At 62.2% G+C, this 111966-nt stretch carries 104 protein-coding genes, 2 tRNA genes and 1 riboswitch (2 of these 107 running past the window's edge); of the genes, 47 read left to right on the top strand and 59 right to left on the bottom strand.

The window, feature by feature from the left end:
* The 5 genes in view from AC1Q80_RS02725 to AC1Q80_RS02705 are tightly spaced (at most 11 nt apart) and all read right to left on the bottom strand, a layout consistent with a single transcriptional unit that may run on beyond the window.
* Positions 1 to 605, bottom strand: partial view of a DUF7146 domain-containing protein gene (locus AC1Q80_RS02725; RefSeq protein WP_492359575.1) — the 5' portion only. It extends 625 nt beyond the left edge of the window; 605 of the gene's 1230 nt are visible here — the first part of the coding sequence; the start codon lies at positions 603 to 605; its stop codon lies beyond the left edge, outside the window.
* Positions 602 to 1738, bottom strand: coding sequence for a DNA cytosine methyltransferase (locus AC1Q80_RS02720; protein ID WP_492359851.1), 1137 nt, complete (start codon positions 1736 to 1738; stop codon positions 602 to 604). The genes AC1Q80_RS02725 and AC1Q80_RS02720 overlap by 4 nt, the downstream gene beginning before the upstream one ends.
* Before the next feature lie 2 nt (positions 1739 to 1740).
* Positions 1741 to 2073, bottom strand: a complete 333-nt coding sequence (locus AC1Q80_RS02715) for a hypothetical protein (protein WP_492359574.1) — start codon at positions 2071 to 2073, stop codon at positions 1741 to 1743.
* Positions 2070 to 2576 (bottom strand): hypothetical protein, encoded by a 507-nt coding sequence (locus AC1Q80_RS02710; RefSeq protein WP_492359573.1) that lies wholly within the window; start codon positions 2574 to 2576, stop codon positions 2070 to 2072. Before AC1Q80_RS02710 ends, AC1Q80_RS02715 begins: the two co-directional genes overlap by 4 nt.
* Positions 2577 to 2587: 11 nt before the next feature.
* Complete coding sequence (locus tag AC1Q80_RS02705) at positions 2588 to 2980, bottom strand: hypothetical protein (RefSeq protein WP_492359572.1); 393 nt, start codon at positions 2978 to 2980, stop codon at positions 2588 to 2590.
* A gap of 98 nt (positions 2981 to 3078) precedes the next feature.
* Here AC1Q80_RS02705 and AC1Q80_RS02700 point away from each other — a divergent pair, with 98 nt between their 5' ends.
* Positions 3079 to 4134: a hypothetical protein gene (locus AC1Q80_RS02700; RefSeq protein ID WP_492359571.1), complete on the top strand. Its 1056-nt coding sequence runs from the start codon at positions 3079 to 3081 to the stop codon at positions 4132 to 4134.
* A 14-nt stretch (positions 4135 to 4148) separates the two neighbouring features.
* On the opposite strand, the gene AC1Q80_RS02695 is transcribed toward AC1Q80_RS02700, so the two are convergent.
* From AC1Q80_RS02695 to AC1Q80_RS02675, 5 genes are all read right to left on the bottom strand, one after another.
* Positions 4149 to 4331 (bottom strand): hypothetical protein, encoded by a 183-nt coding sequence (locus tag AC1Q80_RS02695; RefSeq protein ID WP_492359570.1) that lies wholly within the window; start codon positions 4329 to 4331, stop codon positions 4149 to 4151.
* The gene (locus tag AC1Q80_RS02690) at positions 4325 to 4687 is read right to left on the bottom strand and encodes a winged helix-turn-helix domain-containing protein (RefSeq protein ID WP_492359569.1); all 363 of its coding nucleotides are present in this window, start codon (positions 4685 to 4687) and stop codon (positions 4325 to 4327) included. The genes AC1Q80_RS02695 and AC1Q80_RS02690 overlap by 7 nt, the downstream gene beginning before the upstream one ends.
* Positions 4684 to 4848 (bottom strand): hypothetical protein, encoded by a 165-nt coding sequence (locus AC1Q80_RS02685; protein WP_492359568.1) that lies wholly within the window; start codon positions 4846 to 4848, stop codon positions 4684 to 4686. Before AC1Q80_RS02685 ends, AC1Q80_RS02690 begins: the two co-directional genes overlap by 4 nt.
* A 133-nt stretch (positions 4849 to 4981) precedes the next feature.
* Entirely contained in the window at positions 4982 to 5479 is a 498-nt protein-coding gene (locus AC1Q80_RS02680) for a phage regulatory CII family protein (protein WP_492359567.1), read from the bottom strand.
* Positions 5480 to 5581: 102 nt separating this feature from the next.
* Positions 5582 to 5830 carry a transcriptional regulator gene (locus AC1Q80_RS02675; protein ID WP_492359566.1) on the bottom strand — a complete coding sequence of 83 codons (249 nt, stop codon included), beginning with the start codon at positions 5828 to 5830 and terminating at the stop codon, positions 5582 to 5584.
* Between the two features lie 82 nt (positions 5831 to 5912).
* Here AC1Q80_RS02675 and AC1Q80_RS02670 point away from each other — a divergent pair, with 82 nt between their 5' ends.
* The 5 genes from AC1Q80_RS02670 (at position 5913) to AC1Q80_RS02650 (ending at position 9964) form a co-directional block, all read left to right on the top strand.
* Positions 5913 to 6605: an XRE family transcriptional regulator gene (locus AC1Q80_RS02670; protein WP_492359565.1), complete on the top strand. Its 693-nt coding sequence runs from the start codon at positions 5913 to 5915 to the stop codon at positions 6603 to 6605.
* 407 nt (positions 6606 to 7012) lie between these two features.
* Positions 7013 to 7249 carry a hypothetical protein gene (locus AC1Q80_RS02665; protein WP_492359564.1) on the top strand — a complete coding sequence of 79 codons (237 nt, stop codon included), beginning with the start codon at positions 7013 to 7015 and terminating at the stop codon, positions 7247 to 7249.
* Between the two features lie 190 nt (positions 7250 to 7439).
* Positions 7440 to 8120 carry a hypothetical protein gene (locus AC1Q80_RS02660; RefSeq protein ID WP_492359563.1) on the top strand — a complete coding sequence of 227 codons (681 nt, stop codon included), beginning with the start codon at positions 7440 to 7442 and terminating at the stop codon, positions 8118 to 8120.
* A 1-nt stretch (position 8121) separates the two neighbouring features.
* The gene (locus AC1Q80_RS02655) at positions 8122 to 8613 is read left to right on the top strand and encodes a single-stranded DNA-binding protein (RefSeq protein ID WP_492359562.1); all 492 of its coding nucleotides are present in this window, start codon (positions 8122 to 8124) and stop codon (positions 8611 to 8613) included.
* Between the two features lie 193 nt (positions 8614 to 8806).
* Positions 8807 to 9964, top strand: a complete 1158-nt coding sequence (locus AC1Q80_RS02650) for a tyrosine-type recombinase/integrase (RefSeq protein ID WP_492359561.1) — start codon at positions 8807 to 8809, stop codon at positions 9962 to 9964.
* On the opposite strand, the gene AC1Q80_RS02645 is transcribed toward AC1Q80_RS02650, so the two are convergent.
* Genes AC1Q80_RS02645 through AC1Q80_RS02635 form a run of 3 tightly spaced genes read right to left on the bottom strand, consistent with a single transcriptional unit; the run spans position 9961 to position 11682 of the window.
* Positions 9961 to 10407, bottom strand: coding sequence for a hypothetical protein (locus tag AC1Q80_RS02645; RefSeq protein WP_492359560.1), 447 nt, complete (start codon positions 10405 to 10407; stop codon positions 9961 to 9963). The two genes, AC1Q80_RS02650 and AC1Q80_RS02645, sit on opposite strands and share 4 nt — an antisense overlap.
* Positions 10407 to 10952 (bottom strand): hypothetical protein, encoded by a 546-nt coding sequence (locus AC1Q80_RS02640; RefSeq protein WP_492359559.1) that lies wholly within the window; start codon positions 10950 to 10952, stop codon positions 10407 to 10409. The genes AC1Q80_RS02645 and AC1Q80_RS02640 overlap by 1 nt, the downstream gene beginning before the upstream one ends.
* The gene (locus AC1Q80_RS02635; protein ID WP_492359558.1) at positions 10945 to 11682 is read right to left on the bottom strand and encodes a TIGR04255 family protein; all 738 of its coding nucleotides are present in this window, start codon (positions 11680 to 11682) and stop codon (positions 10945 to 10947) included. Before AC1Q80_RS02635 ends, AC1Q80_RS02640 begins: the two co-directional genes overlap by 8 nt.
* A 508-nt stretch (positions 11683 to 12190) precedes the next feature.
* Between AC1Q80_RS02635 and AC1Q80_RS02630 the strand changes: the two genes are divergently transcribed.
* Positions 12191 to 12400, top strand: a complete 210-nt coding sequence (locus AC1Q80_RS02630) for a cold-shock protein (RefSeq protein WP_025425871.1) — start codon at positions 12191 to 12193, stop codon at positions 12398 to 12400.
* Between the two features lie 577 nt (positions 12401 to 12977).
* Here AC1Q80_RS02630 and pncB read toward each other — a convergent pair.
* The 3 genes from pncB to AC1Q80_RS02615 all read right to left on the bottom strand — a co-directional run bounded on the left by pncB (position 12978) and on the right by AC1Q80_RS02615 (position 16380).
* Positions 12978 to 14282 (bottom strand): nicotinate phosphoribosyltransferase, encoded by a 1305-nt coding sequence (gene pncB / locus AC1Q80_RS02625; RefSeq protein ID WP_209787588.1) that lies wholly within the window; start codon positions 14280 to 14282, stop codon positions 12978 to 12980.
* Positions 14283 to 14411: 129 nt separating this feature from the next.
* On the bottom strand, positions 14412 to 15011 hold the full coding sequence (gene pncA / locus AC1Q80_RS02620) for a bifunctional nicotinamidase/pyrazinamidase (RefSeq protein ID WP_173418961.1): 600 nt from the start codon (positions 15009 to 15011) through the stop codon (positions 14412 to 14414).
* Positions 15012 to 15192: 181 nt separating this feature from the next.
* Complete coding sequence (locus AC1Q80_RS02615) at positions 15193 to 16380, bottom strand: polysaccharide biosynthesis/export family protein (protein ID WP_492359557.1); 1188 nt, start codon at positions 16378 to 16380, stop codon at positions 15193 to 15195.
* Between the two features lie 405 nt (positions 16381 to 16785).
* Here AC1Q80_RS02615 and AC1Q80_RS02610 point away from each other — a divergent pair, with 405 nt between their 5' ends.
* From AC1Q80_RS02610 to AC1Q80_RS02590, 5 genes are read left to right on the top strand one after another with little or no spacing between them, the layout of a single operon-like run.
* On the top strand, positions 16786 to 24330 hold the full coding sequence (locus AC1Q80_RS02610) for a type I polyketide synthase (protein ID WP_492359556.1): 7545 nt from the start codon (positions 16786 to 16788) through the stop codon (positions 24328 to 24330).
* Positions 24327 to 25742, top strand: a complete 1416-nt coding sequence (locus tag AC1Q80_RS02605) for an aminotransferase class I/II-fold pyridoxal phosphate-dependent enzyme (protein ID WP_209787591.1) — start codon at positions 24327 to 24329, stop codon at positions 25740 to 25742. Before AC1Q80_RS02610 ends, AC1Q80_RS02605 begins: the two co-directional genes overlap by 4 nt.
* Positions 25743 to 25790: 48 nt before the next feature.
* Positions 25791 to 26609, top strand: coding sequence for an SDR family oxidoreductase (locus AC1Q80_RS02600; RefSeq protein ID WP_492359555.1), 819 nt, complete (start codon positions 25791 to 25793; stop codon positions 26607 to 26609).
* Between the two features lie 55 nt (positions 26610 to 26664).
* Complete coding sequence (locus AC1Q80_RS02595) at positions 26665 to 28299, top strand: LTA synthase family protein (RefSeq protein WP_173418957.1); 1635 nt, start codon at positions 26665 to 26667, stop codon at positions 28297 to 28299.
* Positions 28300 to 28312: 13 nt separating this feature from the next.
* A complete protein-coding gene (locus AC1Q80_RS02590; protein ID WP_492359554.1) occupies positions 28313 to 29641 on the top strand; it encodes a capsule polysaccharide biogenesis protein in 1329 nt (442 codons plus the stop codon).
* 33 nt (positions 29642 to 29674) lie between these two features.
* On the opposite strand, the gene AC1Q80_RS02585 is transcribed toward AC1Q80_RS02590, so the two are convergent.
* The 8 genes from AC1Q80_RS02585 to AC1Q80_RS02550 form a co-directional block, all read right to left on the bottom strand.
* Entirely contained in the window at positions 29675 to 30685 is a 1011-nt protein-coding gene (locus AC1Q80_RS02585) for a KpsF/GutQ family sugar-phosphate isomerase (protein ID WP_492359553.1), read from the bottom strand.
* A 145-nt stretch (positions 30686 to 30830) separates the two neighbouring features.
* Positions 30831 to 31286 (bottom strand): RrF2 family transcriptional regulator, encoded by a 456-nt coding sequence (locus tag AC1Q80_RS02580; protein WP_053248737.1) that lies wholly within the window; start codon positions 31284 to 31286, stop codon positions 30831 to 30833.
* Between the two features lie 173 nt (positions 31287 to 31459).
* Complete coding sequence (locus AC1Q80_RS02575; RefSeq protein WP_077502841.1) at positions 31460 to 31672, bottom strand: hypothetical protein; 213 nt, start codon at positions 31670 to 31672, stop codon at positions 31460 to 31462.
* A 510-nt stretch (positions 31673 to 32182) separates the two neighbouring features.
* A complete protein-coding gene (gene secD, locus AC1Q80_RS02570) occupies positions 32183 to 34723 on the bottom strand; it encodes a protein translocase subunit SecD (protein ID WP_173418954.1) in 2541 nt (846 codons plus the stop codon).
* A 111-nt stretch (positions 34724 to 34834) separates the two neighbouring features.
* Positions 34835 to 35248: a hypothetical protein gene (locus AC1Q80_RS02565; protein ID WP_209787604.1), complete on the bottom strand. Its 414-nt coding sequence runs from the start codon at positions 35246 to 35248 to the stop codon at positions 34835 to 34837.
* Between the two features lie 171 nt (positions 35249 to 35419).
* Positions 35420 to 37024 carry a 5-guanidino-2-oxopentanoate decarboxylase gene (locus AC1Q80_RS02560; RefSeq protein ID WP_209787606.1) on the bottom strand — a complete coding sequence of 535 codons (1605 nt, stop codon included), beginning with the start codon at positions 37022 to 37024 and terminating at the stop codon, positions 35420 to 35422.
* A complete protein-coding gene (locus tag AC1Q80_RS02555) occupies positions 37021 to 38211 on the bottom strand; it encodes a pyridoxal phosphate-dependent aminotransferase (protein WP_492359552.1) in 1191 nt (396 codons plus the stop codon). The genes AC1Q80_RS02560 and AC1Q80_RS02555 overlap by 4 nt, the downstream gene beginning before the upstream one ends.
* 17 nt (positions 38212 to 38228) lie before the next feature.
* The gene (locus AC1Q80_RS02550; RefSeq protein WP_173418951.1) at positions 38229 to 38852 is read right to left on the bottom strand and encodes a TetR family transcriptional regulator C-terminal domain-containing protein; all 624 of its coding nucleotides are present in this window, start codon (positions 38850 to 38852) and stop codon (positions 38229 to 38231) included.
* Between the two features lie 286 nt (positions 38853 to 39138).
* On the opposite strand from AC1Q80_RS02550, the gene AC1Q80_RS02545 reads away from it, so the two are divergent.
* The 8 genes from AC1Q80_RS02545 to AC1Q80_RS02510 all read left to right on the top strand — a co-directional run bounded on the left by AC1Q80_RS02545 (position 39139) and on the right by AC1Q80_RS02510 (position 46949).
* Positions 39139 to 39912: an ABC transporter ATP-binding protein gene (locus AC1Q80_RS02545; protein ID WP_492359551.1), complete on the top strand. Its 774-nt coding sequence runs from the start codon at positions 39139 to 39141 to the stop codon at positions 39910 to 39912.
* A 37-nt stretch (positions 39913 to 39949) separates the two neighbouring features.
* Positions 39950 to 40732 carry a transporter substrate-binding domain-containing protein gene (locus AC1Q80_RS02540; RefSeq protein ID WP_077502847.1) on the top strand — a complete coding sequence of 261 codons (783 nt, stop codon included), beginning with the start codon at positions 39950 to 39952 and terminating at the stop codon, positions 40730 to 40732.
* A 60-nt stretch (positions 40733 to 40792) separates the two neighbouring features.
* Entirely contained in the window at positions 40793 to 41518 is a 726-nt protein-coding gene (locus AC1Q80_RS02535) for an ABC transporter permease (protein ID WP_115418528.1), read from the top strand.
* Positions 41515 to 42339 carry an ABC transporter permease gene (locus AC1Q80_RS02530; protein WP_173418949.1) on the top strand — a complete coding sequence of 275 codons (825 nt, stop codon included), beginning with the start codon at positions 41515 to 41517 and terminating at the stop codon, positions 42337 to 42339. Before AC1Q80_RS02535 ends, AC1Q80_RS02530 begins: the two co-directional genes overlap by 4 nt.
* A gap of 1 nt (position 42340) precedes the next feature.
* Complete coding sequence (locus AC1Q80_RS02525) at positions 42341 to 43510, top strand: M20 aminoacylase family protein (protein WP_492359550.1); 1170 nt, start codon at positions 42341 to 42343, stop codon at positions 43508 to 43510.
* 328 nt (positions 43511 to 43838) lie between these two features.
* Positions 43839 to 45242 (top strand): cytochrome ubiquinol oxidase subunit I, encoded by a 1404-nt coding sequence (locus AC1Q80_RS02520; protein WP_492359549.1) that lies wholly within the window; start codon positions 43839 to 43841, stop codon positions 45240 to 45242.
* On the top strand, positions 45232 to 46236 hold the full coding sequence (gene cydB, locus AC1Q80_RS02515) for a cytochrome d ubiquinol oxidase subunit II (RefSeq protein WP_209787619.1): 1005 nt from the start codon (positions 45232 to 45234) through the stop codon (positions 46234 to 46236). The genes AC1Q80_RS02520 and cydB overlap by 11 nt, the downstream gene beginning before the upstream one ends.
* A 392-nt stretch (positions 46237 to 46628) precedes the next feature.
* Positions 46629 to 46949 carry a chorismate mutase family protein gene (locus AC1Q80_RS02510; protein WP_173418945.1) on the top strand — a complete coding sequence of 107 codons (321 nt, stop codon included), beginning with the start codon at positions 46629 to 46631 and terminating at the stop codon, positions 46947 to 46949.
* Positions 46950 to 46958: 9 nt separating this feature from the next.
* Here AC1Q80_RS02510 and galE read toward each other — a convergent pair whose 3' ends face one another.
* From galE to mscL, 3 genes are all read right to left on the bottom strand, one after another.
* Positions 46959 to 47981, bottom strand: a complete 1023-nt coding sequence (gene galE / locus AC1Q80_RS02505) for a UDP-glucose 4-epimerase GalE (RefSeq protein ID WP_492359548.1) — start codon at positions 47979 to 47981, stop codon at positions 46959 to 46961.
* Between the two features lie 180 nt (positions 47982 to 48161).
* Positions 48162 to 49328 carry a pyridoxal phosphate-dependent aminotransferase gene (locus AC1Q80_RS02500; RefSeq protein ID WP_492359547.1) on the bottom strand — a complete coding sequence of 389 codons (1167 nt, stop codon included), beginning with the start codon at positions 49326 to 49328 and terminating at the stop codon, positions 48162 to 48164.
* Positions 49329 to 49577: 249 nt separating this feature from the next.
* Entirely contained in the window at positions 49578 to 50006 is a 429-nt protein-coding gene (gene mscL / locus AC1Q80_RS02495) for a large conductance mechanosensitive channel protein MscL (protein ID WP_173418942.1), read from the bottom strand.
* A 274-nt stretch (positions 50007 to 50280) separates the two neighbouring features.
* Between mscL and AC1Q80_RS02490 the strand changes: the two genes are divergently transcribed.
* A complete protein-coding gene (locus AC1Q80_RS02490) occupies positions 50281 to 53784 on the top strand; it encodes a PAS domain-containing hybrid sensor histidine kinase/response regulator (RefSeq protein WP_492359546.1) in 3504 nt (1167 codons plus the stop codon).
* Positions 53785 to 53801: 17 nt separating this feature from the next.
* Here AC1Q80_RS02490 and AC1Q80_RS02485 read toward each other — a convergent pair whose 3' ends face one another.
* The gene (locus tag AC1Q80_RS02485; RefSeq protein WP_173418940.1) at positions 53802 to 54452 is read right to left on the bottom strand and encodes a response regulator; all 651 of its coding nucleotides are present in this window, start codon (positions 54450 to 54452) and stop codon (positions 53802 to 53804) included.
* 75 nt (positions 54453 to 54527) lie between these two features.
* Positions 54528 to 54947, bottom strand: a complete 420-nt coding sequence (locus AC1Q80_RS02480) for a hypothetical protein (protein ID WP_492359545.1) — start codon at positions 54945 to 54947, stop codon at positions 54528 to 54530.
* Between the two features lie 122 nt (positions 54948 to 55069).
* Here AC1Q80_RS02480 and AC1Q80_RS02475 point away from each other — a divergent pair, with 122 nt between their 5' ends.
* Positions 55070 to 55417: a DUF952 domain-containing protein gene (locus AC1Q80_RS02475; RefSeq protein ID WP_492359544.1), complete on the top strand. Its 348-nt coding sequence runs from the start codon at positions 55070 to 55072 to the stop codon at positions 55415 to 55417.
* A complete protein-coding gene (locus AC1Q80_RS02470; RefSeq protein WP_492359543.1) occupies positions 55414 to 56502 on the top strand; it encodes a quinone-dependent dihydroorotate dehydrogenase in 1089 nt (362 codons plus the stop codon). The genes AC1Q80_RS02475 and AC1Q80_RS02470 overlap by 4 nt, the downstream gene beginning before the upstream one ends.
* On the opposite strand, the gene AC1Q80_RS02465 is transcribed toward AC1Q80_RS02470, so the two are convergent.
* The 3 genes from AC1Q80_RS02465 to AC1Q80_RS02455 all read right to left on the bottom strand — a co-directional run bounded on the left by AC1Q80_RS02465 (position 56478) and on the right by AC1Q80_RS02455 (position 58956).
* A complete protein-coding gene (locus tag AC1Q80_RS02465; protein WP_492359542.1) occupies positions 56478 to 57836 on the bottom strand; it encodes an MATE family efflux transporter in 1359 nt (452 codons plus the stop codon). The genes AC1Q80_RS02470 and AC1Q80_RS02465 overlap by 25 nt on opposite strands.
* A 347-nt stretch (positions 57837 to 58183) precedes the next feature.
* Positions 58184 to 58687: a CAP domain-containing protein gene (locus tag AC1Q80_RS02460; protein ID WP_492359541.1), complete on the bottom strand. Its 504-nt coding sequence runs from the start codon at positions 58685 to 58687 to the stop codon at positions 58184 to 58186.
* Between the two features lie 2 nt (positions 58688 to 58689).
* Positions 58690 to 58956 carry a DUF6460 domain-containing protein gene (locus AC1Q80_RS02455; RefSeq protein WP_077502863.1) on the bottom strand — a complete coding sequence of 89 codons (267 nt, stop codon included), beginning with the start codon at positions 58954 to 58956 and terminating at the stop codon, positions 58690 to 58692.
* A gap of 423 nt (positions 58957 to 59379) precedes the next feature.
* Here AC1Q80_RS02455 and AC1Q80_RS02450 point away from each other — a divergent pair, with 423 nt between their 5' ends.
* Together AC1Q80_RS02450 and AC1Q80_RS02445 are read left to right on the top strand one after the other, a co-directional pair.
* A complete protein-coding gene (locus tag AC1Q80_RS02450) occupies positions 59380 to 60318 on the top strand; it encodes a class I SAM-dependent methyltransferase (RefSeq protein WP_492359540.1) in 939 nt (312 codons plus the stop codon).
* 107 nt (positions 60319 to 60425) lie between these two features.
* Positions 60426 to 61061, top strand: a complete 636-nt coding sequence (locus AC1Q80_RS02445; protein ID WP_173418933.1) for a YitT family protein — start codon at positions 60426 to 60428, stop codon at positions 61059 to 61061.
* A gap of 68 nt (positions 61062 to 61129) precedes the next feature.
* Here AC1Q80_RS02445 and AC1Q80_RS02440 read toward each other — a convergent pair whose 3' ends face one another.
* Complete coding sequence (locus AC1Q80_RS02440; protein WP_492359539.1) at positions 61130 to 61594, bottom strand: carboxymuconolactone decarboxylase family protein; 465 nt, start codon at positions 61592 to 61594, stop codon at positions 61130 to 61132.
* Between the two features lie 32 nt (positions 61595 to 61626).
* A complete protein-coding gene (locus AC1Q80_RS02435; RefSeq protein WP_492359538.1) occupies positions 61627 to 62130 on the bottom strand; it encodes an Rrf2 family transcriptional regulator in 504 nt (167 codons plus the stop codon).
* Between the two features lie 110 nt (positions 62131 to 62240).
* On the opposite strand from AC1Q80_RS02435, the gene AC1Q80_RS02430 reads away from it, so the two are divergent.
* Together AC1Q80_RS02430 and pdeM are read left to right on the top strand one after the other, a co-directional pair.
* A complete protein-coding gene (locus AC1Q80_RS02430) occupies positions 62241 to 64784 on the top strand; it encodes a ligase-associated DNA damage response DEXH box helicase (RefSeq protein WP_492359850.1) in 2544 nt (847 codons plus the stop codon).
* 150 nt (positions 64785 to 64934) lie between these two features.
* Positions 64935 to 65660 (top strand): ligase-associated DNA damage response endonuclease PdeM, encoded by a 726-nt coding sequence (gene pdeM / locus AC1Q80_RS02425; RefSeq protein ID WP_492359537.1) that lies wholly within the window; start codon positions 64935 to 64937, stop codon positions 65658 to 65660.
* Positions 65661 to 65667: 7 nt separating this feature from the next.
* On the opposite strand, the gene AC1Q80_RS02420 is transcribed toward pdeM, so the two are convergent.
* The 4 genes from AC1Q80_RS02420 to AC1Q80_RS02405 all read right to left on the bottom strand — a co-directional run bounded on the left by AC1Q80_RS02420 (position 65668) and on the right by AC1Q80_RS02405 (position 71851).
* Positions 65668 to 65904: an Lrp/AsnC ligand binding domain-containing protein gene (locus AC1Q80_RS02420; protein WP_053248765.1), complete on the bottom strand. Its 237-nt coding sequence runs from the start codon at positions 65902 to 65904 to the stop codon at positions 65668 to 65670.
* A gap of 184 nt (positions 65905 to 66088) precedes the next feature.
* The gene (locus tag AC1Q80_RS02415) at positions 66089 to 66892 is read right to left on the bottom strand and encodes a TIGR02186 family protein (RefSeq protein WP_173418928.1); all 804 of its coding nucleotides are present in this window, start codon (positions 66890 to 66892) and stop codon (positions 66089 to 66091) included.
* Complete coding sequence (locus AC1Q80_RS02410; protein WP_173418927.1) at positions 66892 to 67818, bottom strand: sulfite exporter TauE/SafE family protein; 927 nt, start codon at positions 67816 to 67818, stop codon at positions 66892 to 66894. Before AC1Q80_RS02410 ends, AC1Q80_RS02415 begins: the two co-directional genes overlap by 1 nt.
* Before the next feature lie 247 nt (positions 67819 to 68065).
* Entirely contained in the window at positions 68066 to 71851 is a 3786-nt protein-coding gene (locus tag AC1Q80_RS02405) for a peptidoglycan-binding protein (RefSeq protein ID WP_492359536.1), read from the bottom strand.
* 433 nt (positions 71852 to 72284) lie between these two features.
* On the opposite strand from AC1Q80_RS02405, the gene AC1Q80_RS02400 reads away from it, so the two are divergent.
* From AC1Q80_RS02400 to AC1Q80_RS02385, 4 genes are all read left to right on the top strand, one after another.
* On the top strand, positions 72285 to 74081 hold the full coding sequence (locus tag AC1Q80_RS02400) for an acyl-CoA dehydrogenase C-terminal domain-containing protein (RefSeq protein ID WP_209787660.1): 1797 nt from the start codon (positions 72285 to 72287) through the stop codon (positions 74079 to 74081).
* 64 nt (positions 74082 to 74145) lie between these two features.
* A complete protein-coding gene (locus AC1Q80_RS02395) occupies positions 74146 to 75354 on the top strand; it encodes an acetyl-CoA C-acetyltransferase (protein ID WP_077502872.1) in 1209 nt (402 codons plus the stop codon).
* Between the two features lie 2 nt (positions 75355 to 75356).
* Positions 75357 to 75770: a YbaY family lipoprotein gene (locus AC1Q80_RS02390; RefSeq protein WP_173418924.1), complete on the top strand. Its 414-nt coding sequence runs from the start codon at positions 75357 to 75359 to the stop codon at positions 75768 to 75770.
* 11 nt (positions 75771 to 75781) lie between these two features.
* Positions 75782 to 77998, top strand: coding sequence for an FAD-dependent oxidoreductase (locus AC1Q80_RS02385; protein WP_209787663.1), 2217 nt, complete (start codon positions 75782 to 75784; stop codon positions 77996 to 77998).
* A 78-nt stretch (positions 77999 to 78076) separates the two neighbouring features.
* On the opposite strand, the gene AC1Q80_RS02380 is transcribed toward AC1Q80_RS02385, so the two are convergent.
* On the bottom strand, positions 78077 to 78775 hold the full coding sequence (locus AC1Q80_RS02380) for a DAPG hydrolase family protein (RefSeq protein WP_492359535.1): 699 nt from the start codon (positions 78773 to 78775) through the stop codon (positions 78077 to 78079).
* A 99-nt stretch (positions 78776 to 78874) separates the two neighbouring features.
* Here AC1Q80_RS02380 and AC1Q80_RS02375 point away from each other — a divergent pair, with 99 nt between their 5' ends.
* Positions 78875 to 79507 carry a TetR/AcrR family transcriptional regulator gene (locus AC1Q80_RS02375; RefSeq protein WP_209787668.1) on the top strand — a complete coding sequence of 211 codons (633 nt, stop codon included), beginning with the start codon at positions 78875 to 78877 and terminating at the stop codon, positions 79505 to 79507.
* 203 nt (positions 79508 to 79710) lie between these two features.
* Positions 79711 to 80547 (top strand): methyltransferase domain-containing protein, encoded by an 837-nt coding sequence (locus AC1Q80_RS02370; protein ID WP_209787670.1) that lies wholly within the window; start codon positions 79711 to 79713, stop codon positions 80545 to 80547.
* Positions 80548 to 80606: 59 nt separating this feature from the next.
* Here the strand turns inward: AC1Q80_RS02370 and AC1Q80_RS02365 are convergent, their stop codons facing one another.
* Complete coding sequence (locus AC1Q80_RS02365; protein ID WP_173418919.1) at positions 80607 to 81509, bottom strand: DMT family transporter; 903 nt, start codon at positions 81507 to 81509, stop codon at positions 80607 to 80609.
* Between the two features lie 304 nt (positions 81510 to 81813).
* Here AC1Q80_RS02365 and AC1Q80_RS02360 point away from each other — a divergent pair, with 304 nt between their 5' ends.
* On the top strand, positions 81814 to 82395 hold the full coding sequence (locus AC1Q80_RS02360) for a LysE family translocator (protein WP_492359534.1): 582 nt from the start codon (positions 81814 to 81816) through the stop codon (positions 82393 to 82395).
* An 18-nt stretch (positions 82396 to 82413) separates the two neighbouring features.
* Here the strand turns inward: AC1Q80_RS02360 and AC1Q80_RS02355 are convergent, their stop codons facing one another.
* Positions 82414 to 82887, bottom strand: a complete 474-nt coding sequence (locus AC1Q80_RS02355; RefSeq protein WP_492359849.1) for an SRPBCC family protein — start codon at positions 82885 to 82887, stop codon at positions 82414 to 82416.
* Positions 82888 to 83037: 150 nt separating this feature from the next.
* Here AC1Q80_RS02355 and AC1Q80_RS02350 point away from each other — a divergent pair, with 150 nt between their 5' ends.
* Positions 83038 to 83547: a winged helix-turn-helix transcriptional regulator gene (locus AC1Q80_RS02350; protein ID WP_209787679.1), complete on the top strand. Its 510-nt coding sequence runs from the start codon at positions 83038 to 83040 to the stop codon at positions 83545 to 83547.
* A 3-nt stretch (positions 83548 to 83550) separates the two neighbouring features.
* On the opposite strand, the gene AC1Q80_RS02345 is transcribed toward AC1Q80_RS02350, so the two are convergent.
* Positions 83551 to 84639, bottom strand: coding sequence for a calcium:cation antiporter (locus AC1Q80_RS02345; RefSeq protein ID WP_492359533.1), 1089 nt, complete (start codon positions 84637 to 84639; stop codon positions 83551 to 83553).
* Positions 84640 to 84821: 182 nt separating this feature from the next.
* Here AC1Q80_RS02345 and AC1Q80_RS02340 point away from each other — a divergent pair, with 182 nt between their 5' ends.
* The 4 genes from AC1Q80_RS02340 to AC1Q80_RS02325 all read left to right on the top strand — a co-directional run bounded on the left by AC1Q80_RS02340 (position 84822) and on the right by AC1Q80_RS02325 (position 87684).
* Positions 84822 to 85466 carry a S24 family peptidase gene (locus AC1Q80_RS02340; RefSeq protein WP_492359532.1) on the top strand — a complete coding sequence of 215 codons (645 nt, stop codon included), beginning with the start codon at positions 84822 to 84824 and terminating at the stop codon, positions 85464 to 85466.
* Positions 85467 to 85479: 13 nt separating this feature from the next.
* A complete protein-coding gene (locus AC1Q80_RS02335; protein ID WP_492359531.1) occupies positions 85480 to 86313 on the top strand; it encodes a thermonuclease family protein in 834 nt (277 codons plus the stop codon).
* A gap of 50 nt (positions 86314 to 86363) precedes the next feature.
* A complete protein-coding gene (locus AC1Q80_RS02330; protein ID WP_173418912.1) occupies positions 86364 to 86774 on the top strand; it encodes a tellurite resistance TerB family protein in 411 nt (136 codons plus the stop codon).
* A gap of 97 nt (positions 86775 to 86871) precedes the next feature.
* Positions 86872 to 87684, top strand: coding sequence for a sterol desaturase family protein (locus AC1Q80_RS02325; RefSeq protein ID WP_492359530.1), 813 nt, complete (start codon positions 86872 to 86874; stop codon positions 87682 to 87684).
* 55 nt (positions 87685 to 87739) lie between these two features.
* Here AC1Q80_RS02325 and AC1Q80_RS02320 read toward each other — a convergent pair whose 3' ends face one another.
* The 3 genes from AC1Q80_RS02320 to AC1Q80_RS02310 form a co-directional block, all read right to left on the bottom strand.
* Complete coding sequence (locus AC1Q80_RS02320; protein WP_173418910.1) at positions 87740 to 88573, bottom strand: transporter substrate-binding domain-containing protein; 834 nt, start codon at positions 88571 to 88573, stop codon at positions 87740 to 87742.
* A gap of 185 nt (positions 88574 to 88758) precedes the next feature.
* Positions 88759 to 88833: transfer RNA gene (locus AC1Q80_RS02315), tRNA-Gly, on the bottom strand.
* An 80-nt stretch (positions 88834 to 88913) separates the two neighbouring features.
* Positions 88914 to 90011, bottom strand: a complete 1098-nt coding sequence (locus AC1Q80_RS02310; RefSeq protein WP_173418909.1) for a 2'-deoxycytidine 5'-triphosphate deaminase — start codon at positions 90009 to 90011, stop codon at positions 88914 to 88916.
* A gap of 74 nt (positions 90012 to 90085) precedes the next feature.
* A riboswitch (SAM riboswitch) is annotated at positions 90086 to 90164 on the top strand.
* A 44-nt stretch (positions 90165 to 90208) separates the two neighbouring features.
* Here AC1Q80_RS02310 and AC1Q80_RS02305 point away from each other — a divergent pair.
* Positions 90209 to 91393: an O-succinylhomoserine sulfhydrylase gene (locus AC1Q80_RS02305; protein WP_492359529.1), complete on the top strand. Its 1185-nt coding sequence runs from the start codon at positions 90209 to 90211 to the stop codon at positions 91391 to 91393.
* Between the two features lie 40 nt (positions 91394 to 91433).
* On the opposite strand, the gene AC1Q80_RS02300 is transcribed toward AC1Q80_RS02305, so the two are convergent.
* Positions 91434 to 92048 (bottom strand): CDP-alcohol phosphatidyltransferase family protein, encoded by a 615-nt coding sequence (locus tag AC1Q80_RS02300; protein WP_173418907.1) that lies wholly within the window; start codon positions 92046 to 92048, stop codon positions 91434 to 91436.
* 111 nt (positions 92049 to 92159) lie between these two features.
* Between AC1Q80_RS02300 and apaG the strand changes: the two genes are divergently transcribed.
* The gene (gene apaG, locus AC1Q80_RS02295; RefSeq protein ID WP_492359528.1) at positions 92160 to 92552 is read left to right on the top strand and encodes a Co2+/Mg2+ efflux protein ApaG; all 393 of its coding nucleotides are present in this window, start codon (positions 92160 to 92162) and stop codon (positions 92550 to 92552) included.
* Positions 92553 to 92656: 104 nt separating this feature from the next.
* Here the strand turns inward: apaG and AC1Q80_RS02290 are convergent, their stop codons facing one another.
* The 3 genes from AC1Q80_RS02290 to AC1Q80_RS02280 all read right to left on the bottom strand — a co-directional run bounded on the left by AC1Q80_RS02290 (position 92657) and on the right by AC1Q80_RS02280 (position 96133).
* Entirely contained in the window at positions 92657 to 93646 is a 990-nt protein-coding gene (locus tag AC1Q80_RS02290) for an Hsp33 family molecular chaperone (protein ID WP_173418905.1), read from the bottom strand.
* Positions 93647 to 93887: 241 nt separating this feature from the next.
* On the bottom strand, positions 93888 to 94805 hold the full coding sequence (gene argF / locus AC1Q80_RS02285; RefSeq protein WP_209787698.1) for an ornithine carbamoyltransferase: 918 nt from the start codon (positions 94803 to 94805) through the stop codon (positions 93888 to 93890).
* Positions 94806 to 94933: 128 nt separating this feature from the next.
* Complete coding sequence (locus AC1Q80_RS02280) at positions 94934 to 96133, bottom strand: aspartate aminotransferase family protein (RefSeq protein ID WP_173418903.1); 1200 nt, start codon at positions 96131 to 96133, stop codon at positions 94934 to 94936.
* Positions 96134 to 96553: 420 nt separating this feature from the next.
* On the opposite strand from AC1Q80_RS02280, the gene AC1Q80_RS02275 reads away from it, so the two are divergent.
* Positions 96554 to 97078, top strand: coding sequence for a GcrA family cell cycle regulator (locus AC1Q80_RS02275; RefSeq protein ID WP_173418902.1), 525 nt, complete (start codon positions 96554 to 96556; stop codon positions 97076 to 97078).
* Positions 97079 to 97139: 61 nt separating this feature from the next.
* Here AC1Q80_RS02275 and phoB read toward each other — a convergent pair whose 3' ends face one another.
* The 7 genes from phoB to phoR all read right to left on the bottom strand — a co-directional run bounded on the left by phoB (position 97140) and on the right by phoR (position 105003).
* On the bottom strand, positions 97140 to 97823 hold the full coding sequence (gene phoB, locus AC1Q80_RS02270) for a phosphate regulon transcriptional regulator PhoB (RefSeq protein ID WP_025425800.1): 684 nt from the start codon (positions 97821 to 97823) through the stop codon (positions 97140 to 97142).
* Between the two features lie 198 nt (positions 97824 to 98021).
* Entirely contained in the window at positions 98022 to 98735 is a 714-nt protein-coding gene (gene phoU, locus AC1Q80_RS02265; protein ID WP_112809004.1) for a phosphate signaling complex protein PhoU, read from the bottom strand.
* Between the two features lie 53 nt (positions 98736 to 98788).
* Positions 98789 to 99604 (bottom strand): phosphate ABC transporter ATP-binding protein PstB, encoded by an 816-nt coding sequence (gene pstB / locus AC1Q80_RS02260; protein ID WP_115418563.1) that lies wholly within the window; start codon positions 99602 to 99604, stop codon positions 98789 to 98791.
* A gap of 13 nt (positions 99605 to 99617) precedes the next feature.
* Positions 99618 to 100940, bottom strand: a complete 1323-nt coding sequence (pstA, locus tag AC1Q80_RS02255) for a phosphate ABC transporter permease PstA (protein WP_209787701.1) — start codon at positions 100938 to 100940, stop codon at positions 99618 to 99620.
* Positions 100937 to 102421 carry a phosphate ABC transporter permease subunit PstC gene (gene pstC / locus AC1Q80_RS02250; protein WP_492359527.1) on the bottom strand — a complete coding sequence of 495 codons (1485 nt, stop codon included), beginning with the start codon at positions 102419 to 102421 and terminating at the stop codon, positions 100937 to 100939. Before pstC ends, pstA begins: the two co-directional genes overlap by 4 nt.
* A 96-nt stretch (positions 102422 to 102517) precedes the next feature.
* Entirely contained in the window at positions 102518 to 103552 is a 1035-nt protein-coding gene (locus tag AC1Q80_RS02245; protein WP_173418899.1) for a substrate-binding domain-containing protein, read from the bottom strand.
* Between the two features lie 194 nt (positions 103553 to 103746).
* Complete coding sequence (gene phoR / locus AC1Q80_RS02240; protein WP_210264429.1) at positions 103747 to 105003, bottom strand: phosphate regulon sensor histidine kinase PhoR; 1257 nt, start codon at positions 105001 to 105003, stop codon at positions 103747 to 103749.
* 147 nt (positions 105004 to 105150) lie between these two features.
* Here phoR and ppk2 point away from each other — a divergent pair, with 147 nt between their 5' ends.
* Entirely contained in the window at positions 105151 to 106050 is a 900-nt protein-coding gene (gene ppk2, locus AC1Q80_RS02235) for a polyphosphate kinase 2 (RefSeq protein WP_492359526.1), read from the top strand.
* Between the two features lie 32 nt (positions 106051 to 106082).
* Here ppk2 and AC1Q80_RS02230 read toward each other — a convergent pair whose 3' ends face one another.
* A complete protein-coding gene (locus AC1Q80_RS02230; RefSeq protein ID WP_492359525.1) occupies positions 106083 to 107258 on the bottom strand; it encodes a biotin transporter BioY in 1176 nt (391 codons plus the stop codon).
* Positions 107259 to 107673: 415 nt separating this feature from the next.
* Between AC1Q80_RS02230 and AC1Q80_RS02225 the strand changes: the two genes are divergently transcribed.
* The 4 genes from AC1Q80_RS02225 (at position 107674) to AC1Q80_RS02210 (ending at position 110869) form a co-directional block, all read left to right on the top strand.
* Positions 107674 to 108684 (top strand): NAD(P)H-dependent flavin oxidoreductase, encoded by a 1011-nt coding sequence (locus AC1Q80_RS02225; RefSeq protein ID WP_492359524.1) that lies wholly within the window; start codon positions 107674 to 107676, stop codon positions 108682 to 108684.
* 78 nt (positions 108685 to 108762) lie between these two features.
* Positions 108763 to 108838, top strand: a tRNA-Thr gene (locus tag AC1Q80_RS02220).
* 117 nt (positions 108839 to 108955) lie between these two features.
* Positions 108956 to 109306, top strand: coding sequence for a hypothetical protein (locus tag AC1Q80_RS02215; protein WP_173418894.1), 351 nt, complete (start codon positions 108956 to 108958; stop codon positions 109304 to 109306).
* Positions 109307 to 109642: 336 nt separating this feature from the next.
* Positions 109643 to 110869 (top strand): alpha/beta hydrolase, encoded by a 1227-nt coding sequence (locus tag AC1Q80_RS02210; protein WP_492359523.1) that lies wholly within the window; start codon positions 109643 to 109645, stop codon positions 110867 to 110869.
* Positions 110870 to 110946: 77 nt separating this feature from the next.
* Here AC1Q80_RS02210 and AC1Q80_RS02205 read toward each other — a convergent pair whose 3' ends face one another.
* Entirely contained in the window at positions 110947 to 111639 is a 693-nt protein-coding gene (locus AC1Q80_RS02205) for a response regulator (protein ID WP_209787719.1), read from the bottom strand.
* Positions 111636 to 111966 carry the 3' portion of a DUF4118 domain-containing protein gene (locus AC1Q80_RS02200; protein WP_173418891.1) on the bottom strand. 2366 nt of this gene lie beyond the right edge of the window, so 331 of the gene's 2697 nt are visible here — the last part of the coding sequence; the start codon falls outside the window, past its right edge — the gene reads right to left on this strand; it ends in the stop codon at positions 111636 to 111638. Before AC1Q80_RS02200 ends, AC1Q80_RS02205 begins: the two co-directional genes overlap by 4 nt.

The following is a 111966-nucleotide window of genomic DNA, read 5'->3' as shown; positions in this document are numbered from 1 at the left end:
GAGACCTCGTGCCCGCGATCGTCCTTCCCATGCCAGTATGTGGCGCGCGCGGCGCTGCGCAGATAGGCGAAGACTTCGGGCGGCATATCAAAACCGGTGCGCGCCTTCAGGTATGCGGCGACTGCTGGATGCGGTTCGCCGGCAGCGCTGAAGAATATGCCGCGCGCCTTGTTCACTTCCCGCTCGCGGAAGCCGTCCTGTTCCTTGGCCCGCACGGCCGCTACCATCTCGTTCTTGCGCTTCTGCTCCTCGATACGCTGCAGGCGCGCTGCGATTTCCTCTTCGCTTTCCCGCTCGGCCTCGTCAGGCAAAGGTTTGCCAAGCACCTCGGCGCAGGCGGCCAGGAAGCCACCTCGCGTCTTCAGGTCGATATGCTTCGCGTGCGCAACGAGGCTGATCCCATCCTTGCCGCCCAGACCGCAACTCCGGCAGTGCCATGCCTGTTTGGCGCTGCTGATCGCAAAGCGATCCTTGCCCTGACAGACGGGGCACGGTCCCGCGTGGTTGCCCTTGAAGTCGGCACGCACCAGGCCGAGGCCTATGGCAGTGTCGACGACATCAACGCCGCGAGCCTCTTCAACGAACAGATCGATAACGAGCGTCATTGATGGACCTCCATCATCCGAACAAGGCGAGCTGCGCCGGCGGAGCCTCGCGCGGCAAGCCGAGTTGCAAGAGTGCGGATCGCATACGCTGCTTCCAGGCTAACAACGCCGTTGCCGAGCATTCGCAGCTCGTCCACCCGATGGGCCATCCCATCAGCCATTCTACGAACCGCGGGTTCAAGCTGCGGCGCTCTTTCGAGGACGGCTCGCCATTGTTCGATGTCGTTTGGTCCAGGTGGGAACAGAGGGCATCTGCTTGCCCATTCATCAGGAGTTCGGATTGACGATCGCCGCTCCGAGATTTCCGCCCGCCCTGCACGTCCGCTACCGACGGCGTCGACCACTGGACCGTTTGGGCCGGCAAGGGCATGCCCCCCGCTCCAAAGCTCTGGTTCGGTCCGCCCTTCTCGCCGTCTGTTGCTCTCGGCGTCGCCCATTGTGACGTCTGCTTGAGCAAAGAGTTCTGCAGGCTGGCCGGCGTCACCTTCTCCCCGGCGTCCGCTACCAACGGCGTCTGCCACGTCGTCGCCACTCCGACGAGATTGTTGCCGTGGCCACGTTCTTTCACTGCTGCTGAATTCGTGTTGTCCCCGCCGTTGCTGGTCGTTGCGGTCGGCCACTGCGAGGATGATAATGCGCTCGCGCTCATGGCTCGCGCGGATTTCTGCCGCCGTGAACAATCCTCCCTCAACGTCGAGGCCCAATCGGCGAAGGTCTCGCCAGACGCGTTCCGCTCCGCCCGACGAGAGCATGCCCCTGACGTTTTCGATGAGGACAAACCACGCGCCGGACTGGACGATAATTCGGCGGGCGACAGACCATAGGTCGCGCTCGTCGTCTTCTCCGAGCCGCTTTCCGGCGAGGCTATGAGGCTGACACGGGATGCCGCCAATGATGCCGTCCACTGCGCCACGCCATGCTCGGCCGTTGAAGGTTCTGGCATCGCTCCAAATAGGAGCTGGAGCCAGGAGACCTTGTTGCATCGCTGATACCAGGTGCGCGACGGCGAATGCTTCCCTCTCCACCATGCAGACGATGCGAGCGCGTTCAATTGCCAGCTCGACGCCGAGATCGAGGCCGCCCCCCCCAGTGCAGAGGGAGATGATGTTGATAGGTTCGGAACGTAGAGCCACATTCACGCGAGCCTCGCTTCTCTCACGCCCAGGGCATCGAACTCGCAATGCGCCGCGATGTCGTCAGGCTGCGCCAGTCGCACCCGGCCTTGCCGCTGCAGCGCGGCCAGCGCGACATCCAGATCGTGCCCGTCCTTGGTGGCGCTCCAGCTGTCGCGATTGATAGCGATGAAGGGCGTGCCGGCCGAGATGCCGCGCAAGGCGTGCGCCCGGGTTACGTTGCGGAAATTCTCGATCCGGCCCGGCACGAGGCCGTTCGCCTCGGCGGCCTTGGCGCATTCGAACAGTGTCGGCGCGATGATCAGCAACTGGCGATCGGTGCGGAACGGTCTCATGCCGCTTCCTTCCAGCGGCTCAAAGCCGCCTCGCCCTTAAGTGTCAGACGAAACACGCTCGGCACGGCGCCTGCGCCATCGCGCGAAACCGAGACATAGCCCTTCTCGCGAAACAGCTTCAGCGCGGCGATCAGCGAGGGGCGACGTGTCCGCGTCGCCTTCATCATGTTGTTGAGGCTGATGGTGATCGTGCCGTCCGGTGCCTCGGCGATGAAGGAAAGCAGTTTGATCTTCGTTTTCATCGAAGCCGTTTCCGGCCTGCGAACACCGCCGGTCTGAGCAACGTCCCGCTCGAAGGGATAGTGCGCGTGGCGCAGCTGCGTCGCGGTGATGATCTCATGCACCGGCACAGCCATCATCTCGGCAAGCGCGTGATGGCCGATGCCGGCCTCGGCCGCGAGTCGGCAGAACTCCGACCGTTGATAAGGCTGGAATTTCGCGAAGTCGGCGGCCTTCACCAGACCCGGCTCGAAAAAGCCCACCTTGGCGATTTGCTTCCCCATGTGCGTCTCCTTCAGGTGAATTGCTGGATAAGGTTCGCGCGGCCGGTCGGCTGCGCGACGACCTTGGCGGGTATTGCCAGCGGCTTGGCCGCTTCCGGCTCGGCTACGCGTGTCGCGCCGTCCTTCTGCTTGTCGATCCATGCGGACAGCCGCTGCCAGTCCTCGTCGGCGAGGAACACGATGCCGCCGCTCAACCGTCGCTCGCGCCATACGTATTCAGCGGCCGAGGTGCCGTTTCCGTACCAGGCGGCAATGCACTTCGAGCCGGAGACGATCTGCAGAATGTCGGCGGGATCGCTGACCACCCGGCACCACTTCGGCGCATTGGTGGTGGCGCAGCCCAGCGTGTCGCCAAGCGCGCGCATCGGATTGTTGGTAACGATGAAGAGGCGGATCTGACTCAAGCGGCAACCTCCAATTCTGTGGAGGGCAACCGACCGCCCGCTGTTAAACGCTCAGTTGAATGATAGCGTTCGGCAAATAGGAGTTGGGGAAAGTTATTGTGAGCAAATTCGAGGAAACCGAGCCACACAGCGATGGGCCAAAGATCAAGGCTGAGACGTGGTTTGCGCTCGCAATCGCTAGCTTCATGATCACAATAGCGATGGGCTCCTTCTTCGCTCTGTGGGTTTTTGGAACCGGATCGCCGCGCCTCATGGTTCAACGCGCTCAGGCGTTTACCCCATTCGGAGCCGCGTTGTTGGCCGTGGTAACTTTCTGCACCGTCGCTTGGCGCGGGGTCCTGAACACACAACAGTTGAAGCATCAGGCCGATCAACTCGACCAGCAAAGAATGCAGGTTCAACAGCAGATCCGACAGAACGACGCAAATGAAGAGTCGAATCTTGCAAAACTTCTCCAGGAGGGGGCCAAGCTCCTCGGCGACAAGGACAAAGAAGCGCAGATCATCGGCGGCATTGTCACACTTGAACTGGTCCTCGAATCGCCAAAGAAGCAATTCGCTCTCCAAGCGATGAACGTGCTCGCCGACTTTTATGTGCGCGCCTATCACAATCAAAATCTTGAGACCGCCAGGCTCGCTGCCCGCCGCGCATTGGCGCGAGGCGGCGCTCAAGGCCTGGAAGCTGACATCATTCTTCGACTTAAGGCACCCAATGACAATGTTGTTTGGGAAGGTTTGAGAGGCGTTGACGAGCAAAAATACTTTGGTGGAATTGCACACAACAAAACAATACAGAATATTGGTAGATACTACGCCACTTTCGAAGAAGTTCTGCTGGAATATTGCGATCTTCGAGAGAAGAAAAGATTCATGTGGAACTGCAAGCTTGAAAAATGCTTCATTGGACACATTGAGCTCTACGAACAAAGCAAAGAAACAAGCTTCATAGACTGCGACTTCACTGGTGCTGATCTTGGCAATTGTCCAACGAACATCCTCACCAAGTCGATCGAGTCTAATGGAAATTTCTACGTTCGCGGTAATCCACCGCGCCACGATACTTTTACAGAATGGCAGTCTATTATGAGCGAAGTGGAAGAGCCTGCCGCCTGGAGTAAAACTTTGTACTTCAAGCAACGCGCTGACCTGGTCTGAATTCGCCAACCACATCACTGCACCTTCCCGTCCATGAGATCGGAAATGCGCTGCATGCTGGCTTCCGTCGTCGCTCCGTCCTTCCAGCCCTTCACAGTCTTGCGGATGGCGCGCAGCAGTTCCTTGCGCTGCAGACCTTTCGCGGCACGGATGCGGTCACGCTCGGCGCGCGATTGTGTGAGGGGGCCGCTCACCATGCTGCCACCTCGCGAAGAAATGCCTGTCGGTTGTCGAGGCGGTATCCGCGGCCCCAGACGGCGGATATCGTAACGCCGTGCGCTTTCACCTTGGCGCGCAACTTGCTGACCCAGACGGTGACAATGGTAGGGCTCGGCTCGGCCTCGGATCGAGCGCTGTAAAGCGCAAGCATGATAGATTCTCGGCTCGCAAAATCGCGCGATGCCAGGTGGCGCAGCAGAGTTTCCTCAGTCTGGCTGAGGCCATAGTGCGCCGGAATGTCGAATTCACTTGGAGCGAGCGCGTCTTCGAGCTGGCGAACCCGCTCTTTCAGCGTCTCGTTCTCGATGCGGAGGGCGGCGATCATGGCGTTCATCGCGCTACCTCGTCGACGACGAGCCTCGGCGACCAGAGAGGCACCTTTCCGGCGATGGCATAAACAGCGCGAGCTTCCGACTGCAGGCGATCGGCAGTCTTCAGGCTGTAGTCGCCCGAGGTCAGCCCGGCGCGCGAATGAGCGTAGCGCTCATCCGCCATTCTCAGAGCCTTAGCCACCGGCACCTTGCCGACACCTTCGCAGCGTGGGCACCTGCCGGTGAGCCAACCAAGAATTCCCGAACCTTTGCAGCCCAGACATACGATCCGAGTGACGCGAGCCTTGCACATGGCTTCACTCCTCGCCAACGACGCGCAGGCTGGCCGAAGCGCCGCCCTTGGCCTTGATGGCGGCGAGCGCAGCACGCATGTCGTTCATCGCGTTCTGCATTGAAGCGGCAATGCGATCGATGGTGTGAGCCTCGGCGGGCGTCACCCGACTGTCGGAGATTGCGATCGCCATGCCGTTGGCAAGCTCGGCAGTGTGGCGCAGGAGCTCCGCGTGCGTGGTCATGACGCAAACGTCGGAAACCTTGTCTTCATCCGGGTCTGTGAGGCGACGGCCATTGACCTCGGCGAGGGCGCCGGTCACGTAGGGAATGCCGCAATCGCTTTCCAAGGCCACGATGGCGGTCAGCGGCATCAACGTCGGGTCGTTGCCGTCGTTCCAGCGGCCGACCGTGCTCTTGCCGTAATTGAACCGGGTTTCCACCCGTCGAATGCCGCCGCATGCCTCGATCAAATCGCGCTGCGCCGCCTTCACACGAAACATCCATGCATCGGAAACTGACATCGGAAACACTCCAATCTAGACAAGACAAAGCCGTCCCGCGCCGGGAATTTCCGGCGGGTTTTCCCGTGGCGGGACAGGTTCGAAAATGTGATGTTCAGGCCGTCAGCAGATCACGGAGGGCCGCATGCAAAACATCGCTTCATTCACAGCCTCCGTGGCCGGGCCGTATATGTCGGGGCGCAAAAGATGACGGGAAACACCGCTGATCCGTTCAACGGAAAGAACACGGCTAACCGGCACTTTCTCCCACTGCAGCACTGCAGCAGGGGTAATGCCGAGTTGTCGCGCGAGTTCGCTGGCGCTGCCAACGCGCTCAATTGCCAAAGCGAGTGAGGGGTCAATCGTCATCATGGTCGGATATAAGCATAACTTAGAAAATGACACAAGCTATAATTACATGGACCAAGAAGGAGGAATTAGGCCACTTATAAGCATGGCTAAAGGTGAACTCGCGATCAAAGTTGGGGCAGCAATTCGCACAGCGCGCAAGCGGCGCGGCCTGGTACAGCGCAATATTGCTGAAGCGCTCGGCATTGATGTTGCCGCAGTAGGCATGTGGGAAGGCGGCAGAAACCTCCCCAGCACCGAGAACTTGATGCGGACCGCTGAAATTCTCGGCCTTGAACCGGCCGCCCTATCTCGCGGTGACATCGTCTATACAGACACCAAGGATCTCGCAGACGCGGAGATCATATCTGACCCTGCACCGCCTCCGACAGGCCCAATGGACGTAAAGTTGTTGGGCGTCAGTTACGGTGGAGACGATGGAGACTTCACGTTTAATGGCGAAGTGGCCGGGTATGTGCGCCGACCACCAGGCATCGCGTCAATCTGGAATGTCTTCGCCCTCCATATCCTAAGCGACAGCATGATACCCCGGTACGATCCGGGCGATGTGATCTATTGCGGCGGCAGGGACGCGGTCCCAGGCGACCACGTTGTCGTCGAGATGTTTGGCGATGAAGAGGATCAGCCAGGCATGTCTTTCGTGAAGCGGCTGAAGCAGAGGACCACGAAGGAAATCATCGTCGAGCAATACAATCCCGCCAAGGAAATCACGTTCGATCGCTACCGGGTTAAAAACCTCTGGCGCGTGATCCCTTTGAAAGAACTGCTTGGTTTCTGAGGACTTCGGTCTCAGCCCTCAGTCGGTCAGCGTCACGATTGAAGTAGACTTGCACAGAGATATTCTTACCCGGCAGCCCGTCGTCGTGGCATGCCGAGCAAGTGAACTTCTTCGACACGACAGATAGGGCCGTATGCAGCGTGATGCCCCGACCGGTCATCTGGCCTGGAGTGATCCATCGACTGCGCCCACAGTCCCCGCATTCAATTCCCAATCGACTAGCTTGCCCTAGCAGAACCTCTGTTGACATCTTTGCCGCACCCTTTGTTCTCTTTCCGTTCGCATACTTGATTCTTTTGCCGGAAGAGTCCAGACCCAAACGACCTAAGCCGTACTTATAATTTCCGCTTGCCTTAGAATGTAATTATCACTTATATCTGTTCTCCTCTCAACAGAGGTGCACGGAGATGATCCGCATTCAACGCTATTCCGAAACCGCCGCGGCGAAGATCGTCGCGGCTCCGCGCTGCAAACGAACGCTCGAAGAGCGCCTGGCAGACGATATGCGGGAACTGGCCTTTTCCGGACAGAACATCAGCATCGAAGCGCTTATCGGCCTCGGATGGACCCGCAAGACGATCTTGCGGCTCTTCGAAAAGGCCCGGGCCATCGCCCGCCGCCAGTCGGTTCGTCAGGTCGCCTGACGATGCAGAACCACTTCACCCCCTTTGGCGGTCGCGTGGATCCTCCCAAGCAGATCACCTTGCGCGACCCGCCCCTCCGGACATTCCGCATCGTCGCGCTTGTCTTTGCGCTCTGCTGCGTGTCCGGAGGCTGGCTTCTCAACGACGCGGTTGACACCGTTGTTCGCCTCTCGCTGGATCGGAGGTGACGATGTCGGTCGACACCCGCCTTGCCCCCAATCCTGTCTGGTCTTTTGCCGCTGACGGCTCGGTGATCGATATCGCCGCGCCGGATGCGGCTGAAGTGTGCTTTCTGGAGATGGGCAACGCTCTGTCGAAGATCGCGCGTTTCGATGGCCGCAACCCCGGTCTCGCCTACCCGGTCGCACAGCACTCCGTCATGGGAGCCCAGGCGATCATGAATGAAGGCGGCAGCCAGAGGGATGCCGCTTTCTTTCTGCTGCATGATGGTCACGAATACATCGTCGGCGACCAGTCCCGCCCGTCGCAGATCCTCTATTCGTCCGTGAGCTTCTATCTCTACGGCGAGGAGCGGATGGCAGACGCCATCGCCGCCAGCAAGGCCGCCTGGGATGAGGTGATCTATTTCGCCGCCGGCCTCCCCGGCCCGGAAGCCTGGACGAACCGGCAGAAGAAGCTCGTCAAGGACATGGACAACCGCATGTGCCGGGCCGAGGCGATCGCGCTCTTCGGCCCACGCGCCGGCCAGAACATGCCCCAATCCCAATCCCCGAAGCTGACCGGCGCCATAAAGCCATGGGCGCCGATGAAGGCCGAGGAGCAATTCCGAAAGATGGCCTACCGCCTTCTCGGCGAGGACCTGGTGCTTGAACGCGCCTCGATCGTCGCCGCCAACCGAGCACTGAGGTGACATGTCCGGATATCTCAACAGGGTCCAATTGATCGGCAACCTCGGCGCCGATCCCGAAATCCGCCGCACGCAGGACGGTCGACCGATCGCCAGCCTGCGTATCGCAACATCAGAATCTTGGCGCGACCGCAACACCGGCGAGAAGCGCGAGAAGACGGAGTGGCACAGCGTCGTCGTGTTCAACGAACCGCTGTGCAAGGTGATCGAGCAGTATGTCCACAAGGGCGACAAGGTGATGGTCGAAGGCCAGCTCACCACGCGCAAGTGGCAGGACCAGTCCGGCCAGGACCGCTACTCGACCGAGATCGTCCTGCAGGGCTTCAACGCCAGCCTGATCATGCTCTCCGGTAAGCGCGAGGGCTCCGGCTACCGCGCCGGCGGCGATGGCCCCGGCGATTACGGCTATGACGGCGACCGCGCCGCCGGCCAATCTTCCCGACAGTCCACCAGCACGAGCAGCAGCCGCCAGCTCGATGACGACATTCCCTTTTGATGGAGGCGACAATGACAGCTGCCTCCGACGGCCCACTCGGCAAGATTTACACACTCGAGGAGGCTTGCGCATACTTACGGTTGACCATCCGTGCGGTCACCAAGGTTGCCAAGCGCGATGGCCTATGCACTATTTCAGGTCGCGATCTCCTCTTCAGCGAGAGCGACCTGCTGGCAATCTGGGATGCGATGCGATGCCACTCAAGCTCGTCGAGCGCAAAGGCTCGGACTTCTACTACATCCGGGGCACCGTCCGCGGACAAAGCGTATTTGAATCTACTGGCACTCGCGACCGAGAAATCGCGGAGGCGATCCGCATCCAAACGGAAAACCGCCTGCTGAACGAGAGTGTTCACGGCAAGAAAGCGCTCATCAAGTTCGAAGAGGCCGCGCAGTCCTATATCGCATCCGGAGGCTCCGAGAGGTTTCTCATCAAGGTCTCGGCCGCAACAGGTAAAGTCTCTGGCATCGTCACTCACTTTCGCGGCAGGCTGCTGAAAGACCTGACGCAATCAGACCTTGACGCAGCATCCCGCATCCTCTTCCCAACAGCCTCGGCGGAGACGCGCAACCGACAGTGCTACACGCCTTTCATCGCTGTCTGGAACCATGCCGCAGGCAACCAATGGGCCGAGGTTCGCCAATGGAGGCGGCCAAGAAAGGCCAAGGGCACGAACGTCGTGAAACTCAAGGTCCGTGCCGGCACCAAGCCGACGTCCTATGACCGAGCCGCGCAGTTTGTTGCCGCTATGTCGCCCGCCCCGGCTCAGCTGATGACCGCGCTGTTTTACACCGGCATGAGGCCGATCGAGATGCTCACCCTAGAGGCTGCGGATGTGAACGTGTCGGGCCGCTGGATTACGCTGGACCGAAGCAAGACGGGCGAGGCGCGAGGCGTTCCTATCCACGAGTTTCTCGTGCCGCTCTTTGAGGCGCTCGTGGCGCGTGGCGGCATTCTGTTCCGTTCACATAAGGGAGAGCCCTACCCACCGACGGAGGAGTTTGGGGGCCAGATTTCGAGCGCCATTACCGGCGCTCGAAACCGCCTAACGAAACGCGGCATCTCAATTGTCGACATTGCGCCCTACACCGCACGCCACACGGTCTCGACACAGCTTGTGGTCAACGGAATTCACCCGTACATCAAGGACCAGATCCTCGGCCACGCCGCCGACGACATGAGCCGACACTACACACACGTGCCGCAGCAGCCTCTGGTCGAGGCGATCAACACGCTGCCAGTGCCCAAGCTGTGGCGCGACCAAGAATGGTGGCGAGATCCAGTCTATTGGTCTCGACGGTTAGTCAAATGGGGCCGGAACCTACAATTAGGCTCGCAAGCCTCCGCCTAACGATTACGAACGTCTGCGACAAGATAGATCTTGTCTTGGGCCTCTTCCGCCAACAGCGACAAGATCGCACTAGAAGGGTCGAACGGAACGCCCTTTATTTTGGCATAGGCCGGATTGTTTGTGTTGTCGTGGTTGTGGACAACGCGAACTTTTGCTCCGTGCGCAGCAGCGATAGACCTCGTTTTTCCCACATTCATTAGAATCATGCAGTCCCGGTCGCCAATGCTACGCGGCGTTGCGTCGATACACTGATGAATTCGTTCGAGAGAGTCTCCATCAAAGTACTCATAGTAACACGATGACAGGTAGCTCTCGTTGCGATGGATCCGAAGCTCAAACAATTGCGGGAAAACACCCACTACTTCACCATTCTCGCGTATAGTACGGTTTTTGGGGCAATGTCGAACGACATGATGCTCGTCCGGAATAGTGCGTTCGGCCATTAAAGTCTTTCAAGTAAATCCGCTGAATTCTGCGCAAATATTCGTAGAGGCGCTTGCCCAGCAGCAACGTCGGGGCCGTCCTCCGTAATTCGCTTGCTCGTCCACTGTACATTCGCATTTGGCAGGAACAATGCGGTCAGGATGTTACTACCCCGTTTGAACGCAACGGATGTGTTTCCATCACCATCTAAGCCTAGCGACGTCCAGTCGTGGCGTCGCGTCTCGACTGCCCACTTCAGGAAGTTCACGAACGCCAATCTGTTCGGTAGTGCGTCCTGCTCATCCCAACCGTCTGGATCCAGTAGGAAATCAAGCTCTCCAAACAGCCGATCGCGCTCATCGAAGGTGAGATACATCGCGTAAAGGGCCGTCGCCTCTTTCAGCGACATAGCTGCTTGCGGAACATCTTGCACAAGAGTGACTTCTTGGAAGATTGCTTGCTTGCGAGCAGTAGCAGTCTTCTCATTATACAAATCATCCAGGTGAGACGCGTAGTCAAGAAATGGCACAGCCATCGACGGGCCAAGCGTTGTGCGGCTAAGCATCAAACAGCCTCCTTGCTTCGTCTGTTACGAACTTCTCGAATGCGTCATTCTTCAACGCCCGAAGAGATTGTATTTTTTCCATCTGTTCACTGCGACTAACCGGAATGTTGCTTTGCAGTACTACATCAATATCCAGAAGATAGGAGACATGATTTATCAGCGCAGCCTCCACAATTCCTGAAGTAACCACAACTATCGCCCCGGTCTCCGGGTCAGAGTACTCGAACCTCACCTGGCTTGAAAGTAGGTTTTCATAGACGTTATCTGGTGCGTGTGGATACACATTCAAGAAGGAACGAATATCAACTCCAGCTTTGCCAGTTTTCGGCACATCTATGCGGTTAACGTAGCGAAGGCCGATCCGTGCTATCTTCTTATAACCGAGTACTTTGCTTACAAATTCGTAATCCCTGTCGAAGCGCCCGAAGAACTCACCCCAATTTCCGTAGGGCGCCCGCCTCGCAACAGTAAACTGATCTCTGTTAATCACAAAGACGTCCGCAGTATCCTTTGATGCGTGCCGGAACCATTCCTTTGTCGCGCCAATCTCAGGCGTAGCACGACCACGGTGAACTTTAACCTGAACTTGGAAATCCCGCATGTCCTCCTTCTCGGGATAAAAGGACATGGCCTTGCGGGAAACTCTCCCCATATCGGCGTCAGATAAGTTCTCAACGAATTGAAGTTGTAACAGAGCCTCGACGATGGGCGCCTTCGTGTAATGCATCATTCAAACCGCGTTAGCGTGCAGCAATAATATAGCGACACCTTTACCAGAACTTGTGCCGAAAGCTAGGCATCCATGGCAACGAGACAAGATCTAAGTCGGGCGTGCAATTCACGTGCATTTTTGCTGCGCGCTACATATTTCCACTAAGCGTTCAATCGCTTATAGAAGCTTCTCCTCTGCCTTGGTAAGGGAGAGGCCGAGAGTTCAAATCTCTCTAGCAGCACCATTTCCCTCTTAGACATGCTTGAAACATTGCCAGCATTCGGCGGCGCCAAACCGCGCTGGGCGCTCATATGTGCATAGCCGCACAGCCCGCCCAGGCATCGACAAACAAAGCCTTGCAATCGTCACATTCAGCTCCTATTTGGCGGAAATCGATATTGCTGACGAACTTTGTGTCGGCGCCCTAAGCGCGTGAGAGACGGACTTCCCTCTTCAAAATCGGTTATCCTGATCCGGAGGTTTGTTTCCGGGAATGTCTATTACGAACGATTGAAAGGGAATCGTCATGGCTACAGGCACAGTAAAGTGGTTCAACAGCACCAAGGGTTTCGGCTTCATTCAGCCTGACGACGGCAGCCCGGACGTGTTCGTTCACATCTCGGCCGTTCAGCGCGCAGGCCTTTCCGGCCTCAACGAAGGTCAGCAGATCAGCTACGAGCTGACGCGCGATCGCAAGACCGGCAAGTCTTCTGCAGACAACCTGCAGGCCAAGTAATTTTCGCGCGTCGCTGCCGAACGCAGATGTGCGAGCGGCGGCACAGCGAATGGGAAGGTCGGGTTCGCCCGGCCTTTTTTTTGCCCTGATGTCAACGGCGACGGACAGATCTCTCTAAAAATCGGCGGCGGTCCAAGCTGGAATATGCAGCGGGCTCAAGCCAGCACAGCGCCACCAGCGCGTTCTGGTCGGCGGCAGCACGACCAGGCTTCGATCGCACGCAGGGAACGTTTTGCGACAGCCGGCGTTACCTCTTCAACGGCAATGACGTGGAGGTTTTGAAATGAAAGGCATCGTTCTCTGGCTCATGGGCGTACCCCTGATCGCCATCATCCTGCTTTACATGTTCGTGTTTTAACCGCTCACCGAGGCGATCCGGCTATCAAGACGTTCAAGCGGAAGATTTAATTTGTAGTTGCAGGCGGCGAGGAATGCGCCTTAACGCAACCTTAAGATTCGCCCCCTAGATTTGATATTGCGATGATGGACAATCGCAACGCTTAAATCCCCTTTTGAAACCGGCTCTCGCCGGTTTCTTTTTGTCCGGTCTTCGCGTTGCACAGCCTTCTCGCCGCTATCAGACCTTGACGGCCTGCTCGACGAAATCCTCGCTTCCGAAGAATTTAAGGTAGCGCTGAACCTCTGCCGCGTCACCGGTCGCCTTACGGGGGTTGTCCGACAGTTTGACAGCCGGCCGGCCGTCGGCATCACTGACCTTGCAGACGATCGATATCGGGTTGAGGCCCTTGATCTCCGTCGGCGCGCAATCGGCAAAGTCATTGGTGAGGTTCGTTCCCCAACCGAAGCTCATGCGCACGCGCCCTTCGAAATGCCGGTAGGTTTCGATGATCGTCTCGACATCGAGGCCGTCGGAAAAGATCAGCAGCTTTTCGCGCGGGTCTCGCCCCATCTTCTTCCACCAGGCGATGATCTTCTCGCCGCCCTCGATCGGCGGGGCGCTGTCCGGGCGAAAACCGGTCCAGTCCGCCACCCAGGCTGGCGCATCGCGCAGGAACGCAGCTGTGCCGAAAGCATCGGGAAGAACGATCAACAGATTGCCGCCGTAGAGCTGGTTCCAGTCCTGGAGCACCTTGTAGGGCGCCTGGGCGAGTTCGGTGTCGTTGCGGGCGAGCGCCGCTGCCACCATCGGCAGCTCGTGCGCGTTGGTGCCAAGCGCTTCCAGATCCGTATCCATTGCCAAAAGCACGTTACTGGAGCCGGAGAAGGATGCGCCGATGCCTTCCTTCAGAGCCTCGACGCACCAGCGCTGCCACAGGAAGCTGTGGCGCCTTCGGGTGCCGAAGTCCGAGATCCTGAGGCTGGGATATTGCCTGAGGCGCTCTACCTTCGACCACATCTTCGCCTTGGCGCGGGCATAGAGCACGTCGAGCGTGAAGGGGCCAAGGCCCTTCATCGCCGAGCGCGAGCGCAGCTCGTTGATGATCGCAAGCGCCGGGATTTCCCACATGGTGGTTTCGGCCCAGCGCCCGCGGAAGGTCAGCTCGAACTGGCCGTCGCGTCGCGACAGCTCGTAGTCCGGCAGGCGGAACTTTGCCAGCCAGGCCAGAAACTCGGGCGAGAAGATCTGCTTGCGGCCGTAAAACGAATTACCGGCAAGCCAGATCATTTCCTTCTTTGAGAACCGCAGGTCGCGGGCATGGTCGAGCTGCTCGCGCAGCTCGTGCTCGTCGATTTCGTCGGCGAGCCGCACGGTCTTGGTGCGGTTGATCAGCGAGAAGGTCGCGTCCACATCCGGATAAAGCTGCCAGATCATCTGCAGCATCAACAGCTTGTAGAAATCCGTGTCGAGCAGGCTACGCACAATCGGGTCGAGCTTCCAGGCGTGGTTGTAGACGCGCCTGGCGATATCGGTCTTGGTCATCTCAGGAATTGCTCCTCCTGCAGTGCCACGCGTCTTACGAGACGCGCAAAGGTCGCTGCCACACGTTGAACTTCAGCATATTTCCTTAATCCGAACGCGAATTAAGGAAATATGCAGAGGGGCACAGGGCTAAAGCATCCGCACGCCGGCTTGCCGCATGCGCGTGATCATGGCGGCGAGCGAGCCGTTCAGATCGATACCCCTGCTGGCATCGAGCACGACCGAGGTCGAAAACCCTCTCGCAACCGCGTCGAGCGCTGAAAAGGCCACACAAAAATCGGTCGCCAGACCGCACAGGGTGACGCTGTCGATACCGCGGTCCCGGAGGTAGCCGGTCAAGCCGGTCGGCGTCAGGCGATCGTTCTCGAAGAAGGCGGAGTAGCTGTCGATGCCGGTGCGAAAGCCCTTGCGGATCACCAGTTCGGCACGCGTCCATTCCAGCGCCGGGTGAAAATCAGCACCTGCGCTGCCCTGAACACAATGATCAGGCCACAGCGTCTGCTCACCATAGGGCATCGTTATCGTTTCGAACGGCGCTTTTCCCGAGTGGACGGAGGCGAAGCTCGAATGTCCGTCGGGATGCCAGTCCTGCGTCAACACCACATGTTCGAATGTCCGGATCAGATCATTGACCACAGGCACGATCTCACCGCCACCGGCGACGGCGAGCGCTCCACCCGGGCAGAAATCGTTTTGCACGTCGACGACGATCAACGCTTCACCAGCCATCACTTTTCCTTCGACCGGACCAATCCCTATCGATCACCAAAATCGATTTAAGTCCAAGATCAATCACAGAATTTGAGCGACGGCAACCCGCTTCGAACGCTTCGCGGCCCGTTCCTCGAACGCAAAAGAAAAGGGCGCCGACCGCGGTCGACGCCCTTTTGGAAATGCACGCTGAAACGGATCAGTTGCCGAGACTGTTGATGTTGTCGGCGATCGAGAAGCCGGAATTGGCAATGCCGACCGGCTGCGCAACAAAGTTCAGGAACTTCGAGAAATCGACCGACGGATGGCGCGATGCGTAGATCACGTCGCGGTTCTTGATCGGGAACGTCTGGCCGACGATCAGGCTGTCCGGCTTGCTCATGTCGAAGCGGTAGACGATCGGGTAACGCCCCTGGTTGTCGGTCTTCATGCCCTTGCGCAACATCTCGTTGAAGCGCTGCTGGCCGAGAAGGCTCATGACCACATCCGGCTCTTCGTAACGGAAGATGAAGTAGCCCTTCATGTCGAGCGCGTAGTCGGAACCACCGCCGGCAAGCCCCATCGCTTCCAGCAGATTGAGATCGTTGGCGCCGAATTCGACACGCTGGTTCGCCTTGACGGCGCCGAGGATCGTGAAGCGGCGCGGATCGCGCGCGACGAAGATCTGGTCGCCCGGCTTCACATGGATGTTTTCCGACGGGTTCTCGATGATCGACTTCAGCAGGACCGTACCGGTCTTCTTGCCGCGCACCAGCGTCACATAGGTCTCGTAGGGCTGAGCGACCGGGCCGCCTGCCTTGGCGATGACCTCGTTGATCGTTTCGTCGACGAGGCTGAGCGGCACGACCGAGGACTTGCCGACGGCACCCGAAACGGTGACGTTGCGCGACGCGGTGCTCATGCTCGTGACGATGACGTCAGGCTCCACCGCCTTCTGCTTCAGCGCTTCCAGGATTGCCTGGCGCGCCTGCTCCAGGGTCAAGCCGGCAAACTGGACCGGCCCGACATAGGGAATGGCTGCCTTGCCGTCAGGCTGAACGACCAGATCGATGCTTGTCTGCTTGGAATCCTGCGTCGAGAAGAGACCGTCGCTGCCGGCCTCGAAGATCGACACTTTCAGGGCGTCACCGACACCGATGACGACGCGGCCGACGCCGCCGCCAACGCCGAACCGGCGGTTGAGCGTCGAAGACACATAGTCGGAAACAAGGCGCGCCGACTGACCGGTTACATCGACGATATCAAAGACAGTGGCATTCTTTCGACCGATTTCGGCGCCGGATTGACCAGCATCCGCAACAATGGCTCCGGCCAGTGGCCCTTCGCCCGGAACAGCCTGACATCCCGCAAGTGCGGTAGAAAGCAGAAGGGCAGCTACACGTTTCAACTAAGATACTCCGAATTCGGCACAGGTATGATTCTGTTCATAGTTCTGCGCCGCATGATCTCCCGGTCGGGAATCCGCCGGTCTCTGAAAAGCACAATAGCCGTCTCACAACAAGTCACTTGCAGACGATGACGAGCAAAATAATTGGCCCTGCGCCTTTCCGGTCATACCTCCTACACCTTGCCGGGTTTGCCGCCCGATTTGTCTTGGATGAAGGTTCTTGGCATGTATATGTTAGGCCTTTGGACTTGAAAGCTAGGCACTTTAAGTTAAAAGCTGACTAATGAGGCGGAACGAATATACATGGGGATAACCCTGGGGCGGGACGATTGGCGGTTGCGTTTTCCGTTTGGAGCCGCAATCGCAGATGCAACTTTAACGTCAGTTTAGAGCGTTCGATCATACATGGCTGTTGAGATTATTGGGCGTGCATGCCTCGCCCCTGGAGCAGAATCGCCTTTGGCGTTGTTCAAACTTCTTCGTCAGGGCAAGTGCACTGTTACCAGCATCCCCTCCGATCGCTGGGACGTTGCGCGTTTCTGGCACCCGGTCATGGGTACGCAGGGCAAGACCTACTCCTTTGCTGCCGGCGTACTCGATCAACTCTATGATTTCGACCCGGCCGTCTTCGGCATGTCGCAGCGCGAAGCCATGTATATGGATCCGCAGCAGCGCGTGCTTCTGCAGCTTGCCTGGCGCGCGCTCGAAGACGCCAATATCTCGACGACCTCGCTGCATGGCGAGAATGTCGGCGTTTATATTGGCGCATCGAGCCTCGACCATGCCAACCTGACGGTCGAGGATCCGGCTGCCGCCGGGCCGTACTTCATGACCGGCAACACTCTGTCGATCGTCTCCAATCGCATTTCTCACATTTTCGGCTTAAGCGGCCCGAGCATGACCGTCGATACGGCCTGTTCCTCCTCGCTCGTCGCGCTCGATCAGGCGATGCGGGCACTCAACGCCGGCGAGATCGATACGGCGATCGTCGGCGGCGTCAATATTCTCGCCCATCCCCTGCCGTTCGTCGGTTTTGCGCAGGCGCGCATGCTTTCGCCCGAAGGGCTCTGCCGCGCCTATGACAACGATGGGGCAGGCTATGTGCGCGCCGAGGGCGGCGTGGTGTTCGTGTTGCGCCGCTCCGACCGCGCCCGCAAGGAAAAAGACCGGAGCTACGCCCGGATCGTTGCGTCGGGCGTCAATTCGGCCGGCCGGACCAACGGCATCTCCCTGCCTTCGCGCGAAGCCCAGGCAAACCTGCTCAGGGCGATCTACGAAGGTAACGGCATTGATGCCAACCAGGTCGCCTTCGTCGAGGGTCACGGCACCGGCACCAAGGTCGGCGATCCCGCAGAAGTCTGGTCAATCGGCACGGTCATCGGCGCCAACCGTCGGGCACCAGTTCCAATCGGATCGATCAAATCGAACATCGGCCACACCGAGCCGGCTTCCGGCCTCTTCGGCATGATGAAGGCGATCTTGGCGCTCGAGAACAACTACCTGCCCGCATCGCTGCACTTCGACACGCCGAACGAACATATCGATTTCGACGGCCTGAACGTGCGCGTCACGGCGAGCCCGATCGAATTGCTGCGTGGCAAGCGCGCACGGCTTGCCGGCATCAACTCGTTCGGTTTCGGCGGCGCCAACGCCCACGTGGTCATCAGCGACCCGGAGCCGGTTTCCGAAGACAAGATCAACAATCCGCCGTCGTCAGGGCATGTCTTCCTCGCAAGCGCCCACACCGCATCGAGCCTTGAAGCCCTGCTGAAGGACTACAAGACGCGCTTTGCCAACGCGTCCAAGGGCGAGATCCGCTCGATGGTCGCGGCTTCCGGCGCCAACCGCACGCATATGCGCTATCGGTTCGCAGCCCGCAGCGACCATCCCGAAGATATCGTACGCGCGATCGCCAGCCATGTGGAAAAGCCGGGTTCGGATATCGGCGAAGTCGGCGAAGCCGTCACGAGGGATGCCAAGGTCGCTTTCGTCTTTTCGGGCAACGGCTCGCAATGGGCCGGCATGGGCGTCGAAGCGTTCCGTGAAAACCTTCACTTCCGCCAGTGTTTCACCTCGGTCAGTGCGCTCTTCAAGTTCCATTCGGACATCTCGCTGACCGAGCTTCTGACGGATCCCGACCTCGACAAGAAGCTGTCCGATACGAAGATCGCCCAGCCGCTGCTCTTTGCGGTTCAGGCCGCCCTTTCCGATTCGCTTGTCGCCATGGGCATCAAGCCGGTCGCCGTCTTCGGTCATTCGGTCGGCGAAATCGCCGCTGCCTATGCGGCAGGCGCGTTGTCGATGGTCGATGCCGTCTCGATCGTCGCCAAGCGGTCGCTGCACCAGGATCTGCTCGCCGGCCATGGCACCATGGCCGCCGTCATGCTGGGTGAAGATGCCGCGCGCGCCTTTGCCGAGGCCCGCGGCCTCGACGAGCTTTGCGTCGCTGCCGTCAACGCCCATAATTCAGTGACGATCTCGGGTCCGGCGCATCAGATTTCCGCTTTCCGCGACGCGGCGCGCAAGGCCAAGATCCCGGTCCAGATTCTCGACATCAACTATCCCTTCCACCACCCGATCATCGACCGGGCAAAGGACGCGTTCCTCTCGGACATCCCCGACATCGCGCCCCGCCGGGCGGAAGTCACCTATCTGTCGACGGTTACGGGTGCAGCCCTTGACGGGACGCACCTCGACCCGGACTACTGGTGGAAGAATGTCCGCGAGCCGGTTCGTTTCCAGGCGGCGGCAGAGGCGGCGATCGAGCTCGGTTGCCGGCTCTTTGTCGAGATTTCTCCGCGCCCGATCCTCTCTTCCTACGTCAAAGAGACGATCAAGCACGCGGCCTCTCCGGGCATGGTCGTGCCGACGCTGCTCAGAGATGTCGGAGAGACCGGCCAGGACCCGATTTCCGCCGCCATGGCGCGGGCCGTCGCCCACGGCGCCATCGTCGACACGACACGCGTCTTCGGCAAGCGCAATGCGGCGATCTCGCTGCCGAGCCTGCCGTTCGAGCCGGTCGAACTGCGACCGGCTGCCACCACCGACGCCACGGACCTCTTCGGCCGCACCGCAAAACCCTATCGCCTGACCGGCTGGCGCAGCGATCCGAACAGCGGCAGCTGGAAGAACCACATCGATGCGCCGCTGTTTCCGGATCTGGCCGAGCATGTCGTCGACGGCAAGGCGATCCTGCCGGGCAGCGGTTTCATCGAAATCGCCATAGCAGCCGCGCAGCAGTTCTACGGTACCGACGAAGTCGAGATCACCAATCTGGAGATCGTCCGGCCGCTGGAGCTCAGCGACAGCCGCATCATGGAGCTGTCGACCGTCCTGTCGCCGGAAACCGGCGACATCGAAATTCGCTCACGCGAACGGCTGTCGGAAGACGACTGGGCCGTTCACGCGGTTGCCCGGTCCCGCAAGCCGTTGCCGAGTGAAGAACGCCCGCTGCCGTCCTTTGCCGGCATGCAGAAGACGGCAACCGTCGCTCCGGCCAAGGCATATGATACCGCACGGCAGTTCGGCCTCGACTACGGTCCGCGTTTCCAGTTGCTCGCCAAGGCCGTCGCCTATGACGATCGGTTCGTCGACGTCGAGCTGAAGAGCCCGGACAAGTCCGGTCATCCGCTGATCACCTATGCCCTCAACCCAATCTCGGTGGACGCCACGTTCCACGGGCTTGTTGCGCTTTTTGACCGCTTTACCGGCGACAAGAGCGGTGCACCCTATATTCCGGTGCGGTTCGGTTCCGTGCGCGTCGTCAATGCCGGCAAGCCGATTGCGCGCGCCACGATCGAGATCGAGCGTGTCAGCGCCAATTCGATCAAGGCCAAGTTCCACTTCTTCGACAAGTCGGGCGGCCCGGTTGCCTATTTCGAGGATTGCCGCTTCCGGCGTACCTATCTGCGCAAGCACAAAACGCTGGACGCCCTCTCGTTCCACTACGAGACTGTGCTTTCCGAAGCGCTCCTGCCGACGGTTGATGCTGGCGTCCACGCGCCGGTGACCCTCAGCGTCACGACCGCAGCCGATACCGGTATCGACAACACGACGTTGCTGTTCAACGCAGCCATCTATCGCGCCTGCCAGGAAATTGCGCTGAAGCTCGGCAAGGGACGATCGGTCGTGCGCAGCGACAGCCTGCCCGGCGATTTCGCCTTCCAGTGTTTCCTGGCGAGCTGCCTCTACGTACTTGAGGATGCCGGTCTCTGTGAACACAAGGACGGCATCTGGACCGTCGCGCAGGAATTCAGCCTTCCGAGCGTTTCCGAAATCCTGCGCGAACTCTATGGCGAGCGCCCAGATCGCGCCGTCGAGGCGGTTCTGATCAACAACGCCTACGCCGAAGCTCTGGCGCGTCTTGATGTCCTGCTGGCGGCTCCAGCCGGTGGCGAAAGCGAAACCGTCGCCAATTCCGGCTTCATCAGCGATGCGACGCTCGATCATCAGGCCGTGCACTCCGAGGCAAGCCGCCAGCGCATGGCGCTCGTTCTGGACGCCGTGGAAGCGGCGCTGCGCGCTCAGCCAGCCGGGATGCGCCTACGCATTGTCGAACTCGGTAGCGTTTCCGCCGGCTTCACCCGTCGCCTGTCGGCGCTTGCCGCCAAACACGGCGCGAGCCTCAGCGTGGTCGAGCCGCGTGACAACGCGCAACGTGGCCTGGAACTCGCCTTTGAAAACGATGCCCATGTCCGCATTCTCAAGAAGGGTGAGCTTGCGACCCAGGCGCCGTTCGATCTCGCCATCAGCGCATCCGATCGCCTCTACGGTCTGATTGAAGACGATATCGACGTTCGCGCGGCACTTCGCTCGACGCTCCGCCGGACCGGTGGCCTTGTCGCCGCAGTCGGCGCGCCATCGCTCTTCAACGATTTTGCGCTCGGACTGTCGGACGGCTGGTTTGCCCGCAGCCAGGCCGCGGAATTCCCGATCGGCAATCTCGCAGCCGTTCCGCATTGGCAGAAATGTCTGGCTGATCTCGACCTTCGCGAGATCGACGTTACGGATCGCGAATGCGCCAGCGGCAACATCATCGTTCTCGAAGCACGCGGCGTGGAAACGCCGGTGCCTGCCGAGACCGGTACCGATGCTGCCGTCGCGGCAGTTGGGACCTACCTGCTGCTGCAGGTCGGCCTGCGCCAGAAAACGCAGCCGTCCGCAGGCGCCGTCCCGGTCAATCTGACGGGTGACACGTCCACGGATACGGCGTTGCTTCGCGATGCGCTCGAGGCCTTCGGCGATCGACCCGTTCGGGCCGTCTTCCTATCGTCGCCTGCGCCGAAAAGCCGGACTGACGACTCCGCCTCTTTGCAGGCCCAGGTTCTGGCGCTCAGCGCCTTGGCAGAAGTGCTGCGCCAGCACGTCGGCGACACCGATCCAAACGGCGACGCACGCCCCAGGCTCGTTCTTGTCGCACCTGACGGGGCGCCGGTTGCCGCCCGTGTGTCGGGCACGACGGCGGTAAGCTCCGGCACCAATGCCGGCCTTTGGGCTTTCGCCCGCGTTTTGCAGAACGAGTACGAGTTCCTCGACGTCCACGCTCTGGATCTTGCCGCAGACAGCGCGACGTCTGACGAGCAGAAGACGGCTGCGGCGCTTCCATTGCTTGCCGTTTCCGGCACCAATCGTGAATGGCTGCTGGAAGGGCCGAACGGATCGCTCTCGGAAATCCGCGCGGTTTCCGGTCCGACCGACAGCGCCCATGGCTCGACGGCGTCCTTCGACGCAGCCACAATCCGTCAACGGGTCGCCTCTCAGGTCGGCAGCATCGTTTGGGAAGAAAGCAGTGTGCCGACCGCGGGCCCAGGCGACGTTGTCGTCAAGGTGGCTGCCACCGGCCTCAACTTCCGCGACGTGATGTGGGCCATGGGTCTTCTGCCCGAAGAAGCGCTTGAAGACGGCTTTGCCGGTGCGACGATCGGCATGGAACTGTCCGGTCACGTCGTTGCCGTCGGTAAGGGCGTGGACGATCTTTCGGTCGGCGACGCCGTCATGGCGATCGCGTCCGCGGCCTTCTCCACCCACGCGGTCGTTTCGCGCGCCGGTGTCGCCCGGTTGCCGCAATCGGTCAGCCCGGTCGCGGCTGCCACCGTGCCGGTCGCGTTCCTCACCGCCTACTACGCCATGGTGGAACTCGGCCGCATCCAGGCCGGCGAAACGATCCTCATTCATGGTGCGGCCGGTGGCGTCGGCCTCGCCGCGCTGCAGGTCGCCAAGTTGAAGGGCGCGAAAGTCATTGCCACGGCCGGCACGCGCGAGAAACGCCGCTTCCTTTCGATGCTCGGCGCCGACCATGTGTTCGATTCGCGCTCGCTCGGTTTCGTCAACGACGTGCGCGCCGTGACAAACGGCGAAGGCGTCGACCTCGTCCTGAACTCGCTCTTCGCCGAAGCGATGGAGCAGAGCCTGGCGCTCGTCAAACCGTTCGGCCGTTTCCTCGAACTCGGCAAGCGCGACTACTACGCCGACAGCAAGATCGGCCTTCGGCCGTTCCGTCGCAATGTCAGCTACTTCGGCATCGACGCCGACCAATTGCTGGTCAACGCGCCGGCGCTCACCAAGCGCATCTTCACCGAGATCGGCGCGTTGTTTGAAGACGGCAAGCTGACACCGCTGCCGTACCGCGCCTTCGATTTCGACGAGATCGGCAATGCGTTCCGCCTGATGCAGAACGCAGGCCATATCGGCAAGATCGTCGTGCTGCCGCCAGTGGCCGGCAAACACCAGGTCGCAACCAGGCCGCGCGGTGGTGTCACGATCGACCCTGAAGGCATGCACCTCGTCGTCGGCGGCATCGGCGGCTTCGGCCTGGCCGCTGCCAACTGGCTTGCCGACAAGGGTGCGAAGAATATCGCCCTTTGCTCGCGGCGCGGCCTTGCGGACGCGGAAACGACGGCGATGATCGAGCTTTGGGCCAAGGCCGGCATCTCGGCGACGGTTCATGCCTGCGACATCACGGATGCAACGGCAGCCGACAGCCTGCTTGCGGAATTGCGAAGCATTGCGCCGCTGCGCTCCATCGTTCACGCAGCGATGGTGCTTGACGACGCGCTCATCAGCAATCTCAATCGCGAGCGCAACCGGCCGGTCATCGACACCAAGGCAAAGGGTGCCGCTGTTCTCGATCAGTTGACCCGTGGCGATGCGCTCGACAACTTCATCCTGTTCTCGTCGGCAACGACGCTGGTCGGCAATCCCGGCCAGGCGAACTACGTTGCGGCCAACGGCTACCTCGAAGGTCTTGCCCGTGCCCGGCGCGCCGAAGGGCTTGCCGGTCTTGCGGTCGGGTTCGGCGCAATCGCCGACAAGGGCTATCTGGTACAGAACACCGACGTCAACGACCTCTTGGCCAAGCGCATCGGCAAGACGGCGCTGAAGGCGCAGACGGCGCTCGACATGGTGGAAAGCCACCTTGCCGGTGACCCCGGCACGGTCGACGCCGCCGTCGTTATGATTTCCGAGATCGACTGGTCGGCCGCCCGCAACCTGCCGGTCGCCCGCAATGCGCTCTTCGAAGTCATCCTGCGCAGTGCCGATCAGCATTCGTCCGGCGGCGAAGGCACCAAGATGGACCTCGTCGCGATGATCGAGGGCAAGTCTGCTCAGGAAGCCGAGGATATTCTCTTCGATCTGGTCGCGGGCGAAATTGCCGCGATCCTGCGGGTCTCGAAGGATACGGTCACGCGCAGCAAGGTCTTGAAGGAAATCGGCCTCGACAGCCTGATGGCCGTCGAACTCGGCATGAGCTTCCAGCAGAATACCGGCTTCGACATGCCGCTGAGTGGCGTCGCAGACAACACGACGGTTGGCGACGTCGCCCGTAAGCTCTATGAGAAGGTCAGCAAGCGCGACCAGGGCGACGACAGCGACGGTGCGGATGACAAGTTGGTCACCGAGTTGGCGCAACGGCACGTCGGCACGGCAAAGGAAAAAGCACAGAGCCAATGAGCACGAACGGAAACGGTCCCGGCTCATCCAAGATGACCAGCAGCCTCAAGGAGAACCTGCTGGACCGGATGAGAAACACGCATCAATCCTCCGAGCGCAACCGCATGGCGCGATCGGAGCGAGAGATGCCGCCGCCGGCCCGCCGGCAGCAGGCCCGTTTCGAGGATCTGCCGGAATACAAACAGGTTCAGACCCAGAAGTTTGCCAGCGAACAGCTTGGGATCGCCAACCCGTTCTACCGGGCGCATCAGACGGCGGCCGGCGCCACGACCGTTATCGACGGCCGCAAGCTGATCAACTTTGCGTCCTATGACTATCTTGGCCTCAACCGGCACCCGGAGGTGCTGGCAAGGGCAAAGGAAACCGTCGACACTTTCGGCATCTCCGCCTCGGCCAGCAGGCTTGTCGCCGGCGAGCGGCCTGTTCATGTCGAGTTGGAAGAGAAGATCGCGCGCTTCTACGGCGTCGATGCCGCCGTCTGCTTCGTCAGCGGTTATCTGACCAATGTCGCGGCCATCAGCTGCCTGATGGGACCGAAGGACCTCGTCGTCCACGACGAGTTCATCCACAACAGCGCGCTTGCCGGCATCAAGCTTTCCGGGGCCACGCGCCGCCTGTTCAAGCACAATGACGCCAGCGACCTTGAGCATGTGCTGCGCACGGTCTCTGGCGATTATCGCCGTATCCTTGTCATCGTCGAGGGCATCTACTCGATGGACGGCGACGTTGCCGATCTGCCGGCTCTCCTGAAACTCAAGGCCGAGTACGGCTTCTGGCTGATGGTCGACGAGGCCCATTCCCTGGGGGTCGTCGGCAAACATGGCCGCGGCCTTGCGGAGCACTTCGGCGTCGATCCGAATGAGATCGACATCTGGATGGGCACGCTGTCGAAGACGACGTCCAGTTGCGGCGGTTACATCGCCGGCAGCGAAGCACTCGTCGCCGTGCTCAAGGCGTCGGCTGGAGGCTTCGTCTATAGCGTCGGCCTTGCTCCGGTTCTGGCCGCATCGGCCGCCGCAAGCCTCGACGTGCTTGCGCGCGAGCCGTCACGCACCGCCGCCCTCAGGCGCAACGGTGCGCTCTTCCTGAAGCTTGCCAAGGAGGCAGGTCTGGACACCGGTCTCAGCAGCGGCTTTTCGGTGGTGCCGGTTCTGGTCGGCGATTCTCTGCGCGCCGTCCAGCTCTCCAACGATCTGCTGGCGGCCGGCGTCAATGCGCTGCCGATCATCCACCCAGCCGTTCCCGAAGGCCTGGCGCGGCTGCGCTTCTTCATCACCAGCGACCATACGGAAGAGCAGATCCGCAAAACGGTGACGCTTACGGCCGAGCGCCTGAAGGATCTGACCGAACGCAACTTCGGTCTCGGCGGCATCGATATCGACCAGATGATGAAGGCGCTCTCGGCGCGTTGACGAAGCGCAAGCGCCCTCCAGGGCCGGATGCCGCGGACGGAAAGCAGCATGACCCATGTGATCATCACCGGCGGCTCGAGCGGCATAGGGCTGGCGATCGCATCGATCTATGCCAGTCGCGGCGAGCGCCTTTCCCTGATTGCACGCTCCGCCGAGATCCTGAAACAGGCACAGGATGAACTCGCCGCGAAGGCATCGACAGTCGCGGACATCCGGATCGAGACGGCCGACGTTGCGAGGGAGGACGAAATCACCGCTGCTATCCATCGCTGCGAAGCCGCGTTCGGACCCTGCGACATCCTGGTGACCTCAGCCGGCGTCGTTGAGCCCGGCCGGTTCGAAGAGCTTGGCAGCACCGCGTTCCAGCGGCAAATGGACACGAATTTTTCCGGCACCGTCCATGCGGTGCGCGCGGTCTACGCCGGAATGACGCAACGCGGGCGTGGAAAAATCATGATGATCTCATCCGGCGCCGGCCTTCTCGGCATTTACGGCTATTCCGCCTACTGTGCGTCGAAGTTCGCCGTTCACGGATTTGCGCAGGCGCTTCGTTCAGAAGCACGCGGGCACGGCGTAAACGTCTCCGTCTGCTTTCCGCCCGACACTGAGACGCCGCAGTTTCAGCGCGAACTTGCCTTTCGCCCCGCCGAGGCGGCCGCGGTCATGGGTACGGTCAGCCCGTGGCCGGCAGAAGCGGTTGCCGGCAAGATCGTCGACGGCATCGAGCGCGGGCGGTTCGAGATCTATTTTGGCCTCACACTTTTTCTCCTTGGCCGGTTCGGCCCGGCGGTCAGACCGGTTCTCGACTGGTGGTTCGACCGAGCGATCGCGCGCCGTAGCGGTGGAGTATCAAAGCGCGGTCAGTGACGGCGCTTGTGCGTGCCGACGATAGGTTCTAAGTCTCAGACCGTTCCCGTGCTGCATGAGGCGGTGTCGGCGTGCAAGAAAGCATGAAGGTTTCCGCTTGGCGTTACTCCCCGTTCAATTGCACGACTATCCGATAACGCTGACGATCTGTTGTTTCATCTTGTCCTGCGCGGTGATCTTCTTCACCGACCGCTTCGCACTGCCGAAACGCGAGCGTCGGGCAAACCCTTCACCCTTCGGGCGCAAACAGGACGTCATCGACGTCCTCGCCCGCTTGCCCGTCATCGCACTGGTATTTGCCGGCTTCTTTGCAGGCTCCTGGCGGCCGCTCTATGCCGCCGCCGGCACGATGAGCTTCTTCATCATCTTCACCGGGATTTCGCGGGCCAAGTTCAAGTTCATCCGCGAGCCGCTGATCTTCTCCGACATCGCCCTCGTCGTCGATGTCTTCAAATACAAGACGATCTTCTATGCCAGCTCGCTGAACATCGTCTTCTGGACGGTCGCATTCCTCTATGTCTTCGGTGTTTCCGGGCTTTACCTGTATTTCGAACCGACGGTTCTGCCCGACCGCGGCAAGGCGTTCTGGATAATGGTCATGGTGGCGGTCGCTGCCGGACCGTGGCTTCTCCTGTTCTACGGCCCGGTGAACCGACCGACGGCGGCGCTCGTGCAACGGCTCGTCAAGGTGCTCGACGTCAAGATGAACACGGTGCGCTTCGGCACCTTCGGATCGGTCATCTTCCGCTTCATCATCTGGCTCGGCGTCAAGCGCGAGAAGATCGTCGCCGAACTCTCGGAAATCGTGCGGGCCGCCGTCCAGGACCTGATCGGTGACGATGGCTCGCCGCTGATCGTCGTCTGGCAATCGGAGTCCTTCATCGACATGCGACACTTCGGTGTCGATACCCTGAAGATGCCGACGCTTGACCGATTGCGGCGACAGGCCGCCCAATGGGGCCGCCTCAGCAGCGTCTTTGAGGGCGGCTATACACTGCGCACCGAATTTGCCGTCATCAGCGGCCTCGTGCCCGACGACATCCACGTGGATGCGAGCTACCCCTACCTGCGGGCATCGCACTATTCCGACGTCGTGTGGCCGGGAAAAATGAAGCGTGCCGGCTGGCACACCCATTTCATACATCCTTACGACCGCACCTTCTTCCTGCGCCACAAGGCGATGCCGCAACTCGGCTTTGCCGAGTTGACGATGCTCGACGGGTTCGACCATGTGCCCGCCCGTGATGGACCCTATGTCTCCGACGAGAAGCTCGCGACCAAGGTCATCGATGCCTGTGAGAAGTTGCCGGAAGACACGAGCGGTTTCGTTTTCGTCGCCTCGATGGCAAACCACGGCCCGTGGGAGCCGGGCCGCGTTGGCGACCTCACCAATCCGGTGGAAATCTACCTGGCGATCCTGGAGCAATCCGACGCGGCATTGAAGCAGTTGACAGATCGTCTCGACAAGCTCGACCGTCCCGTCTGGTTCGTCTTCTATGGCGATCATGCGCCGCTCTTGAAGTCTTTCGCCGACCCCTTCCCCGATCCGCGCACAGACTATTTCATCGTGCCGCTCGCCAAAGCAAAATCGGCGCATCATCGACCGGCCGAACCACAGGATGTGGCCGCCTGGGATCTGATCGAGGCGTTGCTCAACCACGCCAACCTCAAGAAGGACACGCTGCGTTAGCGGCGGCGAGACGATGGAAAACGCTGCGCCCAATACTCGCGGTTCAACCGAGCGGCCAAGCCGGCGGGTGTTCCTGTTCCTTCAAGGCCCGTCATCGCCGATCTTCCGCAAGATTGCCGATCAGCTCGAGCGTTATGGCCACACGTGCGTGCGGGTTAACCTCAATGTCGGCGACCAGATTATCTGGCGGCGCAAAGGGGCGTTCAACTACCGTGGAACGGTGGCGGACTGGCCTGCCTATCTTGACCGCTTCATCGGCGCCCACCAAGTTACCGACATGATCCTCCTTGGCGAGGAGCGGCCCTATCATCAGGCAGCTACGGCGGTCGCGCGGCGTATGGGGGTTGCGATATCGATCGTGGAGATGGGCTATCTCAGGCCGGACTGGCTGACGCTGGAGCGCGACGGCATGTCGTCGAACTCCCACTTTCCCGCCGACGCTGGCCTGATCGTAGATGCCGCAGCGGATTTGCCGGAGCCGGATTGGCGCAAGCACTACAGCCAGACCTTTCTGGCCGACGCCAGCTACGACCTTCTCTACAACCTGCCCAATGTCTTCCTGTGGTTCCTGTTTCCGCATTACCGGCGTCATGCGATCTTTCATCCGCTGGCCGAGTATGCCGGCTGGATCCGCCGCCTTCTGACCGGAAAGCGGCGCACAGCCGAGGCCGAGGAGACCGTCCGTTCACTGCTTTCGCGACGCGTGCCTTACTTCGTCTATCCGCTGCAGCTCGAAACCGATTTCCAGTTGCGCGCCCATTCGCCGTTCCACAGTCAGAAAGATGCAATCGGCGAGGTTCTGCGCTCGTTTGCAGCTCACGCGGCTGAGAACACCAGCCTGGTCTTCAAGGTTCATCCGCTCGACAACGACCTGATTGCCTGGCGCAAGTTCATCGATGGTGGGACGTCCAAGCTTGGCCTTGCCGGGCGCGTGTTCTATCTCGATGGCGGCAATCTGGATGTGCTGGCGGAGGCCAGCGCGGGCATGGTCACGGTCAACTCGACCGCGGGTCTGCATGCACTGAAACAGGGGCGACCGGTCAAGGTGCTGGGTACCGCGGTGTTCGACATTGCCGGCTTGACGGACCAGCAGCCGCTGGACGACTTCTGGCAAGCGCCTGCTGCGCCTGACGCCGAGGTAAGCACCGCCATGTTCCGGCTGCTTGCCGCCTCGATCCAGGTTCGCGGCAATCTCTATTCGAAAGCAGGAACCGATGCCGGTGCGCAGGCGATCGCCGAGCGCCTGCACGAGAACACGGTCAATCAGCCGGGCGCCTTCGTCGATCCCCCGCCACGGCGCAAGCCGCAGAAAAAACAACGGCCAGCCTCGCTATCCGCCTAGGCCGGCCGTCAGGGATCAAAACGTTGACAGGGGTCAGACGACGCCGGCGCGGAGCAGGTCGTGAATGTGCAAGATGCCGACCGGAAGGCCCTCTTCGTCGACGAGGAACAGCACGGTCACCTTGTGATCCTGCATGAACTCCATCGCACCGCTGGCCAGAACATCGCCCCTGATGACGCGAGGGTTGCGCGACATCACCGCCTCAACGGTCTGCGCCAGCAGATCGCCCGACATGTGGCGACGCAAGTCGCCGTCGGTGATGACGCCGGCAAGCTTGCCGTCCTCGCCGACAATGCCGACAACGCCAAAGCCCTTGGAAGACATTTCGATGACCGCTTCGCTCATCGGGTGACCGACGCTCAAGAGCGGCACCTGTTCGCCCACATGCGCCAGCTCGCGCACGAGGCGCAGCTGTGCGCCGAGCTTGCCGCCCGGATGGAACGTCTTGAAGTCTTCGGCCGAGAAGCCGCGACGCTCGAGCAGAGCAATGGCAAGCGCGTCGCCGACCGCAAGCTGCAGCATCGCCGACGTCGTCGGCGCCAACCCATGCGGACAGGCTTCCTGAACCTTCGGCAGAACGATCGGCACTTCGGAGTTGCGCGCCAGCACGCTATCACGGTTGGACGAGATCGAAACGATCGGCACCTTGAAGCGCTTGGCATAGGTGAGCATGTTGGCGAGTTCCGCCGTCTCGCCCGACCAGGACAACAGGATCAGCACGTCCTGCGACGTCACCATGCCGAGATCGCCATGGCTCGCTTCGGTCGGGTGGACGAAGTAGGCCGATGTGCCTGTCGACGCCATGGTCGCCGCCATCTTGCGGCCGATATGCCCGCTTTTGCCGATACCGGAAACGACAACGCGGCCCTGGCTTTCGCCGATGAGTTCGATCGCCTCGACCATGCTTTGGGCAAACGCCGTATCGGCGCCGAGGTGATCGGAGAGCGCCTTGATACCGGCCATCGCCGTCGTCAAAGTCCTGCCGACCGACTCCAATGCAGCCAAACCGCGCCGCTCATCCGCTGATGCGTGTCTCAAACCCATTGTGTTTCCATTCCCGCAAAGACGTTTGCGCCGGCTAGCAGCGGCGTTTCTCAGATCCATTGCAGGCAGATAGGCGCTTTTTCTTGGCAAACCAAGCCGAAGCCGTCGAGTTTGCGCAGGAAATCCCGCAAAGAAGACGTTTTCGTCAGCCGACGCGCTTTTCTTCCGGCGCTTCGAGCGGCATCGACTTGTCGGCCGCAAACTCTTCAAGCGTCATGGAATCGAGAATAGAGGCAACCGCGTCGCGCACGGTGGTCATCGAGACGCGGACCTGACAGGTCTCCGGATCGTTGCAATCCTCGCAGACCTCGTAGGCCGTGCGGCTGGCACAGCGGATCGGCGCGAGCGGGCCGTCAAGCGTACGGATGACATGGCCGATGCGGATTTCTGCCGCCGGGCGCGACAGCGAATAGCCGCCACCGGGGCCCTTCTTCGAGCGAAGCATGCCGGCGTTGCGCAGTTCCAGCAGGATGGTGTCCAGAAACTTCTTCGGGATGTTGTTGCGCTGGGCGATCTCGGTGATGAAAGCCGTCTCTCCGGGCTCCAGTCGCGCCAGGTCGACAAGAGCCTTCAATCCGTACTTTCCCTTCTTCGTCAGCATTCCGGCAAGCTTCCCCTGCGGCTCCCTCAAAAACGGGAATCATCCGCGCAAACGCAATCGTGTGTTTGGCATAGCACAAGAAACGTGCGGCCAACACACAATTGTGGCGCGGAATCAACGCAAAACCTGGTCTTTAAACCTGCCCGACATGCAGGATACGGCCGCCGTCTGTACTACGCCGCGGCCGCATCACCATGACGCTCGGTTGGCATGGTCTGGCGGGCGAGCAGATGGCGGATGGCCGCGCGGGCTTCGTCAGCCGAGCGGAACCGCTGTGCGTCCAGATCCCAGACATGGTACTTGACTGCGAGAAACTTGAAACGGCCTTCGTCCGGGACGACGACCCCGACGGCTTCGCCGCCATATTCGATAACCTGCTTGCTCATGCAAATAACGCTCCTTCCACACCCGAAGGCGCGGACATTTCAATTTCGGCAAAGGATGAATTTCGAGAGTTCGAGGATCACATTCGGCAGAGGCGAATGAGACGTTTCTTCACTGTTGCACGACAATGGGAACGCGTGCCGAAGAAGGCGGCGGTCGAGACGGTTTCGGACATGTCACACTCCTTTGGCTTGTGTCCGGCATCGCAATGCCGGAGCGGTTCATGAACAACCGTGAGGCGGACTCATCCGCTTCACAGAGCTGCAAACTAGAATAATCTACCAATTCCGTCAATTAAAAAGATGATGTTGCGAAAAATATTTCTCAACCCATCAAATTTTAGGGGGTCAGGATGCAATATCCGTTCTCCCGATCCGAAACCGGAGGCCCTCACTATCTAGGAAGCGTCGAATCAACCTGCAAGGGCGAGGGTGATAAAGACAGCACTTTCGGACAAAAAAGGGGCGGCCCATGAGGCCGCCCCTTCACGTTTTGTATCCTTGGACCTGAGTTCAGGCTGCCGGAGCACCCGGCTGCGTGCTTCCCGTGCCGGTGCGGGTCGCTTCGCGATCCTTCCACCAGCGATTGAGGAACAACAGAATCGGCCCGCCGATATAGATCGAAGACGTCGTCGCGACGATAACGCCGAAGATCATCGGCCAGGCGAAGCTCTTGACCGCGTCGCCGCCCCAGATCGCCATCGGCACCAGCGACAGCGCGGTGGCCATCGAAGTGAAGATGCATCGCGCGATCACCTGGTTGATGCTCATGTCGATGAGATCGGAGAACGGCATCGACTTGTACTTGCGCAGGTTCTCGCGCATGCGGTCATAGACCACGACCTTGTCGTTGACGGAGTAACCGATCATCGTCAGCAGCGCCGCGATGGCCGTCAGGTTGAAGTCGATACCGGTCAGCGCGAAGAAGCCGATCGTCTTGGTGATGTCGAGCAGCAGGACCGCGATCGCGCCGACGGCGAAGTGCCATTCGAAGCGGAACCAGATGTAGAGCAGGATCGCCACCATCGCGAGACCGACGGCCAGGAAGCCCGATTTTGCCAGTTCCGTGCTGATCGTCGGGCCGACGACTTCCGTCCGCTCGAAGGTCACGTCGGAGATGGTCTGTACCGCCGCGTCCTTGATCTTGTTGAGGGCTACCGTCTGTTCCTGCTCGCCGCCCGGCTGACGCTGGACGCGGATCAGGACCGACTTGTCCTGGCCGAACTCCTGCAGCGCCACTTCGCCGATATTGAGCGATTCAAGGCTGTGGCGCAGCGCCGGCAGGTCGAGCGTCTGCTTCGACGTCGCCTCCACCTGGATACCGCCGACGAAGTCGATGCCGTAGTTGAGGCCCGGCGTGAAGAACAGCACGACCGAGCTTATCGACAGGAACGCCGACATGCCGATGGCGACAAAGCGCCCCTTCATGAAGGAGAAGCTCGGCAGCTTCGGAACCTTGCCGAAGAGCGAGGGAATCTCGAGCTTCTTCATCTTCCGGCGCACGACGACTTCGCGCATCATCAGGCGCACGACGGTCACCGACGTGAACATCGAGATGACGATGCCGAGCATCATCGTGACGGCGAAGCCCTTGACCGGTCCGGAACCGAAGGCAAACAGCAGCAAGGTGCCGGAGAGCGTGGTGACGTTGGAGTCGATAATCGTCGCGTAAGCTTTGTTGAAGCCGATATCGAGCGCCTTCATGGCGCCGGCACCGCCTTCGGTTTCTTCACGGATACGGGCATTGATCAGAATGTTGGCGTCAACCGCCATGCCGATGCCGAGGATGATACCGGCGATACCGGGAAGCGTCAGCGTCGAGCCGATCATGCCCAGCACACCGATCGTCAGGATGGTGTGCAGCACCAGACCGACATTGGCGATCATGCCCCATGCGCCGTAGAGCACGACCATGAGGGTGACGACCAGGCCAAAACCGGCAAGGCCGGTGAAGATGCCCATGCGGATGGAATCGCTGCCGAGGTTCGGGCCGACCGAGCGTTCTTCGATCACCGTCAGCGGGGCCGGCAGAGCGCCCGAGCGCAAGAGCGCCGAAAGAACCGTTGCCGATTCCGCCGTGAAGTTGCCGCTGATCTGGCCGCGGCCGCCGATGATCGGCTCGTTGATGACGGGAGCCGTCAACACCTTGCCGTCGAGCACGATGGCGAAGGGCCGGCCGACATTGTCGCGGGTGATTTCAGCAAACTGGCGGGCGCCGAGTGAATCGAAGGTAAAATCGACAATCGGCTGGTTGGTCCGCTGGTCGAAGCCAACCTTGGCGTCCGAAAGTCGCTCGCCAGAAAGCGCGACACGGCTCTCCACCGCATATCGATTGTTGTCGTTGGCGCCCGGCAGGATATCAACGCCGCGCGGCGGAGGCTGGGTCAGGTCCGTGGTCTGATCGACCATGTGGAAGCTCATCTGGGCGGTCGAGCCAAGGAGCTGGCGCAGGCCTGTCGGGTCCTGGAGACCCGGGAGCTGGACAAGGATGCGGTTTGCGCCGATGCGCTGGATCAGCGGTTCGGCGACACCGACGGTATCGACGCGCCGGCGGATGATCTCGAGGCTCTGCTCGACCGCCTTGGTCATGCGGTCGGAAATGCCTGCCTCCGTCAGCGCGACGGTGATGACATCACCGCTTGTCGCGACCTCGATCTCCGGAGCGGAACCGCCGAAGCCGATCGCGCTAACCGGCGTTGCCAGCTCCTGCAGTTTCGGCTGGACTTTTTCCCGATCAGCCGGATCCGCAAGCGTCACGGTGATCGTATTGCCGCTGATGCGCGCCGAGGAGGCCGATACGCGCTCGGTGCGAAGAACCCGACGGACGTCGTCCAGGAGCGAGTTCAATCTGGCCTGCCGCAGCCCGTTGCCATCGACCTCAAGGACGAGATGGGAACCGCCGCGCAGGTCGAGACCGAGGGTGACGGGCTTGACCGGCAGCCAGGCGCCGAATTGCTCGCGTTGTGCCGGCGAGAGAACGTTTGGTAGCGCCGCTATGCATCCGAAAAGGATGACAGCGACATAGGCGAAAATCGCCCATTTGGATGTACGCATGTTGTGGTTCCAAGAGAGCCTGTGCGGGCGTCGAGCGCATCGTCAGGACTTTGTTTCATTGGGGGCACGAGCAGGATCGCAGGGATCGTCGTGCCCGAATATCGGTGTCGATCAGGCGCGCGGAGGCGCGCGGATTTGCGGACCGCGGTTCGACAAGCCGTCGGTGAAGGCAACGCGGCCAAAGGCGAGATCTTCGCCCAGCGGCTCGAACGGTAGAAGGATGACCGACGCAAACAGCATCGGTGAGGCGCCGTCGCCGGTCGCAGATTTGGCATCCTTGCGTTCGGCGGTAAAGCGCAGGTCCGATACCGGGGTCGCGCGCGAAATCTGGCGCGCGGCGGGGTGGTCTGAAGGAACGGTATCGGTCGAGGCGAGGTTGCCCGCCTGCTGTTCGGCCGAAAGGCGCGAGGAAAACCCCTGCCCCACGACGATCAGCTGCATGGCCAGAGAAGCACAGAACAGCCACAGGACGGCGATTAGCCGGCCGGCAAACTTGCCTCTGTTGCCACCACACACTGGGTCCATTCGGGACGCCGCCCCTTCCTCGGCGCTTAGCGCCTGAAAGTTCAATTCAGCCGGAATGCAGCAAATCTAGCCGAAGAACATGGCCGGAATCGAGCACGAGGCGCTCTTAACACCATTGCGGACGCGAAATGTCAAATTTCGCGCCGCGCAAAAGGTGTCTGGGTCGTCAGTTTACGCGGTTGCGCCGGTCGTGGTGACCTGGTGGATCTCGATCAGCGACGGCCCACTGCGTGCGCCCGCGTCCGCCAGTGCACGCGGGAGATCGGCAACCGAGGCCAGCCTTTCGGCCTCGATGCCATAGGCCTTGGCGGCGAGGGTGAAGTCCGGCGCAGACGGCCTGACGCCCTCGGGCGTGACACCGGTCTCGATCATGTAGGACTCGATCTCCTGGTAGCCGTCATTGTTCCACACGAGGAAGATCACCCGCGCCTGAACGTCGACGGCAGAGCCGATTTCGGCAAGCGAGAACTGGAAACCGCCGTCGCCGACAAGGCAGACAACGGGTCGCGACGGGTCGGCCACGGCAGCACCGACGGCTGCCGGTGGCGCGTATCCGAGCGCGCCGTAACCGGTCGCCGAGTTGAACCAGCTGCGCTGGCGCGGCGCATCGCAATAAAGGTTGCCGGCGTAGACCGCCTGGGTGGAATCGCCGACGATGGTGCAATCGGGCAGCGCCTTGTAGACCGCATCGACCACGGCGATCTCCGCCCGCATCTTCGCCGTCAATTCCTTCAATGCCGCCTTTCGTGCCACTTCGGCGCGCGCCGCTCCGTCCTTCGGCGCATGCCCCGGCAGGAACGCCAGAATGCCCGCCGTCGCCGTCTTGGCACCGGAGAGGATCGAAAGGGCGGCATGCGGGCCGCGGGCGAGCTGTGCCGCGTCGATGTCGGTTCGGATCAGGTTGCGCAGCACCGGAAAGCCGCCATCGGCGTACATGTCGTAGTCGGTCTGCCCCATCTCCGTGCCGAGTGCCAGAACGAGATCGGCCTCCTTCAGCAGCGATCGCACCGCCTTGAGGCTGGGGCTTGCGGGAACGCGCAACGGACTGCCGGCGAGCATGCCGCGCGCATTGACCGTGGTAACAACAGGCGCGCCGATCTGTTCAGCAAGTGACCTCACCTCCGCCTCGGCAGTGAGGGCACCGCCGCCGCAAATGATGACGGGACGGCTCGCGTCGGCGCAGAGGATGGCGGCTTGCTGCAGCGTCTCGCTGTCGGAGCGCGGGCGCGTGGCTGCGGCCGAGCGGATGGTCTTCGGCTCGATACGCGCCGTCATGACATCCGTCGGGATCTCGATATGCACCGGCCCTGGCCGACCGGACAGAAGCACCGAGAAAGCCCGGTCGACAACGAAAGGCAGATCGTCTGGATTGAGCAAGGTGTGCGAATAGAGCGCCAGCGTCTTGATCATGCCGTGCTGGTCGGGAAGCTCGTGCAACAGCCCACGGCCATGGCCGAGCGAATCGCGACGGTTGACGCCAGAGATCACCAGCATCGGGATCGAATCCTGCCGCGCCTGCGCCATGGCGGTGATGGTGTTGGTCAAACCCGGCCCGGTGATGACAAGGGCAACACCCGGCTTGCCGCTGACGCGGGCATAGCCGTCGGCCATGAAGCCGGCGCCCTGCTCGTGTCGGGGCGTAACGTGACGGATCTTCGACGCGGCCAGGCCGCGATAGAGCTCGACCGTATGGACGCCTGGAATGCCGAAGACCACCTCGACGCCATTGGCCTCGAGCAGATCGACCAGGGCTTCGCCTACCGTTTTCGTGGTCATGCGCGGCGCTCCTTTCGCAGTGTGGCGCGCTCGGCAAGCGCGGTGATGCGGCGGCAGGCCTCGTCGATGTCCTTGTCGGGCACGGTCAGGCTCATCCGTAGGTAGTTCTGCGCCTCATCGCCGAAGGAGGATCCGGGCATCACCGCGACCCCCTCTTCCTCCAGCAGCGCCCAGGCGAAGGCCTCGCCCGACATGCCCGTTGCAGAGACATCGATCAGCGTGAACATGCCGGCCTCCGGAGGCAGGACCAGAATACCGGGTGCATCAGCGAGGCCATCGACGACGCGGCGCGAGCGCGACTTGTAGCTCTCGCGCATCCGCCGCGCCGTATCGATCTCATGGGTCAGCGCATAGGCCGTCATATCGGCAATGAACGGCTGCACGCCAAAAAGCATGGTTTCCGACACCGGCAGCAGCCGGCTGGTAAATTCCGCCGGTCCGACGGCCCAGCCGCTGCGAAAACCCGGAGCTGCATGGGACTTGGAGATCGATGAGACGACGATGGTGCGCTCGGCCAGATCCGGATTGTCGAACGGAGACGCAAAGACGGCGTCGAACACCAGCTCCTCATAAACCTCATCGCAGACGATCCAGAGGTCGTGGCGGCGCGCGACCTCGCCGATCTCGGCGATTTCGGCAGCGGTCAGCACGGCGCCCGTTGGATTATGCGGCGTGTTGAGCAGCAGCACCCTGCATTCCGGCGTGATCGCCTTTTCGATATCGGCGGCCTGCATGTGGAAACCGAATTCCGGCTTCAGCGGCACCAGCACCTGATGCGCACCCGTCGACTGGATGACGCCCTCGTAAGTGGCGTAGAGCGGATCGCCGACGAGGACGGCATCGCCAGCTTCGACCAAGCCCAGCATGACGCTGAAAAGTGCGGTCTGCGTGCCCGGGAAGCAGAGGACGTTTTCCATCGTCACATCGGCGCGACGACGGCGATACTTCTCGACGAGCGCGGCCACGACCGCGTGCTCGCCGCGGCCGTTGGAGTAGCGATAACGACCGGCATTCATGGCGCGCTGGCATTCGTCAATGAGCGCACGGTCCGGCGGTACGTCCGGCTCGCCGATCGTCAGCTCGATGATATCGGCACCACCCGCCTTCAACTGGCGCGCACGGATGTGCAGCGACCATTTTCCCGAACCGAGGTCTGCGAGCCGATCGGTGATCGAGGCGTAGCGCATGGTGTTCTCTCCCGTTTTCATTGTTTGTCACTGCCGATCGACGCGCCGAGCAGCGCCTCGACCGAGGCCATGGCGATGGCGACCAGTTCGCCCTCGCGGAACAGGTCTCCCGCCAGGCATCCTTCGATCCACAGGCCATCGACAAGACCGTTGATCGCGATCGCGTAGGCGCGGCAGGTTTCTGCGTCGGCCGGCTTGTTCTTCAAGGTGAGGAAGTCGGCCAGCAGATCCTGCAGCGTGTTGCGGAAGGTTACATAGCCGTCGCGGTGGATCTCGGCGAGGATCGGGTCGACGCGCACCTGGCTGATGAAGGCCGCCCAGAGCGATATGCTGCGGCTGTCGGCGACCGGCTCGGTCAGGTTGATGGCAATGAAGTCCCTCAGCCGTGTTTCCGGGTCGCCTTCGACGTGAGCCGCCTTGTCCGTCAAGGAAGCGATCACCGCGCGGTAGGCCTCGGCGACCATCTGGTCCTTCGATTCGAAATAGTGCCGGACCAGCCCGGCCGTCACCCCGGCACGAATGGCAATCTGGCGGACCGTCGCGCCCTTCAGGCCAAACTCGGCGATGCAGTCGAGCGTCGCTTCGATCAGTTCCTGGCGGCGTTCTCCCTCGGGGGCCCGGTGAAACGTGCGGCGATTCATGCCGCCATCCGCGCTGCCATTCGCGCCCGGGGGCCGGCGAACGGGTTCGTCAAATCCTTCGAGCGAAACGGGCGCATGGAGGCTCCTTCAGGGAAATTCGGGTAGGCGGCGGGCGATAAAAAAAACGACGATACGCATTATTATACGCTTGAACAATAGCGACACAAGTGCAACCATGCCTGCCAACAAACACCGTGACAAGCCAAAGATGCTGCGCGGAAAGACGACAGGGGAACTGTTTCATGCCTTCAAAAAAAGCTCGCAGAGCCATGGGAGCGGCGCGCCGATGACGGATGCGGCCCAGGCAATCGCGGTCACTGACCTGCACAAGCGTTTCGGGCCATTGGAAGTGCTGAAGGGAGTTTCGCTCACGGCGAAACAGGGCGACGTCATCGCCATCATCGGTGGCAGCGGCTCCGGCAAATCGACCTTCCTGCGCTGTATCAACATGCTGGAACTGCCCTCTGCCGGCACCGTCAGCGTGCACGGCGAAAAGATCCGGATGAAGCCGGACGGGCGCGGCGGACTTGTGCCGGAAGATCGCAAACAGGTCCAGCGCCTGCGCAGCCAGCTCGGCATGGTGTTCCAGAGCTTCAATCTCTGGCAGCACATGACCATCCTTGAAAACGTCATCGAGGCGCCGATCCACGTGCTCGGCAAACCGAAGGCCGAGGCGATCGCGACGGCCGAAACCCTGCTCAAGCGTGTCGGGCTCTATGAGAAGCGCGATGCCTATCCGGCCTTCCTCTCCGGCGGCCAGCAGCAGCGCGCCGCCATTGCCCGCGCACTTGCCATCCAACCGCTGGTCATGCTCTTCGACGAGCCGACCTCGGCGCTCGATCCGGAGCTGGTCGGCGAAGTGCTTTCGGTCATCGGCGATCTCGCCCGCGAAAAGCGCACGATGATCCTCGTCACCCACGAGATGAAGTTCGCGCGCGACGTCGCCAATCACATCGTCTTTCTGCGCAACGGCGTCATCGAGGAGCAAGGCCCACCGGAGGCTATCTTCGGCGCGCCCAGATCCGAAAGGCTCAAGAAGTTCATCAGCTCCATTCACTGAATTCAGCAATGCTCAACAACCAAAAAAGGGGAACAGCATGAAGAAGACATTGAAAGTCCTGGCGGTCGCAGCCGCCATTGCCGTCAGCGGCGGCATCGCCGCTTCGGCGGAAGCCCTGAAGGTCGGCGTCGCCGCCGAACCTTACCCGCCCTTCACCGCGCCAGATGCCAGCGGCAAATGGGAAGGCTGGGAAGTCGAACTCATGAACGCTGTCTGTGCGGAAGCAAAGCTCGAATGCGTGCTGACGCCGGTCGCCTGGGACGGCATCATTCCGGCGCTGACATCGAAGAAGATCGACATGATCATGAGCTCGATGTCGATCACCGACGAGCGGCTGAAGACGATCGACTTCTCCGACAAGTACTACAACACGCCGACCGGCGTCATCGGCACCAAGGGCGTGGATTTCAAACCGACACCGGAAGGCCTTGCCGGCAAGACGATCGGCGTCCAGGTCTCGACCGTGCACCAGGCCTATGCCGCCAAGCATTTCGCCGCGGCCGGCATCGAGGTCAAGGAATACCAGACGCAGGACGAGGCCAACAACGATCTGGCCGCCGGACGCGTGGACGCTGTCCAGGCGGACGCGATCGCGCTCAAGGCTTTCCTTGCCACCGACCAGGGCAAGGAGTGCTGCGACTACAAGGGTGACGTCGCCGAAGACGTGGCCGTGATCGGCCCGGGCGTCGGCGTCGGCCTGCGCAAGGGCGAGACCGAGCTCAAGGACAAGCTCAATGCCGCGATCAAGGCGATCCGCGACAACGGCACCTACGACACGTTCTCGAAGAAGTACTTCGACTTCGACATCTACGGCGAATAAGGCACAGCCGGCCGGCAGTCATTGAGGCTGCCGGCCGATGCCTTCGGAGGTCGAAGACGCATGGCATCGGATTCTATCGTCAATTGGAGCCTGCTTGCGCTCTCCGCGCCCGGTTGGGGCGGAGTGCTGCTGCAGGGTTTCGTCAACTCGATCCAGATCGCCATTGGCGGTTTTGCGCTCGGCCTGACGCTCGGCGTCGGCGGCGCCTTCGGCAAGCTCTATGGCGGGCCGATCCTGCGTGATCTGCTCGAATGCTACACCACGGTCGTCAGGGCTGTGCCAGAGCTGGTGCTCATCCTCCTGCTCTATTACGCCGGCACCGATCTCCTGAACCAGTTGCTCGCACTGTTCTCGATCGGCCCCGTCGACATCAGCGGCCTGATGGCCGGCATCTTCGTCATCGGCGTGGTCCAGGGCGCCTATTCCACCGAGGTGCTTCGCGGCGCGATCAAGGCGGTTCCGGCCGGCCAAATCGAGGCGGCGCGCGCCTACGGTATGTCGCCCTTGAAGGTGCTGCGGCGCATCACCCTGCCGGCGATGCTGCCCTACGCCATCCCCGGCCTCTCCAATCTCTGGCTGATCGCCACCAAGGACACGGCGCTTCTGGCGGTCGTCGGCTTCAGCGAGCTGACGCTGGTCACACGCCAGGCCGCGGGCACGACCAAGGCCTATCTCCTGTTCTTCCTCGCCGCAGGCGCGCTCTATCTGGCGCTGACGCTCGTTTCCAACATCTTCATCGGCATGCTGGAACGGCATGCGAGGCGCGGTTTCGCGGAGCAGCGATGACGGATCAAACCACCCACGCGGTCGCCTTTACCCCCGAAGACCTGCCGACCGCGCGCAGCTTCTTCCAGCCACATCGCATCGTGATGATGCTGGTCTTCGCCGCCTTCGTCGTCTGCGTCGCCGTCTTCATGCGCTGGGACTGGCTGCCCCGTTACCTGCCACGGCTCGGCTGGGGCATTCTCGTCAGTCTGGTGATGCTGTTCAGCACAGCGATCCTCGGCTTCCTGCTCGCCGTGCCGATCGGGCTCGCGCAGGTGACCGGCCCCTGGTTCTTCAAGTTGCCGGCAAAGGTGTTCTGCACCGTCATTCGCGGCACGCCGCTGCTCTTGCAGCTCTGGCTGCTCTATTACGGGCTAGGCTCGCTGTTCCCGCAGTTTCCCGCCATCCGCCAATCCTTCCTCTGGCCCTATCTGCGCGAGGCGTGGCCCTATGGCGTCGCGGCGCTGACGATATCCTTCGCCGCTTACGAAGGCGAAGTGATGCGCGGCGCCTTTGCGGGTGTTCCCGCCGGCGAACTGGAGGCGGCGAAAGCCTATGGCATGAGCCGCTGGACGATGTTTCGCCGCATCTGGTTGCCGCGTGCCATCCATCGCGCATTGCCGACACTCAACGGCGAAACGGTGCTGCAGCTGAAATCGACGCCGCTGGTGGCGACGATCACCGTCGTCGACGTCTATGCCGTCATCTCCAAGGTCCGGCAGGAAACCTTCCTGACCTACGAGCCGCTGCTGTTGCTCGCACTCATCTACATGTGCCTCACCGGCATTCTGGTGGTGGCCTTCCGCACATTCGAAAACCGCATACCAACCCGTGGTGCCTGACATGAAGCTTTCCTCTTCCATCGACAACGCCATGCCGGACCTTGTCGCCATCCGCCACGACCTGCATGCCCATCCGGAACTGGGGCTGGAAGAGACCCGGACCTCAGCCTTCATCGCGCGGCACCTTGCCGAACTCGGCTACGAGGTGACGACTGGGCTTTCGAAAACCGGTGTCGTCGGGACCCTGCGCAACGGCAGCGGATCGCGCTCGATCGGCATCCGCGCCGATATCGACGCACTGCCGATCCTGGAAGAAACCGGCCTCGGCTACGCCAGCAAGACACCGGGGCTGATGCATGCCTGCGGGCATGACGGCCACACGACGATGCTGCTCGGAGCGGCGCGCGCGCTTGCCGAACGGCGCAATTTCGATGGCACCATTCACCTGATCTTCCAGCCGGCCGAGGAAAATTTCGGCGGCGCCAAGATCATGATGGACGAAGGGCTGTTTGAGAAATTCCCCTGCGATGCCGTCTTTGCGCTTCACAATGAACCCGGCCTGCCTTTCGGTCAGTTCGCCCTTCGCGAAGGGCCGATCATGGCGGCGGTCGACGAAGCGCGCATCACCGTGCACGGCCGCGGCGGCCATGGCGCCGAACCGCAGGAGACGGCGGATCCCATCGTCTGCGGCGCCTCGATCATCATGGCGCTGCAATCGATCGTCTCGCGCAACATCCACCCGATGGATCCGTCGGTCGTTACCGTCGGCGCCTTCCATGCGGGTTCGGCCAGCAACATCATCCCGGAGCGCGCCGAAATCGTCGTCGGCATCCGTTCCTTCGATCCCGGCGTTCGCGACGAACTGGAGCGTCGCATCCGCATGATCGCCGAAGCACAAGCTGCGAGCTTCGGCATGCGCGCAACGGTCGACTACCTGCGTAGCTACGACGCGACGATCAACCACAAGGCAGAGACGGATTTCGTCCGCGATCTTGCCGTTCGTTTTGCCGGCGCCGACAAGGTGATCGATCTCGAACGCCCCTTCATGGGCAGCGAGGATTTCGCCTATATGCTGCAGGAGCGGCCAGGGACCTATTTCTTCCTTGGCTCGAAAGTGTCGGGCGAGGAAAAGCCGCTCCACCATCCTGCCTATAATTTCAACGACGATCTTCTGCCGATCGGCGCGGCCTTCTGGACCGAGCTTGCCGAGGCCTATCTGCCGACCCGGTGAACGCCGGCCCTTCGAGCGCAATGCACGTCGAATTTCTTCGCGCCGTCCATGACCGGCGCGCCCGCTCCCATTTGCCGCAAGCGCGACATTGCCGCAGTGTGACAACGTGGCGGCCGGCCTAACATTGACCTTTGGCAATTTTGGCGCAGATTCAAGCGCATGCTGAAACGCGGATGCAACCACAGGATTGGCCCCGCCGTGAAAGGCATTGTGCAATGCCTGGGATCACAATGATCCGAGGCTGAAAGTGTGCAGCAGACAGAGAGTTGCAGCGGTCTTTGCGCGCCAGAACACGCGCATGACGCTGCATGTCTGAAAGGATTGTGCCGTGTTTGAAAGTTTCGATGCGACGATACTTGCCCGCATCCAGTTCGCCTTCACCGTCTCGTTCCACATCATCTTCCCCGCCTTTTCGATCGGGCTTGCAAGCTACCTTGCGGTGCTTGAAGCATTGTGGCTGTGGAAGAAGGACGAGGTCTATCTCGAGCTCTTCAATTTCTGGAAGACGATCTTTGCCGTTGCCTTCGGCATGGGCGTCGTCTCCGGCATCGTCATGTCCTATCAGTTCGGCACCAACTGGAGCGTCTTTTCCGACAAGGCCGGACCGATCATCGGGCCACTGATGGGCTATGAGGTGCTGACCGCCTTCTTCCTCGAGGCGGGCTTCCTCGGCGTCATGCTCTTCGGCCTCAACCGCGTCGGCCCGAAGCTGCATTTTCTGGCGACCGTGATGGTCGCGATCGGCACGCTGATCTCGGCCACCTGGATCCTTTCGGCAAATTCGTGGATGCAGACGCCGAGAGGCTTTGAAATCAACGACGTCGGACAGTTCGTACCGGTCGACTGGTGGGCAATCGTCTTCAACCCATCCTTCCCCTATCGCCTGGTGCACATGGTGCTTGCCGCCTACCTGACGACAGCCTTCGTCGTCGGCGCCTGCGGCGCCTGGCACCTGATCCGCAAGACCGCGCCGCGCCGCGCGCGAAAAATGTTCTCGATGGCGATGTGGATGGCGGCGATCGTCGCGCCGATCCAGATCTTTGCCGGCGACATGCACGGCCTAAACACGCTGGAGCATCAGCCGGCCAAGGTGATGGCGATGGAAGGCCACTACCAAAGCCACCCGGAAGGGGCTCCGCTCATTCTCTTCGGCATTCCCAACTCTGCCGAGAAGCGCGTCGACTACGCCATCGAGGTGCCGAAGCTGTCCAGCCTGATCCTGAAGCACGATCTCAATGCGCCGCTTGCCGGCCTCGACACCATTGCCGAGGAGCTGCATCCGCCTGTCGGTATCGTCTTCTGGTCCTTCCGCATCATGGTCGGCCTCGGCTTCGCCATGCTCGGGATCGGGCTCTGGAGCCTGTGGTGTCGGTATCGCGGCACGCTTGACAGCAATGCCTGGCTGCATCGCGCAGCCGTCGTGATGGGACCGGCCGGCTTTGTCGCCGTGCTTGCCGGCTGGGTCACCACCGAAGTCGGCCGCCAGCCCTATACGGTCTACGGCCATCTCTTGACGAGAGACTCGGTTGCACCGATTGCGGCACCCGCCGTCGGCGCTTCACTGCTCGCCTTCATCATCGTCTACTTCTTCGTTTTCGGCGCCGGCACCTTCTACATCCTGCGGCTGATGGCGCGACTTCCGCGTGACCCGACACCCGATCTCGACGAGGGCCCGATCCGCACCGCCGGTGCCGCCATCGCCAATCCCCATGGAGGTCATCATGGACATTGATCTGCCGCTGATCTGGGCCGGCATCATCGCCTTTGCGGTGCTCGCCTATGTCATCCTCGACGGGTTCGACCTCGGCGTCGGCATCCTCTTTCCGTTCTTTCCGGAAAAACATGATCGCGACGTGATGATGAACTCGGTCGCACCGGTCTGGGACGGCAACGAGACCTGGCTTGTACTCGGCGGCGGCGGCTTGATGGCGGTGTTTCCGCTCGCCTACGCCACCATCCTGCCGGCTCTCTACGCGCCCATCATCGCCATGGTCATCGGCCTCATCTTCCGCGGGGTCGCCTTCGAGTATCGCTGGCGCACGCGGCGCGCCGAATATCTCTGGAACTGGGCCTTTGCCGGGGGCTCGATGCTCGCCGCCTTCGCGCAAGGCATCACGCTCGGGGCATTGGTTCAGGGGATCCCCGTCGAGAACCGTGCTTATACTGGTGGCTGGTGGGACTGGTTGACGCCGTTCTCGATCATGACAGGTATTGCCGTCGTCGTCGGCTATGCGTTGCTCGGCGCCACCTGGCTTGTCATGAAGACCCATGGGGACCTTGCGGATCGCGCCCGCAGCCTGGCCCTCAAATGTTCATTCGGCACGGTCGCCGCCATGGGCATCGTCAGCCTGTGGACACCGTTCCTCGAGCCGCTCTATCTGCAGCGCTGGTTCGGCTGGCCGACGGCCATCTTCAGCATCATCGTGCCGCTCCTGGTGCTTGGCTGCCTATACCTCTTGATTTCAGGTATCAGGACCCGCCATGACAGCAGGCCGTTCCTTGCCGCGCTCGGGCTGTTCGTGCTTGGCTATGCCGGCATCGGCATCAGCTTCTTTCCCTACATCGTACCGCCATCGCTGACGATCTGGGATGCGGCGGCACCCGACGCGAGCCTGTCCTTCCTGCTTGCCGGCGCCCTGGTGCTGGTGCCGATCATCCTTGCCTATACCGGCTATGCCTATTGGGTCTTCCGCGGCAAGATCGACCCGGAGGAGGGTTACCATTGAAGAGCGAAACGGGAACCGGCCGAAAGCTTCTTTGGTTCGTCGGGCTGTGGTGTGCGGGCGTTGCTACCGTCACCGTCATCGGGCTCGTGATCAAGCTGATGATCGGCACCTGATTGTAATCGTTCGGTGACAGGGCAAAAAGCCTCGCTCAAGCTTGGCGGGTTAGCTTTCCTCAACACGTCAGCAGGCGATCGCCGCGGACGGAGACAGGACCGCACCCTCCTCCCCCGCCAAGCGATCGCCTGCTGAGGTGACCACCATCCTGGTGGCACCTGGACCGTGCGACCCTGTTGCCTCTTCTCAGATCACCCGCCGTTTGTTAGCAGTGCGCCGCAAGAGCGCCGCGTGCCCATGCGGGCGCACGGCATCCCTGCCGCAACCGGACGAGACAGATGCAAAAGACCCCAGCCGAATGCACTGATATGGCCGATGTGCGCGCCGAGATCGATCGGCTCGATCAGGCGCTGATGGCGCTTTTCGCCGAGCGCTGGGGCTATATCGACCGCGCCGCCGAGATCAAACGACCACTGAAGCTGAAGGCCGATATTCCGGCACGGGTGATGGAAGTGCGGGAAAATGCCCGCAAGAATGCAGAAAGCCAGGGTCTTGATCCAGCTTTCTACGAGGATATCTGGGCACGGCTGATCAACCACGCCATCGCGCACGAGCAAAAGATACTGGGCGAGACGGACGGCGACGATCAAGCGCCCTGATCGAGCAACTCACACCAGTCGGATCAGAGGACGCGCCAGATCGTAGCTGTTCTTGCGGGCAAGATGTTCTTCCCAGGCGAATGCACTCTGGACGATCTCTTCAAGGCTTGCGTGGGTTGGCACCCAATCCAGCTTCAGCCGCGCCAGCGACGGATCGGCGACGATGCGAGCGATATCGCCCGGCCGCCGCGGCCCATGCTCGACTGCGATGTCACGACCGGAGAGGCGCCTGATGGTGTCGATGACCTGCAACACGGAAAAACCCTCGCCATAGCCGCAATTGCTGACCAGTGGCTCCCCGCCGGCCCTGAGATAGGCAAGCGCACGCATATGAGCTTCGACCAGATCCGTGACGTGGATGTAATCGCGCACACCGGTGCCATCCGCTGTTGGATAGTCGGTTCCGTATATATCGATCTTCGACCTTTTGCCGAGCGCAGCCTCGCAGGCGACCTTGATCAGATGCGTCGCTCCCGTGGTCGACTGGCCGGTTCGGCCCTTGGGGTCGGCGCCGGCAACATTGAAATAGCGCAGCGCCACATAGCGGAATGCATGCGCAGCCGCCGCATCCCGCAGCATCAGCTCGGCCATCAGCTTCGACAGTCCGTAAGGGCTTTCCGGGTGGGGTGTCGCCGTCTCGCGCACCGGGTCTTCACCGTCCTGGCTACCGTAAACGGCGGCCGTCGACGAAAAGACGAAATGACCGATACCCGCCTTTACGCCCGCCTCGATCAACGTGCAGGTATTGGCAGTGTTGTTTTGGTAGTAGGCCAATGGATGGGCAACGGATTCCGGCACGATCGCAGAGCCTGCAAAATGCACGATCGCGTCAATCGCGTGTTCCTCAAAGATCCGCGCCAGCAAGGCCTTGTCGCCGACGTCGCCGCGATAGAAGCGTGCCTCGGGTGGTACGGCCCAGCGAAAACCGGTCGACAGCCGATCGAGCACGACCACATCCTCATGCGCGTCGAGCAACGCCCACGTCATGTGACTGCCGATATAGCCGGCACCGCCCGTTACCAACACGGCCATTCGCTGCGTCCCATTCCCTTGACCATCGCAGACAGCAAAGCCCATCGATGCTTTCGGAATAGGTAAAGGCGGCACGCCCGCACGGTCGCGTGGCTACAATTCCTTGGTGTAGAGTTAAGAAAGGGTCACACCGGGAACCCGCGGGCCGAAACGCCCACGGGCCGAGGCCAGGACGGAGGCTCAGCGGCCGAGAATGTAATTCTGCAGGCGGCTTGCCGCTTCGGCGACCTGCGCCGGATCGCGCAGGAAGCAGGCGCGCATGAACAGCGAACCGCCATCGCCGAAGGCTGTTCCCGGCGCAAGCCCGACGCCCGTCTTGTCGACGATGTCGATGGCGGCTGCGCGCGAATCCGTGACGCCGTCGATCTTGAGGAACGTGTAGATCGCGCCGTCGGGCTTCAGAGTCTCGACCCGATTGGTGGCAATCAGCGCGTCGCAAAGCAGGTCACGGCTCTGTGCCGCCTTGGCAATGTTGGCGTCGACGAAGGCATCGCCCTCGTCCAGAGCCACGACGGCGCCGCGCTGCATGAACTGCGCAACGCCCGAGGTCGCGTATTGCACGAGGTTTTCAAGCACCTGGCCGATTGCCGGCGGCGCCACGATCCAGCCGACGCGCCAGCCGGTCATCGACCAGTTCTTGGAGAAGGAGTTGACGAAGATGATGCGCTCGTCATCGTCCATCACGTCGAGGAAGGAAGGCGCCCGGCCGCCGGCGTAATGATAAAGCGCATAGATCTCGTCGGCGACGATCCACAGGCCGTGCTTGCGTGCAAGCCCAAGGATGGCGCGCAGGTCGTCATGGCTCGCGGTCCAGCCGGTCGGGTTCGACGGCGTGTTGACGAACAGGGCCTTGGTCTTCGGGCCTATCGCCGCTTCGAGCCGCTCGAGGTCGAGTTGCCACATGCCGTTTTCGAAACGGAGTTGCACCGGGACCGGCTTGGCGCCTGATAGTTCGGCAGCGGCAGCAAAGTTCGGCCAGGCGGGGGTCAGAAGCACCATTTCATCGCCCGGCGAGGTAATGGCCTCGATCGCAAGCTTGATCGCCTGCATGCCCGAGCCGGTAACGTAGAAATGGTCCGGAGACAGACCCTTCTGGAACCGGCGCTGATAGTAGCGCGACAGCGCCTCGCGCAATGGTGGGATGCCGCGCTGCCAGGTGTAGAAGGTCTCACCCGCGAGCAGCGCTTCGCTGGCCGCCTCGGAAATGAAGGCTGGTGTCGAAAGATCGCCTTCACCCACCCAGAGCGGAATCAGACCGTCGCGCCCACGGGCATAATTCACAACCTCGACGATGCCGCTTTCCGGCGCTGCGAGTGCACGGGGGCTGATGGTGGTCATGATGGTCATCGGCGGGCTCCTGGATCACGACGATCTTGGGATCGGATCGTCCTCAAGATCATAAACGTGAACGATTCTCATATGTTAGAGCGAGGCGTTCGGAAGGCCGCACATGCCTTTCCTTAAGCCTGCTCCGCAATTGCCCATCGCTTCTAGCTGCTTTCGCAGCTGCGATCACACGACTTTATCTGACCGGTTTATTGATTTCTGTGATGTTTCGCGGGCTCCGGCTCTAGGCGGAGCCCGCGAAGACAAAACTCAGGCGCGCTGCTTCAACAGGTCGCGAATTTCCGAAAGCAGACGGACATCTTCCGGCGGCGGAGCAGCCGGTTCGGATTCTTTTTTCTTTTCGACGGATGCGCGCACGCGGTTCACCGCCTTGATCATCAGGAAGATGATCCAGGCAAGGATCAGGAAGTTGATGAGGACGGTGATGAAATTGCCATAGGCGAAGACGGCACCCTGAGCACGGGCAGCAGCCAGAGACGTCGCCGTCACATTGGCCGAGAGCGGCAGGAAGTAATTGGAGAAATCAAAACCGCCGCCCGTCAGAGCACCGACGACCGGCATCACGAGGTCTTCCACAATGGACGTGACGATCTTGCTGAAGGCAGCGCCGATGATCACACCGACCGCGAGATCCATGACGTTCCCGCGGGCAATAAACTCTTTGAACTCATTCAGCATACGTCTCTCCGTATATCCCCGTTGAAGGCGACCGCCGGCGCTGTCCCGCGCTGCAACCGTTCACGAAATCTAAACCAAAGCGGCCAGCGAAGAAACCTTTCTTTGCCTTTGATCAAATCGCGTGCAAGCGAGTTCTGCGGTCGCGGGCCGCACGCGGTCCAAGACTTGAGGCCGGCCACGTTTTTTCCAGTCTCGCCTTGGACTTAAGACTGATGCGGGAGGCAATTCTCAACCTCCCGGACTTGGCCTATGCTGACGCCCGGAGGAATGAGGCATGCTCTCGGGTTCGGTCATCTTCGCCTCGGCTTTCGCCTATCTGCTGCTGCTTTTCGCAGTCGCAAGCTACGGCGACAGGCGGGCCAGGAGAAAAAGCACTGCGGTCAAAGGCAGGCCGCTGGTCTATGCGCTGAGCCTTGCGATCTATTGCACGTCCTGGACCTATTTCGGCGGCATCGGGCTTGCGGCCGAGCGCGGCCTCGAATTCACCGGCATTTACATCGGCCCGATCCTGATGTTCACGCTCGGCATGCCGCTGATCCGCAAGATCATACGGCTGGCCAAGACCGAGAAGCTGACATCCGTCGCCGACTTCATTGCCGCCCGCTACGGCAAGAACCCCGCGGTGGCGGCGATCGTCGCGCTGATCTCGCTGGTCGGCGCCGTGCCCTATATCGCGCTGCAGCTGAAGGCGATCTCAAGCTCGGTCGCGGCCATGATCAACACCAGTGACTATGGCATCGGCGCCGGGCAAAGCTTCATCGACCTGCCGCTTCTCGTCACCCTGTTTCTCGCCTGCTTCGCCATCGTCTTCGGCACCCGCCACACGGATGCCACCGAACACCAGGACGGCCTGATCCTGGCGATCGCGATGGAATCGGTGGTCAAGCTGGTGGCGCTGATCACTGCCGGTCTCTACATCGTCTTCGTGATCTTCGACGGGCCGTCGCACCTGTGGGCACTCGCCCAGCAAAGCCCGGCGGTCGAGCAGGCGCTCCACTACGAAACCCCGATCGCGCGCTGGATCCTCCTGATCGTCACCTCGGCCTTCGCGATCATCATGCTGCCGCGGCAGTTTCACGTCACCGTCGTCGAGAACCGCACGGAAGGCGAATTGCGTACCGCCGGCATTCTCTTTCCGCTCTATCTCGTCGCCATCAACCTCTTCGTCCTACCGATCGCCATCGCCGGCATCCTGACCTTCTCCGGCTCCGGCGACGCCGACCTCTATCTGCTGACGCTGCCGCTCGCCAACGGCCTGCCGCTGTTGACGCTGATCACCTTCATCGGCGGTTTTTCCGCCGCGACGGCGATGGTCATCGTCGCGTCGGTGGCGCTGTCGATCATGATCTCCAACGATATCGTCATGCCGGTGTTCCTGCGTCGAAACCTCGGCCAGCGCGGCGGGCTGCAGGAAAATCTTGCCGGTACCCTGCTCAACATCCGGCGCACGGCGATCTTCGTCGTGCTTTTGCTCGGCTACGCCTATTACCGCTCCGCCGACATCAGCGCCGGCCTCGCCTCGCTCGGCCTTCTCTCCTTCGTCGCGATCTCACAGATGGCCCCGTCCCTGCTCGGTGGCTTGGTCTGGCGCCAGGCCAATGCCCGCGGCGCGATCTGCGGCATGGTCTCGGGCTTCTTGGTCTGGGCCTATCTCCTGTTCCTGCCGAGCCTCGGCGGGCCTGACAATTCGCATGTCGCAACGACGGTGCTGAGCTTCCTGCTGCCCTTCACCGATGTCTTTTCCGGAGCCGATGCCGACCCGCTGGTCAACGCCACCGCCCTCAGCCTGCTCGTCAACCTGACCATGTATGTGCTCGCTTCGCTAACGCGTGCGCCCAAGCCGCTCGAACGGTTCCAGGCCGGCGTCTTCATCACCAGGCGCTCGCGCAGCGAACGGGCGTTTCGCGGCCGCAAGACCAAGGTCACCGTTCGCGATCTCAAGGCGACGATCGCGCGCTACATGGGCGACGAGCGTATGCAGCGCTCGTTCCACACCTATGAGCGCCAGTCCGGGCGCTGGCTCGACGACAATGCGCCGGCCGACATGGCACTGGTGCATTTTTCCGAACAGCTGCTCGGCAGCGCCATCGGATCGTCTTCGGCCCGCCTCGTCTTTTCACTGGTGCTGCAGCGGGTAGACGACACCTCGTCGGACACGGCCTGGCTGCTCGACCAGGCAAGCGAAGCGCTGCAGTACAATCAGGACATGCTTCAGACGGCGCTTTCGCAGATGGACCAGGGCATTGCCGTCTTCGACAACGCCAACAACCTGATCATCTGGAACAGGCGCTTCCGCCAGCTGCTCGACCTGCCGGAGGCGGCGGGCCAGGTGGGCTTTCCGCTCGCCGACATCGTCGCGATCCTCACCAAGCGCGGCGACATCCGCAAGGAGGACGAGAAGCGGCTGATCGCCAACTTCCTGACGCTCGACAAGCCGTTCCTGCTCGAGCTCGGCAACGGTCAGCAGATCATCGAAGTGCGCACCAACGCCATGCCCGACAAAGGCATCGTCACGACCTATACCGACATCACCCAGCGGGTCGCCGCCGACATGGCGCTGAAACAGGCCAACGAAACGCTGGAGCTGCGTGTCGCCGAGCGTACCGGTGAATTGACCCGGGTGAACCACGAGCTGGCCGAAGCGCGGGCCGCCGCCGAAGAAGCCAATATCGGCAAGACGCGGTTCTTTGCCGCCGCCGGCCACGACATCCTGCAGCCGCTCAATGCCGCCCGGCTCTACTCATCCTCGCTGGTCGAGCGACTGGGAGAATCCGACAACAGCACGCTGGTGGAAAACATCGATTCGTCGCTCGAGTCGGTGGAGGCCATTCTCGGCGCCGTACTCGATATCTCCCGCCTCGATACCGGCGCGATGAAGGCGCGGCTGCAGTCCGTACCGCTCAACGATCTCCTGCGCCGCGTCGAAACGGATTTTGCACCGATGGCGCGGGCAAAGGACCTCGAACTGGTGGTGATGCCGACATCGCTAGTGGTGCGCACCGATCCGAACCTGCTCAGGCGCGTCGTCCAGAACCTGGTCTCGAACGCGGTCAAATATACGCTTCGCGGCAAGGTGCTCGTCGGCGTGCGCCGGCGCGGCAAGATGGTGACGATCGAAGTGCTGGATTCCGGCATCGGCATTCCCTCATCGAAGTTCCGGACGGTCTTCAAGGAGTTCGCACGGCTCGACGAAGGCGCGCGCACCGCGTCTGGCCTCGGCCTCGGGCTTTCCATCGTCGACCGTATTTCGCGCGTGCTCAACCACCCCGTCAGCCTGCAGTCGAAACCCGGAAAGGGCACCGGCTTCAAGGTCACCGTGCCGCTCGATCCGACCGCTGGAGAACGGGTCACCGTCGGGCCTGCCCCGACGACGAAGGCAAGCGAGGCGCTCAACGGGTTGCGCGTGCTCTGCATCGATAACGAGCCGCGCATCATCGAAGGCATGCGGGTGCTGCTGTCGGGTTGGGGATGTATCGTCACGACGGCGGAATCGCTGGCCGCCTGCACTGAGATGTCGGCATCCGCGCAGGAGCGCCCGCACGCCATCATTGCCGACTACCATCTCGACGACGGCACCGGCATCGAGGCGATCGCGCGCATCCGGGCGCTGTTTGGCGAAAACATCCCGGCCCTGCTGGTCACTGCCGACCGATCGCCGGAAGTCCGAGGTGCTGCGGAACGCGACGGCGTCGGCCTGCAGAACAAGCCGGTTCGCCCCGCCGCGATGCGGGCATGGCTCACCCAGCTTTCAACGGCAGCGAAGGCGGCGGCGGAATAGGCGCTGATCCAGCGAAATCAGGCCGCCGCGACCGTGCCGATCTTCGAAAGCTGGATGACGGCCTGCGTGCGGCTGTCGACGTTGAGCTTCAACAGGATCGCCGAGACATGCGCCTTGATGGTCGCCTCGGAAACCCCGAGTTCATAGGCGATCTGCTTGTTGAGCAGGCCCTCGCCGAGCATGCTGAGCACACGCGATTGCTGCGGCGTCAATGTCTGCAGCCGCTGCAGGAGATCAGCCACCTCGGGCTCATATTCCTGCCCCTGCGTGTAGCCGGCCGGCACGAAGACTTCGCCGGCCATGACTTTCTCGATACCACCGCGGATTTCCTCGATGCCCGCCGATTTCGACAGAAAGCCCGACGCGCCGAGATCGAGCGCCCGGTGGATCGTCGCGGGATCGTCGTGCGCGGACACCACCATGACAGGCAGGCTTGGAAATTCGGCGCGCAGCGCAATCAGGCCTGACAGGCCGCTGACGCCGGGCATGGTCAGGTCGAGCAGCATCAGGTCGGCATCGGGACAATCGGCGGCGGCCTTGCGGGCGGCGGCAAAGTCGCCGGCTTCGACGATGGCAGGCGCACCGGCCATGCCGCTCAAAGCCTGCCGCATCGCGCCACGAAACAGCGGGTGATCGTCTGCGATGATGATGGTCATGTCCGGCGTCATGTCGCTCCCTCCCAAGAGCTTCGGCTACAACCCACGTCCCCACGCCGGTTGTCGCCGCACGGTCCGTCCGACCCGTCAGGTCTTCTGCGGCGACGCGGGGTCGCTGCTGCCTTCAAGATCCTTCACGATATCCATGAACTTGCGCATCATTCTTTCCATGATGCCCATTGTCCGGTCAATCTCTTCATCGGTCGGAAGGTCCGGTTTTGCAACGCCTCCACCGGATTCGACAACCCTTTCGAGGGTCTCTACCCGCTTGGTCAGCAGATCCAGCTCCAGCTCGAAGGCCGTGCGCTCGTCAGCGGCCATTCGGCAGACGAGCTGACCGTCCTTCTCCTGGCAAAGCGAGACTTCGCCGGTCTGGGTGTCGAGCCGGGCGATGCCGGTGTCAGACTTCTGCATGGCGTAGCGACCGGGTGCCGGCTCCTGGGCGCGCGCGCCTGCGGCTACGCTAAAGCTAGCGGCGACCAGCAGAACTGCGATTGCTTTGTTCATTGCTTCCTCTCCGTTGCGGACATCAGGGCGGAAATCCGCCGGTGAACGACCTTCAGCAATGGACAATCGCCGATATTTGCGGCAAGGCCACGACAGGATATCACGACGGACAAGCGGGCATCATGAGCTCAATCATATACAAGATCGTTCCGGCCGCACTATGGCAGGAAGCCAGGCGCACCGGCCGTTTCGATGGCGCGCCCATCGACCTGACCGACGGCTTCATCCACTTTTCGACCGGTGAGCAGGCGATCGAAACCGCCGCCCGCCACTTCGAAGGGCGGGAAGGCCTGTTGCTGGTCGCGATCGATGGCGATGCGCTGGGTGAAGAGTTGGTGTATGAACCGTCGCGCGGCGGTGCTCTGTTTCCGCATCTCTACGCACCGCTGTTCCTTTCGGCCGTGCTCTGGGAAAAGCCGCTGCCGCTCGGCGCCGACGGCCGTCACGTCTTCCCGGAACTCGACGCATGAACAATCCCTTTGCCAATCTCGCCCGCCGCGGCCTCTTTCTCTTCGATCCGGAAGCCGCCCATGGCCTGTCGATCAAGGCGCTGAAGACCGGCCTCGTGCCAAGCTGTCCGACCGGGCAGGACAAGCGGCTGGCGCAGACCGTTGCCGGCCTTGTCTTCCCCAACCCGATCGGCATGGCCGCCGGCTACGACAAGAACGCCGAAGTGCCGGAAGCGCTGTTGAAGATCGGCTTCGGCTTTACCGAAATCGGCACGGTGACGCCGCGCCCGCAATCGGGCAACGACAAGCCGCGCATCTTCCGCCTGGTTGAAGACGAAGCGGTGATCAATCGCCTCGGCTTCAACAACGAGGGCCATGGCGCCGCCTTGGCGCGCCTCAAGGCATGCTCGCGCGATGCGCTGATCGGCGTCAACATCGGCGCCAACAAGGACAGCGCCGACCGTATCGGCGACTATGTCAGCGGCATTCACACCTTCTATTCGGTCGCCAAGTATTTCACCGCCAACATCTCCTCGCCGAACACGCCGGGCCTTCGCGACCTGCAGGCGCGCGAAAGTCTCTCGGCACTGCTTTCGGCCGTGCTTGCCGCACGCGACGAGGAAGCCGCGCGCAGCAACAGGCACGTGCCGGTCTTCCTCAAGATCGCACCCGATCTGACCGAAGAAGGCATGGACGACATCGCCGCCGAGGTACTGGCGCACAAGCTCGACGGGTTGATCGTTTCCAACACGACGCTCGCGCGCGATGGCCTCAAGGACCAGACCCAGGCAAAGGAAGCCGGCGGCCTTTCCGGCAAGCCGCTGTTTGAAAAATCGACGGCTGTTCTTGCCCGCATGCGCAAACGCGTCGGCCCTGACCTGCCGATCATCGGCGTCGGCGGCGTCAGCTCGGCCGAAACCGCTGCGGAGAAGATCCGCGCCGGCGCCGATCTGGTGCAGCTCTATTCCTGCATGGTCTACGAAGGACCGGCGCTTCCAGGAAGGATCGTGCGCGGGCTTTCCGATCTCTGCGATCGCGAGGGGCTGACATCGATCCGCGATCTGCGCGACAGCCGCCTCGACTACTGGGCCGAGCGAAAGGTCTGACCGGCTTTTGCCGGAATTCTGCCAAGAAGAAACAGGCCGCGCATCAACAGGAACAGGTTGAGCCCCGCCCATAGGCCGTGATTGCCGAAGGCGGGGACGAGGATCGCCAAGGCTGCGACATATCCGGCAAGCGCTGCCAGCATCATGTTGCGCATCTCGCGCGACCAGGTGGCGCCGATGAAGACGCCATCCATCAGGAAGGCGAGCGCGCCGGTCATCGCCGTCAGGGCGGCCCAGGGCAGATACGCGTAAGCGACCGCGCGGACATCCGGCGCCGTCGTCAGGAGGTCGACAAGCCCGTGGCCGAAAAGCAGAAGCGCCACGGTTGTCACGACGGCAAGGCCGAGCGACCAGGTCATCGTCAGCTTCAGCGCCCGATCGAAGGCAGGACGGTAATGGGCGCCGATCGAACGGCCGATCAGTTGCTCGGCAGCGTTGGCAAGGCCATCGAGATAGTAGCCGGCGACAAGAAAAACGGTCATCAACACCGCATTCGCAGCCAGCGTCACTGGGCCGAAAGCAGTGCCTATGCGTGTCATGAGCGCGAAGGCCGCGACGAGAACGAAGGAGCGGATCATGATGTCGCGGTTAAGCCCGAACAGCGGCCGGAGCCGCTCGCGGTCGAAGATCATCGCCCAGCTCGGCGCGTCCTTTCTGTCGAAACGGCTATAGACGATGGCAAAGCCGGCCATGGCGCCGATGACCTCGCCGGTGACGGTTGCGATCGCGACACCCAGGACCCCCCAGCCCAAAACCAGCCCGAGCAGGATCGACAGCACGATGTTGACCCCGTTGATCAGGGCCTGCAGCAACAGCCCGGTCGTGCCTTGGCCGCGGCCGAGCACAAAGCCGAGGATGGCATAGTTGGCGAGTGCCGCCGGAGCCGAGAGCATGCGACAAAGGAAATAGGTGCGCGTCACAGCCGCCACTTCTGCAGGCGGGTCCATGAGCCAGAGACCACCGGCAAGCAACAGCGGTGACAGGGCGACGACCGCAACACCGGCGGTAAGCGCAATGACCAGCGAGCGCCAGAACACGGCCTGCTGTTCGCGCCGGTCACCCCGACCATAGGCCTGTGCGACGAGACCCGTTGTGGCAGCGCGCAGGAAATTGAACGTGGTGAAAATCAGATCGAAGATGATCGCCCCGACCGCGAGCCCGGCGAGCAACGTCGCCTGGCCCATGCGGCCAACGACCGCCGTATCGACGAGACCGAGCAACGGCGTGGTGAGAAAACCGAGCGTCATCGGCAGCGCGATCGCAAGGATCAGCCGGTGGGTAACATGGAATGGCCCGGCCGGATCGCTCGGCGAAGCGGGAGAAGCAGCGGTCATCGAACGGTTCCGGCGGAATGAGTGCGGGACGACCGTTTTAGGGAAAGATCATAGGCGGACGCAAGGTGTCGCGGGCGACCGTTGCAATCGACACCAACGCAACGGCGCAAAGCCCCTCACCCTAACCCTCTCCCCGCGCGCGGAGAGGGAACATGTACCGGCTGCAGCTACCCGCGGTATGGTCCGTTTGTAGGCAGGGCTGCCGCTCTATCGAAAAGGCTTCTGAAACAAGCGCGACATGCCGATGGCAGGCGAAACGGCGCGGCATCGCCCCTTCGCCCCGCTTGCGGGGAGAAGGTCCCGGCAGGGGGATGAGGGGCAGCAGCCGTAGACAGAAAAACAGGCAGTCAGCCCGAAAGCACCATGGCCCAATAGGGTCGATTGCCGGAAGCGGCGTTTTGCACCACGGCGACGCCGAGGCCGCGATAGTTTCCGAGCATGTTTTCCAGATGCTTCGGCGACCTATACCAGGCGTCATAGGCGCGCTCGGCGTCGTCCTGGCCGACGGCGATGTTTTCGGCAGCCGGCAAGGTGACGCCGTCGCTTTTCATCCGGTTGTAGAAGCTGTCGTTCCAACCGATCAGATGCTGCATCTTGCCGACCTTGGCCATCCGCGCGGCCTGGTTCATGGCTGCAACCGAAGCGGCCTTGTCGGCCACCAGTGGCGACAGGCCCTTGGTCTTGCGCAGCGCATTGACATAACCGAGGCTCACTGCCGTCTGGTCGCTGCCGGTGCCGGTTGCCGGCGTCAGGACGTTGGATGTCGTGCAGCCGGCGAGCATGCCGAGCGACAGGACGGCGCCGGCGCGCAAAAGAGCGCGCCGCTCGATGACGAAAAGTTGGTCCTTCATATTCACCGCCGGTAGCTCATCACACGCAGGATGATAAACGCCGGAATGACGATGGCAGCCCCCAGGAGCAGATAATCGCCAACACGACCCAGAGCAGAAAAGCCGGTATGCCAGAGATCGAGCAGGAAGTTGCGGATGCCGAAATAGATATCGGCGGGGTACCAGCCGAAAACGGTCATGACGAAGCCGACGAGGATCGACACCACGACGAGCTTGACGAGGACGCGCAGCGGCGAATCCCCCAAAAATCTGTTCACTCCGTCCGACATCGGCGAAATACTCCTGTTTCCCTTCACATAAGCTGCCATTCGCACCCTCGCAAGTCACCGGAAAGGACGGGCTTATATCAACCTGCGCTGATATTGACCTATTGCGCCGGAGCGATTTTGGTTTTCGGCAAGGAGAAAACCGGAACCGGACCAAGTGGTCCGGTGAGGATTATCGACGCCGTCCGGAGGCCAAAAGCGCCCGGCCCTTCGGGTGGGCCGTCTGTCGGCCACCGGCAGCGTCGCAATCCTCGACCGATGCCACGGCATCGCTCTGCGGTATGCTTCTCGCCGGATGACCGCAGACGGTCCCACGCAATAGGTCAATATCAACGCAGGTTGGTATTACGCCCGGCTTTCAGATTCCGCTTGTGTTTTGCCCGGCCCGGCGTCAGAAGCGCTGATCGCAACCAACATCTCACATTGATGACGCTCAACCAGCTCTCCTCCGGCGACCTGATCGCCGACCGCCGCGCCGACTACGCAAAAATGCTTGCCGAGGCCGGCGAGCCCGAGAGTGCGGCCGATCTCATGGGCCAGGCGCTCGAGCGCGTACCCGAGTGGGCTGCCGGCTGGTTCCGGCTGGCGGACTATGAGGAAAAATCGGGCCGGAAAGAGGCGGCGATCGATGCGCTGCGCAAAACCTTGGTCCTCAACCCGAAAGACATTTTTGGCGCGGGGCTGAAACTGGCGCTCTTGGGTGCCACCGAGATGCCGGAACAACCGCCAAGCCTCTATGTCGAGCGGCTGTTCGACGACTACGCCGATCGCTTTGACCATGCGCTGGTCGAGAAGCTTGACTACACCGTGCCGGAAAAACTTGCCGCGTTGATCGAACGATCGACGGCGGGCGCGCATTTCGAGCATGTGGTCGACCTCGGTTGTGGCACCGGGCTGTTCGGCGAGCGCATCCGCGAGCGTGCTGCATTTCTCGAAGGTTTCGACATTTCCGCCAACATGTTGGCGAAGGCAGAGACGAAGGCCGTCTATGACCGGCTGGCGCGGGCCGATCTTTCTCAGCCTCCCGAACAATCCGGTGTCTTCGGCAATTTCGCCGCCGCTCGCGCCGATCTCGTCAGTGCGGCCGACGTCTTGATGTATCTCGGCGGTCTCGATGGCGTCGCCGGGATCGTCGGCGAACTGCTTTCCAGCCAGGGCCTGTTTGCCTTCTCGGTTGAGGATGCCGGCGCGGTGGATGGCTTCGTCCTGCGCCCGTCGCTGCGCTACGCGCACAGCGAGGCCTATGTCCGCGACCTTCTCGCTTCACACGGCCTGGAAATGGTGGCCGTGGAGCGGACCGTCATCCGCATGGATGCAGGCCAGCCGATCACCGGCATCCTGTTTCTCGCCCGCAAGCCTCTCTAAAAACGCAGGGCTGGTTCGCAAAAATACGTCAGCATTACTGACGTATTTTTCTTGATTGTTTTTGTGCATTGCAGCATTGCTTGGCCATCGCAATCGAGGTTTTTGCCATGGCTCTGAGCAGCAGCGTTTTCGGTCTTTGGAACACCAGCCCGACCCGGCACACGCCGATCGAGGACCTGCAGGGCATTTTCTCCGGCAGCCTGATTGCAGCGCTCGGCCTTTATTTCCTCGCCAGCGCCGGCCTGCTCACCGGCAGCACTGCCGGCGTCGCCTTCCTGCTGCATTATGCGACGGGCGTGAACTTCGGCCTTGCCTTCTTCCTGCTCAACCTGCCGTTCTTCTATCTCTCCTGGAAACGGCTCGGACCGGCCTTCACGGTCAAGACCTTCATCGCCATCGGCGTGACCTCGTTCCTGACCGACATCCAGTCGCGCCTGTTCCAGATCGGTGACATCCACCCGGCATGGGCGGCCCTCATCGGCGGACTGCTTCTCGGCTACGGCCTGCTGGCACTCTACCGCCACCGCGCCAGCCTCGGCGGTGTCGGCATTCTCGGCATTTATCTACAGGAGCGCTTCGGCGTTCGCGCCGGGCTGGTGCAGCTGGCGATCGACATGGTCGTTCTGGTCGCCGCCTTCGGCGTCACCAGCCCCTCGGTCGTCGCCTGGTCGGTGCTCGGCGCGGTCGTGCTCAACCTGTTCGTCGCCATCAACCACCGCGCCGATCGGTACATCGCACTCTGAGACGCCGAAACGAAAAAAGCCCCGGCATCCAGGACCGGGGCATTGTCGTTGTTCGATGATGGCTGGTCTCAGGCGGCCTTTGCCGGTGCATCGACCGGGTGCTGCGAGCGGAAGCCGACGGCGACGCGGTTCCAGACATTGATGACGCCGATGGCCATGGTGATCTTGGTGATCTCGGCCTCGTCGAAATGCTCTCTCAGCGGCTCGAAGTCCGCGTCGGGCGCGCCGGTCTGGGCCAGGTTGGTGAGCGCTTCGGTCCAGGCCAGCACCGCCCGTTCGCGGGCGTCATAGATCGGCGATTCGCGCCAGGCGCAGATCAGGTGGATCCATTGCTCGCTGAGGCCGCTATGGCGCGCCTCTTTCACATGCATGTCAATGCAATAGGCACAGCCGTTGATCTGCGAGGCGCGCAGCTTGATCAGGTGGATCAGACGCGGCTCCAGCCCTGATTCCTTGATGATGTAATTGTCGAAAGCGGCCGCAGCCTTGTAAGCGTCAGGAGCGGCTTTGGCGGGGTTCAAACGCGGATGCATGGTCTTCTCCTTCAGATAGCTGGATCGAGGTTTCAGGCGCCGGCGGCCGATTTGCGCTCGTTGGCCGCCAGGAATGTGTTGGTTCGCGCCGAGATGCTGCCGTCGTCAAGGGCGCTCAAATCTTGTTTGATGTCGGCGATGGTCACGCGCCGAAGCTCGGCACGGTAGGCCTGCTCGGCTTTCAGCATCGCGACGTTGATCGTGCACGGCGCCTTCGGCTTGCAGGTATAGGGATTGGGACCGCGCAACCGGATCTCGTTGCAGCGGAACGCCGGTTCCGGCCCTTCGACCGCGAGCACGATATCGAGCAGGCTGATCTTTGCCGGAAGGCGAGCGAGCCGATAGCCGCCCTTCGGGCCGGGGACCGCTTCAAGCAGCCCTGCCCCGGACATCGCCTGCAGGTGCTTCAGGAGATAGCTCGTGGACACCCCATGAAATTCGGCAAGAGCTGCCGCCGACAGCGTGCTGCCGGGCTGAAGACAGCTCAGCATGGTCACGCTGTGGATTGCCTGCTCGACACCGTCCCCGAGTTTCATTCGCCCACCCTCTTAATCATGGATATTTTTTATCCGCGATTCGGCAACTGGTCAATCGCCGCATGATCGCCCAGGCTCCGGTCTTCTCTTTTGCCGGATTTGATCTACCTTTGTTCTCCGTGAACAGGATCGATTCCCCGCGCCCGCAAGGCGATGCGCTAACCTTGCCCACCCCTTTCCTTCGCTGGTTCGGCGAAAAGGGCTGGCAACCCCGCGCCCATCAGCTGGAACTGCTGGCACGGGCGGAGGCTGGCGAAAGCACGCTTCTGATCGCGCCGACCGGAGCGGGCAAGACGCTCGCAGGCTTTCTCCCTTCCCTCGTCGACCTTACCCGTCGCGGAAAAATTCCGCCGGGCTCGGCCTTCAGGGGCATTCACACGCTCTATCTCTCGCCGCTGAAGGCGCTGGCCGTCGATATCGAGCGCAATCTGATGAAGCCGGTCGACGAGATGGGTCTGCCGGTGCGCGTCGAAAACCGCACCGGCGACACGCCGCAGGCCAAGCGCCAGCGCCAGAAACTCAACCCGCCAGACATCCTCCTGACGACGCCGGAGCAATTGGCGCTGCTGCTCGCTAACGGCGAGGCCGAGCGCTTCTTTCGGGATTTGCGCTACGTCGTCTTCGACGAGTTGCATTCGCTGGTCACGTCGAAGCGGGGCCACCTGCTGTCGCTCGGCCTTGCCCGGCTGCGCCGACTGGCGCCGTCGCTGCAGACGATCGGGCTTTCGGCGACGGTTGCTGATCCGATGGATCTGCAGCACTGGCTGGCGCCGCAGTCGCCCGACACAGCCGGCCTGGCCGGCCTCGTGACCGTCAAGGGCGGCGCCAAACCGCAGATCTCCATCCTGCGCACCGACGAGCACGTGCCCTGGGCGGGACACTCGGCACGTTACGCCATTGCGGATGTCTACGAAGCTATCAAGGAGCACGGCACCACCCTGCTGTTCGTCAACACCCGCAGTCAGGCGGAGCTTCTGTTCCAGGAACTCTGGACCATCAACGAAGACAACCTGCCGATCGCGCTTCATCACGGCTCGCTCGATGTCGCCCAGAGGCGCAAGGTCGAGGCGGCGATGTCGGAGAACCGCCTGCGCGCGGTCGTTGCCACCTCGACGCTCGACCTCGGTATCGACTGGGGAGATGTCGACCTCGTCGTCCATGTCGGCGCACCGAAGGGGGCAAGCCGACTTGCCCAGCGCATCGGCCGCGCCAATCACCGCATGGACGAACCTTCCAAGGCGATCCTGGTGCCGGCCAACCGCTTCGAGGTGATGGAGTGCCAGGCGGCCCTCGACGCCAACTATATCGGCGCGCAGGATACGCCTCCTGTCGGCAAGGGCGCGCTCGACGTGCTTGCCCAGCATGTGCTCGGCATGGCCTGCGCAGCCCCCTTCGATCCGCTGTCGCTGTACGAAGAGATCACCAGCGCCTCGCCCTATGCCTCACTTCCCTGGGAAACCTTCGAGCGCGTCATCGATTTCGTCGCGACCGGCGGCTATGCACTGAAGACCTATGAGCGTTATGCCCGTATCCGCAGGACCAAGGAGGGCCTCTTTCGCGTTTCCAACCCGCTGGTCGCACAGCAATACCGGCTCAATGTCGGCACCATCGTCGAATCGCCGATGCTGAACGTGCGCATGGTGAAGCGCAACCAGCGCGGCTCGCTTGGCCGTGGCGGCATGTCGCTCGGCAAGGTCGAGGAGTATTTCCTCGAGATGCTGTCGCAGGGCGATACGTTCCTGTTTTCCGGCAAGGTGCTGCGCTTCGAAGGCATCCGCGAAAGCGAGTGTCTCGTCAGCCAGGCGTTTTCCTTCGACCCGAAGGTGCCGAGCTATGCCGGCGGTAAGTTTCCGCTGTCGACCTACCTCGCCGAGCAGGTGCGCAAGATGCTCGCCGATCCGGCGCGGCGCGCGGCCCTGCCCGAACAGGTGCGCGACTGGCTGTCGCTGCAGAAGAATGTCTCGATGCTGCCGCGCGAAGACGAGCTTTTGATCGAGACCTTTCCCCGCGGCAGCCGCCACTACATGGTGATCTACGCCTTCGAGGGACGGCTGGCGCACCAGACGCTCGGCATGCTGCTCACCCGCCGGCTCGACCGTGCCGGCCTGAAGCCGCTCGGTTTCGTCGCCACCGACTACTCGCTTGCCGTCTGGGCTCTGGACGATCTCGGCGCGACGTTCCAGCTGCGGCGGAAAGCGCTTGCCGACCTCTTCGACGAGGACATGCTCGGCGACGATCTCGAAGCCTGGTTGAACGAATCCTTTCTCTTGAAGCGGACCTTCCGCAACTGCGCCGTCATTGCCGGGCTGATCGACCAGCGACATCCCGGCAAGGAGAAGACCGGCCGCCAGGTGACCGTCTCGGCCGACCTCATTTACGACGTATTGCGCGCGCACGAGCCCGACCACCTGCTGCTCGAGGCAACGCGCAACGATGCGGCAACGGGGCTTTTGGACAGCGGCCGTCTCGGGGATATGCTGAAGCGAATCAAGGGCCACATCACCCATCGCCGGCTCGACCGGATTTCGCCGCTCGCCGTGCCCGTGATGCTCGAAATCGGCAAGGAGGCGGTTCAGGGCGAGGCGCAGGACTTCCTGCTATCGGAGGCCGCCGACGACCTGATCAACGAGGCGATGGGCGCCGAACCACTATAGGATGCGCCCCCCGTGTTCTCGTGAACACACGACTGCATAGTTCCTTGAATCCGATCCGATCTAGGGAAGTAGGCAGCAGATCCAAAATGTTGCAGCGTCCCTTGCGCGTCCTATCCGACGCGCGGCGCTGGAAGGACAGTGAAGAAACGCATGCACAGGCTGGCCCACGCATTATCAGCTCCCGCAGACAGCACGCTGGTTTCGGCGCGCGCCATCGTCCACGGCGTCGAAGCGGTCTGCGATCCGCTCGGCAGCCTCTATCTGCCCGAGACGAGAACACTCGTCGTTTCCGATCTGCATCTGGAAAAGGGAGCGGCCTTCGCGCGACGCGGCATGATGCTCCCGCCCTACGACACGCTTGCCACCTTGCGCGTTCTGGAAGCGGCGATCAGCCGCCACGATCCGAAACTGGTGATCAGCCTCGGCGACAATTTTCATGACCGGGTCGGATCCGTTGCCATGCCCGAGACGTTCCGTCACATGATCGCCGCGATGGCCATGGGGCGGGAATGGATCTGGATCAACGGCAACCACGACCCCGATGGCGCCTGTGGCCTGCCCGGCATTTCGCTGGACGAGTTCCGGCACGCCGGTCTTATCTTTCGCCATGAACCGTCGCGAGGCGAGGCCGCGGGCGAAATCGCCGGCCATCTGCATCCGGCGGCAACCGTCGTCCGGCGGGAGAAGTCGGTGCGGCGCGCCTGTTTTGCCACCGACGGAACGCGCATGCTGATGCCGGCCTTCGGTGTCACTACCGGCGGTCTCGACCTGCGCCATCGGGCGATGACCGGCCTGTTCGACCGCGCCAGGCTGGTCGCGCATATGCTCGGCCGCGACCGGATCTATTCGGTCCGCTTTACGAACCTGATCGCTTGAGCATCCGTCAGAATGCGTTGAAGGTCAGCGTCGTCAGCGACCGCGAGATTCCCGGAACCGTGGCGATGTTGTCGTTGATGAACTTGCCGATATCCTGGCCTTCTTCGATGTAGATCTTGAGCAAGAGGTCGTAGTCGCCGCTTGTCGAATACATTTCCGAAACGATCTCCTTGCGGTAGATCTCGTCGGCAACCTCGTAGGTCTTGCCGGGAGCGCACTGCAACTGGACGAAAATCGGTTTCATGGAATTTCCTCTGTTTCTGCCCTACAGCGCCGCGCTTCAAATATGACGCACCAAGGCCGCTGTAGCACTCTAGACCTGCGGCATGATTTTCTCCTTAAATCGATTCCGACTTAAGGAAAGATGCAGCAGGCCTTCTTTAGCCGTCCATCGCACAAAAGGGAACGGCGGCCGGCGACCTCAGGGACTAATCCTTGCGGAAGAGCAGGCTTGCGCCCCAACCGGTGATGACGGCGAGCAGCACCGCAAACAGGCCGTAGAAGAACGGTTGCTCATGCGCTGTCTGCGTGATCACCTGCTCCACACCCGTCTTGACCACGCGGAGCGGCAGCGCCTTGGCGGCGACGAAGGTGCCGTCGCGGAAGAGATAGGCGCGCACGACATGCACGCCGTTGGGCACGTTGGCCGGCAGGCGCACCGATGCCTTGAACAGGCTGGAGCTGATGAATTGCACGCCGCCCGGATCGCGCTCATAGACGCCGCTGGTCTCGCGGATACGGCGGAAGGCATTGCGGAATTCGCCGAGATTGCTGCCGTCGCCGACGAAACCGAGCGGCACCAGCCGCATATGGTCGACGCCGATGCCCATGTTGCCCATCTCGCCCGGGGGCGCGATGGTCTCGATGTCACGCGTGCTCGACAGCGAATAGGATTCCGGCACCAGCTCGAAGGTCATGGAGCTGGTGTTTACCCAGATGCCGAAGACGCGCTCTTTTTTGCGCACCGTCGCATTGTCCTTCGGGCCCTCGAGCGAGACGATGATGTTGTACTTGCCCTGCGCCAGCAGGTTGGGGTCGAAGCCGTCGACCGCACCGAAAATCGTCAGGTCGGCGCCGCGGAAATCCGAGGTAATGGCGATCTCGTCAGTCGAGATGCCGATCTCCAGCTTTTCGGTGAAGTCGTTGGCATTCTCGTCCTGCAGCTGGGCGAAGGTCGGAGCGGCGAAGGCGAACGTCGTGACAGCAAGGACGATGCGAGCGAGACGGAGCATCAGAAGCCGAACCCCGCGGATACGACGGAGTAGACGTCCTTCGGCGGAATGACCAGTTCGATCGCCAGGCGGATGCCGACGGCAAGCACGAGCAGCGCCAGCAACGCGCGCAGCTGCTCGCCGCGCAGCTTCTGGCCGACGCGAACGCCATATTGCGCGCCGATAACACCTGCGATCATCAGCACGAAGGCAAGAACGATATCGACGGTGTAGTTGGTCGAGGCCTGGACGATGACCGTGTAGGCGGAGACGAAGATGATCTGGAAAAGCGAGGTGCCGACGACGACGTTGGTCGGGATGCGCAGCAGATAGATCATCGCCGGTACCATGATGAAGCCACCGCCGACACCCATGACCGACGTCAGGATGCCGATGCAGAAGCCGAGGGTCGCGACGGGAATGACGCTCAGATAGATCTTCGATTTCTTGAACCGCATCTTCAGCGGCAACCGGTGCACCCAATTGTGCTGCCCGGGACGGCGAAGCGGTGTCGCCTGGTTGTTGGCCGCCTTGCGCATGGCACGCACGCTCTCCCACAGCATCAGGCTGCCGACCGAACCGAGCAGTACAACATAGAGCAGCGAGATGACGAGATCGAGCTGGCCGACGCGGCGGAGCAGCGAGAACAACCAGACGCCGACCGTCGCACCCGCCAGACCGCCGCATAAGAGCACCGTGCCGAGCTTGATGTCGATCGTGCCACGGCGGAAATGGGTGATGGCGCCGGAGATCGAGGAGGCCACGACCTGATTGGCGCCGGTCGCAACGGCGACGACGGGCGGGATGTTGTAGAAGATCAGGAGAGGCGTGATCAGGAATCCGCCGCCGACGCCGAACATGCCCGACAGAAAACCAACGGCCGCACCCATGCCGAGGATGATGAGTATGTTCACCGACAACTCTGCGATGGGCAGATAGATCGACACGCCGGGACCTCGATATGCCAACGGCCCGCGGCGCGGGCGAAAACGTCACAGTGGCAAGCTATTCACCACAGAAGGGGGATTATCTTAGAAAGCCGACACCCCTCCCGAAGGCGAGGTGGCATAGGCTTCCGTCATGCGCTCCTCAACCGGAGCTGTCAACCTTTTCAGCGACATGGCGGACAGCTTCGGCTCCGCAGAGCCTGTGGCCCGGTTCTGCGGCTTTATTGCGGCGTCGAACCCTGCCGGATCAGGAATTGCGCTTGAGCAATTCCTTCACCAGCTGGTCGGTGATTTCACCTGTCGGCTCCTGGCCGACGGATGTCTGGAAAGCCTTGATCGCGGCAACCGTCTTCTTGCCCATCTGGCCGTCCGGCTTGCCGGCGTCGAAGCCGTTGTTGTTGAGGATCGCCTGAATGTTGCGAATGGCCTTGCTCATGTCGATCGAGGCGGTCTTGTTGGCCGGGCCGATCCAGGCATCCGGCACGTCAACCGTGTTCGCCTTGGCGTCGACCGCCTGCGGCTTCCAGGCGTCAGCCTTGGCCTTGGCGCTCGAAAGCTGCTCGGGTTTCATCGCCTTGGCGACTTCGTCGCGCTTGGCGGCTGCGTCGAGATCGCCCTCGCGGGCGGCAGCGGCAAACCACTTGTAGGAAGATTCGAGATCCTGCGGCACGCCATTGCCGCGGGCATAGAGGACAGCGAGGTTGAACTGGCTGTCGCGAACGCCGAGTTCGGCCGCCTTGGCGAACCACTTTGTCGCCTCAGCGAAATCCGGCGCACCATCGCGACCGCTGGCCAGCATGACAGCGAGGTTGTGCATGGAGCTGGCGTTGCCCTGACCGGCGGCCTTCAGATAAAGGGCCTTGGCCTTGGCCGCGTCGCGCGTCAGGCCGGAGCCTTTTTCGTACATGCTGGCAAGGCGATAATCGGCCGGGGTGACCCCGGCGTCGGCAGCGCGCTGATACCATTTGGCGGCTTCCGCCAAATCTTCCTTGACGCCGCGACCTTCGGTGAAGCGCGCGCCGATTTCATAGAATGCCAGCGGGTCGCCGCCCTTGGCAGCCGTCACCAGTGCAACGGGGCCGAAGCCCTCAGGCAGAACGACGTCGGCGGGCTTAGTGACCGGCGCGAAGGTTCCTGCCTGCGTGGCATCGGCAGGGGCTGCCTGGAATGTGGAAGCGGCCGTCGGCTGCTTGACCTCCGGCACCGGCTGAAGCAGCGGAGCCTGCGCTTCGTGAGCCACCGTCGTCGATGCGGGTGTGTCTGCCGGCAGGGTCGAGACGGCAGGTGTCTGGACGGCGCTGGACGACTGCTCGACCTCATCGAGCGCCGCGCCTGGAAGTGGCGGCAACGCCTCGAGCGGTGTTTGGGTCGCAGCGGCGGCTGCTGCCGGCGCCTCGTTGCCGGCGATCTCCGCTGGCTTGGCGACAGCTGGTTGCTCGACGACGGGGCTTGCGTTCTGTTCGATGATCGCCACCGGTTCGGCAGCGGGCGCATTGCTGCCCTTCAGCATGGTGCCGACGAGCGGATAGGACATGATCGCCAGCAGCACGGCGCCGACGGCCATCAGGATCGGCCGGCGATGACGGGCAAAGGCACCACCGATGCCGCTGGCAGCCCCACCGTCCTTGGTCTTGTTGAGCGTATCGGCTTCCTCGACCGCCAGCTGTGCTGCCCGGCGGGCCGCTGCAATGAAGTCGGCCTTGTCGCCGTCAGCAGGTTGTTTGCCGCCACGGTTCATCTGGCCGGCGCGCACGCGCTCGAGGATCTTCTTGACGTCGGGAACGCCGGAGCCGGGCTCCAGCAACTGATTGGCCTCTTCCGGCGCCAGCATCTCCGAGGGGTCGATGGACGGGGCGGGCTCGACCAGCTGTCTTGTCTGCTCCGGAGCCGGTTCGCCGCGCTTTGCCGAGAAGCGCCGGGTCAGACCGGCAAGCAGGCCAGTGCGGGGGGAAGCCGGCTGTTCGCGCCCGCCATCGGGCTCGATGGTCGAAACCTGGCCGTCGTCGCCGGCAAAGGCGGTTGCATGGGCAGAGGCGGTCGCGGCGGCGATGACGCCGTCGTCTTCCGCCTGCAGGGCGCGGACATTGCGCTGCAGATCCTGATAGCGATCATCGAGGTCGGCGCCCGTGAACGGATCGGTGAATTCCGGCTGCATCGCCTTGGGCATGACAGGCATTTCGCGCGCCACCGGCGCCTCGTAATGCGCCGAAGCCATGGCGGGCTCGCGTCCCTCGATGCGCTCGAGCTTATCGGCGATATGAACGAGGGTTTCGTGCAGCGCCTCGAAGGTGCGCGCCGTGCGCTCCTCGCTGGAGCGGCTCAGATCTTCAAGGGTGCGCAGGTCGTCGGCGAGGGCCGAGATCGCCGCGAGATCGCCGCCCCCTGACGACTGCGGCATGCCGCGCTTGGAGTAGGCCTCCATCACCGCTTCGGCCGCCTGACGGGCGGCCTCGACGATATACTCGTCGCTGGTGGCGAAATAATCTTCGAGCGCATTCATGCGGCTCTCGAATTCCACCGGCATGGCAGCGGCCTCGGCACGAGGCTGGCTGACGAGGGTCGAAAGATTGGCGATCTGCGCTTCGAGATTGTGCAGGGCGGCGCGGTCGTCGAAGGGCGCCGCATAGGTTTCTTCCAGCCGCTGGGCGATGCCGGCGAGACGGTCTTCCAGCCGGTCGAAACGCGGATCGGAGACCGGTTGGGCGCTCAGCGTGTCGAGGTCGTCGATGCGGCGGGCAAGATAGTCGAGCCGCTCGGCCAGCGCGTCGTTGACGCTGCCCTGGTCGAGGGCCTCGATCTTGCGGGAAATGTCGTTGAGGTAACCGGTCAGATCCGGCTGGGCGTTGCGGTGGCTGCGCTCCATCATCAGGGAAAGCTGATCCAGGCGCTCTTCGAGGCCGGCGGCCGCTTTCTCGCTGGCGAGATCCTCGACGCGGGCAGCCAGCGCCTCCAGGCGGGCACCAAGACCGGTGTCAACCGGGCGTGAAAGGCCGTCGATCTGCCGCGAGAGATCGCCAAGGCGGCTCTCCAGGCGATTGGTAAACCCGCTGTCCGCGCTGCTGGCGGTGCGGCTGTTGGCGGCGATCGCCCGGCTGATTTCGTCGAGGCGCGTATCCAGATCGGCAAACTGCGATACCAGACGACGGTCATCGGGCTGTATCTGGCGGCCGAGCATCTCGATTGCCTGGGCAACCGCGATCATCTTGTCTTCAAGCACGTCGACAGCAGAGCTGTTGCCGAGCGCACCGATCTGCGACTTGATTTCGTCGAGCCTGTAGGCCAGCGCCACCAGCTCGTCATCGCGGTTCTGATCGAAGGCGATCAACCGATCCTCGACGCCGTTCCAGCGGCTTTCCATCCGGCGAACGCTGTCTTCGCGCGCCAACCCGTCGATCATCGTGCGCAGATCGTCGAAATCACCACGCAGCGCATCGGCCTGGGCGGGCGATGCCTGGCGGCCGAGCTGTTGGATGCTGTCGGCAAGGCGCTGCATGTCGCCGCGCACGTCCTCGGCAAAGCTGTGATCTTCCGCCTGCGCCTTGATGCCGCGAATTTCGGCGCGCAAGGAGTTCATTTCGCGAGTGAGGCCATCGGTGATGTCGCGCTTCAGATCCTGGCGCAAGCCGACAAGCGCCTCGGCGATATCGTTGACGGCAGCTTGCGGCCGGGCGATGGGGGCGCGGACCGGCTGCGACCTGATATCGTCGACATAACGCTCGGGCTCGCGATGGGCCAGGCGCTCCGGCTCGCGCTGCGGCACGCGGTCTCTCAGAGGCGGCCGCTCGCGCGCGGTGCTCAGTGACCGCTGACGCTGCATGATTTCGGAAACGGCATCACGGGGGGATGGGATATCGCGGGGGGCGACACGTTCGCGCTCGACCGGACGAGCCGGCTGTTCGCGGCTCGCGCTGTTCATCAACCCTTCGATCCGGGCCTCCAGACCCTCGATCGTGCGGTTCAGGGAGTCCAGCGAGGGTCGCTCGCCATAGCTCTGGGTGCCAGCGCGCTGAGGATTTGATCGCGATCCATTCATTGTGCTCTTCGCCCCTGTCCGTCGGCCATCTCGAAAGTCGCCACGGAAGGAAACGGCTTCCTTCACCCCTGCGGCACTTCCGACGTGGGCAAAGCTACAACAATGCGAGGACCGGACCGGTTGCAGCTTTGACCATCTCAACACGCACCTTTCATTAAACGTGGTAAACAACCGGTTAACTGCTGCGGATTTTTTAACGATTTGGCAGGGGTAGGCGATGGAGAGTGCGGCGCGGCAGCGATTTCAGCGCCCAGCCAGCGACAAACGAAACTTCGATCGCGCGTTATTTTTGACGTTTACGCAAACGTCAAAATTTTGTAGCATCCTGCCAACGATGCGAGGCCGCCCTCAGATGGCGGTGCATCCGGCATGTTGCAACCGGACGTCGGCCACGTGGAGGCGGCGATCCGAAAGCGAAAAAGGCGAGGAAAGAATGCCCACCTACAAGGCACCGGTCGACGATACCCTCTTCATTCTGAACGACGTGCTCGGCATCGAGCGATACAACAACCTGCCCGGCTTTGCCGATGCGACGCCCGACATGATCGAGGCGATCATCGGCGAAGCTGCCAAGCTTGCGGAAGAAGTGCTGTTCCCAGTCAACCTTTCCGGCGACCAGGAAGGTTGCAAGCGGCGTGAGGACGGTTCGGTCAGCGTGCCCAAGGGCTTCAAGCAGGCCTTCGACCTCTACCGCGAAGGCGGTTGGCTCGGGCTTTCCGTGCCGGAGGAATTCGGCGGCCAGGGCCTGCCCTACACGCTGCACACCGCCGTCGGCGAATACATGTCTTCGGCCAACATGGCACTGACGATGTATCCCGGCCTCACCCAGGGCGCGATCGCCGCGATCCTGGTACACGGCTCGGACGAGCAGAAGAAGGCCTACCTGCCGAAGATGGTGGACGGCACCTGGACCGGCACCATGAACCTGACGGAGCCGCATTGCGGCACCGACCTCGGTCTCCTGCGCAGCAAGGCCGTTCCAAATGGGAATGGCGCCTACAAGATTTCCGGCCAGAAAATCTTCATCTCCGCCGGTGAACACGACATGTCGGACAACATCATCCATCTGGTGCTTGCCCGCATCGAGGGCGCGCCGGAAGGCGTGAAGGGCATTTCGCTGTTCATCGTGCCGAAGTTCAAGCTGAACGGTGACGGCGAACCGGGCGAGCGCAATGGCGTTTCCTGTGGCGCCATCGAGCACAAGATGGGCATCCACGGCAACTCGACCTGCGTCATGAACTATGACGAAGCCGAGGGCTACCTCATCGGCACGGAGAACAAGGGCCTCAACGCCATGTTCGTGATGATGAACGAAGCCCGGCTCGGCGTCGGCCTCCAGGGCCTGTCGATCGCCGAAACCGCCTACCAGAACGCCGCCAACTATGCCCGCGACCGCATCCAGGGCCGCTCGCTCTCCGGCCCGAAAGCTCCTGACAAGAAGGCTGACCCGATCATCGTCCACCCGGACGTGCGCCGCACGCTGATGACGATCCGCGCCTTCAACGAGGCCGGCCGCGCGTTTACGCTCTGGACTGCGCTCAAGTCCGATATCGCCCATCGCTCCGACAATGAAACCGACCGCCAGTCGGCCGACGACATCCTCGGCCTGATGACGCCGATCCTTAAGGGCGTGCTCACCGACAAGGGCTTCGACCACGCGGTCATGGCGCAGCAAATGTTCGGCGGCCACGGCTACATCGAAGAGCATGGCATGAGCCAGTATGTCCGCGATGCCCGCATCGCGATGATCTACGAAGGTGCCAACGGCATTCAGGCGCTCGACCTCGTCGGCCGCAAGCTGGGCTTGAACGGCGGCCGCGCCGTCATGGCGCTGTTCAAGGAAATCGGCGATTTCTGCGAAGAAAACCGCGGCAACGAGAAGCTGTCCGCCTATACCAAGGCGCTGAAGAAGGGCCTCAACGACCTGCAGGCGTCCACGATGTGGTTCATGCAGAACGCCATGGCCAAACCCGACAATGCGGGTGCCGGCTCGACCGACTACATGCACCTCTTCGGCCTCGTGGTGCTCGGCTACATGTGGGCGAAGATCGCCAAGACGGCAGAGGAAAAACTGGCCTCTGGCGAAACGGCACGCGCGGACTATCTGAAGAACAAGCTGATCACCGCGACCTTCTTCATGGAAAGGATCCTGCCGGAAACGGCGCTGCGCAAGGCCCGCATCGAGACCGGCGCCGACACCGTGATGGCGCTCGACGCGGCCGCGTTCTGAGCCGTTCGATTTCAAACTGTTTGACGGGCGGCACCGGATGGTGCTGCCGAAAGGGAGATGAGACATGACGAAAGTCTTCGTTTACGACCACGTGCGCACGCCGCGCGGCCGTGGCAAGAAGGACGGATCGCTGCACGAAGTGCCGTCCGTTCGCCTTGCGGCCAAGATGCTGGAGGCCGTGCGTGACCGCAACGGGCTCGATACGGCGACCGTCGACGACATCATCATGGGTTGCGTCGATCCGGTCATGGATGCCGGCGCTGTGATCCCGAAGGCCGCCGCCTTTGAAGCGGGCTATTCCACCCGGGCACCCGGCATGCAGATCTCGCGCTTCTGCGCATCGGGTCTCGATGCCGTCAACTTCGGCGCGGCGAAGATCGCCCAGGGCGCCGACGATATCGTCATTGCCGGCGGCGTCGAATCGATGTCGCGCGTCGGCCTCGGCATGTCCGGCGGCGCCTGGTTCATGGATCCCTCCGTCAACCTGCCGGGCTATTTCATGCCGCAGGGCGTGTCCGCCGACCTGATCGCCACCAAATACGGTTTCAGCCGCGACGACGTCGATGCCTATGCGGTCGAAAGCCAGAAGCGCGCCGCCCATTCCTGGGAAAAGGGCTACTTCAAGAAGTCCGTCGTCCCCTTCAAGGACCAGAACGGCCTCACCATTCTCGACCGCGACGAGCACATGCGTCCCGGCACCGACATGCAGGCGCTCGCCTCGCTCAACCCGTCGTTCCAGATGCCGGGCGAAATGGGCGGCTTTGAAGCCGTCGGCATCCAGGCGCATCCGGAGATCGAGAAGATCAACTACGTGCACCATGCCGGCAACTCCTCGGGCATCGTCGACGGTGCTGCCGCCGTGCTGCTCGGCTCCAAGGCCGGCGGTGAAAGCATGGGGCTCAAGCCCCGCGCCCGCATCCGCGCTTTCGCCAATATCGGCTCCGATCCGGCGCTGATGCTGACCGGCCCGGTCGACGTCACCGAGAAGCTGCTCAAGCGCGCCGACATGAAGCTCTCCGACATCGACCTCTTCGAGCTCAACGAGGCCTTCGCCGCGGTCGTGCTGCGCTACATGCAGGCCTTCGACATTCCGCACGACAAGATCAACGTCAACGGCGGCGCGATCGCCATGGGCCATCCACTCGGCGCGACCGGCGCAATGATCCTCGGCACCGTGCTCGACGAGCTGGAGCGGCGCGATCTCAACACCGCGCTGGTGACGCTGTGCATCGGCGCTGGCATGGGCACCGCCACGATCATCGAAAGGGTCTGACGATGGATGCGACCCGCCGCACACTTCTCGGACTGATGAGCCTGGGGCTGCTTGCAGTCTCGGCTTGCGTGTCCGACGAGGAGGAAGGCGGCGACAGCTTCACGCTGACCGGTGCGATCACCAATGTCGCCAATGGCCCGGTTCCGGCCGGCACCGTCACCATCCGGCTCGAGGAGCAGGGCGTGATGGATGTGGCCGCCAAGCTGATTGCCGAGACTTCCGTGTCGAGCGACGGCAAGGCGAACCGCGTGCCCTTCGTGCTGCAGGTGCCGAAACCCGAACTCGACAAGGCTGTCGATGCAGGCTTCACCATCCGCGTCGAGCGCGACGGCAGGCTGATCGCCACCAACACCACCAAACAACGTTACAGCGGCGGATCGAACATCTCGCTGCGCATCGAACCCATTCTCTACTGAGGGGGAGAACCATGACGAATTATACCAATTTCAAGATCGAGACCGATGCCGACGGCATAACCCTTGTCACCTGGGACATGCCCGAGAAGTCGATGAACGTCTTCACCCAGGAGGTGATGGAAGAGCTGAACGCCATCGTCGACGCGACGACGGCCGATGCCGCCGTCAAGGGCGTCGTCTTCACGTCGGGCAAGTCGTCGTTCTCCGGCGGCGCTGACCTTTCGATGATCAAGTCGATGTTCACCTTCCAGCAGGAAGAAAAGAAGAAGGATCCGGCCAATGCCGCCCAGAAGCTTTTCGACCTCGTCGGCCGGATGACCGGTCTCTTCCGCAAGCTCGAAACCTGCGGCAAGCCATGGGTTTCGGCGATCAACGGCACCTGCATGGGCGGCGCCTTCGAGCTTTCGCTCGCCTGCCACGGCCGTGTCGCCTCGAACTCCAAGTCGGTCAAGATCGCGCTGCCGGAAGTCAAGGTCGGCATTTTCCCGGGCGCCGGCGGCACCCAGCGCGTGCCGCGCCTGACCAATGCGCAGGACGCGCTGCAGATGATGACGACAGGCTCGTCGCTGACGGCAGCCCGCGCCAAGGCGATGGGCCTGGTGCATGAAGTGGTCGACCCCGACAAGCTGGTCGATGCCGCCAAGGCAATGATCAAGAACGGCCTGAAGCCGGTCCAGCCCTGGGACGAAAAGGGCTACAAGGTGCCCGGCGGCGGTATCTGGACGCCGGCGTCCGCCCAGCTCTGGCCGGCCGCTTCCGGCATCCTGCGTCGCGAGACGCAAGGCAACTATCCCGGCGCCATCGCGATCCTCAAATGCGTCTATGAAGGCCTGCAGGTTCCCTTCGACACCGCGCTCAAGATCGAACAGCGCTACTTCACCGAGATCCTGCAGACGACCGAAGCCTTCTCGATGATCCGTTCGCTGTTCGTCTCGATGCAGGAACTCGGCAAGGGCGCCCGCCGCCCCGCCGGCGTGCCGAAATCCGAGTTCAAGCATGTGGGCGTCGTCGGCGCCGGCTTCATGGGCGCCTCGATCGCTTATGTGACGGCTGCCGCCGGCATCGCCGTGACACTGATCGACCGCGACATGGAAGCGGCGACAAAAGGCAAAGCCCATTCGGAAGGCCTGGTGAAGGAGTCCGTCGGCAAGGGCCGCCTGACCATGGAAGAAGGCGAAGCGCTGCTTTCCCGCATCACGCCATCTGCCGACTACAACGACCTGAAGGATGTCGGTCTCGTCGTCGAAGCCGTGTTCGAAGACCGACAGGTCAAGAAAGACGTGATCGAGAAGGTCGAGTCCGTGATCGGCGAAGGCACTATCTTTGCCTCCAACACCTCGACGCTGCCGATCACCGGCCTTGCCAAGAATTCCAAGCGTGCCGGCCAGTTCATCGGAATCCACTTCTTCTCGCCGGTCGAGAAGATGATGCTGACGGAAGTGATCCTCGGCAAGGAGACAGGCGACAAGGCGCTCGCGACAGCACTCGACTATGTCGCCGCGATCAAGAAGACGCCGATCGTCGTCAACGACACGCGCGGCTTCTACGTCAACCGCTGCGTCTTCCGCTACATCCACGAAGCCTATGACATGCTGATCGAAGGCGTGCCGCCGGCGATGATCGAAAATGCCGCCAAGATGGCTGGCATGCCGGTCGGGCCGCTGTCGCTCAACGACGAAGTCGCGATCGACCTCAGCCAGAAGATCCTGAAGGCCACCGTTGCCGATCTCGGCGAAAAGGCCGTCGATCCCAAGCACATGGCGCTGATCAACAAGATGGTCGACGATCTCGACCGCCGCGGCCGCAAGAACGGCAAGGGCTTCTACGAGTATCCGGCAAAGCCGGCGAAGAAGTATCTGTGGCCGGAGCTGAAGACGCTCTATCCGCAGAAGAACGCCGACAAGATCGACGTCGAGGTGCTGAAGAGCCGCTTCCTCGCAACGATCGCGCTCGAAGCCGCCCGCACCATGGAAGAAGGCATCGTTACCGATCCGCGCGAAGCCGACGTCGGCTCGATCCTCGGCTTCGGTTTTGCGCCCTACACCGGCGGCACGCTCTCCTACATCGACGGCATGGGCGCCAAGGCCTTCGTCGCGCTGTGCGAGAAGCTCGCCAAGGACTATGGCAACCACTTCAAGCCGACAGCGCTCTTGAAGGAAATGGCCGAGCGTGGCGAGACCTTCTACGGCCGCTTCGACCCCTATGGCGAGAAGAAGCAGGCGGCTTAAGCAGCCTCTGGGCAAACATGCAGACAGGCTCCTCGCGGAGCCTGTTTTCGTTTCGGGGCACGGATAACCTGCCCTCGGTTACCACAATACCGGCACATCAGCGCGATTGGCCGGATCGGCCCAGTAGAGCGACGGTAGCACTTTGGCGAGATAGCTGAACTCGGTGTAGCAGTGCTGCAGGAGGCCGAGGCCTATGGCATCCGGCACAGGATGGCTTACGCCAGCGTCCAGGCCGAGAACAAAGCGGCTGCGCAGCACCGCGCCCTGGTCGGTATCGCGCACGACATGCACCATCTGGCCGTCGCGCGGATCGCCGTTTTCATCCAGACGCACTTGCTCGCCGAACCCAATGCGGGCGTAAACGGCGGCGGAGGCGCGGCCGGTCGTCATCGCCTGGTCGAACATGCCCTGACCAAAAACCTCGCCCGGTTCATGAAACTTGATGACTGCGGGCACCGGCGGAATATCGCCGAGACTCTCGACCGCGCGGATGGTGGCGCCGACATAACGCTCTCCCTTGATGCGATGCGCGTCCCAGCCGTTGTGGGCGACGTGATCGAGCGGGTGCCACCAGGACAGGTGTTCCGTTGTGTCGAAATGCTTGAACCACCAATCGAGCATTCGGCCCTTGCAGCCGGGAAGCTCGGTCCTGACGGCGACCACGAGGGCGCCGGTCTCGAGCCGGCTGATGCCGGTTTCGAGCCGCATAGGCACAGGATCCAGTAAGTCGGTGACAAAGCCGATACCGGCGCGGGCGTGATCGGTACTGACAGACATGTTTCATCCTCTTATGTGAGAAATCAATTTAGGAAACGTTGTACGTTTCCTAAATATCCACTATGCCTGTCGGCGAGATTTGTCAAACGGAGCCATGCCTTGCCGACGACAGAGGCGGAGACGCAAAAACGACGGGGCCGGCCGGCAAGGCCGGAAGAGGCACTCGCCGCGGCCGTGATCGCTGCTGCAACGAAATTGATGCTCCAGCACGGCTATGCCGCGATGACGATGGAGGCGGTCGCCAGACAGGCCGGCGTCGCCAAGAAGACGGTCTACCGCTTTGCCGGCGACCGGGAGGCGCTGTTCGGCCTGATCGTGAAAAACTGGACGGATACGTTCCTGCCCGCTTTCACGACCGAGGCGGCAAGTGCCGAAGAGGTGCCGGCGATCCTGGAGGCGATCCTGTCGACCATTGCGCAGCGGGTGCTTTGCGAGGACGCAGTCGGACTGTTCCGGCTGCTCGTCGGTGACATCCCGGCGCGAGAGGAGATCCTTTCGATCTACGATCGCAACGGGGTCGAGCGTTCGCGAGCGCTGCTGGCCGACTGGCTCGCCCGTCACAAGGCGCGCGGCCTCATCGATGTGGCCGATGCGACGATGGCGAGCGACCTGATCCTGTCCATGGTGATCGCCGAACCACTGCGACGCATGGCACTCGGTCTGGTGGCCCCGGTTCCGGCGACGGATATCCGTCCGCGGATCACGGTGGCGTTGGCGCTCCTGCGCCTCTAGGACCAAACGAGCAAGCCATGACGCTCGGCTTGTTTGTCGTCAACACGGCTTTTGCCTCCGAACGGAGCAAGGAGTTGCGGGCCCAGAGACACGCGCGAGCGGTGCGCCACGACCTTCGCACTAACCAGAATCCGCCGACGCCGCGAACGTTGACGGGCGAATTGTGCAGGCGCATCCTCCTGTCGACCAGAGGGGGAGACGCCATGAGCGAGCCTGATCTCTATCTGCTTGGACGCGCCGGGCCCGAGGAAGAACGGTTGAAACGGCAGATCGCCAATCTCGCGCCAGACTCGGACCAACAGCTCGAGCGGATCGGTATTCGACCGGGTGAACGCGTGCTCGATCTCGGCTGCGGTCCCGGCGGCGTGCTGCATCTGCTCGGCAAACGCGTGGGGCCGACCGGCTCTGTGCTTGGCATCGAGCGCGATGCCCACTTCGTCGAGCTGGCGCGTCGGTTCGTCGCGAGCCATGCCTTGCGACAGGTCGAGGTGCGAGAGGGTGACGCCTACGCCACCGGCCTGCCGCGCGGTTCCTTCGATGGTGCCCATATGCGCCTGGTGCTCGTCAACGTGCCCGAGCCGGAACGCATCGTGCGCGAGATGGTTTCCCTGGTGAAACCGGGCGGCTGGATCGCCAGCTTCGAGGCCGATTTCCTCGCCCATGTCTGCGATCCGCCGCTTGCCGCCTGGGATCGGCTTCTGGCCGCCTATGTCGCGTATTCGGCGGCGCGCGGCATCGACCTGCATATCGGCCGCCGCACACAGCGGCTCTTCCGCGAGGCTGGCGTCGAGGCGCTCAGCACGGATGCGGTCGTCCACGTCTATCCGCCCGGGCATGACCGGCGGCCGATCCTGCGCGATTTCATCGCCAATGTCCGCGAGGGCCTTGTCGATGAAGGCTTCATCGGCCGCGCCGAACTCGAAGTCGAACTACAGGCGTTGGATCGGCACCTCGCCGATCCCTCGGTCCTCGTCACCTCGCACCTGTTCTTCCGGGTGAGCGGTCGTATTCCCGGCATGCGGGAGGCCTCGGGACGCTGAAAGACCAGAAGCCCCGGCTGCTTTTCCTTTTTTGATGCGACGCCTGCAGGCGTCGGCCGTTACGCCTGGGGGCCTACACCCTGAACGGCAACAGCACGCCGATGCGCAAGACGCTCGCCGACGATGATCGTCACCCCCGCGATAAAGATCAGCCCGGCGCCGGCAAAGACGTTGGTGGCGGGAATATCGCCCCAGATCAGGAAGCCGAGCCCGAAGGCCCAGACGAGCGAGGTGTATTCGAACGGGGCAATCACCGAGATCGGTGCCCGCCGCATGCCCTCAAACATCGCATATTGCCCGATGCCGGCAATGACGCCGGTACCCGCCATCAGCGCGACGTCAAACAGCGCCGGCGGCGTCCAGAAGAAGCCGACGGCAACACCGGTCATGCCGATGAAGAAGACGTTGGAGATCGTCATCTGCGTCAGCGTCGTTTCCTGCAGGGCGGTCTTGCGCAGCATCACCGTGCCAATTGCCCAGAAGACGGCGGCCATCAGCGCCAGGAAGACCGGCAGGGACAGTTTCATGCCGGTTCCGAGCGGATCACAGGCAATCAACACGCCGACGAAGCCGAGCAGCACCGCGAACCAGCGGATCGGCGGCACGTCTTCCTTCAGGATCGGCACGGCCAAGAGCGTCACCACGATCGGCGCGGCATAGTAGAGCGTGGTCATCTCGGCGAGACCGAGATCGCGGGCGGCATTGAAATAGGACAGCCAGGCGGCGAGCAGCAACAGGTTGCGCACGAACAGCGGCTTGATGACGGGCGACGAGATCGCCCGGCGCACCAGTTTGCCCCGGCCGATCACCAGGCAAAGCAGGAGAATGGTGATGCTGCGGGTGAACAGGATCTGCCAGACCGAGTAGCCGACCACCAGCCATTTGACCGACGCATCCTGCAGCGAGAACAGGAAATAGGAAAACGTCGTCATCACGATGCCGGAAAGCACTGTCTTGTTCATGGAAAACCCCGAAGGCAGCCGGGAGAGAAGGCGGCAGCGCCCGTCTGATAGCGTGCCGCCGTTGTGCGTGGAAGAGGTGCCGACAGCCAGCCCTGTCGCGAAATCTTGGTGTGGCGCTACGGCCAGGACTTGATGGAGATCAAGACCTCGGGCCGGCCGCGTCGCTACAGAGGGAGAAACGGGGCGGGGTCGCCCATCCCGGGTGCCGCAGAATGCCTCAGTCCCGCGCCAACTGGACGGTATGCAGATTGACGCGCAATGTTGTAGATGACGGCTCTATTGCCGCGAAACCGGATCTTCAAAGATGCAGCCGCTCGCCTTCACCCTCGCCGCCCTCGTGCTTCTGGCCACACCCGGCCCGACCAACACGTTGCTTTGGCTTTCGGGAGCATCCGCCGGCTTCAAGCGCTCGACTCCGCTGCTTCTGGGCGAACTCGGCGGCTATCTCTCGGTGATCATTCCGGCCGTGGCGTTGCTGGCGCCGTTTCTGGCGGCACATCCGCAGATCGGGCTGGCGCTCAGGATCGTTGCGGCGTGCTGGGTGCTCTTCCTTGCCTACGCACTCTGGACCACCGGCGACGACAGCCGGACCTCGACCGACATCACCATTCGGCACGTGTTCGTGACGACGCTGCTCAATCCCAAGGCCCTGATCGTGGCACTGGTGCTTCTGCCGCAGACGGGCCTTGCAGCGACGCTGCCCTGGATTGCCGGGTTTTCGCTGCTGGTTGTTGTCGGCGGTTCGCTCTGGATCGGCGCCGGAGCCATGCTCGTGCAGCTCTCGCGTGGCGCGCGAACGTCGCGTCTGCCGCGCCGCATTGCCGCCGTCTGTCTCGCCGTGTTTTCCTTCGGCATTGCCGGCAGCGCGCTGGCCGCGCTCGCCTGACACCAGTCGCCAATCGGATCAGGCGGCAGCCTCAGCCTCGCCCAGTTCGGTGCCAAGCGCCGTGATCAATTCTTCCCAACCTTGCCGGCGATACTCAACCTTGTCGAACCCGTCGAGAAAGGCGGCCTGCTCGGTGAAGACGATGCGCGCGCCGGCGCCATGCGGCTGGATATCGACCGTTGCCACCGAAGCAGAAATCCGCCGCTCGTTCTGCGCCATGGTATAGGCCGAGATGATGCGCCGGTTCTCGACGATGTCCAGGTAGATGGTGTCGTTGGTATAGAAGGTCTTGCCGTCCTTGCTGAACCGGCCGCTCTCGCATCCGCCGACGCGGAAGTCATGGCTGTATTCGGCAACGGGCCAACCATCGGCCTTGACGAACCAGCGGTCGTGCGTTGCCGGATCGGCAAAGGCACGAAAGACCTGCTCGGGCGTCGCCTTGAAAACCCGCTCGATAGTGAAGCTTGCATGTTCCACGGAATTGGCGCTCATCATTTTCTCCTCCTCCTCGTTCCGTCCTGAAGGGACGGTGCACGCGTTCCATCGCCCGCACTCGCCCCACCGGAAACTGCTTTCATTTCAAAAGCAGTTGCAAGGTAATTCCACTGCTGCAATAATGCAAGCAGTATTGAAGAGGTCCCCATGAAAGACGATCATCGCTCCGGCTGCCCGATCAATCTCTCGCTCGAGGTTTTCGGCGACAAATGGAGCCTGCTGATCATCCGCGACATGATCTTCGGCGGCAAAAGGCATTTCCGCGAACTGCTGCGATCGCAGGAAGGCATCTCCTCGAACATTCTCGCCGATCGGCTTAAGATGCTGGTCGACGAGGGCATGCTGACCAAGACCGACGACCCGACGCACAAGCAGAAGGCGATCTACAGCCTCACCGAGATGACCATCGCGCTGGTGCCGATCATGGCGCATCTGGGCGCCTGGGGGCGACGCTACTTAGCTGTGAGCGAAGAGCTCAGCATCCGGGCCGAACTGATGGAAACCGGCGGCCCCGATCTCTGGGACCGCTTCATGGACGAGCTTCGCTGTGAGCATCTCGGCCTGCCCCTCGACGGCCCGCCGCGCGTGCGCGCCACCCTGCAGGCAGCCTATGAGGATGTCATCGCAAGGAAGACCCGGGAAGGCGTTGTCGCCTGACGGCTACAAACCGATGATCGAGAGCATGACGAAGGTGGCAAACAGCACGAAATGCGTCATGCCCTCTATGGCGTTGGTCTGGCCGTCATTGAGGTTGATCGCCGCTACGATCAGCGTGATCGCCACCATCACCGTCTGCGCCGGCGACATCGCCATGATGAAGGGCTGGCCGGTGTAAAGCGCGATCGCCTCCATCACCGGAACGGTGAGGATAACGGTCGATAGCGAGGCGCCCAGCGCGATATTGACGACCGCCTGCATGCGATTGGCAAGTGCCGCGCGCATGGCCGTCATGATCTCGGGTGATGCCGAGATGGCCGCAACGACGATGGCGGCGACCGCCGGTGGCGCGCCGCTCCCCTTGAGACCGGTTGCCAAAAGCCCCGACATGATTTCGGCAAGCACGCCGATCAGCACCACGCCGAGCAGAAGGATGATGATCGACGGCACGACCGGCTCGTCAGGTTCGTCGGCAGCAGCATTTCCGTCACTTTTTGCCCTGGGATAGCTGTAGCTGAAGAAGTAGCTGTGCACCCCCACCTGCATGCGCAGGAACAGCGTGTAGAGCATGATCATCGCGCCGATGGTGAAGGCCGAATAGAAATGCCATTTCGAGGCCGGCACGAATTCCGGCACGACCATCGAAATCCCCATCGCCGTCAGGATCATGACACTATAGGTGCGCGCCGAATTGTCGTTGTAGGGCTGTTCGCCATGTTTCAGCCCGCCAAGCAATGCGGCGAGACCGAGAATGCCGTTGATATCGAGCATCACAGCGGAATAGATCGTATCGCGCACCAGCGTTGGAGAGCTCTCGCCGGTCATCATGATCGCCAGGATGATCACTTCCACCAGCACGGCGGAAAGCGTCAGGATCATCGTGCCATAGGGATCGCCGACCTTTGCCGCCAGAACTTCGGCATGGTGCGCAACCCGCATCGACGCCAGCACGATGGCGGCCACCAGCGCTGCCGCCCCGACAAGGGAAGCGGTCTGCCCCATCTCAAGCACGCGGTGTTCCAGCACAAAACCGGCGACCGCGGCAAGGAACGCGGCGAGCAGCAGACGTTCGGATTTCAGCACCTCCAACACATCAGCCCCTCGCCGGCCAAACCCAAGCAACGATAAGGACTATAGAAGCAGGAAACTCTATTTCAATCGGAGCGAACAAGGATTATTTTCCTCCTTGTTCTTTACCATCCCGGCGCGCTTGGCTAATCTACTGGCCAACACAGGCATAGCGGCCGTCGCTCACCTGCCCGGACCAGACATTCATGCTGTCACACAACACAATCTGGCACGCCATAGACGCCCTGGCCGAGCGCCATCAGCTCTCGCCATCAGGGCTTGCGCGCCGCGCCGGGCTCGACCCGACGTCCTTCAACAAATCCAAGCGCCAGTCCGCCGATGGCCGCGAGCGCTGGCCGTCGACGGAATCGATTGCCAAGGTGCTGGATGCCACCGGCGCCACCATCGACCAGTTCATGGCGCTGATGCGGCCGGACGCGATCCGAAGCGAACCTTACAAGGGCGCCATACCGCTGATCGGCTTTGCCCAGGCCGGCGCCGGCGGCTTCTTCGACGATGGCGGGTTTCCCGCCGGCCAGGGCTGGGACGTCGTCGATTTCCCGGCGGGCGCCGAGCGGCGCGACGGCATCTATGCGCTGGAGATCCAGGGCGACAGCATGCTGCCGCTCTATCGCGATGGCGACGTGCTGATCGTCGACCCTGGCGCGCAGGTCCGGCGCGGCGACCGCGTCGTGGTCAAGACCCGCGAAGGCGAGGTCATGGCGAAAATCCTGATGCGGCATACTCCGCGCAACATCGAACTGCTATCGCTCAACCCGGAACATCCCAACCGGAGTTTCGAAATGAGCGAAGTCGAATGGATCGCCCGGATCATCTGGGCCAGCCAATAGGACATCTTTCCTGATGCGGCAGCAACTGATCACTCTTGCAGGCGGGATTGCCGCCCTGGCGCTCTATACCGGCATCCTCTATGCGGGTGCTGCGACGATCCGCGACCGCGAAAGTTCTGCCTCGCCGGACTTCGTGCTGGAAACGCCCGACATGGGGGAAGCGGAACCTTCGGTCGCGCCTGAAGACGTGCCGTTCGACATGTCCGACCCCCAGGCAGCCGACACGGCGCCCGATGCAGGCAGCCAAGGCAAAAGCAGCTCCCACGCTACCGAGACCACAGCCCGCGCAATCGAACCGCAGCAGTTCGGGCTGCCCGACGAAGTGACGACGAAGCCGCTCGAACGCATCGAGCCGCGCAAACCACTGTCGGACACGTCCAAGGACAAGCCGCAGGCGCCGACGATCCTCCTGCAGCCGGTGGCGCTCACCGCCGGTCTCATCCGCTTCGACAAGATGACGTTGCAGCTCGACGGCATCGAGCCGGAGGCGGCGGAACGGACCTGCGAAAGCGGCGGCAAGAGCTGGCCCTGCGGCATGGTCGCCCGAACGGCGTTTCGCAATTTCCTGCGCGCCCGGGCGGTCAGCTGCGACATTCCCGGCGACGGAACGGGCGACATCGTCACCGCGCACTGCACCGTCGGCGGCCAGGACCTGGCAGCTTGGCTCGTCGCCAACGGCTGGGCGACGCCGTTGGCCGGCTCGGCGCTCGAAGAGCAAGCCGAAGCGGCGCGCAAGGCAAAGGTCGGATTTTACGGCGACGATCCGCGCGATTTTCGCCAGACGCCGATGCCGTTCGACGATCCGAGCGCGGCAGCGACGATGGACGAACCGGCACCGGACTTGTAAGGAACGGCGAAGCACACCAGTTCTTTGCAACCACTTGCCGGAAAGCCGTCATGCCCCCCAGCCTCAGCCAGCACGAAGCCCTTGTCTATGTCATGGTGATGATGTCGGCGGTCGACCGGGAGATGAGCGACGACGAGTTCGCGCGCATCGGCAGGCTGGTGCAGTTTCTTCCCGCCTTCGAAGGCTTCGACGAGGACCAGCTCGTGCTCGTCGGCCACGAATGCGCCGCACAACTCGCCGCCCCCGAGGGTCTCGACATCGTGCTCGAGATCGTGCGCGAAGCCCTGCCCGAGCGGCTGCACGAAACCGCCTATGCACTTGCCGTCGAGATTGCGGCCGCAGACCAGCGCATCCGCAACGAGGAAATCCGTTTGCTTCAGCTGCTGCGCGATCGCCTGGGCCTCGACAAGCTTACCTGCGCTGCAATCGAGCGCGGTGCTCTTGCCCGTTTTCGCAAGTAACGGCGCCCACGCGACCTGCTCACGTCAACGTGTCTTGGCGCAGCGCCGCCGAAGCATGATATCGCTTCACAGAAAGACGGCAGCGAGGGCGTAACGGATGCAGCTTTTCGGCGTGACAGAACCCCTGTGGCGCCTTGCGGCCTTTCTCTCGGTCTTTGCCGCCATGGCGGTGCTCGAACTTTGGCACCCGCGGCTGGAGCGGCCGGAGTTGCAAAAGGCGCTGAAGGCACGCCGCTGGCTTACCAACCTCTCCATTCTGGTCCTGTCTTCGCTTTCGCTGCGGCTGATCTTCCCGGCTGCGGCGACCGGTGCGGCATTCTGGGCCGGGGCGCGGGGATACGGTCTGCTACCTGCACTGAGCATTCCCCCGCTCGTCGCCGGCGTGATCGCCTTCGTCGTGCTCGACTTTGCCATCTGGCTGGAACACGTCGCCTTTCACAAGGTTCCGCTCTTCTGGCGGATGCACCGGGTCCATCACGCCGACCCGGGCGTCGATCTGACCACGGCTTTGCGGTTTCACCCGCTGGAGATCATCGTCTCGATGGCCTGGAAGATCGCGATCGTCGTCGCGCTCGGGGCGCCTGCCGTCGCCGTTCTCTTGTTCGAGATCGTGCTCAACGCTGCTGCCATGTTCAACCACGCCAATCTGCGGCTGCCGCCCCACCTCGACCGGGCACTGCGGCCGCTGATCGTCACGCCCGACATGCACCGCATCCACCACTCGACCGAGCGCTCGGAGACAGATTCGAACTACGGCTTCAACCTGGCGATCTGGGACCGGCTGTTCTCGACCTATACCGACCGGCCTAGACGGGGCGACGAGGCGATCGAAACGGGGCTCACCGACTATGGGCGCAGTGCGCCGACCAGGTTGTTGTGGTCGTTGCTCCTGCCGTTCCGGCGTAACTGATCAAAGCATGTTGCGCAAAAGTGCGCAGCGGTTTTGCGCGGACGACATACGGGCTTCAGTAGATGCCGTTCGGGAAATAGCGCAGGTAAATCTCGTCGAGCCTGCCGCTGCGTGAAAGAGCCAGCAGGGCGTGATCGATCGCTTGCGTCAGCGCCGGCTCGGCCTTTCGGTTCATGATCGTCAGGCCTTCCCCCAGAAAGCGCTGCGAGAAATAGGCACCATCGACAAGCCCGCAGCATCCCGCAGCAGCGCCGCCCGACACCCAGAAGGAAAGCTGCATGCCGTCTGAAAAGACGGCCGCTACCTCGCCCTTCTGCAGGGCGGCGAGCATCGCATCACGATCCGGAAAGACCTTGGCCTCGAGCTTGGGGAAGAAAGCCCTGAACATCACCTCGTGGGTGGTGCCGGAAACAACGCCGACCACTTTGCCCTTGAGGCCCGATGGGTCCGTGACCGCGCCGGCCGCCTTGGTGTTGACGGCGAAGCGCGCGGGAAGCCGCATGAACGGCCTGGAGAAGCCGAAGCGCTGGCGCAGTTCCGGACTGACGGCGATGCCGGCTGCGACCGCCTCGCCCTGGCCTTCTTCCAGCGCCGGCAGCAGCTCGGCATAGGTCACCGCCTGGATCTGGCATTTGGCTTCGATATCGAGTTCGCGGCAGATCTCGCGCACCAGGTCGACATGGAAACCCGAAAGTTTGCCCGACTGGTCGATGAAGTTGAACGGCGGGAAATCCACCGTCGTCAGGAACCTGAGCCGCGCAAGGCCGGTAAGGTCCGGCTTGGCGATGCGCTCACGCGCATCGAACAGATTGGGCAGGTCCTTGGGCTGGGCGGCAAGCGGCGCCGCGATCAGATAGACGCAGAGGGCCAGCAGTCGGTGAATTTTCATGGGCAAGGGCCAGCGCGTCTCTTCGTGATGCCATACGGCCTGCAAAGCCGCGGATGATTCATGGGTGACGCGGAGATTAGCCGGATGGAACCGGGCTGGCTACTGGCTTCGGCGCGTTGCGGGTCGGTCCGTAGCACGCAGGGATGCCAGCTTAAAGCCTGGCTGGCTGTTACTGAAGAGAAAAGTGGAGCGGGTGATCGGGATCGAACCGACGACATCAAGCTTGGGAAGCTGGCGTTCTACCACTGAACTACACCCGCAGCGTTTCGGAAACTTCCTCAACCGCATGCATCTGTCAAGCACCGTTGCGCCGCGCCGACGCGCAACGGCACTTTTTCTGTTACTCCGCGTGGAAATGCTTGGAGAGCTTGAGGCCCTGCGCCTGATAGTTGGAGCCGAGACCGAGGCCGTAAAGCCCTGCCGGACGTTCAAGCATATGCTCATAGACCAGCCGACCGACGATCTGGCCATGCTCGAGGATGAAGGGCACCTCGTGGCTGCGCACTTCGAGTACGGCGCGACTGCCGGTTCCGCCGGCTGACGCATGCCCGAAGCCCGGGTCAAAGAAGCCGGCATAGTGCACGCGGAACTCGCCGACCAGCGGATCGAACGGGGTCATCTCGGCAGCATAAAGCGGCGGAACGTGCACGGCTTCGCGCGACACCAGAATGTAAAACTCGTCGGGATCGAGGATCAGCTCGTCACGGCCGCGGCTATAGAGCGGCTCCCAGAAGTCGAAGACCGCGTGCTGCGCCTTCTTGTCGACATCGACGACGGCGGTGTGATGCTTGCCGCGATAGCCGATCAGCCCGTCCGGGCCGGTGCCCTTGAGATCGATCGACAGCGCGATGCCGCCGCCGCTGACATTGGGCTTTTCGCTTGCAACCAGCACGTCGCTTTCATGCAACGCCAGCAGTTCCTGCTCGGAGAGCAGCGCCTGGCCGGTGCGGAAGCGGATCTGCGACAGGCGCGAACCACGCCTGACGACGATCGGAAAGGTGCGCGGGCTGATTTCGAGATAGAGCGGTCCGCGATAGCCGGCCGGGATCTTGTCGAACTCCTGGGCGCGATCGGTGATGACGCGGGTGAAGATGTCGAGGCGACCGGTGGAGCTCTTCGGGTTGGCGGACGCCGACATGGTTTCCGGCAGGTCCAGGCTCTCCATCAACGGCACGATATAGACGCAGCCGGTCTCCAGCACCGCACCTTCGGAGAGATCGACGACATGCAGCTTCAGCCGATCAAGCTTGTCGGCAACGAGGTGCGACGGGCCCGGCATGAAGCTTGCGCGCACGCGAAACGCCTTGGCGCCGAGGCGCAGATCGAGGCTTGCCGGCTGGATCTGATCGGCATCCAGCGCCTTCTCGCTTTTCAAGCGTCCGGCTTCAAACAACGCGGCGATCGCGCGGTCGGCCAAAATCCCAGTCTCGCGGCCCATTTCGATCCTCTTTTCAGTTGCGAGACAAAACCAAACTCCAGGAATTGACGCAAGCGCACCCAAGCAGTATTGGAGCTTTATCCCGTGGTGATTTGGCCGGTCGGCTTGCAGCCACGTTAAACAAGTAGCTAAAAAGGCCGGGTATCAAACCGGCCCTTCACGCGGCCGGTTTTTTTGTTTTTGAAGGTGATCGTCACATGAGCAAAAACTGGCGCCCGGCAACCCAACTCGTCCACGGAGGAACGACCCGCTCCCAGCACGGCGAGACGTCCGAAGCAATCTTCCTCACCCAGGGCTTCGTCTACGAGACATCCGAGGCGGCGGAAGCGCGCTTCAAGGGCGAGACCGAAGGCTTCATCTATGCCCGGTACGGCAGCCCGACCAACGACATGTTCGAAAAACGCATGTGCATGCTGGAAGGCGCCGAAGATGCGCGCGCCACGGCATCGGGCATGGCCGCAGTCGCCGCCGCCATTCTCTGCCAGCTGAAGGCCGGCGATCACATCGTTGCTGCCCGCGCCCTCTTCGGCTCATGCCGCTGGGTGGTCGAGACGCTGGCGCCGAAATACGGAATCGAATGCACGCTGGTCGATGGACGCGATCTCGCCAACTGGGAAAAGGCAATCCAGAAGAACACCAAGGTCTTCTTCCTCGAAAGCCCGACCAACCCGACGCTCGAAGTCATCGACATTGCCGGCGTTGCCAAATTGGCCAACCAGATCGGCGCCAAGGTCGTGGTCGACAACGTCTTCGCCACGCCGCTGTTCCAGAAGCCGCTTGAACTGGGCGCTCATATCGTCGTCTACTCGGCCACCAAGCATATCGACGGCCAGGGCCGGTGCCTCGGTGGCGTGGTTCTGTCCGACAAGGACTGGATCAACGAGCATCTGCACGATTACTTCCGCCACACCGGCCCGGCAATGTCGCCGTTCAACGCCTGGACGCTGCTGAAGGGCATCGAGACCCTGCCGCTGCGCGTCAAGCAGCAGACGGAGAATGCCCGCCGCGTCGCCGACTTCCTGGCCGAGCAGCCTCAGATCGCCAAGGTGATCTACCCGGGCCGCAAGGACCACCCGCAGGCCGACATCATCGCCAAGCAGATGACCGGCGGCTCGACCCTCGTCGCCTTCGAACTCAAGGGCGGCAAGGACGCGGCCTTCGCGCTGCAGAACGCACTGCAGATCGCCCGCATTTCCAACAATCTCGGCGACAGCAAGAGCCTGATCACGCATCCGGCAACGACGACGCACAAGAACCTGACCGACGAGGCGCGCGACGAGCTCGGCATCTCCGCCGGCACAGTGCGTTTCTCCGCCGGCATCGAGGACAGCGATGACATCGTCGAGGACTTCGCCCGCGCGCTGAAGAGCGTCAAGGCCTGACATCGACGGACAGGATGGCCGCCCGGACAGCGGGCGGCCACTACTGCCGGTCGCGAAACCCCATTCGCGCGAGCATGATGCGCGAGAGTGCCGTGTAGAGGCAGACGACGGCAAACAGCGTCGCCAGTACCGAAAACCACGCCGGGAACAGACAGAAGGCCAGGAAGACGGCGATCGTCTCGGTCGCCTCGGCGAGCCCTGTGGTGAAGTAGAGCGACTTTTCCCCCCGCACATCCGTCGTCATCGCTCGCTTCTCGGCCATGATGGCATAGGCAAGAAAACTCGCACCATTGACGTAGAACGAGAAGAGCAGCAGCCCGCCGGCGAGCCCATTGGCCTGCGGATCGGTGAGGATGAAGCCAAGCGGGATGGCGCCATAGAAGACGAAGTCGAGCACGATATCGAGGAAACCGCCGAAATCCGTCTTGCGCGTTGCTCGCGCCACGGCGCCGTCGAGCCCATCGCAAAGCCGGCTGACGACGATAAGGATGGCGCCTGCGAGATAGAATTGCCCGGCTATCAGGGCAGCGGCAACGAGGCCGAGCGCCAGGCCGGCGATCGTGACAGCATTGGCGCTGATACCCCCGCGGGCGAGCGCGGCGCCCACGCGATCCAGCATCGGATCCAGATGTTTTCTCACCGCGCCATCAAGCATCGGCGCAGCCTTCCCGCCGTGTTGCAGGCAACGCATGCAATCCTGCCGTTATTCTTGACGAAACCATATTGCTGTAGAATACCCTGAAAGACTTGAAACAAGGTGTTGCCCATGTATCGCGCGCTCACTCGCGACATAGAAGTTACGGTGGAGCCGTACTATCTGGAAGAGCAATCTGATCCGGATGACAGCCGCTATGTCTGGGGCTACCGCATCGTCATCGCCAACCATTCGACCGAGGCGGTCCGGCTGATGACGCGCTACTGGCATATTACCGACGAAAACGGCCAGGTGGACGAGGTCAGCGGACCGGGCGTCATCGGCGAGCAGCCGTTGCTGAACCCGGGCGACACCTACGAATACTCTTCCGGATGCCCGCTCGATACGCCGTCTGGCGTCATGTTCGGCCACTACAGCATGGAATCGGAAGGCGGAGACACCTTCAACGTGGCCATCCCCGCCTTCTCGCTCGATTCACCAGGGCTCGTGCGAACCCTGAATTAGGATCGAGCGTTTCCGATTTGAACGGAAACGCCGCTCGACATGTCTGCTCTGGCGCATTTCCGAACGGAAAACCGCTTCGCACTTTTCCTGAAAATGCTCTGGCCTTACTGCTGGCGGACTTCGCTCGCCTCGAAGCGATAGGTGGTCGAGCAAAACTCGCACGTCACCTTGATCAAGCCGTCCTCGATCGTGCTCTCGATGTCGTCGGCATGCAGCCCGGTCAGTACCGAACGGATCTTTTCGCGCGAGCAGCTGCAGCGATCATAGACGGCCTGCGGCTGATAGACGCGAACGCCGCGTTCGTGGAACAGCCGATAGAGAAGGCGCTCCGTGCCGACCATCGGATCGGTCAGTTCGTCGGCATCGATCGTCTCGACCATGACCTTGGCTTCCGCCCACAGATCGTCCTCGTCGAAGAGATCGTCGTTGTCGTCACCGTCGCCGCCCGAAAGATCCGGCTGGCGCATGCGGTCCGGTGCATCCGGCAGAAACTGCGCAACCATGCCGCCGGCACGCCAGCGATGGCGCGGCTTGCCGTTCTCGTCGCGGTCGAGCAACTCTGCGACGCCGAGGCGCACCTTGGTCGGGATCTGCTCCGACTGGCGGAAATACACGCCGGCAATTTCCTCGAGCGTGGCGCCATCGAGCGCGACGATACCCTGGTAGCGCTGGGTATGGGCGCCCTGGTCGATGGTGAAGGCGAGAATGCCCTTGCCGAGCAGTTCGTGCGACTGCGTGCGCCCGTCCTTCAAGGCATCGGCAAGCGCTTCCTCGTTGAAGCGGGCATAGGCGCGCACCTTGTCGGGCGTGGCAAAATCGGCGACCACGAGATCGACGGGACCGTCGCTCTTCGTCTGGACGATGAGCTTGCCGTCGAACTTCAGCGACGTGCCGAGCAGCACAGTCAGCACCACGGTCTCGGCGACGAGCCGGGCGACCGGAAGCGGATAGTTGTGGCGCTCAAGGATCGCATCGAGCATCGGGCCGAGCTGGACCGCGCGGCCGCGAACATCGAGGCCTTCCACCTGGAAAGGCACGACATGATCGTCACCGGCAAAATCGAATTCGCCAAGTCCGGGTGCCATCTCAGTCATCTGCTGCTCCTTACGTAACCAGAGAAGGCCGCGCAAAGGACATGAACATCCCCCGGCGCAGCCTGCCCGTCATCCTATTTGATCCCGCCATAAACGGATTTGTCCAGCAGGCATGTGCCATTTTCCGGCCCGTCATGCCCTGCCTGTCGTCGGGGTGCGTCCGTGGTTTCGACCCAGGAACGTCCCGCATGCGGCCTAAATCGGGTCGCATGCGGCAAATTTCAAGGGGCGCTCTCGCCGGTCAGACGAGCCCCATGCACCAGGCGATGATCGACTTCTGCGCATGCAGCCGGTTCTCCGCCTCGTCGAACACCACCGACTGGGGGCCGTCGATGACCTCGTCGGTCACCTCCTCGCCGCGATGTGCCGGCAGGCAGTGCATGAACAGGGCGTCCGACGAGGCGTGTTTCATCAACGCCTCGTTGACCTGGAAGGGCTGGAAGACGTTGTGGCCGCGGGCGCGATGCTCCTGGTTCATCGAGATCCAGGTATCGGTGACGACGCAGTGGGCGCCGGCAACGGCTTGTTCGGCCTCGTGGCACAGCAGGATCTCGCCGCCGTTGTTGCGCGCCCAGTTGAGGATCTTGTCATGCGGCTCGGAGCCGAGCGGCACCGCCATGTTCATACGGTAGCCGAAGCGGGCCGAGCCCTCGATCAGCGAATGCAGCACATTGTTGCCGTCACCGGTCCAGGCGATGGTCTTGCCCTTCACCGGTCCGCGATGCTCCTCGAAGGTCATGATGTCGGCCATGATCTGGCAGGGATGCGTGTCGTCGGTCAGGCCATTGATGACAGGCACGGTCGCGTGTTCGGCAAGTTCGAGAAGCCGGCGGTGATCGGTTGTGCGGATCATGATCGCGTCGACGTAGCGCGACAGCACCTTGGCGGTGTCGCCGATGGTCTCGGCGCGGCCGAGCTGCATCTCGGTGCCAGAGAGAAACAGGGTCTCGCCGCCGAGCTGGCGCATGCCGACATCGAAGGAAACGCGGGTACGGGTGGACGGCTTTTCGAAGATCATCGCCAGCATCTTGCCGGCGAGCGGCTTTTCGGCGGTTCCGGCCTTGGTCGCCGTCTTTCGCACGCGCGCGTCGTCAATGATCGTCCTGAGATCCGCTGCCGTCATGGCCGAAAGATCGATGAAGTGTCTTGTGCCTGCCATCGTAGTCAATTCCTGTCCTCAGAATGGCCCTGAAGCGCGGCCGGGGCCGAAGACTAAAAAACGCTTCAACGCCTCGGGTTCACGCATGGACCCTTAGGAAAATCGCTGCCGATCTCCGGGTTCAAAAATTAGGCTGCGGCAGTGCCGCTCGCGCTTCTCACCGCTTCAGCTGCGCGTTCGATGCGCGCCAGACCCTCGCGCGCTTCTTCGGCCGTCACGGTCAGCGGCGGCAGCAGGCGCAGCACGTTCTCGCCGGCCGGAACGGCCAGCAGCTTCTCGGCACGGATTGCCTTCAGGAGATCCGCCGAAGGCCCCTTGACCTTGATGCCGAGCATCAGCCCGTCGCCGCGGATATCCTCGATCACATCGGGGAAACGATCTTTGAGCGACGCGAGCCCCTGGCGGAAGACCAGGGCGACGTCGCGGACATGCTCCATGAAACCGTCGGCCAGGATGACGTCGAGCACGGCGTTACCGACCGCCATGGCAAGTGGGTTGCCGCCATAGGTCGAACCGTGTGTACCGGCGACCATGCCGGCAGCTGCCTCTTCCGTCGCGAGGCACGCGCCGAGCGGAAAGCCGCCGCCGATGCCTTTGGCGACAGCGACGATATCCGGGTGGATGCCAGCCCATTCATAGGCGAAAAGCTTACCGGTCCGGCCGACGCCGGTCTGGACCTCGTCGAGGATCAACAACAGGCCGTATTCGTCGCAAAGGGCCCGCAGTTCCTGCATGAACTCCTTGGTGACCGGGCGGATGCCGCCCTCGCCCTGGATCGGCTCGATCAGGATCGCCGCCGTCTCGTCGGTGATCGCATCCTTGACCGCTGCGATGTCGCCGAAGGGCACCTGATAGAAGCCTGGGGCCTTGGGACCAAATCCTTCGATGTACTTCTGCTGACCGCCGGCGGCGATGGTGGCGATCGTGCGTCCGTGGAAGGCACCCTCGAAGGTGATAACGTGGAACTTCTCCGGATTGCCCTTGGCATAATGGTAGCGGCGAGCGGTCTTGATCGCGCATTCAAGCGCTTCAGCACCGGAATTGGTGAAGAAGACACGATCAGCGAAAGTCACTGCCGCCAGCCGGCGTGCGAGGCTCTCCTGGCCGGGAACCTCGTAGAGGTTCGACAGATGCCAGACCTTCTCGGCCTGCGCCTTCAGTGCCTCGACCAGATGCGGATGCGCATGGCCAAGCGAGTTGACGGCGACACCGGCGGCGAAGTCGAGATAGCGCGTGCCGTCTTCCGCAATCAGCCAGACACCCTCTCCTCGCTCGAAACGCAACGGCGCACGCATGTAGGTGTCGTAAAGCGGCGTGGTTGCAGTCATGGCGAGCCTCTCCTTCATTGCTATCAGCATCGATCCGCGCCCTGTTAAGCGCGGCAGAAAATTAAAAATGCCGCCTTGCGGCGGCGCAGGCACTATTCCTATTTCGCAGCGCAATGTCAACAAAACCAAGCCTTGCAGTGCCGTCGGACCGGGCTCATCCATGCGACGAAAAAATCACCCGGCAGGGCTTGCAAAAATACAACGCCCACCGAGCAAGTTGGGGAAAACCAAGAAATCGATTCGGCGTGATTCCGCGGACTCTTGCCACGGAGTCCGCCGGTCAGTAGGTTAACGTTCAATTACTAGACGCATGCGGCGGACCTAGTCACCAAAAGTGTTATCGCGTTGCAGCTCCGGAGCCTGTCCGGAGCGTGGTGAGGGATTCTGTCATCGCCAACGCTGAGAACGGAGAGTGCAGAAATGAACTGGACTGACGAGCGGGTGGAAAAACTGAAGAAGCTTTGGTCCGAGGGCCTGAGCGCGAGCCAGATCGCGGCACAGCTTGGCGGCGTCAGCCGCAATGCGGTCATCGGCAAGGTTCACCGGCTGAGCCTGCCCGGCAGGGCCAAGGCTGGCGGCACAGCCGCCGCGACCCGGCCGAAGCAGCGCCCGGCCACCTCGGCGCCGCGCGCTCCGAACTACGCTTCGCGCGTCACCACCCGCACGGTTACCCGCCCGGCTGGCGCCACCGTTCTCAAGGAAGAGGTCGAAGTCGATTTCGTTGCCGAACAGGATTTCAGCGTTCGGACGGATGTGGTCGTGCCGATGTCGCGCCGCCTTGAGCTGACGCAGCTGACGGAGCGCACCTGCAAGTGGCCGATCGGCGACCCGCTGAAGGAAGAGTTCCACTTCTGCGGCAACGACTCTCCGGAAGCTTCGCCCTATTGCACTTTCCATGCGCGGCTTGCCTACCAGCCGTCCGCCGAGCGCCGCCGCGCTCGCTAAGGCTTCGAAGACAACACATAAAAAAGGGGCCGCGCGGCCCCTTTTTTATTGGATGAATGGCTCAGCTCTCGAGCGAGTAGCCGGCACCGCGAACGGTGCGGATGACATCCGGCATGCTCGAAAAATTCAGCGCCTTGCGCAGGCGGCCGACATGCACATCGACGGTACGCTCGTCGACATAGATATCGTGGCCCCAGACGCCGTCGAGAAGCTGCGACCGCGAGAAAACCCGACCCGGAGAGGACATCAGAAATTCGAGCAGGCGGAATTCCGTCGGACCGAGGCGGACCTCGCGCGTGCGGCGATGCACCCGGTGGGTTTCGCGGTCGAGTTCAATATCGCCGCAGCGCAGCAGCGTAGACAGAACTTCGGGCTTGGCACGCCGCAGCATCGCCTTGACGCGGGCCATCAACTCAGGGGTCGAGAACGGCTTGACCACATAGTCGTCGGCACCTGTGGCAAGGCCGCGAACCCGCTCGCTCTCCTCGCCCCGCGCCGTCAACATGATGATCGGCAGGCGCTCGGTCTCCGGGCGCTGGCGAAGGCGTCGGCAAAGCTCGATGCCGGAAACACCCGGCAGCATCCAGTCGAGGATCAAGAGATCCGGCAGGCGCTCCTGCAGACGGATCTCGGCCTCATCCCCACGCAGGATCGTATCGACATCGAAACCCTCGGCTTCGAGGTTATAGCGCAAGAGCACGCTCAGCGCCTCCTCGTCTTCGACAACGGCGATTTTCGGCAACATCAGGTAACGTCTCCTTACCCAGAGCATCCCGTGTTCGATCGAACGCAGTGAGATGCTCGAACATATAGCATCTGGAGCATCCCGGGCGTTTTCAAAGGCACGCTAGAAAACGCAGGGCTACAGACGCAGCAAAGCAGGGCCGCAACCAGGGCTGCGACCGGAGCAGGTTCATAAGCAGGCACTCGAACGTATCCGGGCTTAGTCCTTTACGGCACCCAGCGTCGACGTATTGTCGTCCTTCGGACGTTCGCCTTCCGGCTGGGCGCCCGTCGCCATGTAATAGATCGTCTCGGCGATGTTGGTGGCGTGGTCGCCGATGCGCTCGATGTTCTTGGCGCAGAACAGAAGATGCGTGCAGGGCGTGATGTTGCGCGGATCTTCCATCATGTAGGTGAGCAGCTCGCGGAACAGCGAGGTGTAGATCGCATCGATCTCCTCGTCGCGCTCGCGGATGCTGTTGGCCTTCTCCGGCGAGCGGGAGGCGTAGACGTCGAGGACTTCCTTGAGCTGCACGAGGGCAAGCTCTGCCAGGTGTTCAAGACCGCGTGCCAGCTTGCGCGGGATGCCGGAGCCGGCAACGGCGATGACGCGCTTGGCGTTGTTCTTGCCGAGGTCGCCGACGCGCTCCAGATCGGAGGCGATGCGGATCGACCCCATGATCTCGCGCAGGTCGGCAGCCACCGGCTGACGCTTGGCAATGGTGATGATCGCCTTTTCGCCGATCTGGCGCTCGGCTTCATCCAGGATGGTATCGTCAGAGATCACCTTCTGCGCCAAGGCGAGGTCGGAATTGACCAGCGCGCGGACGGATTCGCCCACCATCTGCTCGGCAATGCCGCCCATCTCGGAGATGCGGCGTGTCAGGTATTTCAGTTCTTCGTCATAGGCGGACATTATGTGCATGGACATAATCTGTGATCCTTGCGGGCGCGTTCAGGAAACGGGGTGAAGGCGAGCTTCGGCGATCAGCCGAAGCGGCCCATGATGTAGTCCTGGGTACGCTGGTCATCCGGATTGGTGAACATCTTGTCGGTATCGTTCTCCTCGACAAGATTGCCGAGGTGGAACATGGCGGTGCGCTGTGAAACGCGCGCTGCCTGCTGCATCGAGTGGGTGACGATGACGATGGTGAAGTTTGTGCGCAGTTCGTGGATCAGCTCCTCGACCTTGGCCGTCGCGATCGGGTCGAGCGCCGAGCACGGTTCGTCCATCAGGATCACTTCCGGGCTGACGGCAACGGCGCGCGCGATGCACAGACGCTGCTGCTGGCCGCCGGAAAGCCCGGTGCCGGGCTCCTGCAGGCGGTCCTTCACCTCGTTCCACAAGCCAGCCTTCTGCAGGCTGGTTTCAACGACATCGTCGAACTCCGACTTGGTGCGGGCAAGCCCGTGGATGCGCGGGCCGTAGGCGACGTTGTCGTAGATCGACTTCGGGAACGGGTTCGGCTTCTGGAACACCATGCCGACGCGGGCGCGCAGTTCGACGACGTCGATCGTCGGATCGTAGATATCGTCTTCATCGAGCGTGATCTTGCCGGTGACGCGGCAGTTCTCGATGGTGTCGTTCATGCGGTTCAGCGTGCGCAGGAAGGTCGACTTGCCGCAGCCCGACGGGCCGATCAGCGCGGTCACCGTGTTCTCGCGGATGTTGAGATTGACGTCGAAAAGCGCGCGCTTCTCGCCGTAATAGACCGACACATCCTTGCCGATCATCTTGTAGGGCACGGTGTTCATTTTCTGATCCAAGGCTTTTTCGACTGCTGCTTCTGACATGATGTTCATAGTAATTACCTCACTACCAACGGCGCTCAAAGCGACGTCGCAACAGAATGGCGCCAAGGTTCATGACGACGAGGAAGATGAGTAGAATGATGATTGCACCGGATGTGCGCTCGACGAAGGCGCGTTCCGCTTCGTTGGCCCACATGTAGATCTGCACTGGCAGGGCCGTTGACGGTTCCATCGGCGAGCCGGGATAGTCGACGACGAAGGCGACCATGCCGATCAACAGCAGCGGCGCGGTTTCGCCAAGCGCGTGGGCAAGGCCGATGATCGTGCCGGTCAGAATGCCAGGCATCGCCAGCGGAAGCACGTGATGGAAGATGGTCTGCATCTTCGACGCACCGAGACCGAGAGCTGCCGAGCGGATCGACGGTGGCACCGCCTTCAACGCCGCGCGGGTGGCGATGATGATCGTCGGCAGCGTCATTAGCGTCAGCACCAGACCGCCGACGACCGCCGCAGACCGCGGCATGCCGGCAAAGTTGATGAAGACTGCCAGACCGAGGAGACCGTAGACGATCGATGGCACGGCAGCGAGATTGTTGATGTTGACCTCGATCAGGTCGGTCAGCCTGTTCTTAGGCGCAAACTCTTCGAGATAGATCGAGGCGGCGACACCGATCGGCAGCGACAGCACCAGCACGATCAGCATCATGTAGAGAGAGCCCAGAGCGGCAACACCCACACCGGCGGCTTCCGGACGGCTGGACGCACCGAAGGTGAAGATGCCGGTGTTGAAGCTCTTCTTCAGGACGCCGGCGCTGGCCAGCTCGTTCATCCAGGTGACCTGCTGGTCCTTGACCTTGCGCTTGCTCTGGTCGACCGCCAGGTCGATCTGCCCCTTGAAGGCGGAGTCGACATTGGCTTCTGCGAGCAACGTCACCGGTATGGTCTTGCCGATGACCGTGGGGTCGGCGACGACGATGTCGCGCAACAGCGTGCGGGAACTCGCCGAGACCATGTCGGTCGCCTGCTTGACCAGCGGACGCTTGCTTGCGTCGATGCCGAGCTGCTTGATCAGCGCATCGCGCACCAGGAGCGGATAGTTGGCGGTCATCAGCACCTTGCCGTCGGTCGTACGCTCACCCTTGGGGTCGATGACCTTTTCGGTGAATTCGATCGGCAGCGTGATCGTCGTCTGCTGGAACGCGGTGTAGCCGTTGGAGAACACGGTCCACAGCAGCAGGGCGAGGAAGAATAGACCGAGGCTTATGGCGCCGATGCCATAGGCACGGAACCGACGCTCGGCGGCGTAGCGGCGCTTGATGCCGATATCGCGCTTTGCGGATGCGGGACGGGTGGAGATCCGGACGGCCGGGGAAGCGATGTCGGTCATTCGTACTGTTCCCGATATTTGCGCACGATGTAGAGCGCATAAATGTTGAGGCCGAGCGTGATGACGAAGAGCGTGATACCGAGCGCAAACGCGACGAGCGTCTGCGGCGAGGTGAACTCAAGGTCGCCCGTCAACTGGTTGACGATCTTGACCGTCACCGTCGTCATCGGCTCGAAGGGATTGATCTGCATGCGGGCGGCGACACCGGCGGCCAGCACCACGATCATCGTTTCGCCGACGGCACGCGAGGCGGTCAACAGCAGAGCGCCGACGATGCCCGGAAGTGCTGCGGGAAGGATGACCTTCTTGACCGTTTCGGAACGGGTGGCACCGAGACCGAGCGATCCGTCACGCAGCGCCCGCGGCACCTGGGTGATGATGTCGTCCGACAGCGAGGAAACGAACGGGATCAGCATGATGCCCATGACGATGCCGGCGGTCAGCACGCTCTGTGCCTGGATGAAGTTCTGATAGTTGCCGGTAACCAGACCGTTCAGCTGGGCGGAAATATCGCGCAGGAACGGGCCGACGGTCACGAGTGCGAAGAAACCGTAGACGATGGTCGGGATGCCCGCCAACACTTCCAGCAGCGGCTTTGCCGTCGAACGTAGGCGCGGGCTTGCATATTCCGCCATGTAGATGGCTGCGAAAAGACCGATCGGCACCGCGAAGAGCATGGCGACGAAGGCGATGTAGAGCGTGCCGGCGAGCAGCGGGATCAGGCCGAACTGGCCGGAGGCGCCGCCACTGCCTGCAGCCGCAAACCGCGGGTCCCAGACGGTGCCGAAGAAGAACTCGAAGGGCGAAACCATGGTGAAGAAGCGGCCCGCTTCCGACAGCATCGAAGCGATGATGCCGACCGTGGTCAGGATGGCGATCGACGAGGCGACGACCAGTGCGCCGAGCATGACGCGCTCGACCTGATTGCGAGCGCGGAAACGGGTGGCGATGTTGCGGATGGCATAAACGCCGCCGGCAATGGCGATCAGCAGCACGACCGCGCTCATCAGCCAGCGATTGGTGACGGTCATCGCGTTGAAATGCTGGGCAGCAGTGATCATGTAGGGCTCACCCTCACCCGCCAGGGCCACGCCCTTGGCAGCAAGCGTGGAGCGAAGATTGGCCGAACCGCTTTCAAGCGCGGAAACTTCTTCGGCCGTCAGCCGCCTCAGTCCACCGGCAACCGACTTGACCTGGCCAAGTGCCAGTTCGACAGTCGCGCCACCCTGCGCCTGCACCGTTTCTGGCAACACCGCCCGGGTGCTGGAGTCGATATAGACAGGTGCAGCGACGAGCCAGGCACCGAGCACCAGGGCTGCCGGGAGGATCGCCCAGATCGCAACGTAACTGCCATGATAGCCGGGCAAGGAATGCAGATTGGAGAGCTTGCCGCCAGCCTGCGCGAAGGAGCGCGCACGGCCCGCAAAATAAGAAATAAAGCCAATTAAAACAATGAGCAAAAGAAGAAATGAAGTACTCATCGGCACGTCTCCGCGGCGTGGCGCTCAAGGCGCTGCCGGCAGTTCGGATGGAGGCATGCCCCGGCGCGAGCAATGTCGCGCCGGGGCTTGTCAGTATCAGAGCATGTTGCCGGCTGCGAAAGCCTTGCGGATCTCTTCGCGCTCGGCATCCGGAGCAGCGACGAGGCCGTATTCGGCAAGCGGGCTTTCCGGGCCGATCATCTGATCGTCGAGGAAGAACTCAACATATTCCTTGAGGCCCGGGATAACGCCGAGGTGCGCCTTCTTGACGTAGAAGTAGAGCGGGCGCGAAACCGGGTATTCGCCGGAAGCGATCGTTTCGGTCGACGGAACGATGCCGTTGACGGTGGCGACCTTCAGCTTGTCGGCGTTGTTTTCATAGAAAGACAGGCCGAAGACGCCGATGCCGTTCTTGTTGGCGGCGATACGCGCCAGCGTTTCGGTGTAATCGCCGTCGATGTCGACAGCCAGGCCGTCCTTGCGGACTGCGACGCACTTGCTGTGCTGCTGCTTTTCATCGGCAACGGCAGCCTTGATGACGTCGAGGGCGCCGGCTTCCTTGCAGCCTGCAGCCAGGATCTTCTCTTCGAAGACTTCGCGCGTGCCGTGCTTTTCGCCCGGGATGAAGGCGGCGATATCGGCGTCCGGCAGAGCGGCGTTGACTTCAGACCACTTCTTGTAGGGGTTGGCGACGAGCTTGCCGTCGACGACGACTTCAGCAGCCAGACCCTTGTAGAGATCGACGGGCTTCAGAGCGAGGTCGGCATTGCCGGCGTCGGTTGCGAAAACGATACCGTCGTAACCGATCTGGATTTCCTGGATTTCGGTGACGCCGGCGGCCTTGCAGGCCTCGACTTCGCTGTCCTTGATCTTGCGCGAGGAGTTGGCGATGTCGATGGTGTCAGGGCCGACGCCCTTGCAGAATTCCTTCAGGCCAGCCGAGGAGCCGCCGGATTCAACAACCGGGGTCTTGAAGTCCGGGAAGGTCTCGCCGAACGTCTCGGCGACGATCTTTGCGTAGGGAAGAACCGTCGAGGAGCCGGCGACCTGAACCTGATCGCGCGCGACAGCCACGCCAGCGAACGCGGCGGATGCGACGAGCGCCGCGACAGTGAGTTTAAGAGCTTTCATAAAAGTTCTCCCGGAATGGGCTTGTGTTGAGTGCGCCAAGCGTTGCAGCGCTCTTCGCCGTCTGATCGGCTGCCCCTAACTAGCCGCCGATAGCCACACCTTTTATGTCAGTTTCGCGAAACATTTATGACAGCTCATGTCATTGAAAATCATAATGAAAAATGAACAGCGCAACGTTATCCAGCGCCAATATGTCAAAAACGCACGGTAAACACCGTGCCCTTGCCCAGCTCCGAGTGGATCAGGAGCCGCGCACGATGGCGGGTCAGGATGTGCTTGACGATCGCAAGGCCGAGACCGGTGCCCTTTTTCGAGCGGCTCGCCTCGACATTGACGCGGTAGAACCGCTCGGTGATGCGCGGCACATGTTCGGCGGGAATGCCGGGGCCATAGTCTCTGACGACGACCTCGGCCTGCCCGCCTTCGCCGCCGGAAAGCTCGACATCGACCTTCTTGCCTTCCTGGCCGTATTTGCAGGCGTTCTCGATCAGGTTCTCGAACACCTCGGTCAGCTCGTCGCGGTCCCCCTGAACGACAACGGGACTATCCGGCATCGTCAGCGTGATCGTCACGTCGAGATCGCTCGCAAGCGGCGCAAGACTGTCACGGACATGGCCGAGCAGCGGGCGCAGGTCGATCGTATCGTCAGGTGCGATGTGGGATTTCAGCTCCAGCCGCGACAAGGACAGGAGGTCGTCGACAAGCCGGCTCATACGCGTCGCCTGCTCGTGCATGATGCCGAAGAACTTTTCCTGCGCCTTCAGATCGTTGCGCGCCGGGCCTTGCATCGTCTCGATGAAGCCGCGCAACGATGCCAGCGGCGTGCGTAGCTCGTGGCTGGCATTCGCAACGAAATCCGAGCGCATGCGATCGATGCGGCGGGCCTGCGAGATGTCGCGGTAGGTGAGCAGGAAGACCCGGCTCCACGGACCGTCGCCGCCGATTTCGGCGGGCGCCACCCTGACCACGTAGACCGCATCGGACGGCAGACGCTCGGTGTGTTCGATCTGGTTGATCTTGCCGGTCGCGATCGTCTCGCGAACCATATCGAGAATGCCGGGCGAACGGACGCGGGCTGCGAGATAGCTGTTGGGCGGAATGGTGCCGAAAGCCTTTTCGGCCGCGATATTCTGGAAGACGACGGTTTCATCGACCGCCACGACCAGAACCGGCATATCGAGCGCGTTCAAGGCCGGGATCAGCGCGTCGCTGGCGCCACCCGTCACGGCTGCCACCTTGGCCGCTTTTGCGGCCTTTGGCAGCGCCGAGGGCGCACTGCGGTTGAGCAGGGCGGCGGCAAGCACGATCCAGAACGGCAGGACAGCGAGAAAATGAATGCCAGCAATGGTCGCAAGGACTGCCAGCAGCGCCGTCAGGCCGAGCAGCCAGCGCTCCGCCTTCAACCGCGGCACGAGCGTCCGCCAGAACGCCTTGGAACCGTCCAGCACCATATCCTCATGAATCACTTTGGTCTTCCTCCCGGCCTCAAATGGTCGAGAGATAACGACGCTTCATGACATGATTTTCACGACGCGCTTGAATCCGCAATGCAATTGTGGCCTCCTCACAGGAAATCGCTCGGGCTGGAGGAAGACCACATGGCGTCAACGCAGGCGGCAACGAAGGCCGAAAGCCGGGCGGTGGAGCTCGATATCGGCGGCAAGAAGCGGCTCTTCGACGTCGACAACCCGGAATTGCCGAAGTGGATCGACGAGGCGGCCTTTGCCTCCGGCGGCTTTCCCTACAAGAAGAAGCTCGACGACGACGACGACTACCTGAAGACGCTGGAAACGCTTCAGATCGAACTGGTCAAGCTGCAGCTCTGGCAGCAGGCGACCGGCAAGCGCATCATCGCGCTGTTCGAGGGCCGGGACGCGGCCGGCAAGGGCGGCGCCATCCATGCCACCAGCAGCAACCTTAATCCCCGCTGGGCCCGCGTGGTCGCCTTGACGAAGCCGACCGAGACCGAGCGTGGGCAATGGTACTTCCAGCGCTACATCGCGACCATGCCGACAGCGGGCGAACTCGTGCTCTACGACCGCTCCTGGTACAACCGCGCCGGCGTCGAGCCGGTCATGGGCTTCTGCACGCCAGAGCAGCACGAACAATTTCTCAAGCAGGTGCCGCGCTTCGAGAAGATGATCGTGCACGAGGGCATTCAATTGTTCAAATTCTGGATCGATATCGGCCGCGAAATGCAGCTCAAGCGCTTTCACGACCGTCGCCATGATCCGTTGAAGATCTGGAAGCTGTCGCCGATGGATATCGCAGCACTCAACAAATGGGACGACTACACCGAGAAGCGCGACCAGATGCTGAAGGCGACCCACACCGACCATGCGCCGTGGACAATCGTGCGGGGCAACGACAAACGACGCGAACGGATCAATCTCATTCGCCACATCCTGTCCAAGCTCGATTACGAGGGCAAGGACAAGGACGCAATCGGCGAGATCGACGACAAGATCGTCGGTTCAGGCCCCGGCTTCCTGAAATAGCCGAAGCCGGCGAGCCGGCCTTTCGTGCAGGCTTATTGGCCCGGCAGGACGCGGATGGCGTAAAGGTTCAAGCCCTTGCCGCCGCCGCTGATGTCGCTGTTGATGACGATCTGCCCGGCAGCGCTTGGCGCGAGGCCTCGGTCGAACGTCACCTTGAACAGCATGTCGACCCGCTCATCATGCAGGGTGAAACGGTGTCGGCCGCACTCACCGAGCGAAGAGAAGTTGCACTCCACCGCGAACTCCGTCGACTTGCCGGGTGTGGCCTGTACCGTCAGCGCCAGCGTCGACGTCTTGCCCGAAAGTTCGGCCAGGATCGCCGCAGGAATCTCGATGGTCACGTCGCCGTCCGCATCGGCATCGCCAGAGGTCAGCAGGATGCGCTGGCCGCCGTCGTCATTGACAGGCTCGGCAGTCGCCTGCGGGCCGGGCGTGATCGCCCCTGTCTTGCCGGGCGTGTACACCTCGACCCAATCGCCGGTGAAGCCTTCCTGGGCGCCGAGCGTCGGCAGACCGGCAGCCCCGTCGAAATCCTGTGACGCCACGGTTGCCGGCGGATTGGCGACATTGGTGTCGCGCGCGGCCGGCGACTGAAGAAGATTGTTGGTCTCGACCCACCAGACGGCGGCGACGACCGCAGCCAACAGCGTTGCGACGACCATGGCAAGCGACAGCAGGCTCCCACGCTTGCGTCGACGCTTGCGGCCATCGGTTGCGCGCAATTCCGGCGCGACCGCTCCCCTGCCTTCATTCGACTGCCTGGCCGCAACCTCGCCGGCCGCAGCCGTCGAAACGACAGGGCCGTCGCGGTCGGCACGAAGGCCACCAAGTCCACCGTCATTCTGTCCGTCGCGCGGAGTCTGGCCGGCAAAAGCCGGCTCGCGGCGGCCATCGGAAGGCGCGGACGGCTGCGGTTCGGACCTTGCCGCTGCCGCAGCGCGCGGTGCGACAGCATCATCGAGGCTGACAGACGGGGCCGGCGCCGGGCGCGCCTTCAGGGCTGCGCGCTCCTCGGTCTCGATCGCGTGGATGACCGCTTCCAGCCGATGGCGCTGCTGGGCGACGACGTTCTGGTCCTCGATCCCCTGCTTCTGCAGCCCGGTTTCGAGCGCCTGGCGCGCGGATTGATAGATGCGCGCCCGCGTCTCGGCGTTGGTCCTGTCGGAGCGCTCCAGCGCATTTCGGATTGCAGTCTCGAGTCCGCTCACGTCAAATCCTTCTGTGCATACCGGGCCTTACAACACCGCGCGTCAAATCTGGCGCGCAAAGGACGCTGTAACGCTTTAAATCTGCTGCATAATCCTAGCCTTAAATCGGATCCGATTTAAAGGATTATGCCGTAGCCCCGCCGGCGCTCGTCATTTCGATCGGCGCCTTCTTTGTCATCCGCAAGCTCTTATCGGTTAATTCCGGATGCACGCCGTTGGTTTTGTTAACAATTGCGTAACCGCTGCTTTCAAAATCCGCAAGTCCGACGCGCGGGCGACCCCGGCAACGTCGGGGAAAACTGCCCGACCACCATCGCGCCGCCACGAAAATCCGCATCTTTGCAAGCGCGCAACTTGCTGCTATCTATTTTGACGTTTACGCAAACGTCAAAACTTCTACGGGATGGAGAACTCGATGTCGCTGCCGCCAATTCTTTCCGGAACGACGAGACTGCCGGTTGTCGGCGCACCTTTGTTCATCATCTCGCATCCCAAGCTGACGATCGCGCAGTGCAAGGCTGGCGTGGTCGGCTCCTTTCCGGCATTGAACGCCCGCCCGCAATCGCAACTCGACGAGTGGCTTGCCGAAGTCACCGAGACGCTCGCCGACCACGACACCCGGAACCCTGGCCGCAAGGCCGCGCCCTTTGCCGTCAACCAGATCGTCCACAAATCCAATACCCGCCTTGAGCACGATCTGATGCTCTGCATCAAGTACAAGGTGCCGGTGGTCATATCTTCGCTTGGCGCCGTGCCGGAGGTCAACGCCGCCATTCATTCCTATGGCGGCATTGTGCTGCATGACGTCATCAACAATCGCCACGCCAATTCGGCGATCCGCAAGGGTGCTGACGGGCTGATCGCGGTTGCCGCCGGCGCCGGCGGCCACGCCGGCACGCTTTCCCCGTTCGCCCTCGTCCAGGAAATCCGCTCCTGGTTCGACGGCCCTCTGCTTCTCTCAGGCGCGATCGCCAATGGCGGCGCCATCCTCGCCGCCCAGGCCATGGGCGCCGACATGGCCTATATCGGCTCGCCCTTCATCGCCACGGAAGAAGCGCGCGCCAGCGACGCCTACAAACAGATGATCGTCGACAGCAATGCCGCCGACATCGTCTATTCCAACTACTTCACCGGCATCCACGGCAACTACCTGAAACCATCGATCGCAGCCGCCGGCATGGACCCGGCAAACCTGCCGGAAGCGGATCCGTCGAAGATGGATTTTGCCCAGGCAACCGAGGGCGCCAAGGCCTGGAAGGACATCTGGGGCTGCGGCCAGGGCATCGGCGCCGTGCGCGAGATCACCTCGGTCGCACATATGGTCGATCGCTGGGAGCGCGAATACGATGCCGCACGCGCCCGTCTCGGGCTCCACTCCGCGCCGACGATCGCTACCAACAAGGAATTTTCAAGTTCTCGAAACTGATGGCTTGAAATCTTGGCGCTTTGCGTTTATCAGCGCCTCACACTTCGTTCCGCGGTCTTTTCGCGGAACCGCCTCAGGGCCGCTTTAGCTCAGTCGGTAGAGCACATCATTCGTAATGATGGGGTCAGCAGTTCGAGTCTGCTAAGCGGCACCATTTTCCTTCAAAGAAATGAGCACTGTAGCGGGATGAAAGTCTGAAGCTGGCCGAGGGCCAGCGCGCCTTGCTGCGAACGAGCGGCTGGCAAGAGATCCATTTCAAGGAAGCCGAACGATGTCGCTTAAAGTTAGCCGTTTTCAAGTTCACGAGGATGCCGTTCAGGCCAATGTCGCCGGCCGGACCTGTTCCTTGTCAGCGCTTGAGATCGGCGGCGAAGTGCTGGTCGTGCTGACATGGCTCGGCAACAGGGAGGCTGGCCTGCGCCGGCCGGAATACGTGTTGCCGCTCAATTCCATACCGTATCAGGTGCGCGAGCCGGATGCCCGCTCGCCCTATCGCTGGATCCTGACCGGGACCTTGCCGATGTCACTGTTCGACGGCAGCGCGTCGCGGCAGGTCCGCCGACAGCACGGCGTCGGACCCGGCCCGGCGATCAACCTGCCTCTGCCTGCCACCGCGTCCTGATCGGCAACAAAGGCGCCGCCCGAACCGCTCACGCCGCCGACGTTGACCAAATGCATTTCGTGGGCGACGCTCGCCCTGTCGCGGCAGATACCGCGGTCACCTGCCCAGCGAGACCGATGGAGACGCCACGCAGAGAGACCCGGCCGAGCCGGCGCAATCTCAAAGCAAAACCATAGCGCGAGACATGGCGAAATACCCGCTTGCATCTGCCGGCATGGAGTGGTGTCATCGCGCTGTCGCGAACGCACAGTCTGATGCGGCTCGGTCTTGTTTCTGCGTGGGGCGCCGATGATTGACAATGCGCGTGTTACGATCTCGTCGGCACGGACGCGGAGAATGATGACAATCGCGGCGGCTGTTGCCCTGTCGCTGGGGCTTTCCTCTTGTGCCGGAAAACCCGAGGGCGTCATGACCCCGGTTGCGCTCACCGCACAGACACCGAAAACCGCGCAGGTGGAGATGCTGGTCGCAACCACAAGGCAGCCTTCGGGCGCCCCCGCGACACTGTTTTCGGGCGAGCGGGACGCCAACACCTTCATGACCGACGTCGCGGTCTCGATCCCGCCCGACACCGTGCGCAAGGCCGGCACCGTGCAATGGCCGCGCAAGCTGCCGCCCGATCCGGCGACCGACTTTGCGGTGACGCGGGTTCGGGAACTGGACACGCTCGCCGACGGCCGGGAATGGTTCAAGCAGCACAATGTCGGCGGCCACGCCTTCGTCTTCGTTCACGGTTTCAACAACCGCTACGAGGATTCGGTCTTCCGGTTGGCGCAGATCATCCACGATTCCGGCGCCCAGACGACGCCGATCCTGTTCACGTGGCCGTCGCGCGCCAATGTGTTCGAGTACAATTACGACAAGGAAAGCACCAACTACTCGCGCACCGCGCTCGAGGACACGCTACGCATCCTTTCGCAGGCCCCCAACGTCAAGGACATCACCATCCTCGCCCACTCCATGGGTACATGGCTGACGATGGAGTCGCTCCGGCAGATGGGCATTCGCGACGGCAACGTGCCGTCAAAGATCCAGAACGTGATCCTGGCCTCGCCGGATATCGACCTCGACGTCTTTGCCAAGCAATGGGTGGAGATGGGCAAGAAGAAGCCGAAGTTCACGATCTTCGTCTCGCAGGACGACCGCGCGCTGGCGCTTTCGAGCTTCATTTCCGGTGACGTTTCGCGCCTTGGCGCCATCGACCCGTCGAAGGAACCCTATCGTACGGACCTTGAAAAATCCGGCATCACCGCCATCGACCTGACCAAGGTCGAGACCGACGACGGGCTGCACCATGGAAAATTCGCCGAGAGCCCGGAAATCGTCCAGCTGATCGGCCAACGCCTGATCAAGGGCCAGACGCTGACCGACTCGAACATTTCCGTGGGAACAGGCATCGCCGCCGTTGTCGCCGGTACGGCGCGAGGGGTCGGCAATGTCGCCGCGACGACGTTGTCCGCACCAGTCAACATCATCGAGAACCCGCGGCCGGCAGCGAAGAAAAAGATCGTCGTCGGCGAAACGCTCGCTGGCGAGCAACCAAAGCCGGTTGCGGCCAACTGATCGCCGTGGCGCCTGATCGCTGGGCGGACCGGGCGACCTCGTATCAAGTCTCGATGATAGAAAATCGAGACCTGATATCAGTCGCCGTCGCCGACGAAGCGGTAGCCGACGCCCGGTTCCGTTCGGATGATCTTGGGATCGGCCGGGTCGCGCTCGATCTTGCCGCGCAACTGGCCGATGAAGACGCGCAGATAATGCAGATCTTCGCCGTGCGCCGCGCCCCAGACCGAGGTCAGCAGCGTCTTGTGGGTGACGACGCGTCCGGCATGGTGCGCCAGCATGACCAGCAGATCATATTCCTTTGGCGTCAGACGCACCGGTTCGCCGTCGCGCGTCACAATCCGCTTGATGGTATCGATCGCAACGCCATCGGCCGAAAGCTGGGTATGCCCGCCCTCCATCTGGATGCGGTGGCGAAGGGCAGCGCGGATGCGCGCCGTCAGCTCGCCGATTCCGAAGGGTTTTTCGATGTAGTCGTCGGCGCCAAGGTCAAGGGCGGCGATCTTTTCGCTCTCCCGGTCGCGCGCCGACAGGATGATGATCGGCACCTGCGACCAGGCGCGGATGTTGGCGATGACGTCCTTGCCGTCCATGTCGGGAAGGCCGAGATCGAGGATGACGACGTCGGGCGCGGTGGTCGCGGCCGCCTTCAGCGCCTCGGTTCCGGTCAAGGCCTCCAGCACGTCATATCCGGCAGCGCTCAGGGCCGGTCGCAGGAAGCGCTGGATCTGGGGTTCGTCGTCGACAACGAGGATGCGCTCCACGCTCATGCACGGTCCTTTTCAGATATTTCAGCTTCGGCGGCAGGGAAGCGCATGGAGATGCGCGTACCGCGACGTCTCAATGCCGGGCTTTCGGCTTTGATGCGGCCACCCATGGCCTCGACGAATCCCTTGGCGATCGACAGTCCGAGACCGGTGCCCGGTGTGCGGCCGTCCACCTTGCCCCGGCGGAAGAATTTTTCGAAGACCTGTTCGAGATCGCGCTCAGCGATCCCCTTGCCGAGATCGGTGACCGACAAGACGATGTCGTTGCCGTCGCGTCTGGCATAGATGCTGATCGGCTCGTCGCCGCCGTATTTGTTGGCATTGTCGAGC

It is taken from the genome of Ensifer sp. GW823-FHT05D09 (assembly GCF_058795755.1).
This window is presented reverse-complemented; position numbering and strand designations above follow the sequence as displayed.

What these genes read in the sequence shown, in the direction of transcription:
- AC1Q80_RS02715 (WP_492359574.1), bottom strand. Translation starts at nt 2,073, where the DNA reads ATGAGACCGTTCCGCACCGATCGCCAGTTGCTGATCATCGCGCCGACA.
- AC1Q80_RS02710 (WP_492359573.1), bottom strand. Translation starts at nt 2,576, where the DNA reads ATGGGGAAGCAAATCGCCAAGGTGGGCTTTTTCGAGCCGGGTCTGGTG.
- AC1Q80_RS02695 (WP_492359570.1), bottom strand. Translation starts at nt 4,331, where the DNA reads ATGGTGAGCGGCCCCCTCACACAATCGCGCGCCGAGCGTGACCGCATC.
- AC1Q80_RS02690 (WP_492359569.1), bottom strand. Translation starts at nt 4,687, where the DNA reads ATGAACGCCATGATCGCCGCCCTCCGCATCGAGAACGAGACGCTGAAA.
- AC1Q80_RS02685 (WP_492359568.1), bottom strand. Translation starts at nt 4,848, where the DNA reads ATGGCGGATGAGCGCTACGCTCATTCGCGCGCCGGGCTGACCTCGGGC.
- AC1Q80_RS02680 (WP_492359567.1), bottom strand. Translation starts at nt 5,479, where the DNA reads ATGTCAGTTTCCGATGCATGGATGTTTCGTGTGAAGGCGGCGCAGCGC.
- AC1Q80_RS02675 (WP_492359566.1), bottom strand. Translation starts at nt 5,830, where the DNA reads ATGATGACGATTGACCCCTCACTCGCTTTGGCAATTGAGCGCGTTGGC.
- AC1Q80_RS02670 (WP_492359565.1), top strand. Translation starts at nt 5,913, where the DNA reads ATGGCTAAAGGTGAACTCGCGATCAAAGTTGGGGCAGCAATTCGCACA.
- AC1Q80_RS02665 (WP_492359564.1), top strand. Translation starts at nt 7,013, where the DNA reads ATGATCCGCATTCAACGCTATTCCGAAACCGCCGCGGCGAAGATCGTC.
- AC1Q80_RS02660 (WP_492359563.1), top strand. Translation starts at nt 7,440, where the DNA reads ATGTCGGTCGACACCCGCCTTGCCCCCAATCCTGTCTGGTCTTTTGCC.
- AC1Q80_RS02655 (WP_492359562.1), top strand. Translation starts at nt 8,122, where the DNA reads ATGTCCGGATATCTCAACAGGGTCCAATTGATCGGCAACCTCGGCGCC.
- AC1Q80_RS02650 (WP_492359561.1), top strand. Translation starts at nt 8,807, where the DNA reads ATGCCACTCAAGCTCGTCGAGCGCAAAGGCTCGGACTTCTACTACATC.
- AC1Q80_RS02645 (WP_492359560.1), bottom strand. Translation starts at nt 10,407, where the DNA reads ATGGCCGAACGCACTATTCCGGACGAGCATCATGTCGTTCGACATTGC.
- AC1Q80_RS02640 (WP_492359559.1), bottom strand. Translation starts at nt 10,952, where the DNA reads ATGCTTAGCCGCACAACGCTTGGCCCGTCGATGGCTGTGCCATTTCTT.
- AC1Q80_RS02635 (WP_492359558.1), bottom strand. Translation starts at nt 11,682, where the DNA reads ATGATGCATTACACGAAGGCGCCCATCGTCGAGGCTCTGTTACAACTT.
- AC1Q80_RS02630 (WP_025425871.1), top strand. Translation starts at nt 12,191, where the DNA reads ATGGCTACAGGCACAGTAAAGTGGTTCAACAGCACCAAGGGTTTCGGC.
- pncB (WP_209787588.1), bottom strand. Translation starts at nt 14,282, where the DNA reads ATGACCAAGACCGATATCGCCAGGCGCGTCTACAACCACGCCTGGAAG.
- pncA (WP_173418961.1), bottom strand. Translation starts at nt 15,011, where the DNA reads ATGGCTGGTGAAGCGTTGATCGTCGTCGACGTGCAAAACGATTTCTGC.
- AC1Q80_RS02610 (WP_492359556.1), top strand. Translation starts at nt 16,786, where the DNA reads ATGGCTGTTGAGATTATTGGGCGTGCATGCCTCGCCCCTGGAGCAGAA.
- AC1Q80_RS02605 (WP_209787591.1), top strand. Translation starts at nt 24,327, where the DNA reads ATGAGCACGAACGGAAACGGTCCCGGCTCATCCAAGATGACCAGCAGC.
- AC1Q80_RS02600 (WP_492359555.1), top strand. Translation starts at nt 25,791, where the DNA reads ATGACCCATGTGATCATCACCGGCGGCTCGAGCGGCATAGGGCTGGCG.
- AC1Q80_RS02595 (WP_173418957.1), top strand. Translation starts at nt 26,665, where the DNA reads ATGAGGCGGTGTCGGCGTGCAAGAAAGCATGAAGGTTTCCGCTTGGCG.
- AC1Q80_RS02590 (WP_492359554.1), top strand. Translation starts at nt 28,313, where the DNA reads ATGGAAAACGCTGCGCCCAATACTCGCGGTTCAACCGAGCGGCCAAGC.
- AC1Q80_RS02585 (WP_492359553.1), bottom strand. Translation starts at nt 30,685, where the DNA reads ATGGGTTTGAGACACGCATCAGCGGATGAGCGGCGCGGTTTGGCTGCA.
- AC1Q80_RS02580 (WP_053248737.1), bottom strand. Translation starts at nt 31,286, where the DNA reads ATGCTGACGAAGAAGGGAAAGTACGGATTGAAGGCTCTTGTCGACCTG.
- AC1Q80_RS02575 (WP_077502841.1), bottom strand. Translation starts at nt 31,672, where the DNA reads ATGAGCAAGCAGGTTATCGAATATGGCGGCGAAGCCGTCGGGGTCGTC.
- secD (WP_173418954.1), bottom strand. Translation starts at nt 34,723, where the DNA reads ATGCGTACATCCAAATGGGCGATTTTCGCCTATGTCGCTGTCATCCTT.
- AC1Q80_RS02565 (WP_209787604.1), bottom strand. Translation starts at nt 35,248, where the DNA reads ATGGACCCAGTGTGTGGTGGCAACAGAGGCAAGTTTGCCGGCCGGCTA.
- AC1Q80_RS02560 (WP_209787606.1), bottom strand. Translation starts at nt 37,024, where the DNA reads ATGACCACGAAAACGGTAGGCGAAGCCCTGGTCGATCTGCTCGAGGCC.
- AC1Q80_RS02555 (WP_492359552.1), bottom strand. Translation starts at nt 38,211, where the DNA reads ATGCGCTACGCCTCGATCACCGATCGGCTCGCAGACCTCGGTTCGGGA.
- AC1Q80_RS02550 (WP_173418951.1), bottom strand. Translation starts at nt 38,852, where the DNA reads ATGAATCGCCGCACGTTTCACCGGGCCCCCGAGGGAGAACGCCGCCAG.
- AC1Q80_RS02545 (WP_492359551.1), top strand. Translation starts at nt 39,139, where the DNA reads ATGACGGATGCGGCCCAGGCAATCGCGGTCACTGACCTGCACAAGCGT.
- AC1Q80_RS02540 (WP_077502847.1), top strand. Translation starts at nt 39,950, where the DNA reads ATGAAGAAGACATTGAAAGTCCTGGCGGTCGCAGCCGCCATTGCCGTC.
- AC1Q80_RS02535 (WP_115418528.1), top strand. Translation starts at nt 40,793, where the DNA reads ATGGCATCGGATTCTATCGTCAATTGGAGCCTGCTTGCGCTCTCCGCG.
- AC1Q80_RS02530 (WP_173418949.1), top strand. Translation starts at nt 41,515, where the DNA reads ATGACGGATCAAACCACCCACGCGGTCGCCTTTACCCCCGAAGACCTG.
- AC1Q80_RS02525 (WP_492359550.1), top strand. Translation starts at nt 42,341, where the DNA reads ATGAAGCTTTCCTCTTCCATCGACAACGCCATGCCGGACCTTGTCGCC.
- cydB (WP_209787619.1), top strand. Translation starts at nt 45,232, where the DNA reads ATGGACATTGATCTGCCGCTGATCTGGGCCGGCATCATCGCCTTTGCG.
- AC1Q80_RS02510 (WP_173418945.1), top strand. Translation starts at nt 46,629, where the DNA reads ATGCAAAAGACCCCAGCCGAATGCACTGATATGGCCGATGTGCGCGCC.
- galE (WP_492359548.1), bottom strand. Translation starts at nt 47,981, where the DNA reads ATGGCCGTGTTGGTAACGGGCGGTGCCGGCTATATCGGCAGTCACATG.
- AC1Q80_RS02500 (WP_492359547.1), bottom strand. Translation starts at nt 49,328, where the DNA reads ATGACCATCATGACCACCATCAGCCCCCGTGCACTCGCAGCGCCGGAA.
- mscL (WP_173418942.1), bottom strand. Translation starts at nt 50,006, where the DNA reads ATGCTGAATGAGTTCAAAGAGTTTATTGCCCGCGGGAACGTCATGGAT.
- AC1Q80_RS02490 (WP_492359546.1), top strand. Translation starts at nt 50,281, where the DNA reads ATGCTCTCGGGTTCGGTCATCTTCGCCTCGGCTTTCGCCTATCTGCTG.
- AC1Q80_RS02485 (WP_173418940.1), bottom strand. Translation starts at nt 54,452, where the DNA reads ATGACGCCGGACATGACCATCATCATCGCAGACGATCACCCGCTGTTT.
- AC1Q80_RS02480 (WP_492359545.1), bottom strand. Translation starts at nt 54,947, where the DNA reads ATGAACAAAGCAATCGCAGTTCTGCTGGTCGCCGCTAGCTTTAGCGTA.
- AC1Q80_RS02475 (WP_492359544.1), top strand. Translation starts at nt 55,070, where the DNA reads ATGAGCTCAATCATATACAAGATCGTTCCGGCCGCACTATGGCAGGAA.
- AC1Q80_RS02470 (WP_492359543.1), top strand. Translation starts at nt 55,414, where the DNA reads ATGAACAATCCCTTTGCCAATCTCGCCCGCCGCGGCCTCTTTCTCTTC.
- AC1Q80_RS02465 (WP_492359542.1), bottom strand. Translation starts at nt 57,836, where the DNA reads ATGACCGCTGCTTCTCCCGCTTCGCCGAGCGATCCGGCCGGGCCATTC.
- AC1Q80_RS02460 (WP_492359541.1), bottom strand. Translation starts at nt 58,687, where the DNA reads ATGAAGGACCAACTTTTCGTCATCGAGCGGCGCGCTCTTTTGCGCGCC.
- AC1Q80_RS02455 (WP_077502863.1), bottom strand. Translation starts at nt 58,956, where the DNA reads ATGTCGGACGGAGTGAACAGATTTTTGGGGGATTCGCCGCTGCGCGTC.
- AC1Q80_RS02450 (WP_492359540.1), top strand. Translation starts at nt 59,380, where the DNA reads ATGACGCTCAACCAGCTCTCCTCCGGCGACCTGATCGCCGACCGCCGC.
- AC1Q80_RS02445 (WP_173418933.1), top strand. Translation starts at nt 60,426, where the DNA reads ATGGCTCTGAGCAGCAGCGTTTTCGGTCTTTGGAACACCAGCCCGACC.
- AC1Q80_RS02440 (WP_492359539.1), bottom strand. Translation starts at nt 61,594, where the DNA reads ATGCATCCGCGTTTGAACCCCGCCAAAGCCGCTCCTGACGCTTACAAG.
- AC1Q80_RS02435 (WP_492359538.1), bottom strand. Translation starts at nt 62,130, where the DNA reads ATGAAACTCGGGGACGGTGTCGAGCAGGCAATCCACAGCGTGACCATG.
- pdeM (WP_492359537.1), top strand. Translation starts at nt 64,935, where the DNA reads ATGCACAGGCTGGCCCACGCATTATCAGCTCCCGCAGACAGCACGCTG.
- AC1Q80_RS02420 (WP_053248765.1), bottom strand. Translation starts at nt 65,904, where the DNA reads ATGAAACCGATTTTCGTCCAGTTGCAGTGCGCTCCCGGCAAGACCTAC.
- AC1Q80_RS02415 (WP_173418928.1), bottom strand. Translation starts at nt 66,892, where the DNA reads ATGCTCCGTCTCGCTCGCATCGTCCTTGCTGTCACGACGTTCGCCTTC.
- AC1Q80_RS02405 (WP_492359536.1), bottom strand. Translation starts at nt 71,851, where the DNA reads ATGAATGGATCGCGATCAAATCCTCAGCGCGCTGGCACCCAGAGCTAT.
- AC1Q80_RS02400 (WP_209787660.1), top strand. Translation starts at nt 72,285, where the DNA reads ATGCCCACCTACAAGGCACCGGTCGACGATACCCTCTTCATTCTGAAC.
- AC1Q80_RS02395 (WP_077502872.1), top strand. Translation starts at nt 74,146, where the DNA reads ATGACGAAAGTCTTCGTTTACGACCACGTGCGCACGCCGCGCGGCCGT.
- AC1Q80_RS02390 (WP_173418924.1), top strand. Translation starts at nt 75,357, where the DNA reads ATGGATGCGACCCGCCGCACACTTCTCGGACTGATGAGCCTGGGGCTG.
- AC1Q80_RS02385 (WP_209787663.1), top strand. Translation starts at nt 75,782, where the DNA reads ATGACGAATTATACCAATTTCAAGATCGAGACCGATGCCGACGGCATA.
- AC1Q80_RS02380 (WP_492359535.1), bottom strand. Translation starts at nt 78,775, where the DNA reads ATGTCTGTCAGTACCGATCACGCCCGCGCCGGTATCGGCTTTGTCACC.
- AC1Q80_RS02370 (WP_209787670.1), top strand. Translation starts at nt 79,711, where the DNA reads ATGAGCGAGCCTGATCTCTATCTGCTTGGACGCGCCGGGCCCGAGGAA.
- AC1Q80_RS02365 (WP_173418919.1), bottom strand. Translation starts at nt 81,509, where the DNA reads ATGAACAAGACAGTGCTTTCCGGCATCGTGATGACGACGTTTTCCTAT.
- AC1Q80_RS02360 (WP_492359534.1), top strand. Translation starts at nt 81,814, where the DNA reads ATGCAGCCGCTCGCCTTCACCCTCGCCGCCCTCGTGCTTCTGGCCACA.
- AC1Q80_RS02355 (WP_492359849.1), bottom strand. Translation starts at nt 82,887, where the DNA reads ATGAGCGCCAATTCCGTGGAACATGCAAGCTTCACTATCGAGCGGGTT.
- AC1Q80_RS02350 (WP_209787679.1), top strand. Translation starts at nt 83,038, where the DNA reads ATGAAAGACGATCATCGCTCCGGCTGCCCGATCAATCTCTCGCTCGAG.
- AC1Q80_RS02340 (WP_492359532.1), top strand. Translation starts at nt 84,822, where the DNA reads ATGCTGTCACACAACACAATCTGGCACGCCATAGACGCCCTGGCCGAG.
- AC1Q80_RS02335 (WP_492359531.1), top strand. Translation starts at nt 85,480, where the DNA reads ATGCGGCAGCAACTGATCACTCTTGCAGGCGGGATTGCCGCCCTGGCG.
- AC1Q80_RS02330 (WP_173418912.1), top strand. Translation starts at nt 86,364, where the DNA reads ATGCCCCCCAGCCTCAGCCAGCACGAAGCCCTTGTCTATGTCATGGTG.
- AC1Q80_RS02325 (WP_492359530.1), top strand. Translation starts at nt 86,872, where the DNA reads ATGCAGCTTTTCGGCGTGACAGAACCCCTGTGGCGCCTTGCGGCCTTT.
- AC1Q80_RS02320 (WP_173418910.1), bottom strand. Translation starts at nt 88,573, where the DNA reads ATGAAAATTCACCGACTGCTGGCCCTCTGCGTCTATCTGATCGCGGCG.
- AC1Q80_RS02310 (WP_173418909.1), bottom strand. Translation starts at nt 90,011, where the DNA reads ATGGGCCGCGAGACTGGGATTTTGGCCGACCGCGCGATCGCCGCGTTG.
- AC1Q80_RS02305 (WP_492359529.1), top strand. Translation starts at nt 90,209, where the DNA reads ATGAGCAAAAACTGGCGCCCGGCAACCCAACTCGTCCACGGAGGAACG.
- AC1Q80_RS02300 (WP_173418907.1), bottom strand. Translation starts at nt 92,048, where the DNA reads ATGCTTGATGGCGCGGTGAGAAAACATCTGGATCCGATGCTGGATCGC.
- apaG (WP_492359528.1), top strand. Translation starts at nt 92,160, where the DNA reads ATGTATCGCGCGCTCACTCGCGACATAGAAGTTACGGTGGAGCCGTAC.
- AC1Q80_RS02290 (WP_173418905.1), bottom strand. Translation starts at nt 93,646, where the DNA reads ATGACTGAGATGGCACCCGGACTTGGCGAATTCGATTTTGCCGGTGAC.
- argF (WP_209787698.1), bottom strand. Translation starts at nt 94,805, where the DNA reads ATGGCAGGCACAAGACACTTCATCGATCTTTCGGCCATGACGGCAGCG.
- AC1Q80_RS02280 (WP_173418903.1), bottom strand. Translation starts at nt 96,133, where the DNA reads ATGACTGCAACCACGCCGCTTTACGACACCTACATGCGTGCGCCGTTG.
- AC1Q80_RS02275 (WP_173418902.1), top strand. Translation starts at nt 96,554, where the DNA reads ATGAACTGGACTGACGAGCGGGTGGAAAAACTGAAGAAGCTTTGGTCC.
- phoB (WP_025425800.1), bottom strand. Translation starts at nt 97,823, where the DNA reads ATGTTGCCGAAAATCGCCGTTGTCGAAGACGAGGAGGCGCTGAGCGTG.
- pstB (WP_115418563.1), bottom strand. Translation starts at nt 99,604, where the DNA reads ATGAACATCATGTCAGAAGCAGCAGTCGAAAAAGCCTTGGATCAGAAA.
- pstA (WP_209787701.1), bottom strand. Translation starts at nt 100,940, where the DNA reads ATGACCGACATCGCTTCCCCGGCCGTCCGGATCTCCACCCGTCCCGCA.
- pstC (WP_492359527.1), bottom strand. Translation starts at nt 102,421, where the DNA reads ATGAGTACTTCATTTCTTCTTTTGCTCATTGTTTTAATTGGCTTTATT.
- AC1Q80_RS02245 (WP_173418899.1), bottom strand. Translation starts at nt 103,552, where the DNA reads ATGAAAGCTCTTAAACTCACTGTCGCGGCGCTCGTCGCATCCGCCGCG.
- phoR (WP_210264429.1), bottom strand. Translation starts at nt 105,003, where the DNA reads ATGGTGCTGGACGGTTCCAAGGCGTTCTGGCGGACGCTCGTGCCGCGG.
- ppk2 (WP_492359526.1), top strand. Translation starts at nt 105,151, where the DNA reads ATGGCGTCAACGCAGGCGGCAACGAAGGCCGAAAGCCGGGCGGTGGAG.
- AC1Q80_RS02225 (WP_492359524.1), top strand. Translation starts at nt 107,674, where the DNA reads ATGTCGCTGCCGCCAATTCTTTCCGGAACGACGAGACTGCCGGTTGTC.
- AC1Q80_RS02215 (WP_173418894.1), top strand. Translation starts at nt 108,956, where the DNA reads ATGTCGCTTAAAGTTAGCCGTTTTCAAGTTCACGAGGATGCCGTTCAG.
- AC1Q80_RS02210 (WP_492359523.1), top strand. Translation starts at nt 109,643, where the DNA reads ATGATGACAATCGCGGCGGCTGTTGCCCTGTCGCTGGGGCTTTCCTCT.
- AC1Q80_RS02205 (WP_209787719.1), bottom strand. Translation starts at nt 111,639, where the DNA reads ATGAGCGTGGAGCGCATCCTCGTTGTCGACGACGAACCCCAGATCCAG.